Raw genomic sequence first — 115,343 nt, 5'->3', positions numbered from 1 at the left:
TCCGGTCATCCTCGCAAAACACATTGCTCGACTGCTTTTCTTCGATGTATATCTCGGCAAAGTCCCCGCCCTTTTTCAGGGCTTCCTCCAAAACTTTTTCCAGCATTACTTTATCCAGCTTATTTCCCTCCAAAACAGCACTCTGTCAGATAGAATTCCCTTTTTTTGACCATATTAATTAGGGCTACGTCTATTAATTCAGGAAAAAGCCGCTTATTCCTGCTAAAAAGGTAAAAAAGATAGCAGGCTATTTATCTGTATCTTATTATTTATCTTTATACCGGATTGAAATAATTTCGGCAGGATAAATAAATTCCCGATGGTCAAATACGGAAACTACCCCTCCACCAACATCAAACTCGATCTTATAAATATCCAGAAATTCCACCTGCACTTCAGCTGCCAAAGTTCTTTGCGCCGGAGGACTGACTCCCTTACTGACAAGCTGAAAACGGCACTTATCGCCATCAACACCGCTGCATTTCGGATTTTCCAAATAAAATCCCATTTCCCTTCCGGATTCATGTAGGATCCATTCCTGTTTGGACAGAACAAGCTCGGCGGGAATATCCTGACTATTACTATAATCCCTTTTCAGAATATCATAAATCTCTTTCATCCCCACCAGTACGCCGCCATCTGCCATTTCATACGCCTGGGCAGCCTGCCTGTGATTAACACTCATTAACCCCTCTAAAAAAGAAGAATTGGCAAAGGACACAACAATAAGATATAAAAGCATTAAATAAAAAATAACCCATACCAGTACATAGCCTTCATCATGTCTGATCGGACGTAAAGATCGTATCACCATACTCCTACTCCTGCGCCTGCATGACCCGGGAAAAGCAGCAAAACTCTATTTCATAATCGCCATCCTGATTATGCAACATTAATTTCCCATGCAATCTCGGACCGGACTTGATAAATTCAACTGCAGAGATATTTTCCGCTACCGGAACCGTACTTTTATAAACGCGATACAGATTGCCATTATTGGCATATATACGGATATTCTCACCGCCGGCACCGGTAATTATCAGTTTACCGGCATCTGCACTCACCTGAAAATCCCGCGATGTTCTTATATCCTGCTGAATACAATCCATTGCCATACGTGATGAATACTGCAGCTCAGCACGATTGTTGCTGTTCCTGTAGCCGCTCAAAACTAAACCTGCCGCTTGTTGAAGAATTCCTATTATTAACAGGGCTAACGCGAAACCCAACAATAGCTCGATCAGCATATTTCCCCGCTCATCATTTGCTGAGAAAAAAAGCGAACTAAGTTTTAAGGTACCGAGGCTACTCCTACCAGGAATTCTTCCCACTGACTGCTCCCCCCGGTCGTCAAGACCTCAACCTTGACGACATATAAACGCTGGGCTCCCACCAGCGGTTTAATAGTAATCTCAGCCTCAAGACCGGGCGGCGGCGAAGTTAGAAATGACAGGCTGTCAGCTCTTGCCTGTCCCGACTCGACAAGCCCGGTCAACATTTCCGGACAGGCTTTCATTTCTTCTAACAAAGAACTGGCATAAATACATGCAGCGGTTCGCCCTCCCCCTCGGGATACATTGTTTATCCCCAGCAGCAGCAAATTCAATAATCCGCCGATCAGTACCAAAGTCAGTGCCAGGGATACAACCACTTCCAACAGGACAAGTCCGCCTTCCGTATATGCGGATTGCCTTAAACGACTATCCCGCCTATTAAATGATCTGTTCATAGCCTGCGCCCGCATCAATAGATTAAAGCTCATTTAATTATTATTCTGCCTTTTTTACCATATTCCTCCATAAAGATGATTAAAATAAATAATTATCAGCAAATTACAATTACGGTTTTTCTCATATACATATAAAGAATATAAGGGTCCCGCTGTTCAGACCTGAACCCGTTAATGAAATTATTCTCAAAATACCATAATAATGTATTTGCTTCTAAAATAATGTTATTATGACATTAGGCTTAAAACGCTGGTTAAACTGGCATATATATTTCCTATTGATATACCATTTCATATTTTTCTAAGTATCTTGTTGAAAGACCCGGACTGCTTTTTTGAAAATAAAGCCCTGGATTTTTTCACAAAAGGAGATTGTCGATGCTTAAACGTAACAGTTCGTTTGGTTTTCATTATGAAAACGGCTTTACGCTGGTAGAAGTCCTTGTCGCCATGGTTATCCTCTTATTAATTGTCACCGCCTGTTTCCCCCTTTTTACTTTGGCTACCAAAACAACCAATGAAAATCGAGCTCGCCTGACTGCTAATGAATTAGCCAAACGGGAACTGGAGCGAATACTGGCACAAGTAACGCCCGGCAGCTATATCAGCGAGGACGACGACCCGGACACAGCCCCACTCAAAACAGGCGTGTCAGCTACCTATTATTTTGATGATAATGGCAAGCCTATAGCTATTCGAGATTCCAGATCACGCTTTGCCCGTTTTGAAGCCCGGAAAATTGTAGAATGGATAGATGATCCTGCTGATGGTGTACATCCTGCTGATAAAACTCCCTTCGACTATAAGGTATTGATTATTGAAGTTTCCTGTCCTTCCCAATTTACCGGGCAAGTAGTTAAACAGGCTGATTTCAAAACCTTTGTGGCCCGTGAGGGAGCTGCATCCCCTATTGTTGGAGTAATTATTGAAGTAGTCCGGGGCTGGACTGATGAATATGGCAACCGCATTCCCCTGGAGGGTGCCACCGTAACCCTTGATGGCACTGGTCCCAGACATATGGGCATGACCAATTCTTCAGGCCAGGCTTTAATTCCTATAACTTTTCCCGATGACAGCACCGTATATTCTTACCAGGTCCAAACCGAACGCCTGGGAATGATACCTCGGCCGGATCAAAAAGCACTACCGGTGGAAGCACGACCTTACAGTACGAATTATATTCAGATGGAGATGGAAGAACCGGCAACCCTTACCCTCAGGTTTGCTCCGAGTGAGAAAGATGTTGATATTGCCTTGGATGGAGGCCTTATTATGGGCGGACCCAAGGAAGAAACCTTGATTGCCGGGAATAGCAGGGTAACATTTGCCAATCTCTGGCCGGCGGGTAAAGACCCCGACCATCCGGGAAGGGTTTGTTCGGGCGGAACCTACAGCCTTACTATGGAAAAGCCTCTTCTGGCATATAACGCTCTGCCCGAGGCCGGCTTGGAATACCCGGCAGATCGGTATCCCGTTGATCCTGATGACCCATCGCCCCCCGTCTTGAATTTGTGGAATTATGAGCCGAGTTACAATGGTAATCCGGCCTGGGTGGCATCGGCGGCGGCTCCCAATACGAATCCTGAATCGCCGCACCGGCTGGCGTTTAGCAAATTGCCCGAATCTGAACCTTTTGAGCCTGAAATAATCGATATGAGACCTTTTAAACCGGTTTTAGCCGGTGTCACTGCCAGGCTTACGGCCTCTTTCACCGAATTTTCTTTATCGGGATTGGGCGCTCCTCTGCCTGATGATTTTAATCTGGTTTATCTGGGTAAAGAAGAGGCCGCGCTGGACAGTGATAATAGCGATGATTGGACTCCTTGTATAAAAATCCATAAGGATCCCGTTAGCGGGGAAAGGGTTCTATTATATGAGAACGGCAATACCCTGGCTATAGAATCCTCCGATCAGTTAACTATCCCTGCTGACACAGAGCTGGGGCTTAAGGAAGAATATTTCTCCAAGTCCTTTAAAATGCGTTTTGACAGCAGCCCGTACATTAATACTTTGTTTTTCCGCAATTTTAGTATCCGCTGTACTTATGACAATCTGCCCAGCATTGAGTTTACTGGACCTGGACAAAACCGCAATATAGTGATTTCCGGTAATTAATTGTCATACCAAGGGGGAAACAACATGACCCTGCTTATCAAAAACCGGATTAAAGCGATTTATAGGAATCAAGGTATAACCCTGGTCGAAGTACTGGTAGTTTTAGTCTTGCTGGCAGTTGTTTTGGCACCGACAGTCAATGCCTTAAGCACTGCTGATCGCATCTGGTCTCATAACAAAGCCATTAATCCTTGTATAGCCCAGGCCAATACTTCTATGACCCGAATTAGCCGGGAAATCCGCGGGGCGGTGCAACCCTCCGGTACAGTTGACTCTGTGTGGGCAGAAGATGACGGGCAGCGTTTAATAATATATGGCTACAATGAAACCGACTCGAAGTGGGAAAAAATCATTTATCAGGTCAGGGCCAACAAACTTAACAGGATAGTTATATCTGATACTGATCCGTCTGCAGTCATCAGTGCTGCTATCCCTGCTGAAAGCAATACGGGCTGGACCACTCTATTGGAGGGGATCACCAGCAATCCGGTTTTTAATCGACCGGTAAACTCCCGAACGGTAGAAGTTAACCTTCAGGTAAGCGACAGCGGGCAGGTTAATCCCCGCTTTCCACCTTTTGACCTGGCTTCCGCTTATATGATCAGAAGCCGGGAAGTCGGGGCTATAACCGGGGCCCCGGTACCGGATGCAACTGAACCGCCGGTGGTTCCCGCTCATAAGATTATTATTAGTCCCGAGTCTACCAAAATGATAATTAGTGAAACAAATACACACGAACAACAAGTCTTTATAACTGAAATCTGGCCGGCAAACGCCACTGATAAATCAATTACCTGGACGTCATCCAAATCCGAATGGGTAGCGGTTGATTATGATCCTAATGATAGTTTGCACGCAACTATGAAATTAATGAAAAAGCAAAGTGATTGGAGTTATTGGGATTTCCTGAATCTGTGGCCTCCTGATGTTACAATTACAGCCACCGCTAATACTGGTGGTACAAGTGCTACTTGCAAGATAAACATAAATAAATGGTTGTAGGGGGGAGCGTAAAAATGCGATGTGTAAATTCAACTGTAGCATCATCTGGAAACCAACAAGGGGCAGCGCTTCCCCTGGTGCTCATCCTGATGATACTTATGTTTATTTTGTCGGCGGCCGCATACCAGGTGAGCCAGGGAAACACAGGCATTGTCGCCATGGCCTCCAGCAGCGAAAAAGCCCTCTATGCCGCCGAACAGGGCTACAACAGAACTTTATGGCGCCTGAATAACGAAAAAACCAATTTTCTAGCCGCGGAAGACAGTAGTCCGGAGGAAATATACTACGGCGGCAAACCCTATAACTTATATAAACTTACTGCCGGCTCAAACTATCGAGTGCAGGTGCTGGTGCCGCTGGTAGAAATAGCGGGAAGTACTGATAAAGCCGAAGACAGCTACCGCCGGATTATACGCGCTACCGGTTGGGATAACCGCTATCCGGAGCGGTTGCGCTCAATTGAAGTAGAAGTATATAAAAAAACCTTTACTCAATTTTGCATGGCTAACAACAGTGAAAGGGATAAAGCCGGCAATCCCCTTTACTGGACAACCGGGGAAGTTGTTTACGGTCCATTACATACCAATGATACCTTGTTTGTCAATGGCACCCCGATTTTCCACGGACCGGTCACCTATGTGAACAGCATCAATATCACCCCTGCCGGGAATATGTATAATCCGGCAATCTTTCGCAAAGGCAATTCCAAGGTGGCAGAGGTGCTAAGCTTCAACAGCAGTCTTAGCAACCTTAAAGCCCATGCCCGCATTGCAGGTCATTATTACAATGGCCGCGCCTGTATTCGCCTACTGGAAAGCGGGGGCTATAATGTTCGTTATTATGATCGGAGTACCGATACCTGGCACTATAATGATGCAGAGTACCATTTTGTACCTACAACGGATCGCCCGCTGACAAATAATAAGTGGTATGATCGGGAGATTGCAAACGAGGAGGCTTATAATAGCAATGCTGTCATGTTTCAAAGGATATTTCGCAACGAAGATGGAAGTATCCAGGACACCCTAACTCAAAGTTTCCGTTCTTTTGCCGCTTTTGCTGCTACAGTCAGTCCTTTGAAGCTTCCTGAAAATGGAGTTGTTTATGTTGACGGAGGAACCGGTGGCAATGATGCTGCAGGAGTATCCAAGTATGATGTCGGGCTTGGCAATGTTTTTGTATCGGGTAAGCTGGACGGGCGCCTGACCATAGCCGCAGCCAATGATATCTTCATTACCGCCCACGACCCCTGTGACTGGAAAAGGCCCGATTGGAGCAGTAGCTGGTATGATAGTGCTCCGGGCGTAACCTACAGTAATACTACGTTTGAACAGATTATGGTAAACGGCGAGTGGTCTCATACTGAGGTAGGCGGAAACAGCGGTGAAGACATGCTGGGATTGGCTGCAACCAATCACGTAGATGTTCTGCATTACAACTGGTCGTCGCAGTATGATGAAAATGTAGATTTTTTCGGTTCAATTCTGGATCCTCTGGATTTGTTCACATATAGAGACTACTGCTGGACGTTCATGAATCTTGGCGTTCCGGTCGATCATGCTCCCAATAATATTAATCTTCATGCCGCTATCTGCGCCCAGGAGGAGTCCTTTGGTTTTGAAGCCTATGACCGGGGCCGAGTTAAGGATACTGCTTACGTAGTGGGGTCAATCGCCCAGAAATACCGCGGTCCCCAGGGTATATCAGGCTTCCTGGATCAAGACGGATACAAAAAGAGCTACAGCCATGATCCTCGCTTTCTTTACGATGCACCGCCCCATTTTCCCGATCCCGCCAATTCGGGGTGGCAGTCTTCCCGCTGGGATGAGCTTAAAAATCATATTGAATAGGTTTTCACCATTTCTCTCTCGTTTTGACCGCATCGGGATCAGTACCCAGGTAACGGTCGTCTTTCCAGTAGCCCCACTGTTGTACACCGTTCGGCCATACATAGCAGCCTTCGCCGTTCAAGCGGTCCCGTTTGAATTCACCCGCATAGTACGAGCCGTCAGGCCAGTGATATACTCCCACACCTTCAAAAACCAGACTCTTGAACTCTCCCCGGTACCATTCACCACTGGGAAAATAATAACTGCCCTGTCCGGTTGCAGCGCCTTTTTCCATCTGCCCTTCGTAGTATTCACCGTTGGGCCAGCGGATGGCACCCATGCCGGATGCTTCGTCTTCTTTGAATCCGCCCTCGTAAAATGTACCATTGGGCCAGACTAATTTGCCCTTACCATCACGCTGATTGTTTTTGAAATCGCCTTCATACTTTTCTCCGGCAGGCCATTTCATTATGCCTTTGCCCTGCATCATGTGTTCCTTGAACTCGCCTTCGTAACACTCTCCGGTAGGAAAACGCAGGCAGCCTTTGCCGTTGAACATATTGTTTATCCAGGAGCCCTTATACCAGACGCCATTTGTGAAGAACAAGGTTCCTTGACCGTCAGCCTTGCCCAATACCAGGTTGCCGAGGTAATAGCTGCTGTCCGGCCAGTTAATATCTCCAAGAGAGGCGCGGGTGGCAGTCAGGGGAACATGGGTTTGCTGTTTTAACAGGTCCTTAATTTCTTTACTGACATCCCGCATGGCTTCATATTTTAATGTAGACTCTTCCCATCTGACACTTTCACCGTTGGTTTCCAACTGGTCTTCCTTTGGCATGGCCCTATCCTGTTCCAGTACACCCTCCAGAAGAATCTTAAGGGTATGAACTTCCATAGCTGCTCCCTTAATACCAGGATAGCGTACACTATATGCTATCTGCTGATTTTTACCGTCTCCTTTGGTAAGGGTATTTAAAATAAGATTATCTCCTGGTATGGGCAAACTCTGTTCCCATAAAACCCGACCATACTCATTAATTCTTATCACTCGTACATCCTTTTTATCAGGGGAGTAGCATGCCAGAACAACCCCCCCCTGCCCATCTATGTCTTCTCCACGCAGTTTACGGCTGTCTTTGAATGCATCCGGCACGGGGAGCAGCGCCATCGGCATCTGTTCCCCCGGGCCACCCAGGCGGCGTTCCTTTACCCCGTCCCCGACACGCTCATAGCCCGGCCAGCTGTCTATACGCCCATATTTATTCACATAGATAAGATAAACATCCTGGTCGCCATGACTGCTTACTGTATTACCGGCAACCAGAAATCCTATAACTTCGTCATTATTGATATTTACCATCACCCCAACGGTAATCCCTCGTTCGTCGTCCTTACCACCGTAGTTCCTGCTCCACTCCACTTCTCCATATGCGTCCAGACGAACCAGGTATAAATCCTGTTTGCCGTTGGTATTGCTGTCGGTATAACCGGTAAGGATATAGCCATCGTTATATCCTTCTTTGTCTAATACCTGAACGATTTGACTGGCCCCTTGATTGCCTGAATCAGGATATGTTTTTTCCCATCGGGCAGAGCTTTTTGCTTTACCAGTCCATAGTCCCGATTTGTCCATTTTAATAATTCGGATATCCCGGCTGTCTTCCCCAGTAGTTCCCGCTATCACAAACCCATCGTCATTGGTGCCGGCAATGGTATTCACCGTCTTAACAGGCAGTTCCCTCTGCCATACTACTTCTCCGTTGCTTCCGATCTGCAAAACCCGAATTATATTTCGTCCCGATTGCTGGCTGTCGACTGCGATTACAAAGCCGCCCTTCTGCATATGCATAAGCTGCAGCGTGTCCTGGCCCTTTAGGTTGTACACCTTATTCCATAACTCTTTACCGTCCTTATCCAGCTTTTGCGCTCTTATGTCACGATCACCAGATATTATGTCCTGCTTGTAGGACATAAATATATAACCATCCTCAGTGGGGTATATACAGCGATTAACATCAGTTGTATTAAAATCAATCATTTGTTTATTATAAAAGGGCAGGAAGGTAGATGCGGGCAAATCTCTAGCCAGAGCAAGCGTTACTGAGCCTGCGATTATTACTGTAATCACAAAAACAGCAGCAATGATCTCAAGAATTCTCCAGGGCTTTTTCAATATTCCTGCCATCTATACCTCCCCCTTTATATTTTGAGCATCGTTTGCCGGTTTATTTCCGGTATCGGCATCCTCAGCCCGGGCAGCTTTATCCCGGCCGGCATAATAAGCGTTAATTGTGATTTTCATTTCAAAGCTGTCCGGCATGAAACTTTCTGCCACCGGTCTTTCAGCTTCAGTTGCGCTTTCTTTTTCTTCCGCCGCTTCAAACTTGATTCTTTGCAATTTGGCCTCCGGAATATCCGGAGGGGCTATGTAGTAAGCCGGAGGTCTCTCATCTATCGCCTCTGTTTCCTGGGTCTCGGCCTTAACCGCATTAAAAGAAACATCTTCTACGCTGATTAGTCGCTCCGCTTTCTCCAGCTCGTTCAGGAAATTTAACAGTTGCGTTATTCGACCTTTGGTCCCGATATTGAACACCAGGACCTGGACTCCGGTTTTATCCGGTTTTTCCGCCCCCTTATAATCGATTGCCGCAAAAGGCAGACTATGTTCGGCAGTAGTTTCATCCAGCACGGTTAACAGTGAAATCATTTCGTCGTCGGCAGGTAAACGCTTGTTCAGGTCGGCTAACTTATCCTCGATCGGCCCGAGCTTAGCCGGAACTTTTCTGACTTTGGCCTGCAGATTTTCTTTTTCCATCTGCAATTGCCGGTTGCCGGCAGTAATAGTCCGGATCTCCTTGTTAATCGGTAAATATAACAGACGGTAAAAACCAAATCCTATCAGAATTACGATAAGAAATACTAATAATGCCTGGTCCCGTTGTGATAAACTCACTATTCCGCCTCCCCCCAAACCAAAGTTATATTAAAATTCACTTCCCCGGTTTTAGTATTATATTTGGAGGATACGCTTTTTACCTCTTTAACAAAATTCAACTCTCTTAGCTGTTCCAGATACTTAATAAATTTTACCTGGCTTTTACAATAAGCCGACATGGTAAAATCATTATCGGACGTGACATCCATTTTCCCGATAGTGACATCGGGGATGCTCAACAGGTAAATCTCCTTGAGATATTTCGATTTCACTTTCACCCGTTTTTCCAGAGCCTCTACCATAGTCCTGTGAGCATTAAACTTGTCAGAGTATTTGCTGCCGCTATCGGTGGAAACTGCCGACCTGTTCAGCTTGTCTATTTGCCGCTGCAGTTGCTGATTTTCAGCTTTCAGCGCCTGCAGCTTTTGATTCTGCATCCACCAGGTTCCCCCCAGGGCACCCACAAACAGCAAGGCTGCCAGACCCAGTATCCCCATAAACCGGATATTGCTTTTCCTTTCCAATTTTTCTTCCTGCTGATAGCGCAGCAGGTTTATCCTGGGCTCTTTGTTAACCCTCACTGTTTATGCTCCCCCCTCAAAGCTAATCCCAATGCTATGGGATAATCAAAGCACAGGTCGTTTTTCTGTTGTTCACTTATATTTTGGGGAAGCTTGAGATTCCGGTCAATTTTCCCCAGTTGAACCGGTATATTCAGTTCTCTGCCCAGCAGTTCATCGATGCCGTTTAAGCGGGCACATCCTCCGCAAAGCAGTATGCTGGCTATTTTATCCTCCTTATTCTGCAAACGGAAATAATCAAGCGAGCGCACCAGTTCATCAATCAGATTGCGCAATAGGGTCCTGCACTCAGGTTCCTCCGCACTCAGGTCTTCCAGCCGCCGTTCGCCCTGAGCAACCTGGGGAATCTGCAGGAAAAAAGCCGAGCAGCCAAAAGCGATGGAGCGGAGAAAAACGGGATTATGGTCCTGAAATATCGATAAATAACTGCGTTGGGCGCCAATATTTACGATACCGTAAACTTTGTCATTGCAGGTTTGCGGATAATAGAGGCTTTTTAAAGCTAAGGGCTCGATCTCCAGTATGGTTAGCTTCAGCCCGGCTATGCGGCAGGTTTGAACCAGATTTTCCGCCTGGGTTTTACGGGCGGCCACAAAAAAGACTTCCGCCATCCTGCCCTCAGGTTCGTCAAATTGGCGTACCGGATAAATGTCAGCTGTAATATCATCTATACTGATGGGCAGAAAACCAGTGGACTGGTACAGCGCGGCCGTTCTCATTTCATCCATATGCATAGCCGGCAGGGTCAGGAGGCGGGTATAAACCTGCTGTCCCGATAGGGCGGATATAACCCTGCTGCCCTTAAGTTTTAGCTGCTCCACCAGTTTTCCCAGCTCCTGTCCGACCTCCCCGGGATTATTAATCAGACCGTTTTCCACCATACCGGTCGGGGTAGCGATATGGCCGAAAATTTTAACCGTACCGGTATTTCCATGCCGCTGCATTCCCGCCAGTTTTATAAATTTGCTGCCGATATCCAAACCTACCGACATCCTGCCGATAAACAATTGGTATCCCCCCAGTACTAATATATACGGCCCCAATAAAATGCTTATTAGCTTAAACCAAAACTCACTTTGCCCGTTTCGCCTTAACCGAAAAAGCCGTATCTTTATAAAAACCCCAGGTACCAAGAAGCGATAGCATCAGCAAATAAAAAAGCTGTATAAGCTGACGCAGCCAGGAACGGTCCAAATTTTACCGGAGTCTTGCGCCCGGTTTTTTCGACCGTCATAATGATCAAGCCAAATATTGCTCCGGAAAAGGAAGCCAGCAGCAGCGTAACCGCCGAACCGGTCAGACCGGTAAAAGCCCCGATTACTGCCGCCAGTTTCACATCTCCGCCCCCCATGCCGCCGTTGGAAATGAAGGCAACGGCAAGCATCAATCCGCCGAAAGCCAGGGTTCCGTATAACGCCGGTAGGAATGCCAGGGTCCGGAAGGACAGAACTAATCCCATAACGATAGCCGGATAAGTCAGGCGGTTGGGGATAATACCATGGTCGATATCGATAAAGGCCGCAGCCAAAAGTATTACGGCGAAAACCCACCCTGCTGCCGTTACCGTACTCAGGCCCCAGCGCAGGTAGACTCCGATAAAGAGCAATGCGCAAAGCGCTTCCACCAGCGGATAGCGCGGGCTGATTTTTCCCTGACAGTGCCGGCAATGTCCCCGCAAAAATAAATAACTGAATACCGGCACCAGGTCCACCGCCCTTAACTGCTCCCGGCAGCGCGGACAGCGGCTGGGAGGGGACACAATCGATTCCCCCGCCGGCATACGGGCAATTATGACATTGGTAAAAGAACCGAACAGGAGGCCTGCCGTAATTACGATAATATATGCGTATATATCCAACGGTACCCCCCCCTTTGATTCGGATTATCGGTAAGGGGCAAGGAGTTAGGGGTATCTTTCTCTCCCAATGTTTACTCCTTGCCTCTTGGGCTGTGCTCGGTGAGTATCATTATGACAAATCAGCAATGCGCTGTTAGTAGGCGAAAGAGGAACCGTCCCCTTGACACTTATAAAACAATTCAAGAAGGCAAGAGAATTGTCGACATCCTCCCTTCATAACATTTTGCACTATGTTTCCTACAGGTATCACTATGGTAAGATCTTGAGCCAGAAGTTGTCAAAGTAACCGTTCCCCGTCAACTTGTTTTTATGGCCATGCAACAGCAGTTCCACCGCCAATCGCGGTTATGGTAGCAGCTTTTGTTGGGTTAGCAGTTAGAACCCCATCCGTTACTGTGTAAGTTCCAGGCTTGGTCGGCCATTCCCTAATATAGTTGGGTATAAGAACTCCCACACCAGCTTGAGTCACATCTATAGTTGACAAAGCTGCAGTATCGTTTGCTGCTTTATAGGATTCAATAGCTCCTTCGATTGTTCTTATGTTAGCCAGATGAGCATTTAGTTTAGCCTTCTCTGATACATTGTTATAGATGGGTACCGCAATGGCCACCAGAACACCGATAATAACAACAACCACCATCAACTCTACCAGGGTGAATCCTTTTTGATTATTAGTACTCTGCATTTTACTGCGCAGTTTCATTAACATTCGTTACCCCCCTTTACCGACTAAAATTCTTCAGCTGTTTTTCTCCCACCGATTAGGGTTTTAAGATTATGCATCCCCCTCCTTTAAAGGCTTCTCTGGCAACAGAACTACAGTATATTTATCTACAGCGCGCTCTGCGCCGCACTGCCTCTAGCTCATGGCGCCGATAATATTAAAGACCGGTAAATAGGTGGCAATTATAATGGACCCGATAATGGCCGCTACAAAAATAATCATGGCCGGTTCCATGGATTTCAGCATGGCCTCGATGGCAAAAGTCACTTCATTGTCGTAAAAGGATGACATCCTTTCCAGCATGTCATCCAAAGCACCGGTTTCCTCTCCTACCGCTATCATCTGGGTAACCATAGGTTCAAATACTCCGGTAGCCGCCAGGGGAGCGGCAATGGTTTGCCCTTCGCGGATGCTGTCCCGGGCTTTACCTATGGCATCGCTGACAACCCGGTTGCCGACTACGCCTTTAAGTACCTCCAGGGCTTCCAGGATGGGAACGCCTGATTTTATCAGGGTGCCCAGGATACGGGTAAAGCGGGATACGGCAATACGGTTCACGGCTTTGCCGATGATGGGCAGATTAAGATAGAGACGATCGAAGAACATCCGCCCCAGCGGTTGCCGGCCAATCCATTTGAGTCCCACCGCCAGTACGATGATACCAATCAGCAACAAATACCAGTAGTCACGGATAAAATAGCTGATGTTCATAAAGAACTGGGTAAAAGCGGGCAGTTCGGCTCCGGAGGAGGAAAACTGTTCGATAAAGACAGGCATGACAAAGGTGAGAATAAAAATTACCACCAGCAGGGCCACACATAATACCATGATGGGGTAGATAGAGGCCGATTTGATTTTGGCGTTTATTTCCCGGTCGCGCTCCAGGGTATCGGCCAGGCGGCTAAGTATGGTATCCAGCGCGCCGCCGGTTTCACCCGCTTTTACCATGCTGACATACATGGGCGAGAAAATCTTGGGGTGATGTTCCATACATTCATTCAAGGCCAGGCCGCCTTCCAGGCTGGTGCTGATATCCCCCACCGCCCGGCGCAGCATCGGGTTCTTGGTCTGCTCCTCCAGTATCTGAAAGCTCCTGACAATCGGCAGTCCGGCTCCCACCATGGTCGATAGCTGACGCGTAAACAGCGACAAGTCGTTAATCTTGACACTTTCAAACAAGGTTATATTCAGGGACGCCTTTTGCTCCTTTTCCTTATTTTTATCTTCCTTTAACTCTACAATGGTATAATTTTGGCGCAGCAGGGATTCGACGACCCAATTACGGTCATCCGCCTCCAGGGTTCCCTTGACAAAGACCCCGGCAGCATCCCGGGCCCGGTAGGAAAATATCATGCGCTCCCCCCCCCCTGATAATCTATTGGTTAGGATTGATAGTGCGCTTCCTCACTTCCTCGGTACTGATCAATCCCCGGTCCAAAAAGGATTTAAGGGATTTTTCCATGGTTATCATACCCAGCGCAGAACCGGTCTGCATTACCGTATGCAGTTGAAAAGCCTTATTGTCGCGAATCAGATTGCGCACAGCCGAGTTAGCTATTAGCACTTCACAGGCTAATACCCGGCCGCTTCCGTCTGCCCGGGGTATTAACTGCTGAGAGATAATGCCCAGCAGGGTGTTGGCTAATTGAATCCTGATCTGATCCTGCTGATGAGGAGGAAAAACATCTATAATCCGTTCCACCGTTTGAATAGCAGTCGAAGCGTGCAGGGTGGCCATCACCAGATGGCCGGTTTCTGCTGCCGTCATGGCTATGGCTATGGTATCCAGATCGCGCATTTCTCCTACCAGGATTACATCCGGATCCTGACGCAAGGCAGCCCGCAATCCCTGGGCAAAGCTGGAGCAATCGGTGCCGATTTCCCGCTGATTGATAAGACAGGTTCCATGCCGGTGCAGGTATTCAATCGGGTCTTCCAGGGTTATGATATTGCCGCTGACCGTTTGATTAATCAATTGAATCATGGCGGCCAGGGAAGTCGATTTGCCGCTTCCGGTCGGTCCGGTAACCAGAATCAGCCCGCTGCCTTTTAACGGCAGTTCTTTACATACCGACGGCAGGCCCAGGGATTCTATACCGGGAACGTTCATCGGTATCAGACGAATGGCAATGGCATAGGAGCCCCGCTGCAGGTATACATTTGCTCGAAAGCGTCCTACTTCAGGCAAAGACATGGAAAAATCAGCATGCCCCTGTTCATCAATTTGACGAAGTATTTTCTCGTCAGACATCAATTCCCGACCGAATTTATAGGTGTCAGCCGGACTCAGATTAGGGTAATCCTCCAAACTGACAAGCTTCCCGTTTATGCGAAAGGTAGGCGGACGCGCCACGGTGAGATGGATATCGGAAGCCCCCCGTTCCGCCCCCATTTTGGCAAGATCAATAAAATTTAAGATCTCAAACTTAGCCACCTAATAGTACCCCTTTCATTACTTCCTGCAGAGAGGACATGCCTTCGTAAGCCTTATAAATGCCATCTTTGATAATAGTTGTCATGCCCTCGCTGACGGCGATCTCTTCCAGCTGGTCTTCCGACTGAATTTTATTGTTAATAGCTTTACGTATTTCCGGTCCCACTACCAGGACCTCATGCAGCGCCATACGGCCAGAATAACCTGACTGCCGGCACAAATTACAGCCAACCGGGGCAAAGAACTGTTTTCCCGCGTAGTCTGGCATTTTAAGCTGGACAGCCGTTTCCTCATCTAATTTATAGGGCCGACGGCAGTTTTTACATAAGCGGCGAATCAAGCGCTGCGATACTACCCCTGCCAGCGAGGAAGATAGCAGATAATTTTCAATCCCCATGTTTACCATGCGGGCAATCGTACCGGCAGCACTGTTGGTATGGAGAGTGGAGAAGAACAAATGGCCGGTTAAGGCTGCTCTTACGCCCAATTCCGCAGTTTCTCCGTCGCGCATTTCCCCTACCATGATAATATCCGGATCCTGCCGCAGAATGGAGCGTAGTCCGGCTGGAAACGTAAGTCCGGCCTTGGTATTAATCTGCACCTGGGTGATACCAGGCAGACTGTATTCCACCGGGTCTTCCAGGGTAACAATGTTGCGATCGGAATTATTCAACTCGTTCAGCACGCTGTACAGGGCAGTAGTTTTACCTGATCCGGTAGGCCCGGTAACAATCACCATACCATGCGGTCTTCTGATCAACGACTCGATTCTTTGTTTATTGGCCAAACTAAAACCCAGTTTTTCCAATGACATAATCGCATTGGTACGGTCCAGTATGCGTAAAACTATTTTCTCTCCATGAATGGAGGGCAGAGTGGAAATGCGAAAATCAATCTCCCGGCCGTCTATTATTAAACGGGTACGGCCGTCCTGAGGAACTCTTTTTTCGGAGATATCCAGATTAGCCATGATTTTGATACGGGATACGGTAGCCGGAAAAGATTTCTTAGGTAATGCGACTACTTCCCATAAATCACCGTCAATACGGAAACGAACCCGCACGTCATGCTCCAGCGGTTCGATATGTATATCAGAAGCCCCACCCTGCACTGCCTGCTTCAGCAAAGAATTAACCATACGGATTACTGGCGCGTCATCAGCCAATTCCATTCCTGAAGATTCCGCTTCGACCGCCGCACCATAATTATATTGGCTGAGCTCACCCAGCAGCTTTTCCATCTTGCTGTCTATCTGCAAAGCAGTATACTGCTGAATAGCAGACTCCATTTCCCTTTCCGAAGCCATAACCGGCACTACATCCAGTCCGGTCACAATGCGCACATCATCTATAGCCTGAAAATTAAGCGGGTCTGCCATAATCAGGGTCATACGCCCCTGATTTACGGACAAGGGCAGAATACGATATTTGCTGATCATGGTTGCGGGCAGCAGTTTCACTGTTTCCGGGTTAATATCCATACGGTTAATCTGCACCCGGGGAATTCCCAGGGTAAATTCCAGAACTTCCAAGAGTTGATCATCAGTAATAACTCCACGTCTGACCAGGATCCTGCCCAGCTTGTCTCCGCTGTCCCGCTGTTCATCAAGGGCGGCTGCAAGCTGTTCGCTGCTTATAATACCAAGCTCGGTGAGCATTTCCCCCATCATTTTTCGCTGAATAGCCATTCCCTTCTCCCCATCAGATATAGCTACCCACTATCACCATATGCGCAATAGTCTGAATAATTTCCCTTAAGTCAATAGATTTATTATACTATAGTCCCGGTTAGTGTCAATCATATTATGGTTATATTGGTTATTTTATCTATTCTATGCAATAAATTGTATATCCTTTTGGAACCCGGCAATATTAATTTGAATTTTTGATTATATGATAATTTCTTCCTATACTTTATAATCTTAAGCAGATGCATTATATGCGGTATTGGCAAAAGGAGAAGGTTTGATATGCCCGATTACAGTGTCCTCCGCTATTATTATTATCTGGATGATGAAGCTGATAAACTTAAGGGGCTGCCGGCAACGTTGCAGAACCATTTATCCCTCAAACTATATAATCCGCGTGATTATAATGAAGCGCTTACGCAAGGGGTATATTATGAGCTGGAAACAGCCAATGTTAAAGTTCTGATAATAGGCCTAAATTATAATGATTCAGACTGGCAAACCAACCTCTCATTGCTGGCCTCCTGTGAAGAGAAGGCTGGCATCGGCGGTGATAATTTAGTGGGTACAGCCAGCGTGCTTTGCGGGTACGGTGATGAGTGGGAAACGCTGTTAGAGGCGGCGGCACGGAACATAGCTGTAAAAGAGCTGATAGCAGCGGAAATTGACCGCGGGCGGATAGCCCGGGTATTCGATAGCCGGGCTAAGGGAGAGACCTTTTATATTTGTCGCCTGGATGAATACACCGCCTTGAACCAGCGCTTTCTGCTGGAAGGCCTGCCTCAGCTTCAAGCCCGGGTGATCAGGCTGCAGATGATCATTTCCCTTTTACGTGACCGTCACCAGACTATTGTCAGGGAAAAGGAGGATTTAGACCGTAAGCTCTCCCAGATACTTCATACCCACCTGGTTACCGAAAAAAGCTGCCTGGAAGAATCCATAGGGTTGGAAAACCAGATTGACGAGCTTTCCGGTTCTTACGGAATGATAGCAGGAGATTATGCCCTGTTAAGTGAGGATTGTAAAAAGATTAATTCCCTCCTTAGGGAACTCAACCAGCAGTTTCGCGTGCAGCCAGGCCTGAAAATGGATGCTGAGGTTTACAATAGATTTATCCAACCTTACGAGACTCGCCGGACGGAAATGCTTGAAAGCCTGGAGGAGCTGCGGGTGTCCCGGGAAAATCACCGGGCTGCCATTGAAGTTGTTCGCAGCAAAATCGATATCCTTAATAGCCGGGCCAATATTGCCACCCAAGAACAAATCAAGGAACTAATGGAAGTAAACACCCAGATACAGAAGCAAAGCCTGGTCTTTCAATACGCCGCCGGTTTAATTGAGTTTATCGTGCTGGCTTATTACAGCCACAGCCTCTGGTCCCATCTGGCTCATAACGCTTATTTGGCTATCCCCGGCTGGATTCAGTTTCTGGCAGTCATGATTTTTTCCGGCAATACCGTTTATTGCACTCACCTGATGGCTGAATATCTCCAGGGCGAAACCCATGTACGCAAAAAGCTATGGTTTACAGGCCTTTCTCTGTTGCTTATCTTCATAGTGATAGTCATTGGTACATTATTTACAGGCAAGAGCCCGGCGCATTAGTCGTGCCGGGCTCTTAGCGTCAATTTAACACTCTCTTGGCAGCGCGCACCTTAAGGCACACGCCCAAAGGGCGCAAACGAGCGACCGGGGGGAGTATGGGCAACTCCCCCCCTTTTATCTTTGCTGCAAACGATTACCAATATAATTTATACAATACTTGCAATAAAGCACTCTGCCTTTCTAATCCATCAGCTTTATAGCCTTTAACCTCTCCGACAGCCTCTTATGATGGCTCTCTTCCTCCCGGGCAATTTGCTCGAACATTAACCTGGTTTCGGGGTCGTCAGCCTGTTTAGTGAGCTCCCTGTACCTGTCCCGGGCTTTCAGTTCCTCTTTTATCGCCAGCTCCAGGGCTTCCTTGACGTTCAACGCTGTTCCCTCCCCTTAAGTTTATTATTCATTATAAATCTATAAGGCCAATTTGAACATAGTAATGCTTGGGAAGCGACAGCGGAACGGTATCCGCTGACATCGTCCCTACTATCCACCGTATGTGAATTTTTACTGTTTCAATGACCCATAATACAATTAGACCTTTATGATCGGGGTGTTTAACGCTGAATGAAGCTCTGGTAGTAGTGGTAAGAAGCTTGATCGGGTTTTTTACCTTGTTGATATTCGCCCGTATGCTGGGGAAACAGCAGATCAGCCAGTTAACTTTCTTTGATTATGTACTGGGAATCACTATAGGTTCGATAGCATCCAGCCTCTCGGTTGACCTTACCAGCAGAGCCTGGCCCCACTGGATAGGGCTGGCTACCTGGACCGCTGCGGTATTTGCGCTGCAATTTATTTCATTCAAAGATAAGCGGGCATACCGCTATCTGGCCGGTGAACCGGCGATAATCATGATTAACGGGCAAATCATGGAGGATACTATGCGCAAACTTCGCTATACCACCTCCGACCTGCTGGAACAGCTCCGGGATAAAGATGTTTTTGACCTTAACCGGGTCGGTTTTGCGGTACTGGAGACCAACGGGAAGCTATCAGTACTGCTCAAGCCCGAATATCAGCCGGTTACTCCCAGCGATTTGAATATCGCCAGCAGTAACGGGGGTCTTAGCAACGAATTGATTTTTAACGGCATGGTAATTGAAGAAAACCTGGCCAAGGCCGGGGTTGACCGCATCTGGCTGGAGCAACAGCTGCGTTCCCAGGGCATAAGCAGCAGTGACGATGTATTCTTGGCTGTTTACGACGCTAACAGCGGGAATTTATATATCGACAGATATAACGACAATCTTTCTTGAGGAGAACACAGGATGAAAAGGAAAGAATATTATGCAGTCATTGCACTGCTGTTTGCAGTGTTTGTTTTCATCATGAACGGGGGCGACCTGTTCAAAAAGCCGTTGGGATCCCAGGACGATTTTGCGCTTTATATGGATAAGGTGCGGGAAAATATCACCACCGACGAATGGGAACAGGCTGTAAGCAATAATGAAAAATTAAGCCGGGCCTGGAAAAGGATAGTTCCCCGCATCCAATTCAGCGTGGAAAAGGATGAAATAAATGCGATTAATGTCAGCCTGGCCCGCCTGAAAGGAACTATAGCCAATCGGGATCCGAAACCGTCTCTGGTAGAGTTATGTGAAATCCGCGAACACTGGGATAACCTCAATCGTTAGGCTCTTGCTTGTAAATTGCGCATACCGGAGGTTCCCCGGCATCAAGATAAGAATCCCCTGTCAACCGCCAAATTTCACAGCCTGGCAATCAGACTGAGCCTTTGCTATAGCTTTCAGTATCTTTTCCTTGCTGCAATCGTCTCTGATGGTAAAAGCACCTATACCTGCGGGAAGGATCAATCTTAATCTGCCGTTTACTACCTTTTTGTCATTTAGCATCGCCTGATAAACCTCTTCGGGATTAAGTTCGGGAAAAACTATGGGGATTCCGGTTTTACGGTAAAGCTCTTTGATCCGGCTGGCCTCCTCCTCCGGCAGAAGGCCTTCATCCCATGCCAGATAAATAGCCGCCATCGTACCCATAGCCACCGCTTCGCCGTGGCGATAGCTGCCGTAGCCGGTCAATTGCTCAATGGCATGGCCGAAGGTATGCCCCAAATTAAGTACTGCCCGCCAGCCTTCCTCTTTCTCATCCGCAGCCACAATTTCACTCTTGATGCGGCAGGAGTTATAAATTATATAAGCCAGACAATCCTTGTTCCGGGCCGCGATTTGCTCCACCTGTTCTTCCAGGTAGGCAAAAAATGATTCGTCATTTACGATGCCGTATTTAAAGACCTCCCCCAGACCGCTGTAATAATCCCTTTTCTCCAAAGTGCTGAGGGTATCCGTATCTATGACCACCAGCCGGGGCTGATGAAAAGCGCCGATCAGGTTCTTGCCCCGGGGGTGGTTAACTGCCACTTTCCCCCCTACGCTGCTGTCCACCTGGGCCAGCAGGGTGGTGGGAAACTGCACAAAATCTATTCCCCGCTGGTAAATAGCGGCTGCGAACCCGGCCAGGTCGCCAACCACTCCCCCCCCCAGAGCTGCTACCGTGCTGCCCCGTTCCAGTCCGCAAGCAAATCCTTCATCCAGAATCTTAAGTGCTTCATCCATATTTTTATACGCTTCTCCATCCGGCATCAGGGCTACATGCACGGTAAAACCGGCCTTTTCCAGAGAATCAAGGGCCTTTTGGCCGTAGAGGGAATAAACGGTAGGATTGCTGACCAGCATAACTTTATTGTTTCTGCTTATGCCGCGCAATAACGCGCCGGCATCATTCAGCAAGCCCGAAGCGATTTTTATGAAATAACTGCGTTCGTTCAAGCTGACCTCAAGTTCCTGCATTAATATATCTCACACTCCAACTCAGTTTAATAGGTAAGAGGTTAGCGGCCGGATTATTTCCACCTTGCTTCTGACGCCTCACCTCTCACTGTTTTTCAATAACCCAATTATCTCATTACTCACCTGTTCCGGGCTTTTGTGACTGGTATTCACCTGGTAGCGCGCCTGCGCGTAAAAGCTCTCCCGAGCCTTCAGCATGTCTTCTATGTCTTCCAGGCGCAAATCCTTTTTAAGCAGGGGACGGGTACCCCTGCGCCGGCTTACCCGCTCAAATATCTCCTGAGCGCCGGCTTGAAGGCATATTAAAATCCCGTTCCGGCGGAGGACGTCAATGTTTTCCTGCTCCAGCACCACTCCCCCTCCGGTGGCAATCACCAGTCCGCTCTGGCATGCAAGTTTGCCGGAAAGCAGCTTTTCCTCTGAACGAAATCTAATCTCGCCATGGAGCTTAAAAATGTTGCTGACACTAAGCCCGGTTATGCGTTCGATTTCCTTATCCATATCTACAAATTGCCTTTTTAGTTTTTGGGCCAACTTCATTCCCACCGAGCTTTTGCCGGTACCCATGAAGCCAATCAGAACTATATTTTTTTCCATTTCCACACCTTATCTAAATATTCCCGATAATTTTTGTACGCCTGCTCCGCCTGTTCCATACTTTCCCCCGCAAATTGCTCCCGGCAGGCCCGCGCCAGCACAAAGGCCAGCATGGCTTCAGCTACTACCGCCGCCGCCGGAACCGCACATACATCGGAGCGCTCCACCTGAGCCCTCTCTTCCTGCCAGGTGGCAGTATTAACACTCAGCAAAGGTTTATATAAAGTAGGTATCGGTTTCATATAGGCCCTGGCCCATATAGTCTCTCCGTTGCTGATGCCGCCTTCGATCCCTCCAGCCCGGTTGCTGGTTCGGTACAGCCCCTTATCCCTGCGGTAAGCTATCTCATCATGAACCCCGGAGCCAGGGCTGGCAGCATTAGCTATACCATCGCCTATCTCCACCGCCTTGATGGCCGGGATACTTACCAAAGCCGCAGCAATCTGGCCATCAAGTTTATATTCCCAGCCCACATGGCTGCCCAGCCCAGGAGGAACCGAAACGGCCCCCACTTCGAAACTGCCTCCCAGCGATTCTCCCTCGCCTTTGGCCTGCTCAATCGCCCTTATCATTTCGGCTTCACTTTTTTTATCTGCACAACGTACCGGTGATTCCTCAACCAAGGCATAGAATTGACTCAATTTTTCCTTGTTTTGGTTCTGTACTTCAGCCTTGATTGAACCGATCGAGGTAACCTGACTGTATATAAATATGCCAAAATGCTTCAGGAATGCTTTAAAAAATGCCCCTGCCGCTACCCGGGAGGCAGTTTCCCGGGCACTCGCTCTTTCCAATACGTTGCGCATATCCTGGTGCTGGTACTTCATTGCTCCGGGCAAATCGGCATGTCCCGGGCGAGGCCTCGTTACCGCCCGACTATCAACACACCGGCAGTCACCACTATTCATAATCTCCTGCCAGTTCTCGTAATCGCGGTTACGGATTAAAAAACTGATGGGACTGCCCAAGGTCTTCCGGTCTCTCACCCCGGCGAAAATTTCCACCTTATCGGTTTCAATCCGCATCCGTTCCCCGCGCCCATACCCCTTCTGCCGCCGGGCCAGTTCACGGTTAATAAGTTCTTCATCAATCTGCAGACCCGCCGGCAGACCTTCTATAATACCAATCAAGCCCTTGCCGTGGGACTCCCCCGAAGTTGAAAATCTCAGCATTCCCCACCATCCTACTTCTTTTTTATGTAACCACCCTGAAAGTACTTGGGTTCCATTAAAACGATAAAGGCATCGGGGGCTTGGTTAGCTATTTTATCTGCCACCGCACCGGCCATATTCCTTTTCACAATGATACTAAGTACCAATTTGGGACCCATTTTGCCACTGGCTTCCCAGCAGGTTACGGCCAAGCCCTCTTCCCGAAGCTCTTCAACCAGTTTTAACTGATCCCGGTCTATGGTAACCTGAATACCCCGATAGCCCAGCGCCAGTTTTTCTTCAATCACGCTTCCTACCAAAATACCCAGGGCAAAACCGGAACAGAAGACCAGTAATTTTACCGGGTCGCTTAGAGCCTGAACCACCATACCCAGAGCTACAGTGTAGACCAGAATCTCAAAAAAACCGATTATGGCCGCAGGTATTTTATCGCCTCTTATAACCAGTATCATGCGGATAGTACCCAGAGAAACATCAATTACCCTGGCAAAAAAAATAAAAAGCAATTGCAGTATCATTTGTCCTCTCCATTTCTAAAGTGCTTTACTTATTCCACTATTCTTACCCTACCGGCACCAACGTTTACTTTAATCTCTATTTTTTTATCATACTTGTTCTTCAAAGTTACCGTACCAGCACCAGTCGGAGCACCCGAAGGCGTAAAACCGCAGGCAGGGATTCTCCCCACCTCCTTAAAGTTAGTAGTGCCCTCAAATCTAATACCCGGGCTAAGCGTATAGGTGGTGCTGCCCATTTCGTACTGGTGCTGATAGATTTTGAGCATTACCAACTGATTATGCCCGGTAGTGATGGCCTCCTGGCGGGCGGAACGTAAAACCCAGGCTAATTGACGGGCATCAGTCCTGAGCTTGTAGCTTTCTATTATCCGGTCAAAGCGAGGTAAAGTTATGGCTGCCAGTATTGCCACCAGCGCCAGAACCATTAAAAGCTCGAACTGGGTAAAACCCCGTTCACTCCAACTCATGGCGCAGCACCTCTTTCATCTGCTGTACCGGCGGTTTAATTCCCAGCCATATTTCCAGGCTGAGGGCAGCCTGGTGAACAAACATAGGAAGGCCGCTAACTGTTTTCAGGCCCCGGGCCTTTCCCATAGACAGAAACTTTGTATTCAGGGGATTATAGATTATATCACAGACCACCGTTCCCGGCTGCAGCATATCCATGGCCGCTACCGGCGATTGATCAATATGAGGGTGCATGCCTACCGGAGAACAGTTGATGATGATATTGCTTGCTGCAGCCAGTTCGGCAAATTTGTCTTTATTCGCGCCATGAGCAGCCAGGGCAACGCCGTCGGACACAGCCAGCGATGCCGCCAGAGCCTCCGCCTTTTCCAGGTTAACATCCATAAAGTCAAGCCGGGTTACCCCTGCACTGCCCAGAGCCCAGGCCAGAGATCGAGCCGCTCCACCGGCACCGATGAGCAGGGTCGATCCCCGAACAGCAACCCCTTCTTCCCGCAGGGCTGCTATAAATCCGGCTCCATCGGTGTTATGCCCCCGCAGTCGGCCCCCTTCATTGCTGATGACATTTACTGCTCCGCAAGCCTCCGCTTCGGGAGAAATGTCATCCAGATAGGTTATAACCTCTTCCTTGTAGGGTATGGTCACATTGACACCGCAAAAATCAAGGCTGCGAATAGCATCCACCGCTCCTTTTATTCCACCGGCCGGAATGGCGAAGGGGAGGTACACATAATTAAGCCCCATCATTTGCAGGGTATAATTATGCAGTAGAGGTGACAGGCTATGTGCCACCGGATTTCCGAATAAACCCAGGCACCGGGTGTTAGCATCTACAGGCATTTAACCAGCCCCTTACCATTTTACGCGAAGCCGGGGAAGCCGGTTCGCTCCTGATTATTCAGACAGCGTTATATAAACTGCATTCGCGATTGTTAAAATTATGGCACTTGATAGTAAGCCTGGCAAGTCGGCAACAGTTATATCCGCGGGAAATTCCCCGATTTTATCTTACTCTGCAACCGGCGTAAAACAAAGAACTCCATGCCCCTGGATATCTTCGTTCCCATAAATTCTTTCCGGGCTATCGGTTTTACCAGTATGGTAAATAAACCCGAACGGTTGCCCCCCAGTACATCCGTAAATATCTGGTCGCCTATCACTGCGGTCTCACGGGCAGCGACGCCCATGAGCTTCAGGGCCCGGCGGTAACCTCCTCGGCGTGGCTTTTGGGCCCGGTGTACGTAAGGAATGTCCAGGCTCTTGGCTACGGCAACGATTCTTTGCTCACCATTATTGGAAAGTATGCAGGCTTTAAAACCCTCCTGCTTGATCAGACCAAACCACCGACTTACTTCTTCGCGGACTTCATTGCTGTTCCATTCGGTGACCGTGTTATCCAAATCCAGTATGAAGGCTCTGATTTTTAATTCCCGCAATCGCTCAAGGGGTATGCCGAGAATGGAATCAACATATAACCGGGGATACAGCAAGCTAAACATCACTCACCTCAGCAGTTTTTCCCGCAGCATGGCCGCCGATATTTCCGGGGCTACCGGGTTCATATAAAAACCGGTGGCAAACTCCACCCCGGCCGTCACTATGAGGCGGGGCGCTATTTCCATATACCAGTGGTAACCGCCTCCGATATCCTGGTTAACAGGTGCGGTATTTATCACCATATTATAAGAGGGATCGTTCAGACAATCAAGCATGGCAGGCATAAAAGCCTTCATTATGGCAGCCAGATCATCCAATTCCTCATCGTTTATATCGGCAAAATGCTCGGTATGGCGTCGGGGAATAATCCAGGTCTCATAGGAAAAACGGGAAGCATAGGGACAAACCAGGAGAAAATGCTGGCTCTCATACACCAGCCGTTGCCGGCTCCTTATTTCCTCCTCCAGTATCGTACATAACAGGCATTTGCCTTCCTGCTCATAGTACTTGCTTAAACCCCGGTTTTCGGGGGGTACGTCGGGGAGAGCCAGTATCTGGCTATGGCTGTGTTCCAGTGAAGCTCCGGCGAAAAGGCCCCGGTTCTTGTAAATCTGTATATACTTAACCCGCCGATCTGCAGCTAACTGAAGGTAGCGTTGCTGCAGCATGAGATAAATCTGTTTGATTCTATCTGCCGGCAGTTGGCTGAAGTCAACCCCATGCTGCGGAGTTTCCACCACAACCTCATGCTGTCCCAGTCCGTTGCAGCTTTGAAAAATCCCGTTCCGCTTTAGCTCCAGTTCCCCTTCCAGTTTAAAGGCGGAAAATTTGTTGGGTATAGTGCGTACGGTCCAGCCCGGTGTATCCGGAAGGCTATTATCATCCCTGAAGGCGGCAATTTCATCGGTAGTATAAGACTCGTTGCCCTCGCAGAAAGGACAGACCTGCTGCCCGCTTACCCGGGCTTTTTCCCAGCCCTTATTAATAGGAAAATCATTGGGCTTCAAGGCCCGGTCAGTAGCAATTATGACCCAATTATCCCTTACCAAATCCCTGCGTAGTTCGGCTGCCAATTCTCCCTGCCCCCTTTAGCTATAGAGATCCTTATTTAATATAATACACCACCTGATGTTAATTTTTCTTCAGAAAACAGAGACGTTCTTTTTGTTTGACTCAATCTTGAAAGGCAAGCAAAAAGAACGTCCCCGGTATTTCTAATAATTTAGTCATTAAGTATCCTTTTGAGGAAAATACGGGTCCTTTCGTTATTGGGGCGGTTAAAGATTACATCGGGAGTATCGTCTTCGACAATAACTCCGCCATCCATAAAAACGACTCGGTGGGCCACATCACGGGCAAAAGCCATTTCATGGGTAACCACCAGCATGGTAAGTCCGCTTCGGGCCAGGTTTTTCATGACCTTGAGCACTTCCCCCACCATCTCCGGATCAAGGGCACTGGTAGGTTCGTCAAAAAGGAGTGCTTCCGGTTCCATGGAAAGGGCCCGGGCAATGGCTACCCGCTGTTTTTGCCCACCTGAGATTTGATGGGGTCTGGCATCGATAAACCCTGACATGCCCACCAGATCCAGGTATTCCATCGCCGTCTTCCTGGACTCCTCCATACTCCGTTTCAAAACCTTAATCTGACCGACCGTGCAGTTTTCCAGCACGCTCAGGTTATTGAACAGATTGAACTGCTGAAAAACCATGCCCATCTTGGCCCGGTAGACAGCGTTGCTCATATCATGCTTCAAAATATTCTGACCATGATATAAAATTTCCCCGCTGGTCGGCAGCTCCAGGAGATTTAAACAGCGCAAAAGAGTAGATTTCCCCGAACCGCTGGCACCGATTATACATACTACTTCTCCCTTGCTGACTGAAAAGTTAATATCTTTCAGAACTTCGTTTTTTCCGAAATATTTCTGGAGATGGCTAATTTCAATAATATTTTCCATTAAACTTGCTACCTGCCTACAATCTTTATTTCTGCCTCGGGAACAGTTTGCGAACCGTGAATAGTATAGACTTCAGGACCTTCCAGCCGCTTCTCCAAATACCTGAGTATGCGGGTAACGGTAAATGTCATTACCAGGTATACTAAACAGGTGATTAAAAAGACCTCGAAATAGCGATAGTTATTACCAGCCGCCGACTTGGACTGGAAGAAAAGCTCAGTGACCCCGATTACATTAAGCACGGAAGTATCTTTGATGTTGATAACAAATTCATTGCTTAAGGCCGGTAGAATATTGCGAATAGCCTGGGGCAAAACGATACAGGCCATAGTTTGGGAATGAGTCATGCCAATGGCATGAGCTGCTTCAAACTGGCCCTTATCTATGGAAATAATACCGCCGCGAACGATTTCCGCCATGTAAGCCCCGGTATTTATAGAAACTATAAAAATGCCGGCAACAAAGGTAGACAGATGAATACCCCAAATCATGGCTACCCCATAGAAAATAACCATGGCCTGTACAATCATGGGGGTGCCCCGGAATACTTCTATATAGCAAAGCAATAAAAAATTAACTGCCTTAAAAGTTGCCCTTTTCAGTATATGGTTATTATTATCGACGGGAACGGTGCGGATGACTCCGATCAATATACCAATGGCAAAACCTATAATCGTACCGGTCAAGGAAATAATGAGGGTAACCTCAGCCCCTCTTAGAAAGAGGGGCCAGTAATGCTGTAATATATAAATTACCCATTGAAGAAAACTACTGTCTGCGTCCACCACCATAAATTAAATACACTCCTGTTTATACTGCTATGTTTATTTGGCGACCGGCTGATTTAAGACGGCCTGGTTCATTAATTCATTTCTTTCTTCCTGCGATATTCCCGCTAAAACCTTATTTATCTGTTCGGCCAGTTCAGTATTTCCCTTTTTAAGCCCAACGGCAATGGCAACATCATCAGGTGTATATTTGAAACCCTGACCCTTGGCAAACTCGGCCATGCCAAATTTGGCATTGGCAGTGGTGGCGGAAATAGCCTCGGGCCTTTCCGAAACATAACCATCAATAATACCTGATTCCAACGCTACCCGCATAGCCGGAAAATCATCCATGGCCGGCTTTTTAGCCACATTGGGAATCTGGTCTATAACCGAATAATGGAAGGTGTCTAGCTGGCCGGTAATTTTGGCTCCGGCAAAATCCTTAATGCCGGTAGCCTTCTCGTATTTCGAACCCTTTTGCACAACTATGACCAGATCGGAACTGTAATAGGGATCGGAAAAGTCAATAGTCTTTCTTCGGTCAGCAATTGGAGACATACCGGCAATAATGCCATCAATTTTTCCTGACTGTACCGCCGGGGGCAAACCGGCCCAGGAGGTTTTTACAATAACCAGTTCTTTGCCCATACCCTCTGCTAAACGTTTGGCTATTTCCACGTCATATCCCCCGGCATATTCTTTCGTACCGGCAATGGGAACAGCACCATTGGAATTATCTATCTGCGTCCAGTTAAACGGAGGGTAGTCACATTCCAGACCTACCTTAAATTCACCCGGTTCACCCGGTCCACCTGAGCCCTTACAACCAACTGCGGTTATGCACAATCCCATCACCAGGACAGCGCATAGTATTAATTTCACTACTTTTCTCATGCTATTTCCCCTCACTAATTAATTTTTGTGTTTTTCCGCACTCTCAATTAAGGCTATTTTAACATAAAAAATAATCTGTGGACTGCCTTTATAAATATATAATCCGGAGAATTGATCGACAATAAAGTCACTGGTTGGGAAGAAATATCTTGGCTTGCTGAATAATGGTTTCCCGGCCGCTTATCTCTCAACCTACAGCCCAGGCGGCACGTGCTCCTTCCTCAACAGCTTCAATTATGCGCCGGGGCTGGCGGGCATCACCTATCAGGTGATAAGGTATAGCCTCCCGCTTCAGGCAATCCTCCAGACTATGAGCCCGAATACTGCCGGTTGCAATTACAACCTGCCCAATCGGCTTTAACTCCTGGTACCGATCAGGGCTGCGCAATACGATAAGAGAATCACCCTTTATCTCCAGTACCCGGCTGTTAAACAGTAACTTAACCCCGGCAGCACGCAAACGTTTGTGCAGCATATACCCATGCGAGGTCAGCGTTGAAACAGGTGAGCGGGCCTCGGCTTCTATTATGCTTATATCCCGGATTCCCTGGCACCGCAGATAATCTGCCGTTTCCAAGCCTACCAGTCCACTGCCTAGTATTGCTACATGCTCCCGGTTTTTAACCGCTCCGCTCAAGAGCTCCTGAGCATAACAAACATGGGGTAGACCTACGCCATTGATATCCGGGCGGGCAGGCCCGGCTCCACTGGCCAGTATAACCGCATCGGGAGGGCATTGACGTATCATTTCTTCGTCAACCTCCTGTCCGGCAAATATCTCGGCCCCAAATCTTTTAGCCCGGGCCGTAAGGCGTTCTATCCAGCGACCATAAACTTCTTTATAGGGAACCCGGGCCGCGAGCCGCAGTTGTCCTCCCACTTCCGCCCCGGCTTCAAACAAGCTTACCTTATGCCCCAGGCGGGCGGCTTCGCTGGCTGCAGTCAGCCCTCCCGGTCCACCGCCAATTACCCATACCTCCTTCTTAAGTTCGGCAGGCCGGGTCGGATAATCGAGTTCCTGACCAGTTTCCGGATTGATGGCACAGCGGATGCTGCCCTGTTCAAATAATAAACGTTCGATACAGCCCTGGTTGCAGGCCAAGCATTCAAAGGTCTCCTCGTCCCGGCCCCGAAGGGCGTTGATCAGAAAATCGGGATCAGCCAGATGCTGCCGTCCAAAAGCAACCATATCTGCATCTCCCCGGGCAATAACCGCATTCGCCAGCAACGGGTCGGTAAAACGCCCCACCGCAATAACCGGAACATTTACCACTTCTTTTAGGCGGCGAGCCAGGTCAGCCTTAAATCCCGGAGCATATTCCACCGGGGCCGAGGTGATGCCTCCCGGACTGCCATGAGTACCAAAGGAGGCATGGACTATGTCGGCCCCGCCCTTGACCAGATCCGGCAGGATTGCTTGCATATCTTCAATGGAATAACCATTCCTGATAATTTCCTCGGCTGATATCCTTATCGAGATAGGAAAATCTTCTCCCACTGCCTTTCTTACCTCCTGCAGGCATTCGACCACAAAACGGGCTCGGCAGGAAAAATCGCCCCCATATTCATCCTGGCGCTGGTTGGAATGCAGGGAAAGAAACTGCATTAACAGATAGCCATGCGCCGCATGTAATTCGACCGCATCAAAACCGGCTTCCCGGGCCCTACAGGCGGCTTGGGCAAACGAGCGGATAGTTTCGTTGATATCATCACTGCTCATCTTACGGGGTTTCATCCCGTAAATATAGCTTGCTATTGCCGAGGGAGCGACAGCTCGCCCGGCCTTCAACTGGTAATAGCTTTCCCGCCCCGCGTGATGCAACTGCATGGCGATTTTGGCCCCCCGTCGGTGCACGATATCCGCCATTTGCTTGAGACCGGGAATAAAACGGTCGTCATAGACGCATAGTGTACCAGGACTGGCCGTGCCGTCCGGATGCACCGAGGTAATTTCCGTAATGATCAATCCTGATCCGCTCTGAACCCGGCGTTTAAAATAAGCCAGGTTGGCTTCACTTACAGTGCCGTCGGCATTCCCCAGGTTGGTGCCCATGGGCGGCATCACCACCCGGTTGGGTATCTCCAGGTTTCTTATTCGTATAGGCCGTAATAGATACTCCAGATCGTTCATATTAACTCCCCCCTTAAAAGTCCGATATAGTTGCTAAAGGTTCAACTAAATAGATTCGCACCCTTATTATCTGATTCCTCCTGCATATAGAAATAGAAGACCGACAAAAAACAAGCAGCGGGGCAAGACCCCCTCGGATCTCACTTCTCTCTTCACCCTTTGTTTTAAAAATTTATAGCAAACAGGGAGGGATTTCCTGGATAATGCCTAATTATTAGGGTAGTAGATTGAAGAAGGCTGACAGATAGTTTTATATTTGTATGATGAAGCGGGATGGAGGAATAATGCTCTTGGATAGGATTGAAGATTTAAAAAACCGTAAAGCTAACATTCTGGGGCATGAGCAGGCTCTTAAAACGGCGGTATTAGTCCCGCTGGCTGAGGTGGAGGGGAAAACCGGCCTGCTCTTTGAAAAGCGGTCCCCCACTCTGCAGCACCAGCCTGGTGAAATCTGCTTCCCCGGGGGGCGAAAGGACCCCGCTGACGGCCAGTCACAGACTACCGCTATCCGGGAGACCTGTGAAGAACTGGGGCTGATACCGGATGACATCGAAATGCTGGGCGAACTGGATACCTTGATTACCCCCTCCAGTTTGATTATGCGCTCATTTGTGGCTCGAATAAAGGATATTAGCCGTATCAAAATAAACCCTGCGGAAGTGGAGAGAGTCTTTTGGATTCCCTTGGAATATCTGTTGGAATACCGGCCCCTGGAATTTGAAGTAATTCTCAAGCCGGAATTTCCAGACAATTTTCCCCTGTATCTCATACCGCAGGGCGCCAATTACCCTTTCCGTATCAACCGGCTTCAACAATATTTTTACATATGGGAAGGCGAAGTTATCTGGGGTCTTACAGCTCGCATGCTATATCATTTTTTGGAGTTGCTGAAAGGAAACACTTAGAGTTACAAAGTGGGTCAAGTATACACCTAATTCAAATCGTCGGCGATTATATGTTTACATACTATTGCTCGCAAGTCAAGACAATGCTCGATATTTCTAGCTTATTTATAAACTAATGCATAAATATGCAGACCCTATCATGTACTGATGAAATAAAGCCGAATTCAGCCTGTTTTTATCCTTTGTATTATTCTTAAGCTCAGTTTATCATATCTCTATGACACTTCACGTCATTGTGCCTGTTTCCTACCTGTATATTATAAGGTTCAGGCCAGTAACAATAATGTGCCGGCCAAGAATCCGGTTCTATATAGCCCTACGGGACCTGATTATTTGTAGGCTTAAAGGGGGTTGGAATAGAAAAGGTAAAACACGGAAAAATAGGGATTGTAAGTATTGCACTTACACCTGATTTACAGTGTATCTCCCCCATCCCGTAAAACAAGATCATTAGGGATGTGCGGGGATAGTGAACACAGTAGGAAAGGAGTATAAATAGTGGATTTTTCGTTTTTAATCAAGAATAAGACAACCAAAGCACTGTTGGGTAGTTTGTTTAGCTTACCCGTGTTGTTGCTTACACCTGCGCTAGCAGTTGCCAGTGAGGCCAATTTAGTGATTCCCAATTTAAATCAGCATCAGAACAATTTACTTCTCATCGGTATCGTGGTATGTATACTGGGTATGCTGTTCGGCTTATATCAGTTCAACAAAGTAAAAAAGCTTGAAGCTCATCCGGCTATGCTCGATGTAGCCAATACCATTTATGAGACCTGCAAGACCTACCTTATTCAGCAGGGTAAATTCCTGGCCATACTCTTTGCCTTTATTGGCTTGTGTATAGCCTTCTACTTCGGCTTTCTTCAACAAATGCCCATCGGATCAGTATTGTTTATTCTAATGTGGACCATCATAGGTATCCTGGGTTCCTACAGTGTTGCCTGGTACGGTATCCGCATGAATACTCTGGCCAACAGCAGAACCGCTTTTGCCGGACTTACCCGCAAACCTCTCAAGGTATTGAATATCGCCCTGGATGCCGGCATGAGCATCGGGTTGCTCCTGGTCTGCGTTGAGCTGATCATGATGCTGATCATCCTGCTCTTCGTTCCCCGGGAATTGGCGGGAGCCAGCTTCATCGGCTTTGCCATTGGTGAATCCCTAGGCGCCAGTGCCCTGCGTATCGCCGGCGGCATATTCACCAAGATTGCTGACATCGGTTCCGATCTTATGAAAATCGTCTTCGGCATCAAGGAAGACGATCCCCGTAACCCTGGTGTTATTGCCGACTGTACCGGAGATAATGCCGGTGACAGTGTTGGACCAACTGCAGACGGATTCGAGACCTACGGGGTTACCGGAGTTGCTCTGGTTACCTTCATCGTTCTGGCTGTGGCACCGGCACTGCAAACTGCTCTGCTTACCTGGATCTTCGTCATGCGGGTTCTCATGGTTATTACCTCCGTGGCTGCCTTCTACATTAACAGAAGCATGAGCCAGGCCAAATACGCCAATGTTGAAGATCTTGATTTTGAACAGCCTTTGACCAGTCTGGTATGGATTACCTCCATCCTCTCCATTATAGTTACTTTTGTGGTAAGCTATATGCTCCTGGGACCAAGCTCCGGAGTACCGGCCGAACTGTCCGCTCTCTGGTTCGTTTTGGCCATAATCATAAGCTTCGGTACCTTGGGTGCAGCTATTATCCCCGAGTTTACCAAAATATTTACCAGCCCCAAATCCAGCCACGTGGCCGAAGTAGTGAAGGCATCCCGCGAGGGCGGTCCCTCACTCAACATCCTGTCCGGTCTGGTTGCCGGTAACTTCAGCGCATTCTGGATCGGCATGGTTTTCCTCGCTCTCATGTTCGGCGCTTACTATGCCAGCGGATTTGGTTTAGCTGACATCATGATTTATCCTTCCATATTTGCTTTCGGTCTGGTGGCTTTCGGCATGCTGGGTATGGGACCGGTTACCATTGCGGTTGACAGTTACGGCCCGGTTACCGATAATGCCCAGTCCATTTATGAGCTCTCTTTGATTGAAGAAATTCCCGATATCGCCAAACAGATTGAAAAGGATTTTGGTTTTAAACCTGATTTTGATAAAGCCAAATACTATCTGGAAGCAAACGACGGCGCCGGCAATACCTTTAAAGCCACGGCCAAGCCGGTGTTGATAGGTACGGCGGTGGTCGGGGCCACCACCATGATCTTCTCCCTGATTCTGGTTATCCAGAGTGTACTGGGAGTAGAACCGGAAGCAATCCTTAACCTGCTCAATCCTTACACCATCTTAGGGTTTATCTGTGGTGGTGCGGTAATCTACTGGTTTACCGGCGCATCAACCCAGGCGGTCACAACCGGTGCTTATAGAGCAGTACAATATATCAAAGACAATATTAACCTGGACGAAAGCGCCAGCCAAAAAGCTAACATTGAGAATTCCAAAGAAGTTGTTAAAATCTGTACCCAATATGCCCAGGCCGGTATGTTTAACATCTTTATCGCTATATTCTCATTTGCCCTGGCGTTTGCTTTCCTCGCTGCTCCATCAGGCAGCCAGGCTCCCGTTTCCTTATTTGTTTCCTATCTGATTTCAATTGCCGTATTCGGTCTGTTCCAGGCCGTCTTCATGGCCAATGCCGGCGGCTGCTGGGATAATGCCAAAAAGGTGGTGGAAGTGGACCTGCAGGAAAAAGGTACCCCGCTGCATGACGCATCGGTGGTAGGCGATACCGTAGGCGATCCCTTCAAGGATACCTCTTCGGTAGCCCTTAACCCAATCATCAAGTTCACCACCCTGTTTGGCCTGCTGGCTATGGAAATCGCTATCTCGGAATCATTCCGCCATATAGCTCCCACCGTAGGCATTGTGTTCCTGGCGATTGCCCTTTTCTTCGTGTGGCGCTCCTTCTACGGTATGAGAATTCCAACCGACAAGTAGAAGAATTTGCCAGCCAAGAATAAATAACCAGCGATGAAAAACCTCACAACCTTAATAAGTTGTGAGGTTTTTTTATTTGTAAAATAACTTAATGGGATATCCCCTTTTTTAAATTTCTACGCTGATCTCCCGAATCAATTTCTTTAAAGCCCGTTTTTCAATCCGGGATACATAGGAGCGGGAAATGCCCAGCTTACGAGCGATTTCCCGCTGGGTTTCCTTCAAGCCGTTAAAGAGACCGTAGCGCATCTCAATCACCTGGCGCTCCCGGCGGGAAAGCACATTAATTTTGTCCCGCACCTTCTCTTCCTGCAGCTTCGTTTCTACCAGGTCAATAATCTCATTGTCAACAGTCAGAACATCAAGCAGGGAAATCTCATTGCCTTCCTTGTCATAACCAATAGGGTCGTAAATAGAAACCTCCTGCTTTACCTTTTTAATATTGCGCAAATGCATGAGCACTTCATTTTCAATACAGCGTGCCGCATAGGTGGCAAGGCGTACGCCCCGATCATCATTGTAGGTTTTGATAGCCTTAATTAGTCCGATAGTGCCGATGGAGATTAAATCCTCCATATCCTCACCGCTGCTCTCGTACTTCCGCACTACGTGCGCCACCAGGCGCAGATTTCGCTCTATCAGGACATTCCTGGCTTCTTCACTACCGTTCTTCAGTTCAGTTAAGAAACCCCTCTCTTCCGCTTCATCCAGAGGTTGCGGAAACACCTGGTTATGCAGGTAACCAAACAGAAAAAGGATCCCCTTGACTACTGCCGATGCCGCTAATGCCCAGCCCAGGATGGTCAAGCTACCACCTCCAAAAAAATTGAGCGCTTTATACTATATGAAGGCGCCCGGTGAAGTGTGCTTCAATTTGACCGGTAAATTTAGGTATCCACTCGGTTGGCCTGCTTTGATGCCAGCCCGGATTCATTATGCTATTGACACAATATTCTATCTAATACAGAATACGTATATACAGTCATATATCCCCTCTGCTACAATACCAGACTGAGGAGGTAAACTGATGGATGGGAGCATTTTAAGCCTGTTTGACGAAAAGGTACATACCATTCCCCGGGCACTTTACAATATTCAAATGAACTTTGGCAATCGCCCGGCCAACCTTTTTAAAGAGGGTGGGAAGTGGCGAGTTATAACTTATAACGACCTGCTTACGGGGGTTGAGAACCTGGCTATGGGGCTGATTAAGCTGGGTATAAACCCAGGTGATTTTGTAGGCGTCAAAGCTTGCAACAGCGCCCGCTGGACCTGGGCCGATCTGGGGAGTGTGTATGCCGGAGCAGTCAGCGTATCCATTTATCCTTCACTATCTGCAACCGAAACTATTGCGGTGGCTAACCACAGCGGGGTCAAATTGCTCTTTGTGGAAAGCCGGCAGGCAGTGCAGGACATCTCCGCTCACCGCAGTGATATCCCTTCACTGCAATACCTGGTCTGCCTGGAAAAATCGTTTCATGGCAATGATAAAAATATATTCGGCTTTGGAGAGCTAATCGGCATGGGGGCGGCAGTTCGTCAGGAACACCATGGCCAGTTAAAAGCCAGACTCAAATCCCTGCAGGCTGACAGTCCCGCCATGCTGGTCTATACCTCGGGCTCAGTCGATAATCTTAAAGCCGCCTTATTTTCCCACCAGGACATTTTGGACTCCTGTACCCGCATTTACCGTCACTTTTATAATTATGGGCGCATAGAGAACTCTGAAATGGTCTCTCTGGTGTATCTCCCCCTTTCCCATATCATGGAAAAAATTCACGGCTACCTGGGACCAATGCTGCTCGGAGGTACCCTGGGGTTTGTCAGTGCACCCGAGAATATCCTGACCGACATGACTACCATAAGGCCCAACTGGGTGACCTGGGTTCCGCGCATTGCTTCCACCCTGTTTTTAGGGTTTCAAAAAGCATTTATGGCAACCAAGGACGGGCGGATGGCCTGGGAAAAGGCGGTAGACGTAGCCGTCCGTACTACTGCCGCCCTGCAGACGGAAAATGGTTTTATAGATACCACTATACCTATTGAACAGCAGTTGCAGGGGGCATTGCGTGAGGAGTGGCTGGAAGCATACAACACGGTCTATTGGCGTATCCATCATGCCCTGGGCGGGCGTTTGCAGACCATGATCATCGGTGGCGCCTATATGGACAGCGATTTGCAAGCAAAACTGGTAGGCATGGGCTTTAATATTATGCTGGGCTATGGGCTTACCGAGAGCGGTTCTGGCATCGCCGTATCCTGCCCCAATAGATATAAAATAGCCTGTATATCCCCGCCCTGTCCCGGGGTTGAATTTAGACGGGAAGAGGATGGAGAACTGCTTATCCGGGGGCAAGGTATCATTCGGGAATACTTCCGGAATAAAGATGCTGATAGAGAGAGCTTTACCCCAGACGGCTGGTTTAAAACCGGGGACATAGTTGAGATTGATGCTGACGGCTACATTCGTATAGTGGATCGCAAGAAACTGATGATTGTACTGGACAACGGCAAAAATGTAGCTCAGGCACGCATCGAGGCCCTATGTGCCGGTTCCGGGCTCATTGACCAGGTTGCCATCGTCGGCCAGGATCGGGAGTATATCGGAGCCCTGATAGTGCCCAATTTTAACTTTATCATCCGGGTTCTGCGCAATCACGGCATACCTTTTGACGAGTGCCAGCTTAAGCATGCCGAAATTGACGGTATACACAGAGTGGTCGAAGTGGGTGACGATATTATTGACAATGATTTCGTAAAAATGGCCCTGCAGGACCAGATTGATATAATCAATGCCAAACTTAAGAGCTACGAATCCATTCGCGCCTTTCGCCTGTTAAACCGCCGTTTCAGCGAAGAAAACGGAGAAGTGACCCCCTCCCAAAAAACCCGGGTCAAAGTCATCCTCGAAAAATACAAAGACCTGATAGACGAGATGTACTAGATGGGGTCAGGCCGCTAACCCGCGAACTTATCTGAGAAGAAAAGTTAGCGGGTTAGCGGCCTGACCCCATACATCAGCATCTGCTGGGTAATGGCTTTAAATACCGGAGCGGCGTTTTCAGCACCGGATTTTCCCCCTTCTGCCAGGACCACTATGGCCCAGCGGGGTTTTTCAGCCGGGAAGTAGCCGGCAAACCAGGTGTTTAGTAATTCCTCTCCATTGGGATTATAGTTGCCGGTCTGGCTGGTGGCTGTCTTACCTGCCACCCTTACCTCAGACAGGGCTGCATTTTTACCGGTTCCTTCGGTTACCACTTTTTCCATTAGCTGCTGTACGGTACGGGCGGTTTCCGGGCTGAGCGCCTGTTCTTTATCCGGCCGGGTCAGCATTTGTTTCTCCCCTTCCCGGTCAACGGTGAAACGCACCAGTACCGGCGGGGCATAACGACCGTCATCTGCTATGGTAGCTACCATATTGCATATTTGCAAGGGGGTGAGCATTACCCCTTCCTGACCCAGACTGGCATTGCCGACCGCCGGATCCGCATTCTCTATAGCAATGTGGGATCCAGCCTCATATTCACCATAGCCCAGAAGCTTTTCGTCAGTCAAATGCAAGCGTTCGGCATATTTTATCAACCCTTCACGGTGAAGCCTAAGTCCTGTGGCAATAAAGCTGGGGTTGCAGGATAGGGCAAAAGCTTCAGCGAAGCTAATGTTGCCATGGCCCTTTTCCCTCAAGCAAGGTATGAATACCTGGTCGTTAAAGACATATTTCCCCTGACAGTTAAACTGCTCTCCAAGGACAACCAGTTTCTCTTCCAAAGCTGCCGCTGCAACCAGTATTTTAAAGATTGAGCCGGGGTGGTAGGCCATCAAGGCTCGATTATTAAGGCTGCCCTTTTCATCGTCTTCCACGATTTTTTCAACTTCATAGGGGTCAAAGGTAGGTCTGCTGGCCATGGCCAGTACCTCTTTGCTGCTTACATCCATGACTACTACGGCTCCGCATTTTATCCGTTCATTCATGGCCTGCTCAACTGCTTCCTGGATCCTTTTGTCTATGGTTAAAACTACGGTACCCTGGTAATGCTCCTGCTCGTTGCGCAGTTTAAACATTAACCCCTGGATAGCTATCCCCCGGGCATCCAGAATCGATGTCAGTGCTTGCGAGCCGGTATTTTCACAGAGAACATTATCGTAGCACTTTTCCAGACCGGTTATTCCTTTGTTGTTTGCTCCCGCGCTGCTGTAACCCAGGAGATGAGCCATAAAACCGTTCTCAGGGTAGCGCCTTATCACCGGAGCCACCACCACCCCGGTGAGCCGGGAAGAGTTTATGCGAGCGGTCTGTTCCGGGGTAAGGTTGGAGGCGATACGGACAAAGGGCTTTCCGGATTTGGCTGCCTGTTTTAATTCCTTATACAACTGCTGGCTGGTCTGGTTCCCGCTAACCTCGGCCAATATCCGGGCTGCCCGGATGAGGGCCTGCTCTCCTGATTTAACTGCCGGTTGCCCCGCGGTACTGCTATCAGAGGGATGATTTCTGCTCATTTCCCGGGGCAGGCAATAAGCAGCAGTTTCGGCCCGGGTACCAGTTATGGGCAGCAGGTTGCAATCCAGTATATCACCCCGGTTGTATTCTTTCAGCTCCACCTGTCGGCTGCGCATGACTACCGCCTGCCGGGCAATCTCCTGCCCTTTTATAATCTGATAATATCCCAGTTTAGCCAATAAGCCGCTGGCAGCTACGAGAAAAAAAGCCATTATTATAAAAACCCGTTTGTATGACAAAAAAAAACCCCTTTACATCAAGCCTGTTATTATCTTTGGCTCCGCAGGGGTTAGTTATACCGAAAGCATAATAGTATCGGGAACAGTCCAATTTATCATATTTTGATAGCAAACGGCAGGTGATGCAAGATTTTTTCCAGTTCCGGGCAGGTGTCTTCGGTGCCGCGGATAATGACCAGGCCTTGCTCACGGTCAAGGGTAGAAACAATGCCCAAATGATTATAAGCCTCTATTATGCGGGTAAGCATATCGATGTTTTCTGGAGCAACCTGGGCTTTAATTTCTGATGCCATCATGTTTTCCTGCCTTTCGGGTTCAAAAGAACCGCCTCCGCATCCATGCACCTAACCCCGCCTCAGGATGGTGTATTCGCTTAAGGGTACGGGGTAAGGGATATAGACGGTTTGACGGGCGTGACGGGCACGGTCGATTATGTTGAACGCTTCATCATACAGCTCCTTAAGCTGCAGAGGGAGGTTTTCCCCCCCCGGCGCCATCAGCTGCAGCGGGTCACCAGGACCAAAATTTGCCCTCTGTTCTATTTGCAACATGTTTCTGCCATCGTGGTAGCCGCGAACGATGCCGCAGAATTCCGTCCTGGCATGCTTTTCCTGCTTATTAATATCCTGCAGAAGGGCAGACTCCCCTGCAATGAATCCATTGGTAAAAGGCCGGGCGGCAGTTCCGGCCAGTTCTTCTATCCAGTTGTCCAGATCTTCCGGCGAAAACTCTTCTCTCCGGTCAATATAACGGTCGATTGCCTGACGATAGACCGAAGCTACGCTGGCCACATAGAGCGGGCTTTTCATCCGCCCTTCTACTTTGAAGGACTCAATTCCTGTTTCTATTAGTCGGGGCAAATACTCCAGCAGACAGAGGTCGCGGGAGTTTAAGATATAACTTCCCCACCGGTCTTCCTCTATCGGGAAGTACTGACCGGGGCGTTTTTCTTCCACCAAAGCATAGCGGTAGCGGCAGGGATGAGCACAGGTACCGGAGTTGGCGCTTCTTCCGGTCATATAGTGCGAGAGCAGACAGCGGCCGGAGTAGGAAACACACATAGCCCCGTGAATAAATATCTCGATTTCTATGTTAACCCGCTGTTTGATTTCCTGAATTTCGTCCAGGCTAAGCTCACGTGCCAGCACAATACGTTTGACCCCCAGGTCGCAGTAAAATGCTGCAGCCTCATAGTTGGTTACGCTGGCTTGGGTGCTGAGAGTAAGCGGGAGTGAAGGAGCATAGCGCCGGGCCAGGTTTATAACCCCCGGGTCAGATACGATAAGCCCGTCCACCTTTATTTCCTCCATCTTCTCCAGATAGGCAGGCAGCTCTTCGATATCCCGGTTGTGGGCCAGGATATTCACGGTCACATAAAGCTTTTTGTTATGCTGACGGGCAAAAGCTAATCCATCCGCTGTTTCTTCCAGGGTAAAATTATCAGCCGCGGCCCGCAAGCTGAAGTCCTTGCCTCCCAGATAAACGGCATCAGCCCCGAATAGTATGGCGGTTTTCAGTTTTTCCAGATTGCCTGCTGGCATAAGCAGCTCCGGCAGTTTCATATCATTCCTCCATGCAAAAGAAGCAAAATTTATCCGGTTGCGCAGTTTTAGTTATTATTATTCGGAAAAAGGAGTATAATTCTGCTAATCAGTGCTATAGTACTATTTTATGTATCGGGACATGGCCCGGAGGTGTTCTTCATAGGTGCGGGAGAAGTAGTGGCTGCCGTCCCCCTTGGATACATAGAAATAATACGGGTGTTTTTCCGGGTTAAGGGCTGCTGCTATCGATGCTCTGCCCGGACTGGAAATGGGGCCGGGGGGCAAACCTGGATTACGATAGGTGTTATAAGGGGAATTTACTTCCAGGTCAGCATTATTTAGCTTGGTTTTCTTCTGGTCAAAGCAGTACAGGACGGTAGGACATAACTGCAGGTACATCCCGTCCCGCAGCCGGTTTTTAATGACCCCGGATATGGTACCGCGCTCATCATCGTGCATAGCCTCTTCCTCAATTAATGAAGCCAGTATTACAGTGTCGTAAACATTCATGTTTTCAGCTTTGGCCTGAGCGGCAAATTCCTGGTTCCAAAGGTTGACAAAATTTTCAAGCATCATACTGATGATTTCTCGGCTGCTGGTGTTTTCTTCAATATAATAGGTATCGGGGAATAGGAAGCCCTCCAGTCGATATTTGCTGCTGGCCGGTACATCCTGCAAAAACTCATAGGGGTAATCTGCTTTTATAGCTTCCTGCCATGATTCTTCCGTGCACACCCCTTTTTCCATCAGCATAGCCCCGATTTCTTTTACGGTATATCCTTCCGGCACCGTTACTTTGATTTTGACTACCCGGCCTTCAGCGATACTGTGCGCTATTTGGGCCAGGCTCAGACTGCGATTGAAAGAGTAATGCCCCGGTTTTAACTGTACATCCAGTTTTTCTTTGCGGCAATAAGACAGAAAGGCGCTCTGGCTGCGAATAAGCTGGTGCTCTTCCAGAATCGCCGCTACCTGGCGGGCGCTGGATGCTGCGGGTATAAAAACATCTATCGGTGTTTTATTATTTGCATCTACCGGAAGGTATTGCAGGTTAACGAACCTGCTGCCGCAGAAACCGCTAATAGTCAGTAAAACTATAAATATAATCAGCATACGGCCTTTATTTTTGCGGGGCTGTTTAACTTTTATTTCCATCATATCCTCTTCACCTAATTATAATTAAAATAACCGCAGATTACATTCCCTAAGGGTGCAACTTATGCTCGCACAGTTCGCAGAATAGCCCTGTTATGGTTTGGGGTAAGAGATCGGGGGAGTCCTCCCGGAAGCAAAGGGAACCGTTACCTTGCTCCCTGTGGCTGCTTCTTATCCCCTGAGTTCAACATCGCTGCCATCCTCTGCAGCATTTCCGCCTTCGTTTTCTTCCGGACTTGTATGGGTGGGATCTTCCGTTTCCGGGGGCTCCCCGCCGGGCTGTGAACTTTCCGCCGGACCTACATAAACCAGACGGTTTAAGGGGCGGTAGTTGTCCCGGGCTAGTTGCTCCTGCCGGACTATATTACCGTCATTGCCGAAAAAGGTGCGAAATGATCTTACCACATAGCCCGGGCTGCCGTTCTGTTCAATTTTGGTAGTACCCGGCGGCAGATCCTCTTTGGTTTCTCTGATTTCCTTAAAATCTATAACCTGGTCTACTATATGGCTGACCTGGATACTTTGCTTGTATTTCAGTTTGCCATATATCCTCATTGTCACTTTGCCGTTACCGGCCTGAGACCATATGTAAATAGGATCACCCAGGTTGTTCTGAAAACAGAAATCCTGCGTACCGTAGGATACGGTTGCATCTTGGCCCAGCGGTACGTAGGCAACTGCCAGGTTATGGTTATGCCTCTCGGTAATCTTTAACCCTGCCAGCAAGCAGGCATTATAAAGGGTGGACGAAACCTGGCATATTCCCCCCGCCAAGCCCTGTTCAAATTTATCACCCACGATAACCATGGCATCCCGGTAGCCGCCTTCCGGGAGTCGGGGGCCTACCGTTTTATTAAAGGAGAATACCTCGCCCGCAGCCACCATGGTGGTATTAAGGGCTCTGGTAGCCAAAGCCACATTATGTGAGCGATCCGTCTGGCTGGGATTGTACCAGGTGCTGAAGGAAGATATTTCCCCCATCCCGTGTAAATCGCTCTCTTTGATTCTAGGTTCTATTTCTTGGACGGCGATTTTAATATTAATATTTTCCGCCGGCTGCCATTCCCCCGGCAGAGCAGCCAGGGTAGGCTGAATGTCAACCTGTATGCCCTTTTTCGCCGGTATTACTACCAGTCCTTTTACCGGGTCTATTTCCAACCGCGCGTTTAGGCATTCGGATTCCAAATGCTCTTTCCAGTCGCTGCCCATGTTCTTGAGTTTTTGGGCGTCATACGTAATTTTGACCGGATATTCTATAGCTTCAGCTCCATCCAAATTAAACACCTTGGAAAAAAGGTTGCGGTGTCTCTCCTGCTCCCAAACGTCAACGATTATTTTTCTGGGATCAGGGGAATCTACCAAATCCCCCAGCCTGGTATCGTACTGGTAATCGCGATAATTAAACGAAATCCCGGTATCAGACAGATAGTCAAACTCTGCTGCCAGTAAATCGGCTGCGCCATTTTGGTCGTAACCGCCTACGTTTATGGTGGCAATACGCACACCAGGCAAAAAGTGATGGGACTTATAAAACACCTGGTAGAAATATAAAACCAATGCTGCGCTGATGCCCAGGAGAAGAACCAGCACATATATAATGATTGACTTCCATTTTACCTGAATCAATAGCGCTGCCCCCAGAATGTTAATTGTCGCTGCCTGTCATCTAGTAAATATATAACGAAAAATCTCTGGACTTATTCATTTTACCGCATTCCTCATATTTTGACGAATAAAAAAAGAGCCTCTATGGGCTCTTTGGGGTAAGAGACTAGATTTCCATGTCCTCCAGTTCCTGCCAGGCCGCAACTACCATCTCCAGTTCGTCATCATCCTCAATTTCACTCATGAGCTCATTGCCTTCGTCATCGTGGACTACCTTCAGGATGACTATTACGTCCTCATCTTCTTCCTCTTCCGACATGGGCATAAGTACGCGGTAGACCTCATCCTCTATCTCCAGTTCGGCCAGAAGTTCAAATTCATGTTCCTCACCTTCATCATCCACCAGTACCAGGGTATAAAACTCGTCATCAAAAAGCTCTTCCTCGTTGCTCATCTTTACACCTCTTTCTGCAAACTAAAGTCATTCTAATATTAATGCCCACCCTTGTCAAACTCCCCTGGAGCCGGAGGCCAAACGATCCAGATAAGCCTGCAGAATGTTCACCGCCGCCATTTTATCAATGACCTGTTTACGGCGGCGGCGGGATACATCCGCTTCAATCAGGATCCTTTCAGCGCTTCGGGTGCTAAGACGCTCGTCCCAGTACTCTACCGCAACGGTCAACCTGTTCTTGACCGCTGTGCCGAATTCCTGTATCTCCAGGGCTTTGGCCCCGATGCTTCCATCCATGTTTAACGGCAGTCCCACTACTATCTTTTCTACCTCGTAGTCCTGGCATATTTGCTGTATCTGCTTTAAATCTGCTTCCAATTCACTGCGCTGCAGCACCGAATGTCCTTGAGCGGTCCAACCCATAGGATCACTGATAGCTATACCTATTCTCTTTTCCCCCACATCTAAACCCATTATTCTCATTAATGCAACTCCTTAAACAGGTAAAAACAGCCCCATACTTTGAGCATGGGGCTTAAGCGTTATTTTTGCAGGTAGTTCTTCAAAAGGATTTCCAATATTTCATCCCGGTCTACCTTGCAGATCAGGCTGCGGGCATTGTTATGACTGGTTATGTATGCCGGATCCCCGGAAATCATGTAACCTACCAGCTGGTTGATAGGATTGTAACCCTTTTCCTCCAGGGCTGCATAAACCGCCTGTAAAATAGCCTGCACCTTGTTGCTGTCATCACGTTCCTTATTGAAGCTGACGGTTTCATCAGATACCTGAGGCATATAAACACCCCCTCTTTAAGGCTTCCTATTATTGATATTACTAGTTTCAAGCCATTATGAAAAGCTTTTTTCTATTATCTGGCGGGCAGCAGCCATAGCCTGGTCTATTTTTCCGCTATCCTTGGCTCCTGCCTGAGCCATATCCGGTCTTCCTCCGCCCCCCCCACCAGCAGCTTTGGCAGCGGCGCCTACTATTTTCCCGGCGTGCAGACCTTTGCCGGTAAGGTCTTTGCTGACAAAACAGACCAGGAGAACCTTGTCCTCTATAACCGAAGCCAGCATCACTACCGAACTGCCCAGTTTATCCTTAAGCATTTCAGCGTTCTGACGCAAAGTATTAGCGTCGACCCCTTCTACCTTGGCAATTAAAACCCGAGCCCCGTTAACCTGAACTACCTTCTGCAATAAATCAGCACTGGAGGCCTGTGATAAACGGCTGCGGAGGCTCTCTATTTCTTTTTCTTTATCTTTTAAATTGCGGGTCAAGCTCTCGACTTTATGGTGGATATCATCAGGGGAAGCTTTCAGAGTATTAGCTATTGCCTTTAGTTCAGCATCAGCCTGGTTTAGATAATCCAGGGCATATTTGCCGGTAAAAGCTTCAATCCTGCGCAGGCCGGAGCCGATGCTGCCTTCACTGATTATTTTGAACAAGCCTATCTGACCGGTATTTCCGACATGGGTACCACCACAGAGCTCCTGGCTAAAGTCCCCTACCTGTACTACCCGCACCTGATCTCCATACTTTTCTCCAAATAGAGCGATGGCCCCCATTTCACGGGCCTGGTTGATACCGGTGACGGTGGTGTCAACCGGATACATGGTCCAGATGGCTTGGTTGACCATATTTTCAATGGCTTCCAGTTCATCCTCATCCAGTGATGCCAGGTGGGAAAAATCAAAACGCAGACGCGAAGGCTCGACCAGTGAACCTTTTTGCTGGGCATGTTCCCCCAGCACCTGACGCAGAGCCCGATGCAGGAGGTGGGTGGCAGTGTGATTTCTGGCCGTGGCCGTCCTTTGCTGCTGGTTTACCTCCAGCTGCAGTTCTTCACCTGTCTGCAGGCTCCCCTCTAAAAGACCCCGATGAATAAACCAGGAAGCTACCTTTTGTACATCCACAACCTGCATTTTGCCCGATTTACCCGTAATTATACCGCTGTCTGCCACCTGTCCCCCGCTTTCCGCATAGAAGGGAGTACTGGCGGCAACAACCAATAATTCATCGTCGGCGACTTGGTCGCATAATTCGCCATCCTTAATTATAGCCAGCAGAGAAGCTTTATCCCTGAGTTTTTCATAACCGCTGAAATACGTTGGTGGGGTATGGGTTAATAATTCCGCGATCTGAATGTCGCGGGCAAAAGCATTCTCTCCCTTGCCGGCTTGACGTGCGCGATGACGCTGTTCCTCCATCATGGAGCTGAAGCCGTCTTTGTCTACTGTAAACCCATTTTCTTCAGCCATATCCTCGGTCAAGTCCAGGGGGAAGCCATAGGTATCATAGAGCATGAAGGCTTCTTCCCCCTCTATTTCATTACGGCCCTGTTCCCGGGCTTGCTCCAGGATATCCTCAATCTTTTTCAAGCCTTCATTGAGGGTCACCAGAAAGCGCTCTTCCTCCATTTTTATGACCTCCTTGACGAAGTCCGATTTCTCAAGAAGTTCCGGGTAGGAACGGCCCATGATGGAGCAGACCACATCTACGTTTTGGTAAAGAAAAGCTTTGTTTATTCCCAACAGACGCCCAAAGCGCAAGGCCCTTCTCAGTATCCGGCGCAGCACGTAGCCCCGTCCGTCATTGGCGGGCAGCACCCCGTCGGCTATAAGGAAGGTGCAGGCGCGGCTATGGTCGGCGATAACCCGGAAGGGGAACCCGTTTTCCCCCCGGTCATATTTTTGGCCGCTGAGCTTTTCAATCTGGGCTAAAAGGGGGGTAAACAAGTCGGTATCAAAATTGCTGTCAACACCCTGCAGAAGTGAAGCCAGCCTTTCCAATCCCATACCCGTATCGATGCTGGGATGCGGCAAAGGGGTGAGAAGCCCGGTTTCATCCCGGTTATATTGCATAAAGACCAAATTCCATACTTCCAGCCAGCGGTCACAGTCACAGACTCCCAGAGCGCAGTTGGACCCGCAGGCATATTGTTCTCCCCGGTCATAGTGGATTTCGCTGCAGGGGCCGCAAGGACCGGTATCACCCATACTCCAGAAATTATCGCTTTCATCCAGACGTAGAATCCGCCGGGGATTTACATCCGTAAGCTCCTGCCACAGGGTGTAGGCCTCGTCATCGTCCCGGTAGATGGTGACCCAGAGGCGGTCTTGGGGTAAGCCCGCAACTTCGGTCAGGAATTCCCAGGCGTATCGAATAGCGTCAGCCTTAAAATAATCTCCGAAAGAGAAATTACCCAACATTTCAAAGAAGGTATGATGCCGGGCAGTTCTTCCGACCGTATCCAAATCATTATGTTTGCCTCCGGCCCGCACGCATTTTTGAGCCGTCGTTGCCCGGCTGTAGCTGCGCCGGTCTATTCCCAGGAAAACGTCCTTAAATTGGTTCATGCCCGCATTGCTGAACAGCAGGGTGGGGTCATTTACTGGTACCAGCGACGAGCTTTCCACTACACTATGACCTTTATCGGCAAAATATTCTAAAAAGGTGCTCCTGATTTTATCGCTTGTCCACACGGTTTGGCCTCCTCTTTCCCTTTAAAGTACTCTAATCTATTTTCTTTTATAAAAGCACCTCTGTCAATAAAGCTCTTCTGCGCTGCTTCGTCATTCCACCAGCTTTAAATAACTCCATCCGATAATTACTTTCAATATCGCGGTTACCGGTACCGCAAAGAGCATGCCCCAGATGCCCAGCAGCTTGCCCCCGGCCAGCAAGGCAAAGACTATAACCAGCGGATGCAGGCCTAATTTGTCGCCCATTATCTTAGGGGTGACCAGATTGCTCTCCAATTGCTGAATAAGCACGATGGCCACGGTCATATACAGGGCCAGCCGAAAAGACTCGGATGCCGCCAAAGCGACGGCGGGTATGCCCCCCAGGATGGGGCCGAAGTACGGAACCAGATTGGTTATTCCAGACAGTATTCCAATCAGGAGGGGGAACTTTACCCCGATTAGAGCCGCCGATATGCCTATCCCGAAACCAACCAAAGCGGCTACCATCAAATGTCCCTTGATGAATTCTATGAGTACATTGTCAATCTGGTGGCTTACCATGGTAATCTCATGGCGGGCCCGGGGAGAAAAGAGGTTAAGGAAACTCTCTCTGATTTTCTCCCAGTCATTCATTATATAAAAAGCCAGAATGGGGGAGAAAATAAGGGCCAGGATTTTACCCAGGAAATTATAAAAGCCGCCCAAGAAGCTATTGAGCGCCTGATAGATATAGGATTCAATTCTGCCCAGGTTTTTATTTATCACCTGGCTTAGCTGTTCCGGCGCGTTTATCTCATTTAATCTTCCCGCCATCTGTTGGGCCTGTTGGGCATACTGGGGATAGAGTTCGGCCAGCTTGCTCAGTTCCTTTACCAATCCTGGTATCACCAGGGCCAGTATTATACCTGATAGGACAGTTGCTGCCAGATATAGTGCAATAATAGACCATACCCGTTTCAATCCTTTTTTTTCGATGAAGGCTACGGGGCGAAAAAGCAGGTAGGCCAGAAGGGCCCCAAGAAAAAAGGTAAGCAGTACTTCTCTTACCAGATAGAGAAAATAGATACTGATTATGAGCGCAACGGCAAAGATAAAATAATGGGATAACTTGCGGGAATTTAGCTGCATCAAGACTCCTGCTTTCCAATCAGAGCGCTCAGGTCTTCCTCGGCATCATTGATTATATCCACGGCTCTTTTATATCTGGCCTTGACCTGACGGGTACTGCGTTTAATCCGTTTTTGATTGTTTTTGTAAAACGCAGCGGCCGCGGCCCCTACCAGGGCACCCATAAACAGCCCGTTCCAATATCCGCGCACGCCAATCACCTCCCGGTACAAGTTTAATAATAGGCACTCCTTTAAAGCAGCTCTGAAGCTTTGTCCATAGAAACCAGAGTGCCGTCTTCGGCTACTTCGTAGAGGTTCACCCTTCCTTTGTTGAAGTTGAATTCCATAAAACAATTCCAGCAGTAATACTGTTCATTGCCAACTTTTCCAATTTGCATACCATTGCATACCGGACACCTAATAATCATCACCATTGCTCCCTTCATCAAATAGCACGGCGCTCTCCGCAGTTCTCCAACTAACCTGTTCCAGGGGAACTTCCTCCCGCCCTTGTAATATGTCCTTAATGGCGCCGGAGGATATTTCCACTCCCCAGACCTTCATATTATCCCGAGAAAAGATGAAATCGCTTACTGTGCCCAATTCTCTGCCTCCCTGGTCAAAAACAGTATCGCCGAGTTTTTTCTGATATATTGATAATTCTTCCCCGGCAACATAGGATTTAATACTTTGGCGGCTGTTGATGGTTACTGATGCTTCCCCTATGTCCATATCTTTACGCAAAACCATGCCGGGTTCACCTTCAGTCATTTCGATAATCAGATAGGCCAGGCGGTAGTCATCCCCTACTACCGCTTTTTCCACCCGTCCAATTACCTTAGCGCTTTCCCGGTCAAACACCGGCAGGTTTTTAATATTTCTTATCTTCATAGGGATAGGTTTTCCCGGTAGGAAAAAATAATGCAGGACGAAAAAACAAGGGGACAAAAGAAGTGTCCCCCCGTCGCCTCTGACCAACCGCTTAAATTATGGTTCCGCCGCCGAGGACGTATTCGCCCAGGTAGTAGACTGCGGACTGCCCCGGGGTTATGGCACGCTGGGGTTTATCGAAGTGAAGTACAGCTTTATCACCCTCCGGCGATAGCCGAGCAGGAGCATCCTGGGCCCGGTAACGTATGCGGGCCTGTACCGCCAGCGGTTCTTCGAGGTTTTCATAATAGACATAATTATTGTTAACTGCGGTCAGGGACTTACCGAATAAATGCTCCCGGCCATCCAGTATGAGCCGATTGTTTTCCGGATCCAGGGCCACCACATAGAGAGGCCTTCCGCCACTGATGCCCAGACCTTTACGCTGGCCTATGGTATAAAAAGGCAGACCCTGATGCTTTCCCAGTATGTTTCCCTGCAAATCCACCACTGGCCCGGACTGGTACTTGACCCTTCCTTTAAGAAAATCACGATAATCACCTTCAATAAAGCAGATTTCCTGACTTTCCTTGCTTGCGGCGACTTTGAAATTATGCTCCCGGGCTATCTCTTTTACCTGGGGCTTGCTCATCTCGCCCAGCGGAAAGAGAATATGACCAAGCTGCTCCTGATTTAGGGCATAAAGAAAATAGCTCTGATCCTTGGGCAGATATTTTGCTTTCCTGAGCAAGTATCTTTTACGTCCCTTATCATGTTCAATACGGGCATAATGCCCGGTAGCCACTTTTTCAAAGCCCATATCCAGGGCGCAATCCAGAAGACCGCCAAATTTTATATAGCGGTTGCACATAACACAGGGATTGGGAGTCTGGCCCTGCTCATAAATCCCGGTAAAATAATCAACGACCCTCTTCTGAAATTGCTTGCGCAGGTCAGCTACCAGATGCTTAATCCCAATCGACGCAGCAGCTTCAGCAGCTTTTATTGCCACCCCCGGATTCCAGTTGATCATGGTAAGGCCTGTTACTTTATGGCCCTGCTCCTTTAACAGCAGAGCAGCTACCGTACTGTCTACGCCACCACTCATGAGAACGGCTACCTTCATCTTTTAATCTCCTTATACTTGACAGCCCACGCCATTATCTTTTCCAACTATATATATCATCAAACAAGGTCGGCTTCAACCAGTATGGCATGCGGCAACAAATTATTCTATAATTACTGCAAGAGTTTACGGGATAAGGAGATGGGACAGGAAAGCAGGCCCTGTTCCAAACAGGCTTATGGACCTTTTTGATTTACAGGAGAACAGAAACAGACAGCAGCCGGCTCCGCTGGCTTATCGGATGCGGCCTCGCCATTTGGATGAAGTGCGGGGTCAGGAGCATATTGTAGGCAGGACCTCGGCTTTAAGGAGGGGCATAGAAAAGGATGATCTTCACTCCTTTGTTTTGTTTGGCCCTCCTGGTACGGGTAAAACCAGCATCGCCCGCATCATTGCCCGCATGACCAATTCCCATTTTGAAATGCTGCAGGCTGTAACCGGTGGGGTCAGCGACATAAAGAAAATTGCCGCCGATGCTGCCGAGCGCCTTAAATTCTATCAGCAGCGCACTATCCTGTTCGTCGATGAGATTCACCGCTTCAATAAAAGCCAGCAGGATGTACTGCTCCCTTTTGTCGAAAACGGTACGCTGCTGCTCATCGGGGCCACCACCGAAAATCCGCTTTATGAACTTAACAATGCTCTGCTTTCCCGCCTGCGGCTTTATATCCTGAAAGAGCTGGACGAAAAAGCTGTCCGTCTAATAATGGAAGAGGCTCTGCAGGATGAGGAGCGAGGCCTGGGTGGTTTCGATATCAGCATCGATGAAGAAGCCATAGACATTATCATCAGTCTGGTCAAGGGGGATGCCCGTATGGCCCTGAATATACTGGAAGCAGCGGTTAATTCTTATGCCGAGCCTGGCAGCACTTTACATATTAATGCCCGATTGTTGGAGCAGATTACCGGAAAACCTATGCTGAAATATGATAAAACCGGAGATTATCATTATGACACTACCTCTGCCTTTATAAAAAGCATACGCGGCTCCGACCCTGATGCCGCCCTGTTCTGGCTGGCAGTAATGCTTGAGGGAGGGGAAGATCCCAAGTTTATTGCCCGCCGACTGATTGTTCATGCAGCAGAGGATATCGGCTTGGCTGACCCCTATGCACTTACCCTGGCAACGGCTGCGGCGCGCTCAGTGGAGTTTGTGGGACTACCGGAAGCACGTATCCCCCTGGCCGAGACTGCTATTTATCTGGCCACCGCTCCCAAGAGCAACAGCAGCAAGGCAGCTATTGACCAGGCCATAGCTGCAGTACGCAGCAGCCGTAAGATAAGCGTACCTCCACACTTAGCTGATGCTTCGCATTCCAAAGCAAGCATGCTGGGCAAAGGTAAGGGCTACAAATACCCCCATGATTACGGGGGCTATGTAAAGCAAAGTTATCTCCCCGCCGAACTGCAAGGCAGCCATTTCTACCAAGCGCAAGATAATGGCTATGAAAAGAAAATCAAAGACTTCATGGCTATGCTTACACAAAAAATAAAGCCATCCCAACCCTGATCGGAGATGGCCTGTACAATCATCCGGAAACAGGGGACAAAATAATGTCCCCTCTGCTATTAGCCCAGTACTGAGTCAATGACTTTTTGCAGTTGCTCTTTACCCTGGGAGCCCACTACACGTTTTATCTCCTGCCCGTCCTTGAAAAAGGCAAGTGTGGGTATACCGCGAACGCCATATTGGATGGCAATACTTTTGTTTTCATCAACATTTAGCTTGCCAACATTTAATTTACCGGCATTTTCAGCTGCCAGGGCTTCTACCACCGGTCCCACCATTTTACAGGGACCACACCAGGGAGCCCAAAAGTCAACGAGAACCGGAAGCTCTGACTGCATTACCTCCTGTTCCCAGTTATCTGCATTTAATTCAGTTAGCGCCATAATATCCCTCCTGTTCTTTCCAGTTAAATTCTGCAGGCTACCAGCCAATGTAAACTACGGCTATAGCCGCACTCAAGGAAATAACTGTCCATATCAGGGTTCTGAGCATATCAGATTTTACCTGTTTAGCTAATTCATCCATTTTAATTCCTCCTGCTCATGAATTAAAAATTCAGGCTTATTATAACATAAGCTTAAAAATAAGTCCTCCCTATAAAGAGGTTGCCACCATTATCTTATTCCATGCATATTAGCGGTAAATAATATACTCGGATACCCGCGGCCCCGACTTATTTTTTTATAGTTCCCGGGCCTACGGCTATTATTGTATCCCGTCCAGGGGTAAACTCCTCAGACAGAAGGTTCTTTTCCATTTCTTTGCCATTAACCTTTACTACACGGTAGCTGCGCTTGATGTATCCGCTCTTGCCCTCCTGTAAAACAATCCGCTGCTGAGGTGATAGTTTCTTATTAACCTTAATTTCAAACCCTGGGGCTAGCTCCTCTTTTTCAGTTATAAATTTTATTTCTTTGCCGGTTTCGGTCTGACAGCCAAATATTTTAGTAACCAAGCTGTTCCCCTCTATTGCTGAGGTAATCAGTATCGGGTGTTGAAGGTTGTTTATAAAGCCGGTTCGCTGTTCAACCAGCTCAAGTCCTGCCTGAGAGCAGGTTCGGTACAGGATATCATTTACCACAGTCAGTGCAGCTTTATTGATCTTTGAATGTCTGGCTCTTATAGTTTTGGCCAATGAAAACTTTTCTCCCGGCATAACAACCGAGCCATTACATATTTCCAGCAAGGGTCTAAAATCTGCCGGAGGCTGATTTATTTTATCCCCCCCGATCCCCAGTATATCTTTGACCTCTTTTATGTCTTCCAGCCTTACCCGGGGATGAGTCTCTCGGGTAGCGAGAGGGATAGGCCCCAGCGAGCCCTTTTTCAGGGCAGCGCAGACATTATCCAGGCTGGCTGTGATGTCTATGGAATAGCCATTTTTATGGCTGATGTAATCAAGGTAATCGTTACTGTACAGGATGCGTGCATCAATGGCCGGCTGGTCATAAGCAAGCTTTATTCTATTTAATTGCTCTTGCAGTAAAGTTGTATTCCAATTTATCTCCGGTGCTATATCCTGAGTACTACCACGAGCAATGCTATGCTGAAAAATACCAGCTATACCCTCCGGCTGCAGGGAAACATCGATTTTGGCAAGGGTAGCGGGAATATCATAGGCTATCTTCACCTGGTCTATCGGTATGCTCAAGGAGCGGGAAGGGGTCTGAAGCAGCAAATGGCTACCATAATTGGCTGGTAACCGGTCGGCCAGAACGCGGCCGGCTTTATCACGGCTTAACCCGCCTAGCTCCACTCCACTTACTGCAATATTGGAAGGATAAACCTTGGCATCTCTTTTAGCCAGGGCCAGAGAGGCGAGAAAAAGCGTCAGCATTACTGCCGCTACCAGCAGTAAAACAATCCGGGCCACATGTTTTCTAGAGTCTACCATTTTCCACACCTGCAGTTATGCTACTTGGCGCACTGAGAGAGTTCCACAAAGCGGTTATGCTGTTCGGCCAGATTTATAATATCTTCCGTAACCATGGTGCCTTCAGCAATCAGTATGTTGCCTGCCCCATCCTTGATATCCTGGACCAGCTTTTTCCCCAACAGGAATTGTCTCTGTCTCTGCTTGAAAAAAGCAGCTCCATCAGTCTCCCCGCCGGAAGGCTTGGAGGCATTATCCTCAGGCTCGTTAGGGCTGGTAGGATTGGGGCTATCCTGTCTCTCCCGGACTACTACGACATCAGTTCCATAGGTCAGCACATCGCCAGCTTCGATTATGTCAATTTTAGATTCATCCTGAGCCGTCTTATACTCCAGACGGGTTATTTTGCCGCTGGTTTCGTCAACCTCATATTCGCTTATTACCCCGATCAAATTCCCCTTGTTGGTTAAAACCCGATTGCCCTTAAGTTCAATGTTGCGCTGCAATAAAGTGTTGGCACTGGAGGTATCGTTTATGTTGGACAAAAGGTGCTCACTCTCAGTAGTCACGGCATGTTCGCCTATGCCCATAACTGCCTTGTAGGGCAGAACCCTGGCCCCCACGTACCAGCTGCCGTTACTGACCAGAATAAAATCCAGTTTACCCTCTTCGGGATTAATCACCAGATCTTTAACCTGTCCAATCTTTCTTCCATCCACGATGGAAAAGACAGGCAGGCCAATAATCTCCTGGCTTTTTTTCATTATCGCTTCTCCCTTCATCTATACTCCTGGTGGTTCGTTTCCGCATCCACTTTTAGACGAACCCACCTAGGTATCCTGGATACAGGCAAGTCGCTTATACCCAGGCGCTCCAGCTCTGCTGCCAGCAGGCTGATATAATCGAATTGACGGCTAATTTCGTTTATTATATCAGATTTATGGTTGGGCAGGGCAATAAAGCTGTCTAGCATCGACGCCGCTTTTTTATACCAGCCGCTCTCCTTAAATATCTCAGCCAGTTCCACTGTTAGCAGGTATTTGAGCTCGTAATCGGAGGTTAAATGCCAAGCCTCCTCAAAGCACCGGGCAGCTTCAGCCAGGTCGGCGGAGCGGCAGGCAAATGCGTAATCGATCAGACTGATCAGCCGGTCTTCGTCAGCATTGGTGTCTGCTGCTTCCTTATCAGGCGGATCTGAAGAAAATGATTCTATCGTATCACCGGAAACAGCGGTCAATACCGCAGATGCTTCTTTCATCTGCTCCAGTTCGGAATCTGTTTCGTTTTGCTGCACGGAAACCGTATCGGTTGATTCCGGAGTCAACGGTTCACCGGTGTCGCCATCGCTTTGCTGCAGCTCAGTCGGCAAGGGTACAGCGATAATAAGGGCTTCTCCATCTTTTTCAACGGGCTGATTTTCCCGCGCAGTAGTTGCCAGCAGACTCTGCCGTTCCGATATATCTACACCCGCCTCTTTTCCTGCTTCATCAGCCGCTTCATGAGGTTCGGCGATTACCTTTGCCTCATCCCAATCTGAAGTTATCTTATCTGGTACAATAGCGGGACTCGATTCCAATACCTGCACCGGCAATTGCTCGTTATCTCCCGCAGGTGCTGCCAACCCACCAGCCCCGTCCGCCCTTGTTTCACCTGGGATTAACGGTGATTCTTCACTCTGCCCCCCGGGAACAGGCTCGGGTTTTTCATTGCCAATGATTTTTTCTGCTGCTTCAGTTGCGGTAGGCTCCACAACTGAAAGCAGGCTATCATTGCTTTCCGACACCAACCGAGAAGGTTCCAATAAAGCCGTATTAACGCTACTAGGCTGGTTAGCCGTAGGGAGCTCCGGCACCATAGACAAAGCAAAACTGCCAACTCTAGCCTTGAGTAAACACCAAGCCATAGCTGCCAGCACCAATATGTAAATCATAAGCGAGACTGGCCTGCCCAACCGTTCCATGCTTATGGGAAAAGACAAAATAATAAGCAGGGACAGTAATAATATAATGTTTATGTATCTTCCCGGAAGGCCGTCCTTACGCAGCAGATATATCATAAGGCCGCCAATAGGAATAAAAATTAGGATTACATAAAGTATGTATTCTTTCATCATCATCACCCTAACACTATTACCCTAGTATTTCTTCGACAGTTAGTTCCGATTTCCTTCATTTACTAACCTAAAATAGAGGATATTCCGAATTATTTGCTCATACCAGCAGATTGTTGTCTTAAGCCGCTCTTAAAAATATGGGCAGAGACTTGTCCATTTGTATCTTTGTGCAAAAATAACATTGTTTTTTTACAACCCTTGATTAATTTTTCGTAATATTTAGTAAAATTTCTCATAAAAATCTCCTCCTGTTCGCGCCTTTTCTGTAGTTTTTTTTGAATTCGAGACGAATTGCAAAGATGAATGTAATTATAACATCGTTTTTGTTGAACTATGATACTTTTTGTAATATTATTATTAATTTTTTTATTCACACTATTTGGTAAAATGTAACTGTGAGTGGTAGGCTTTTAGCCGGCAGTGTAGAGAGAAAAATATAAAATATTTAAGGGGGATTTTAAATGAAGGAAGTATTCGTAGTCGAGGCTGCGCGCACACCGGTGGCTCGCGCAGGCAAGCAATCCTGGTTTACCAATGTTCGTGCTGACGAATTATCCGCGATTGTCTTCAAAGAACTGAGAAAGAGGGTCGGTCTGGAAGACAAAGCCAAACAGGGTATCATCGATGACGTAGTATGGGCAGCAACCGCCAATGCCTTTATGGAGCAAGGTCTCAACATCGGCCGTTTGGCCTGGATACTCTCCGACGGCTCTTATGACGTTCCCGGATGTACCGTAGACCGTTTCTGCGCATCCGGCTTAAACTCCATTGAATTCGCCATTGCTACCATGATGAACGGCTGGGGCGGAGATGTTGCCATCGCCGGCGGCTGCCAGCATATGTCTCATATTCCGATGGGAGCCGGAGCCGATGTTCATCCCGATCTGGGCAACTACATGAACATGATGGCCATTAACATGGGCTACACAGCTGAAATCGTAGCTCGTCGTTTCAACATCAGCCGTGAGCAGCAGGATCAGTTCTCTATGGAATCCCACCTGAAATGTGCCGCGGCTCAGGCTGCCAACAAGACCAAAGACGTCCTGATTCCCATCCAGTGCAAAGTTCCGGCCAAAGCGGCCAAGAACACCAATCCGTTCGGTGTTGCTCCTGCCTATGTGGCTACAGATCACCTGGCTAAAGCCGCTGCTGAAAAGGGTGACGAACTGGCCGAAGTCGTATGTGCTCGTGACCAGGGTGTGCGTCCCGAAACCACCATGGAGAGCCTGGCTGCTATGGCCCCTGTTTTTATGCAGGATGAAATCGCTTCAGTTACCGCCGGCAATTCTTCCCAGATTAATGACGCTGCCGCCGGCGTAGTTCTGGCTACCGAAGAAGGTGCCAAAGCGCTGGGCAAGAAGCCGATAATGAAAATGGTCTCCTGGGCCGTTGTTGGCCTGGAGCCCGACATCATGGGTATCGGACCCACGCTAGCCATCCCCAAAGCCCTGAAAAGAGCCGGCATGACTCAGGATCAGATTGGCCTGTGGGAAGTTAACGAAGCTTTTGCCTCCCAGTCGGTATACTGCAGAGACACCCTGGGACTTCCCAAAGATCGTGTAAACGTTTGGGGTTCCGGAATCTCCATTGGCCATCCGCTGGCCTGCACCGGTGCCCGCATCGCCTGTGACATCACCGCCCTCTTCAAAGATCCCGATTTCGCAGATGTTGAATACATTATGGAGTCCATGTGCATAGGCCACGGCCATGGCGCTGCCGCTATCTGGCAGAGGGTAAAATAGGCTTTATTGCACATTAATCGTGATCAAATCTTAAAAAAGCAGGAGCTCGAAAGCTCCTGCTTTTCTAACCCTCGAACTCCCTAGCCACTGTCTGGCCGGCTACGCCTGCATCCGGGACGTACACCCGGGTTGCAAACCCTGAGCCGGGCACGGTTGCCCCGGCCCATACCCGTTCCCTGACCCCGCCAGTTTCTAGCGCCGGCAGTCCTGCATTGCAATACTGCGGGTCGGGCGCCTGAGCCGTCCACTTTCATGCTCCTAGGTCCGGTTCCATCTCCCCACGGCATTTTTATACCCCCTTTCTCTTGCGGTCTGTCAAATATGGAGCAGTACTTCCTCCCAAATGGGTTTAAGCTGCTGCCTTATTTCGGCGATACTCCCAGGCACTATCCCTGATGCAACTGCAGCAACCACCCTGGTATCAAAAGGTATTTTCCCGCAAATAGAAATACCTTCACCCGTTGCCCAATTTTCCAGTTGCGTAGTACCTCCCGGATTAATGTCATGCTTGTTGATTACTAATACCGTTTTTATCCCTCTGGCCTTTACCAGGTGATAGAGTCTTTGAACGTCGGAGATGCCGCTGATGCTGGGTTCGGCAATCATAACCACCAGGTCTGCTGCAGTCAAAGCAGATATAACCGGGCATCCCAACCCGGCCGGACCGTCAGCGATGATTAGGTCAATATTTTCGCTCTGAGCAGTATGGCGGGCCTGCTCTTTCATACAGGCTACCAACTTGCCTGAATTTTCTTCCCCCGGCTTTAATTCCGCATAAAAAATACTCCCTTTTCCGGGCAAAGGGGCAGAAAACCAGCGGCCGGAACTGCGGGCTTCCATTTTAATTGCCTGCACCGGACAGATGCGGGCACATAATCCGCAGCCTTCACAGGACAGGATGACGACCTGCAAACTTTTGATAGCCTGAAAACGACATAGTTCCTCACACAAACCGCAGCCTATGCATAGAGCAGGGTCTATACCGGCAACCTGTCCGCCGGTAAACGGGTGTTCTTCTACTGTGTCAAGCTGAAAGAGCAGGGGCAGGTTGGAGGCGTCGACATCATAATCACAGGCCATGCAGTTACTGCTGAATCCGATAAACGAGGACGTGAGTGAGGTTTTACCGCTGCCTCCTTTGCCGCTTAGTATCAGTATTTCCTTCACGCCAAGGCCTCCTTTACACCCCGGATTATCTCTTCCATCGATTTATACAGACAGGGCGCAGCATGCAGAGGATTTTTTCCCCGGGAATAGGCCCGGGCCAACTCCGGCATAAATGGTATCCGGGTTAAAACCGGTACTCCGTTCCGTGCCGCAGCATGGTCAATATTACCGTCACTGCCCTGCCAGCGATTGATAACGATTCCGGCCGGTATATCAAGCATCCGGCATGCTTCCAACACCAGTTCCAAATCGTGAAGCCCAAATGGCGTAGGTTCTGTTACCAGCAGACAATAATCACAGTATCTGATAGCTTCGATTACCGGACAGCTGCTGCCCGGAGGGCAATCAATTATATTCCAGTTAATGCCTTGAGCATACTGCTTCACCGCATTAATCAAAGTGGTGGCCCGTGGTTCACCCACATCAAGAAAGCCGCTAACCATCTTTCCCCCGCCAAACAGTAAGGCTTCTTCTATCTCTCCGGTATGATGTTCTTCTTCACTGATCGCACGGCTAGGGCAGAGATGGAGACAGGCTGAGCAGGAATGACACAGCTCCGGAAACAGAAGCACCTCTCCGGGCAAGACCGCCAGGGCGTTAAAAGCACAGATTCGGGCACATAAGCCGCAGTAATTGCACTTGTTTGCATCTATTCGGGGAACCAGGCGAAAATGGTTTTTCTTGTCCAGGATTTCATGCCCAAGAAAAAAATGTGCATCAGGCTCTTCAACATCTACGTCAAACAATGCTACCTCGTTATTACCCAGATACTCCACCAGACAGGCAGCTATCATGGTTTTGCCTGTGCCTCCCTTGCCGCCGGCAATTGCCAGTCTCATTGTTCTCACCTTCTGTTTTAACACACGCTCTAATCGATTTGGTAATCTATTTAATGAGCATATGCCAATTATTTTAGGTTTAAAAAAAATCCGGAGCCAGGCTCCAGACCATAAGAGTGAGTGTGACTGTTTACCTGTGCGAGTCGCAGTCACCGGCATGCGCGTGTTCCTGGCATACCGCACCACTGCTCACCAGATTATCCTTTTCATAAAGGCCAATAACTTCTTCGAGATTCCCTTGTATACCTACGATCACTTTTATATTCTTTTGGGCAAACAGTTCCTGGGCCATGGCACCCATACCTCCGGCAATTACCATCCCAACGCCTAACCCGGACAAATATTCCGGCAGGTAACCAGGTTGGTGACCGGGATTATCAACGTATTCCCACTCTTTCGTCTCACTGTCATAGAGGGCAAAGCGCTCACAGTGTCCAAAATGCCCGCATACATTGTCTTCTTCAGCTGCCAGTGCAATTCTCATTATCATATTCCTCCTTATTAATTGTTGGCTGATTCCAACGGTTCAAGCTCACCTGCCCGGTGCTTTTCCAGCGCCGCTGCCACTGTTATCCCTTCGTTGCTTCCGAAAATTTTTATCCCCGCCTTATTTAAAACCGTAAAGGCTTTGGGGCCGATCCGGCTGCATATTAGGATTGCGACTCCCTGATTGAGCAGTTCCTGGGCTAAACCCGTACCGGCTCCATGGTTAAGTTCCGAACCCATGTTGGTTAATGCTTTATGTTCAGTTTTTTCCCTGTCCCACAGGATAAAATAGGGGCATCTGCCAAAGCGTCCATCTACCATGCTATCCATGGAATCTCCCGATGAGCAAACAGCAATAATATTTCCCATTTGACCCGGCCTCCTTTGTTGGTCATTTTTGCCCCGAACCCCCATTCTTGAATAGGGACAGCCGTTCATTTCTTTTCCCAGGCGCTCTCGGCGTCGGCACCGGTTTCCGCCCAGGCAGTAGTCGCCTCCTTCAATACGTATGGCCTTACCCGTTATAAGCGCTTCAGCAATTTTCGCCCTGCCTTCAATTAAAATACGTTGAAAGGTAGGGCGGGAAACCTGCATTTTATGGGCGCACTCTTCCTGTTCCATTCCCAGGTAATCCTTAAGGCGAATAGCTTCCATTTCTTCCACCAGAAGTACTGTTTCCTCCATGCAAAAACGCGGAATGCCCGCCGGCTTAAAGGATGTGATTGCCGGAATAAATTCTACGTGCCTGCATTTGGGTTGCCGAGCCATAATACTCTCTCCTGTCTGTTATTAATTAATTATATTTTTATTTCGGGCATATGTCAATAATTTTTAATAAATAAAAAGCAGGGCGTATAACCCTGCCTTAGTTGCTTCTTTATTCCCTAGTTTCCCAAAAAACCCTTAACCAGGATCAGGGGGGTTCCTGCATCAGCTGAACCGCTTACCAAATCAGCCAGACTGGCGATGAGGTCTTCCGCTTTGCGCGGAGTAGTACCTTCCGTTTCGTACGAATTCCGGCCAAAGCCCTCTTTCTTCTTTTCTTCCAGCTTGCCTTCAATGGCCTCGAGTCCTACCCCTTCGTCCAGCATTTTATCCACTAGGTATTTGTACTTGAGTCCTTCCCGATACTTGCCCCGCAGTCCTGCGGTCATGCCAAAAGCGGGCTGAGGATCGGCCAGTTCATAAATACCGGTAGACGGGTCGCAATAAGCACCGTCACCATAGACTATGACTTCAATGTTCTTGCCCAGTCCATCCCGTACTCTAGCCTGAATCTTCTCCGCCACCACATCTGCCTCGCGGGGAGCAAGCTTCAGTTTGTCCCCTGAGGATATGTTGCTTCCCAGCAGCCCCCACTCAGACCAGGACGCCCCTTCATTACAGAGATCCTGCAGAGTGATGCAGTCCTGTCCCTGCGCAGCCAGTTTTTGCCTGATTTTTTCCCTTTTATGGATATTGGCGACAATGACTCCGTCCAGTTTATAACCCAGAATCTGCAAGGGATCATTGCTCAAGAATATGGTGCTGCCCCGGGCCTGCTCCCGGATAATATCCTGATATAGTTCGATATAATCAACCCCGGTGATAGGATGCCGAAAACGCTCAACTCCGATATCATCCAGATTTATAACTTCACCATTGTTTTTTCCCAGTTTCTCGGCAAAATCATAAGGCAGGATTTGATTGCCCACCTCATCGGCAGGATGAGAAAGCTGAACCACTACATGACCTTCCGGAACAGCTGCGGCCAAGCCTTTCATTATCATGGAAAAGCGGTTTCTGCTCAGGATGGGAAATAACACCCCTATTTTACCGTCGGCTCTGAGCTTAAGTTTTTTGCGTACCTGTGAAGCTATATCATTAACCGTAACGTAGTTGTTCTGAGCTCTGGCAACAACTGATTCGGTTATACAAATCGTATCTCCGTGATCCAGAAAACCATCTTCATTACATTTAAGCAGTGATTCATACGCCATATCCACTACATCGCTTCCCGGTACTATAACCCCCATTTTAATACCAAAAGCAGATACTCCAAAATAATCAGGTAATTTGCCCATTTGCAACACCCTTTAAACTTGTATTTGGGACAGGTACATGAGTCCCCGCTAAAATATACCTCAAAATACTCTTTTTATCAAGGCCTGCAAAAAGTATACAGCCGGTGTTTACGGGAATAAAAGCCTGATAAAGAAGCAAAGCTAAAGACAGAGACGGTATCTTTTAAAAACAGTGAACCGCACAGCAATTCTATGTATCAAGGCAGGCAGGTGACGGCAGATGCGAACGCTTTGGAAGGGTGCAGTAAGTTTCGGGCTGGTGAATATTCCGGTCAAAATGTACGTGGCTACGGAAAATAAGGATATTAAGTTCAACTATCTGCACCGGGAGTGTATGTCCCCGATCGAGTATCACAAATATTGTCCCCGCTGTGGGCGGGAAATAAGCAGTGAAGAAATTGTCAGAGGATATGAATACCAGAAAGGCAATTATGTGGTTTTAAATGAGGAGGATCTGGAACGCATACCCCTGGATAACACCAAAACCATTGATATTCTGGACTTCGTCGATTTACAGCAGGTAGATCCCGTCTATTTCGACAAAAGTTATTACCTGGAAGCCGCCGCCGGTGGGGAGAAGGCTTATTCGCTTTTGATCGAGGCCATGAATAAAACCGGCAAAGTGGCTATTGCCCGGGTAATTATTCGTACCAAGCAGTCCCTGGCGGCACTGCGGGTCAAGGATCGGTTGCTCTTGATGGAAACCATATTCTATCCCGATGAAATTCGCTCTCCGGCAAGCCTCAATCCGGGCCTGGAAAGTGCCCGGCTCCACGAAAATGAAGTCAAGATGGCGGTCAGCCTCATTGAGAACCTGTCAGTAGACTTCGAACCCCAAAAATACCATGATGAGTACCGTCAGGCTCTGCGGGAATTGATTGATGCCAAAATTGCCGGCCAAGAAGTGGTCAATGCTCCGGCAGTTAGTGACAGGGGCAAAGTGGTGGATCTGATGGAAGCGCTGCAGGCCAGTGTAAAGCTGGCTGAGGAAAACCGGCAAAAGGACGGCGCCGGGGACGCTGCGGTGAAAAAAAAAGGACGTAAAGCGAAAACGGGTAGTTAGTTTAAATGGATCTTATTCAGCCGATGGAGCCGGTTTTGCATGACCAGGTTTTTGATAACCAAGAATTTACCTACCAGCTAAAATGGGATGGGGTGCGGATGCTGGCCTACGTGAATGCCAACCGGGTCGAATTAATCAATAAAAGGCTTAATAACCGTACGGCACAATATCCCGAACTGCAGTTGCTGACATCGCTTTTAAAGGGTAAAAGGGCAGTTCTGGATGGAGAAGTTGTGGCCTTCAAGGACTCAAAACCGAGTTTTCCGACAGTAATGAGCAGGGATAACACCCGTTCCGAACAGCAGGTTAAACTTCTGCTGCAGGAGATACCGGTAAGTTATATCGTTTTCGATCTTCTGCGGGAGGGTGACCAGGATTTGCGGGTCTTGCCCCTGACAGAACGGCAGCAGCGCCTGCAGGATTTGGTTAAGCCGGAAGCGGCCATCCATCTGATAGAGGACTTCACTTCCGGCACCAGTCTTCTCGCTGCTGTCCAGGCAGCCAACCTGGAAGGTATCGTGGCCAAAAGAAAAAACAGTCATTACCAGGCGGGGAAGAGGCACCGGGACTGGTTCAAGATCAAATACCGTCGCCGCCAGGCCTGTGTGGTCGGGGGCTATAGTACCAGAAACGGCATAGTTAATTCCCTGCTGCTGGGTGTTTATCAAAGGGAATCATTGCATTATGTGGGCCGGGCTGGCAGTGGTATGAGTGAAGCGCAATGGAAAGAAGCGGATATGAGGCTGCGCGATCTGCAGATCAGCAGCTCTCCTTTTGCCGGCCTGCCTTCCGCCCTGACCCGGGAAGCGCAATTTATAGAGCCTCGCCTGGTTGTTGAAGTGGAATATGCCGAGTGGACAGATAACATGCATCTGCGCTCACCGGTTATAAAGGGTTTTTTAAAAAGCGCACCCCGGAAATGTCAGATGTGAACAAGAACACGAAAAATATTTTTACCTGTGTGACCCGCATCCATTTTCGTATAAGGAGAAAGACAGATGGCTAATAGTACTACGGTAAGTATAGAAGGCCGCAGTTTTGCCTTAAGCAATCTGGACAAGGTGCTCTGGCCTGGCGAGGGCTATACCAAAGGGGAACTGATCCACTATTACCTGGAGGTGGCCCCTTATATAATGGACCATCTGCGGGACCGCCCCATGGTCTTCACCCGCTATCCCCACGGGATTGAGGATAAGCATTTTTATCAGAAAAACGCCCCCGCCTCTCTTCCCGAGTGGATCAACACCTTTCCCTATTATTCAACTGAATCCCAACGCCAGATTAATTTCATTCTGGTGGAAGAAAGTGCTGCTCTGGCCTGGCTGGCCAACCAGGCCTGTATCGAGATGCACCCCTGGCTATCCAGGTTCGCCTCTGAGGATTATCCTGATTTTGTAGTGTTTGACCTTGACCCCTCACCCGGAAACACCTTTGCCCAGGTCAGAAAAGTTGCCCTCCTGACCAAACAGGTGCTTGACCAGTTGGGACTGCGCAGTTATATCAAGACTTCCGGTTCGGAAGGCCTGCATGTATATGTACCGGTCAAAAATGACTACACTTACGAAGATATCCGTGAATTCGCCCGTCCGGCAGCGGAAATCATCTGCACCATGGCGCCTGACAGCGCCACGATAGAGCGGACGGTCAAAAAACGGGGAGCAAAAATCTATGTGGATTACCTGCAGAATGTCAAAGGCAAAACTCTCTGCTCTGCCTACAGTGTCCGCCCTCGTCACGGTGCTACCGTATCCGCGCCGTTATATTGGGACGAAGTCAATCGTGTTACCCCCGCCGATTTCAATATAAAGACTATTATTCCCCGCCTGAAAAAGGTAGGCGAACTCTTTGCCCCGGTCTTGAGGGACCGCCAATCCCTGGATGCAGCCTCACGGCAACTGGGGATCAGGCTGAGCAAAAGGTTGTCAACAATCCCGCCCTCCTGACAACATGAAGAGAAGGCGGTTATTATCAATATATACTTTTGCCTGTTTGGTATTGCAGAGGTAGGAAAGGCAGGCAGATAGGGTAGCGAGAATAAGAAAGTATTGGTTGCGGTTTACCGGCAATCTAAACCGTTCGACCAGCAGGGGAAGCATTTCCTCCCGCGTCCGGGGCTGATTTATAAGTCCCCGGGTACAATCCAGCAGTTCCGTAAGCATCCGGTAATTGCTGTCGATCAGATCATGAACATCATCCTGCAGACCGCCGTGGGCTAAAAATATCCTCTTCACATTAATATTCCGCAATAGATTCAGGGTATCCAGTTGTTTTTCCACGTCAGCCAGATAGAGAAAAGGAAATTCGCTCAATTTATCTTTACTTATAAGACTGTCGCCGGCGAACAGGACTCCATCAGGGGTAATCAGGCCCAAATGGCCCAGGCTGTGACCAGGAAGTTCCAGCACCTTAAAAACACACCCATTTATAAAAAGCTCCCCTTCATCTACCCGGCAAGCCACCCGGCAAGCCTCGGGCATGAGGAATTTGTTTTTCAATGCCCTTACGGGACTGGCTGAATAGAGGCCATATGGTATCAGTAGGGGGTTTTCCATGAAAGCGGCTTCCAGCGGGGAAGCATAGATTTGGCAACCGGTCGCTTTCTGCAGGTAGCGGTTGCCGCCGCAGTGGTCGGCATGAGCATGAGTATTGAATAAAGCCCGCACCGTATAGCCGCGTTTTTCCATTATCCTATGTATACGCCGGCCAAAATTCTCGCTGGCTCCACTGTCGACCAATAAGCAGGTTTTGTCGGGGAAAAGGTAGATACCGACTGCACTGGGAAAGTCCAGCCACCAGGTGCGGCCTTGCAAAAGCTGCATATCCATATTAACCTCCAGCCCGCCGGGCAGAAATATTTTTAATCCACCAGCAAGAAATAACGGTTTTCACAGCATGCGTTAAAGTTATTTGAGCAGCAGATCAATTATCTCGCCGGGTTGGGCCTCAGGGATGTAGGAAGGGAGGTTTAGGGATTCCAGGGCCCGTCGCATATCTTCGCCCTGGTAGCATAAGCCGATAAGCTGCCGCTCGATAATACCAATATCCCCGGTAGCAAAAAAGTCGCCATAAATTCTGCACTTTTTGACCAGACCCTTTTTTACCTCAATACGAAAATCAATGTTGCCCCATTCGAAGCGCTGGGATTTGCGTACATTGAACGGCGGCGAAAAACCGTATACCCATTCCCAGCGGCGAAACTTGTTGTCCCGCAGCGATTCTACCGCCGACTGCTCGGCAGGGGTCAATTCCCGGCATTCCCTGCCTTTATCGATAGCGCTGCTGAGAACGTTCTTGAACTCAGCAATAGTTAAGGGCGATGTGATATGCTCTTTGATATTGGTCACCCTGCTCCTTACTGATTTGACACCCTTGGAAGCTATTTTGGCGGGATCAACGGTCAAGGCCTGCTGCATGTCTTCCAGATTGCTGTCAAAGAGAATGGTGCCATGATGCATGACCCGCCCGCGCAGCCGACATTGGGCATTGCCGGAAAACTTCCTGCCCTGTATGGTGATGTCATTACGCCCCTGATTTTCTGCCTTAACCCCTATAAGCCCCAGGGCTTTGATAACCGGAGCGGTGTAACGGGCAAAGTCCAGGCTGAGGCCCGGCTCTTCATGGGCAATAAATGTAAAATTGAGGTTTCCCAGGTCATGATAAACTGCGCCGCCCCCGGATATACGGCGCACCACCTCTACGCCCCGGCTGCGGACAAATTCCCGGTTTATTTCTTCCACCGTATTCTGATTCCGGCCTACCACTACTACCGGGCGGTTCTGCCAGAGCAGGAAGACATCCTCTTTGATATCTCTCCGGTTAAGCAGATACTCCTCCAGGGCCAGATTAAAATACGGGTCATTTGACCGATTAATTATTTCCAGCATCAATATTTCACCCTAATCAGCGCTTGCGGGGGGAGAGATGGATGGCCCGGCCGTTTACATCCAGTACCGCTTCCATCAATGCTTCCCCTAAAGTGGGATGAGCATGGATAATACCGGCAAAATCAGAGGCTTTTATCCCTTCCTGAACCAGTATGGTGCCCTCCAAAATCAAATCGCTGGCATGGGGGCCTAATATATGCACCCCCCGGATAACATCGTCTTCATCGGCTATCACTTTGACCAGCCCGTCGGTTTCGCCCAGGGTCAAGGCTTTGCCGTTGGCGGCAAAATTGAATTTGCCCACCCGGTAATTCATCTCCCGGCTTGCGCATTCCTCTTCACTCATGCCTACGGTGGCAATCTCCGGGAAGGTAAAAATACAACTGGGGACAGCATGATAATGAACCTGACCTTTATGTCCGGCTATTTTCTCTACCGCTGCGATGCCTTCTTCCGAGGCCACATGAGCCAGCATCAGACCGCCGATCACGTCGCCGATAGCATAAATGCCGGGTACATTGGTGGCAAAATTTTCATCAACCTTGATAAACCCACGCTCATCGGTTGCTATACCTAAAGCCTCCAGATTAAGCCCATCGGTCAAAGGTTTTCTCCCGGCGGAAACCAGGACCAGATCGGCCGTAATGTTTAAATCACCCTTTTTACCTTTAGCCGTAAGCACCAGCTCGCCGCCGTTCTTTTCGATTTTTTCCAGAGCGGTACCGCTATGCACCGTGATTCCCTGCTTTTTCAGGAATACTCCCAGGCGCTTGCTGATTTCCCGATCCAGCAGATTGAGTATGGTGGGCAGGTATTCGATCACCGTCACCTGACTGCCAAAGGCATTGAAAATACAGGCATATTCCAGACCGATTACCCCGCCCCCGATTACTGCCAGGCGGGGTGGTACGCTATCTATCTTCAGCAACCCGGTGCTGTCCACCACTCCATCCAGTTCCATGCCCGGAAGAGGGAGGCTAGCAGGAGTTGACCCGGTAGCCAGCAATATATGCCGGGTCTTGATTTCCTGACCGGACACACTGACCGTGTTAGGGTCTATCACTTGAGCAGTGGCCTTAAGCACCTCAACTCCATGGTCGGCCAGCAGTTTTTCCACTCCTCCAACCAGGGTTTTCACGATCCGCTCCTTGCGCTCCCGGGCCTGTTCCATATTAAATTTTAGGCCTTCAACCGATACGTTAAAATCCGTCGCCCGGGACAAGTTGCGCATGATCTCGGCATTGCGGTAGTAGGCCTTGGTGGGTATGCAGCCCCAGTTAAGGCAGGTGCCTCCTAACGCTTCTTTTTCGGCCAGGGTTACATCCATTCCCAACTGCCGTGCCCTGATAGCTGCCACATATCCCCCCGGTCCCCCTCCGATTATGACTAAATCCTTCATCTTAACATGTCTCCTATATCAAGTTATGGTTTTTATCTATCCTTCCCACTTGACAATGGGATTGCGGGCCGCTGTCACTTCATCCACCCGTTTTATCACCGCAAGATGGGGAGCTCCGATTAAAATTTCCGGCTGCTGGCGGGCCTCCTCGGCTATGCGGCCCATGGCCTGGACAAAGTCATCCAGCCTCTCCCGGGTTTCAGTCTCGGTAGGCTCAATCATCAGGGCCTCCTTCACTATAAGCGGGAAATAGACGGTCGGCGGATGGAAGCCATAGTCAGTCAAACGCTTGGCAATATCCAGGGTAGTGACCCCGTTTTCATCCATCTGATTTTTAGCCGTGGCGATAAACTCATGCTTGCACAGGCGGTCAAAGGGTATATGGTAGTACTGCTTAAGCTGCTGGCGAAGGTAATTGGCATTAAGAACCGCCTGCTGAGCGGCGTCTTTTATCCCCTCAGCCCCCAGGGTCAGGATATAGGCATAAGCCTTGACTATAACCCCAAAGTTGCCGTAGAAGTTTTTAACCTTGCCGATAGACAAGGGACGGTCATAGTCGAAGACAAATTTATTCCCCTGCTTGCCTACCACCGGAACAGGCAGATAATCGGCCAGATGGGATTTAACTCCTACCGGGCCGGAACCGGGGCCGCCTCCGCCATGGGGTGTGGAGAAGGTTTTGTGCAGATTGAGATGAACTACGTCAAAGCCCATATCTCCCGGACGGGATATGCCCATTACCGCATTGAGATTGGCGCCGTCGTAATAAAGCAGCCCTCCGCCTTCATGGACAACGGCGGCAATATCCTGAATTTCTTCTTCAAATAATCCCAGAGTATTAGGGTTAGTCAACATCAAACCGGCCACTTCCGGGCCCATTTTACTCTTTAAGTCCTCTATATCGACCAGACCGCGGCTATTGGATTTTACCTCGATTACATCAAAACCGACCATATTGGCCGTAGCCGGATTGGTACCATGGGCAGAGTCCGGCACCATCATCTTGGTTCGCTGATGATCATTGCGCTGCCGGTGATAAGCCTTTATAATCATTACCCCGGTCATCTCGCCATGAGCTCCGGCTGCAGGCTGCAGGGTGAGAGCATCCATACCGGTGATTTCCGCCAGCAGGTTTTGCATGTCGTAAAGCAGTTCCATGGCTCCCTGAACGGTTTCCGCCGGCTGATAAGGGTGAAGGTTGGCGAATCCGGACAAACGGGCGGCCCATTCGTTAATTTTGGGGCTATATTTCATGGTGCAGGAACCCAGGGGATAAAACCCATTGTCCACACCAAAAGCTTTGTGGGAAAGGTCGACAAAATGTCTTACCGCTTCCACTTCGCTGATGTCAGGCAGATGGGCCGGTGTTTCCCGCAGCAAAGAAGCCGGGATGCTTTCCCTGATATCCACCTCAGGTACTTCCGCCGGGGGTATGGTAAAGGTGTTGCTTCCTTCCATATTTTTTTCAAATATCAGTTTACTCATTATGCCTTACCTCCTAACACCGCAACCAGCCGGTCAATTTCGGCTTTGCTTCTTTTCTCGGTAAAGGCCAGCAGCATGGCGTCTTTTAAATCGTAGCCGCCGATGATACCGTTTTCCAGGAGTCTGCGGTTGGCTCCGGCCGGGTCATCCAATAAAACAGCAAACTCACGGAAGAAGGGCTGTTGATATTTTAATTTCAATCCGGCTTTCTCCAATTCCCGGGCGGCGTAGACCGCCAGTTGATGGCAGCGGGTGGCAATAGCATGCAATCCCGCCCTTCCTACCAGGGTCAGGTAAATAGTGGCAGCCAGGGCGTTCAAGGCCTCATTGGAACAGATATTGGAGCTGGCTTTTTCCCGGCGAATATGCTGTTCCCGCGCCTGCAGGGTTAAAACAAAGGCCCTTTTACCTTCAAGGTCGGTGGTTTGTCCCACTATACGGCCGGGAATCTTGCGCAGGAATTTTTTCGAGGCGGCAAAAAAGCCCAGGTAGGGTCCGCCAAAGCTTAAGCTGTTGCCCAGTGCCTGTCCCTCTCCGACCACAATATCCGCTCCCAATTCTGCCGGTGGCTTTAAAACGGCCAGGGATATGGGATCAACCGCCATAACCAGAAAACCTTTATTCTGGTGGACAGCTTCGGCCAGATTCTGTACCTGTTCCAGATTACCGAAAAAGTTAGGCTGCTGAATAACCACAGCGGCGGTGTCCTTGTCAATCAGCGCGAGCATTTGCTCCTGGCCGCAGACCCCTTCTTCGGAAGCAACGGTTACTATTTCCATTCTCCCGGAAATGGCATAGGTTTTCAACACCTGCAGATATTCGGGGTGGATGGTATCCGGCAGCAAGACTTTTTTTCCTTTGGCGTTGGCACAGGCCAGAGCACAGGCCTCAGCCAGAGCACTGCCCCCGTCATACATGGAAGCGTTGGCTACATCCATACCGGTCAAAAGGCAGATCATGCTCTGATATTCGAATATGGACTGCAGTATCCCCTGGCTGATTTCCGGTTGATAGGGAGTATAGGCAGTATAAAATTCAGAGCGCAGCAGAAGCTGATCTATCGCTGCCGGTATATAGTGGTCGTAAGCACCGGCACCGAGGAAGCAGGGATAATCTTCAGTGTTAAGGTTCCGGGCGGCCAGTGCTTTAAGCTCCCGCCCCACTTCCATCTCACCTCGGCCCGGGCCCAGACTAAGCTCGCCTTTTAATTTTACGGCATCGGGGATATCGGCAAAGAGCTCATCCATACTGCTGAATCCAGCACTGTCAAGCATCGCCTTTATCACTGCCGGCGAATTGGGAGTGTATTTCATCTTACTTCCTCCCTACTCCTGTTCCGCACAAAAAGCGGCGTATGCTTCGGGAGACATAAGGTCATTTAACTCATCCCTGTTGCTGATGCTGATAATAGCAATATGGTTGGCATAAGGATCTTGATTAAGCAGTTCCGGAGAGTCTTCCAGTTCTTCATTATTCTCCACCACCGTACCGGTAAGCGGGCTGTAGACTGAAGAAACGGCCTTTACCGACTCTACTACAGCAATGGATTCTCCAATGCTAATCTCGGTATCCATTTCGGGCAGTTCGACAAAAACAATATCACCCAGATGATGCTGGGCGAAGTCGGTGATCCCCAGGTAAGCCTGTTCTCCATTAACTCTGAGCCATTCGTGTTCACTGGTGTACAGCAGGTCGTTCGGTATGTTCATTAACTATCCCTCCATTAAAATTTACTGTAGCTAAAGGGGTTGGTCAGGCCCGTCCTGATGTCCTTACGGTTGCTCCCCCTGGTAGTATACCCGATAGCGGGTTCAAATTACTTGTTTTTGGTGTTTTTGCTATAGAAAATACCCTTGCCTATCCTGGCTTTTACTGGTTTATTGCGAATCATAATATCTATTTCCTCACCCGGCCGGTTGTATTCGCGCTTAATCAGGGCTAAGCCGATGGCCTTGTTTAAGGTTGGTGAGTGAGCGCCGGTGGTAACCCAGCCAATATTGTCTCCATCCTTTTCCACCTCATAGTGGGGACGGGGTATGCCTTTACCCAGCATTTCAAATTCAACCAGCACCCGATCGGGGTTGGCTTCTTTTTGCTTGACCAGCGCCTCCTTGCCGATAAAGTCATCACCCTGCAGTTTGACAAAGTATCCCAGTCCTGCTTCCAGAGGGGTTATATCTTTATCGAGCTCCTGTCCGTAGAGCGGCAGCTTGGCCTCAAAGCGCAAAGTGTCTCGGGCTCCCAGTCCAATCGGAGCAATATCTTCTCCCCCGGCATTAAGGATTTCTTCCCAAAGATAAGCGGCTTGGTCCGGGCTGACGTAGATCTCGAAACCATCTTCACCGGTATAACCGGTTCTGGAGACCAGGCACTCTGCCCCGGCAATTTTTACGTCAGGTTTAAACCAGAAGAATTTTATGGCGGAGAGATCAGTGTCGGAAATAGTCTGGAGTATCCTTTGGGCCTCCGGCCCCTGTATGGCAAGCTGAGCATAGCTGTCGGACAGGTCTTTTACCTCTATACCCGAAAATGCATGCTCCTTGATCCAGGCAAAATCTTTGTCCAGATTGGCAGCGTTTACTACCAGGAAATAATATTGGGGTGAAATCTTGTACACCAGCAGATCGTCCACCACTCCGCCCTCAGGATAACACATGAGGGTATAGGCAATCTGGTTGTCCTTCAGCTGTTTAATATCATTGGTGACCAGATAACGGGTAAATTCTTCGGCCCTTGCCCCCTTAACGCTGATTTCCCCCATATGGGAAACATCGAAGAGCCCGGCTTTCTGGCGCACCATATGGTGCTCTTTGATAATCCCTTCGAATTGTACCGGTAGCGCCCATCCCCCGAAATCAATAATTTTGCCGCCGTATTTCTGGTGCATTTCGTATAGCGGTGTCTGTTTCAAAGGCATTTTATCCCTCCTTAAGTGATTATTACTATTATAGTTGATTAGCTTTTTTCATTCATCTGCCAGCGCAGGGCCTCAATCGTGTTTTTCATCAAATAGGCTACGGTTACCGCACCTACGCCGCCGGGAACCGGGGTAATGTAGGATGCTCGCTTGAGAGCTGATTCGAATTCAACGTCACCGACAATCCTATCGTCAACCGTGCTTATGCCGGCATCAATCACCAGCGCTCCTTCTTTTATCCATTCCCCCTTTATTAAACCGGGTTTTCCTACCGCCACCACCAGCACTTCAGCATTTCTGACGTGTTCCTCGAGTAACCCCCGCTGGGAGGTGGCATAATGACAAACACTGACGGTGGCGTCTTCATGCAGCAGCAACAGGGCGGTTGGTTTGCCAACAATTTCACTGTGACCTACCATTACCACTTCTTTGCCCCTGAGGTCAATACCGGTAGATTTAATCAAAGCCAGGATAGCCTGAGCTGTACAGGGGCGGAGCCCTTCAGCTCCCAGAAAAAGCCCCCCCAGGTTGCAGGGGGTAACCCCTTCCACATCTTTTTTGCGGGCAATCGACCACTGCACCGCAGTCGTATTTATATGTTCAGGAAGCGGCAGGTTTACTATCAGCCCGTTTATAAAAGGGTCGCGGTTAATGCGGTCCACATAGTTCAGGAGCCGCTGCTGGGAGGTGGCAGGAGATAATTCTATGGTTTCGTAGTTTATCCCCACCCGCTTGGCAATCCGCCGCTGGGAGTCCCGGTAGACTTTCGACGCTGTATCATCATCGGCTTCCAGGGTCATCAAAAAAGGCTCGACACCGGCTTCTTTCAATTCCTTCACTTCACCGGCCACTTCATCAAGCATAGCATCGGCTAATTTTCTTCCGTATAATAATCTCGGATCATCGTTTTCCATTTCTATCCTCCTTATATTAAAATAATTTCATTTATTTTGGCAAGAAAATACGTTTTATCTCTATTTTCCCCTTGAAGTATCGCAGTATGCAGAAAAGAAGCAAACAGGGACGTTCTTTTGGTTTCCTTCTGAAAGAGGAAACCAAAAGAACGTCCCCTTATTTCGCTCCTATAATTCTATAATTTGTGGGTTCAGATCATCTTCACCGAAACTAACGAAGGCGTATCATATCGTATAGCATAGTGCAATAAAGTGCGGTAACTCGGGCTTTTCAGGCTTTCAGTGTTTAGCATCGTATGGCACCGTTTTGCCCTTTTTCATAGATTAAAACACCAAATAAACACCAAACACCAAGCCGCCGTACCCGGTTCTGTACTTTTCCAGGAACGGCGGCTCATTTCCCGAGAGGAACTACGGATTGCGTATGCCCCATTCTATTTGTTTAGCGCTAGGCTAATGGCTTCGGTGGCTTTTGCCTTGCTTGCGGCAAACACATGGCTGTAAACATTCTCGGTGGTTTGGGTGCTCTGATGGCCAAGGTGTTCAGCTATCACCTTGGCTGGTACCCCTGAGTTAATCAACAGGCTGGCATTAGCATGGCGGAGGTCGTGTATATGCAGGTCAGGCAGATCGTTCTTTTTAAGAAGCCTTTTGAACTGCTGGTTTAAGGTAGTACGGTTGTAAAAGCCGCCTTTTTCGTTGGTGAAAACCTGTCCACAGTAATTCCAGGCTGCGCCCAATCTTAGCTTACGTTCCGCCTGCCAGCGTTTATGCCCCTTAAGAAGTTCAATTAGTTCCGGTGGAGCCTTAATCATCCGCTCGCTGGATTTGGTTTTTGGCCTTGATAGGATGTATTCCCCATGCAGAAGCGTCAAGGTATGGTATACGGAAATAATGCCATTCTCAAAATCAATATCCTCCCAGCGCAGGGCGAGTAGTTCTCCGGAGCGAAGCCCCGTATACAAAAGCATCGTAATCATTACCTTCAGTTGAGCATTGTCCTGCTTATCCAAAATAGAGAGAAGCCGTTTGCATTGACTGTCATCAAGAAACGGCTTCTTCGTATGCTCAATTTTCGGAGGTGTAGTGTTTGCGACTGGGTTCTTCTCAAGCATCCCCTTGCGGACGGCTGTGGTAAAGATTGCCGACACCGCCCCTCGCACTCTGCCTACTGTGGAGGCCGATAACCCACCTTTTTCATATACCAGATAAAACAGGTCTTTTCTTTTCTTCCCAAGCGCCGCCGAAATCTTTTCAGCCGTTGCCAGGTTCACCCTGCCACCACTAGTGAGCCTGTATATTATGTTTTCCTGGATGCCCACCAATTTCGCCGTTTCCCGCCTTGTTCCTAACGGTATGCTGTTTGTGTCAATCAAGGCGTAATAAGCCCTATGGCCTCCGTCCCGCTTCAGGTAATTGAACATTTCATCCAGCCTGGCTGTCGATATATCCTTTAGTTTCAAATGCCCAAATTCCGGCATGACGTATAAATCCAAGAGCAGCTTCTGATTGTAGATGGTAATACCCTTAACCACATTGGGAGCAATTTCAGAATAGTACCACTCGGCCAGTTCATGAAATCGCATATTCTCTCCGAGGTTGGTTACTCCCCGGCACTTTTTCTCAAAATCATGAGCGTATGCCTCGGCCAGTTTCCTCGCCTTGCCCTCGGTTACACCTTCAGGCGGCTTGTAAGTGGTGGTCTTTCTTATTTGCCGTCCGTCCAAGCCGTACCCGAGGGAAACCATGATTCGAAAGCTATCTCCTCGCTTTTTGATCGACGCCATTAGTTCATCCCTTCTTCTTTAGTGTAGTGCCTATCCTCGCACTTCTTTTCAAAATCGTAAGCATAAGCTTCAGCAAGCTTCCTCGCCTGGCTCTCGCTGCTGCCTTCTGGTGGCCTGTATGTGGTCGTTTTGCGAATTAGCTTACCATCCATGTCATAACCCAAACTGACTGTAATGCGGAAGGTATCGCCCCTTTTAGTTACGCTCGGCATCGTCCTTCACCTCCTTTTTCAAGCGGATGCTGACCAAGAAGTCGCTGGCAGGGAAAAGCGTATCCTGCTCCCGGCATCGTGCTAATTCAGCAAGGATAAGGCTTTCTACTGCTGCTTTCCCATATTCATCGAGCCTTAAATAATTAATTACAGTTTCTTGGAAGCTTTCCTCCGCTGCCCACACACCCAGCTTTTCAATCTCCTCCTCGGTCATTTTGGGAGAGGATGCGTCATTGGAATACCCCAGTATATAATCGATACGTTTATCAAAAATCTCCGACAGCTCATTTAATGTTTCAAAGTTCGGTTCCCGCTTGCCAGTCTCCCACATAGCGATGGTACCTTTGGAAACGCCGAGGGCTTCAGCTAGCTGTACCTGGGTCATGCCTTTTTCAGCCCGGATTTTCTTCAATCTGTCTGCAAACATTTTTATCACCTCGCACTGCTATAGTATCACTAACTGTTAACATTGGCAAGTTATTTATAACATTATGTTAGTACATTGAGTTCCGTATACCACCTAAAGGTAACTAAGCGTGAGATTATCTATTTACAAGTCTCACTAAATGTTATATCATAAATTATAGAATCTCACAGAAGGAGGGAATTTCATGGAAGCGAAACAACCAAAAATGATGACCATCCGGGAAATAGCGGCAACGGGCATTCTTCCTGAACACGCCCTGCGCCTGATGTTAAAAGCAGGCCGATTGCCAGCCTTATTCGTCGGCAGGAAAGCCTTAGTGAACTTCGACAAGCTGTGCGAGCAGCTTGCTGCTTTAGGTACTGGGGATTTTGGTGAAGGGGGGTGTGAGGATGAAGGTATGCGTCGAATGCGCTAACTGTGGCGTACAAACCAAAGCTGATGTCTTGGGGATTATAAAAACACTCATTGAATGCACCGAGCGTGATTCTATTTATGGCGGGTTTTTATGTAATGACTGTGCTGGTGAACAGGACGATGAAACCACATTTGAGGACTAATAAACACAAGGTTATTCATACCGGGGAGGAGGTGCGCCTTTGACGCCATACGATAACCTGCCGCAGCGGATTAAAGATGAGAATCGCTTCTGCTGCTTTAAATATGAACAGCGAAACGGTAAGAAAACCAAGGTGCCCTACGACCCGGCAACCGGCAGACGAGCCAAAACCGACCGGCTTGATACCTTCCGGGATTATGCTACTACCATAACTGCAGTAGGCAGTTACGATGGTATCGGTTTCCTGGTCGGCAATGAAATAAATTTTCTCGATCTGGATGACTGTTTTACTGAAGCTGGTCTGTTGAAACCCTGGGCTAAGGATATCGCTGACCGCTTTGATGGCTGCTATATGGAGAAAAGTCCCTCCGGTAATGGCCTGCGGATTGCCTTTGCTTCACCAGGTTTCACATATGATAAGACCCGCTACTATATCAACAACCGGAAGCTTGGTCTGGAAGTATATGTGTCTGGAGCGACCAACCGCTTCGTAACCCTGACCGGCAATGTCTACCGCGAAGGCGATGTGCTGGAAAAAACCGAAGCCCTGCAAGCCATATTGGATAAGTATATGAAGCGTCCGGTGCAGGCACATACATTTCCGGCTGCGGCAGGTCAATCGTACCTGTATGACGATTCAGTCATTGAAAAGGCGTTCTCCTCGGCGCAGGGCAATAAGTTCAAGGCATTATGGAAAGGTGATATTACAGACTACGCTTCCCCCAGCGAGGCGGACTTGGCTTTATGTTCCATGCTGGCCTTCTGGTGCGGAGGTGATGTAGAGCAAATCGACCGACTGTTTCGCAGGAGCGCTCTTATGCGTGACAAGTGGGACAGGGCGCAATCCGGCAGCACCTACGGGATGCTAACCATACAGAAAGCTCTGTCCAACGTTAGCGATTACTACAAGCCCTACGGTAAACGTTCCTCTATTGCGGAAGATTTTGCTCCCGGCGAGTATACCCTGGCCGATCTGCATCCGGAGAGCAATGATCTCTATCCCTGGACTGACATCGGAGCCAGCAGGCTTTTTGCCGACTATTACAAATCTGTCGCTCGCTATGTTCCAGAGCGAAAGCTGTGGTACTGCTATGAGGGTGGGATATGGGTACCTGATGTCGGCAACCTGAAAGCTATGGAATTCTGCAAGTCTCTGGCTAACCAGCTGCTCATATATGCCGTAAGCATCAAAGATGAGAACCGGCGTAACGATTATATCGACTACTGCCGCAAGTGGCAGGTTCGCCGCTATCGCGAGACGGTCTTAAAAGATGCGCAGAGTGTATATCCAATAGCCATGGCCGAGTTCGATAAAGACCCGTATGTGTTTAATTGCGCCAACGGTACCTTGTTCCTCAAGACCATGGAGTTCAAGCCCCACAGCAGCGAGGACAAGCTGACCAAGATATCCGGGGTGAAGTATGACCCGGCAGCTAAAAGTGCTCGCTGGGAAGCTTTTATACATGAGATTATGAGCGGAGACCATGAAAAAGCCAAATTTCTGCAGAAGGCTTTCGGATACGGTATGAGCGGCGATACCAGCTATGAATGCCTGTTTATTTTATACGGGGCAACCACCAGGAACGGTAAAGGCACGTTATGCGAGAGTGTCCTGAAGGTATTGGGCAGCTATGGCTGTACCGCTCGTCCGGAAACCATCAGCTTAAAGAACAACAATAACAGCGGGAGTCCCAGTGAGGATATCGCTAGGCTTGCCGGAGTACGCTTTGCCAATATCTCTGAGCCCAGCCGGGGACTGGTGCTAAATGCCGCCCAGGTCAAAAGCATGACCGGTGGCGACAGCATCAATGCTCGGTTTCTGCATGAGAATTCCTTTGACTTCTCGCCCCGCTTCAAGCTGTATATCAACACCAATTATCTGCCGGTGATTAACGATATGACACTCTTTACTAGCGGCAGAGTAGTGATCATACCCTTTGAGCGTCATTTTGCGGAGGATGAGCAGGATAAAACCTTAAAGCGGGAGTTTACCAAGTCAAAGAACCAGAGCGCTATATTAAACTGGCTGATCGAGGGCTACCAGATGCTTCAACGGGATGGGTTTACACAGCCGCAGGCGGTCAGGGCAGCTACTGAAGCATATCGTCACGACAGTGATAAGATCGCATTGTTTTTCGAGGATGTTCTTCAAGCAAGTCCTAACAGTGAGGTGCGGACATCAGAGGTCTACGCCCGCTACCAGATTTGGTGTCGGGATAATGGTTGCTACTCTGAAAACGCCAGGAATTTTAAGCAGGCGCTTTCGGCCATCGCCAGGGTGGAACGCAAGCGGCCAAGGTCAGGCGGCAGTGAAACCACGCTGTTGATAGGTTACAAGCTGTCTGATGAGGATAGATTTTTGGCTCTTTAAACACCTTGTCGCAGGTTGTCGCAGCAAAAACAGGTTATTTAAAAAACGCTCTCGTATAGAAAATTTACTTTTTACCTGCGACATCCTGCGACAAAGACTTAAAACCCTTGATAAATCGGGGGTTCCCCCCTGTGTTAAAAACAGGCAAAAAGGAAGGAGTGAATGTTATGTTAAAAAACTACGTTCTAGTCCCGGATAAAAACAACATACTCTGCCCTCGCTATTACCCCGGTAATGTTTTATTAATTCGCGATAGAGGAGAGGGCTACCGGTACTACCTGGTGGAGAATGCGGATGGCTCTTTTGATCTTCATAACACTGAACCAAACGAGAGGGTTATTTACCACAAGGTCAGATGCCCTAGGTGCAGCTCACAGTTGGTTAACGCGAAGAACCGGGTGAACAAGTACCGTTGCTTGATATGCGATGAGAGACCAGATGGTTCACGCAGGCATTAACCCCCAGGGGGGAGAAAATCCCTGCGGCTTTTAACAGAAGAACGGGCGGCGGGTTTCGCGCAAAAAAATTCAGATTCAAACGGGGAATTAAGCCCCAAAAATTAGAAATGGAGGAATCTATTATGACAAATACCTATGGACAAAGCTTCTGGAACGTTATGCGGGGAAGGAATGCCAACCTCTCAGCCCTGTCTGAAAAGATGGATGGTAATGGTGGCTATCTGACTCCGGAGGAGTTTAGGGCAAAGCTTGACCAGTCCCTGGCCAGGGATAATGTATTCCGCAGGCTAGGTACGGTGATAAGAACTACATCGCCAGAGGGAACTATTCAGGCGGTCACATCCACAGGAACGGCAGACTGGATTGCTGATGGCCAAGCCTATAACGAAAGTTCCGATACCATAACGCAGTTTCCTGTCTATTCCTACAAGCTGGCGAGTCTAGTCAGGCTCAAGGAATCCTTTGTGGCTGATAATGCTTTTGACATTGAGAATTACCTGCTCAATGTTTTCGCCAGACGCTTTGGCAGGGCGGAGGAGGCAGCGTTCCTTAACGGTACTGGCATTGACCAGCCTACCGGCCTTTTAAGTGATACTGGAGCCGAGGTGGGTATAACGGCGGCAAGTGAAACGGTTATCGCCTATGATGAAGTGGTGAAACTGTACTTTTCCCTAAAGCCTGAATACCGAGCCAATGCGGTATTCCTGATGCATGATGATACAGCCATGGCGCTTCGTACTCTGAAGGACAGCGCCGGGAATCCTATCTGGAATGCCCAGGGTGACACCATTTTCAGCAAGCCGGTCATTACCACACCATCGATGCCGGTAGCGGCGGCGGGAACAAAACCTATCGCCTTTGGTGAACTTTCCTATTATTGGGTGATTGAACGCCAGCCTTTAGCCATCAAACGGCTGAAAGAACTTTATAGTATTCAGGGGCAGATTGGCTTTACAGCCTATGAGCGTATGGATGGCAAGCTAATTCTTCCGGAAGCGGTCAAGGTGCTTAAAATGGCTGTATAACTGCAGTATTGGCTATAGTCGCTGAATCCAATTTTGGATTCAGTGACTATTTCCTTTGTTGCCGATGATGACCGCTGGTATATTATTTCTTACCATGCCGGAATGCGGAATCGCCGGTAAGGTTTCGGAGCAGTATTTTCCGCACCGTCTTGTACTCGCTGCCGATGAAACCCAGCCGCAGGAGGAAGCAGCGGAAGGCGTACTTCTCGTTGTCGGTTTCTGTTACCTGGGCAATAACCCGCTTCTGGTTTCTTGCCATCTCACACAGCTTGTAAACGAACTGGGTGTAGGCGTTAACCTCGTCCGATTCTGTGGTTTCGGGGAACCAGGGGAAGCTGACTGTGTCCTCGGTAATAACTGGTGCAGGCGAATCAGTGCCAAACGCATTTATTAGCAGGTTACTTTTGCTCTCTGCCAGCCGGATAAGATTGTTAAGCGACTGGTCGGTGAAGCTATCCCTCGGCATGGAAATTACCAGGCCGTTATGCTCTCGGCTAGCGATGTCTGCGGCCTTACCTGCAAATCCGCGCTCCTCCAGGTGGGCAAGCAGGTGGTTAACTGTTTCGTTATCAAGGCTGCTGCCAATCAGGAGGGTGCCCTGCCTGTCCAATAAGCAATCGCCTATTTCGTATGCACAGCTGGGGACTCCTTTATATACCGGGGCCGTTTTCAGTACCTCGCCTACAGCCTTTGCCAGTTCCTGGCGTTCCTTTCCTTTAACGTTGTATGCGATCTTCGTTTCCATATATGCAGTACCACCTTTCTGTTTTGGTACTACATACATCGCTCTGTAGGGTACAGATTGCAAATCATTTCTGTGAACATTAGTAACTTAATTGCTGGCATTCTCTTGAATTAATTTTATTAGTGATGCAACTGCGGTTACAGAAACCAAACACATGGAGGCATCTCTTTTAGTTGCCATTCGATCATGTGTAAGGTGATTCGCCATATCAACTGCTGACTTCGCAAATCTACGAGTCCTTTCATTAGACGCTCCTGATAGTTCATAATTTAAAAACGCATCAAGCATCCGTTTTGCGTCAGTTTCACTTGGTTCAACTCCGTCTTCCGTTTTGTGAATTAACTTATCAAAAACCTGCTGTGCTACAGTAATTATCGTTTCTCTACCAAGCATACCAATTGCCTGAAATTGTTCTTCAGTTGTCGCCGTAGCTAATCGTTTTTTCATTTCATACACGGCTCTATCGACTCTATCCCATCCTGTTGGTTCATACTCTGTTGTAATAGAATCCTCAGTAGACTTAGTTATAATGTCTATCAGCGGCTGATACAAATTGGGAATAAATGATCTTCTGGATGCATAAGTGCTCAAATCTGACTGACTCCATCTACCATACCAGTCCCATAGACTTTTATATGGGTTCGGATTATCAACACCAAGTGTTTCCAGCCACTGATCTAGAAGCACATAGTTTTTCTTATACTCGTTATCAACGGTTTTGATTTGCGGCCCACCTGTTGAAACAGCTATCATAAGATTTTTTAATTCTTCTATTTTATCAAGAACATCTTTTTTAGTCGCTATGCCCACCAATTCACTCCAGTTTAAATATTCCCTGCATATAGGCACTATCCGAACTTCGCCCAACTGTTCGTAATTTGAACGGACAAATAATTCGGCAGCCTCTCTAATTTCGTTAGTGAATATTTCAAGCAACGGTCGAAATTGTAAATAATCATCAATTTCCAGTTCATAGATAAGTGCATATATGTAAGTTCCGCCGTTCCAATTGTCATATGCTATTTCTTCGGAAGATGGGTATGATGCCTTCAAAAGTCTGGAAATATCCCATTTGTGTTGTGAATCAAAGTACTTAATCAAACTGGAGGTTATCTTTTTTATTTCATTCTGGTTTTCAAGCATAAAGCATCCCCCCTTATTCCACTGTAACTTGTCCGTTCATGAGCATGGGCAATAGCCAGTCACGGAGTTTCGTGAGTTCATGATTCTCTATACTACATTGCAGAATTTTTTTATGTATCGGTTTAACGATTTTCTGAAACTGAATTAACGTACTAGTGTTAGGTAGAACAATAAGGCTTTGTGAAAGATGATCTGTTGTGATGTGGCCCATAGTTGTTTTGCGGGCTTCCGCCATTTTTATAAATCTAATTACATACGATGATAGCTGGTGATAAACGTATTCTTTTGAGTACGGGCTTTTGGGTATGATCTTAAAAATATGTTGATTCAATCCACCAATACCATCAGTCCAATACATCACTTCAAGTGTCGCTGACCAAGAAAACAAAATATCTCCATTATTTATTTTATTTTTATCTGGTATATTCGCCGAGACAGTTTCGGTATCTTTAGATATTCCTTCACGCATTTCTTTGATTTTTATTACGGGAAGTGAATCTTCTCCCTCTTTAGGGCGGTATTTTTGACAAGCCAATCCGTTTATAAAATCAGCTATGTCGTATAAATTGCCTTGTTTCCATCCCTTAGGTATTTCTCTATTCAATTGCTCATTCCATACCATTTCTCCGCCGGAAGAGCGGTAAGGTTTCCCTTCGGCATTAGGAAAATCAAATTGCACAAACCAGTAATCATAGATGGTTTTCGCCAGGGCTTCCAGTTCGGCAATAATACGGTTGTTGAGTTGGATTTTATTGTCAATAGCCGTAAGAACAGAAACGACTTTGTTCTGTATACTTAATTCAGGCATAGGAATTAATATTTCTTCAAAGGTGCTTTTATTCAAAATAGGAGTTCGCGTTACTGAAGCAATTTGAAATAAATACTCTTTTTTCATTGATAACCAATAATAAACATAATATGGATTGTATTTTGCTTTAAAGTTTGTAATAGAATTAATTTGCTGGTTAGTAGCACAAGTATCAACACACAAGGCAACATTACCCATATCCCAACCAATGCACCCAACCAAAACACTAATACCGCTAATTGTATTATTCTTTATGCTGGCAAGTCCTTTTTCACTTAATCCCTTTTCTGAATGTCTAATAATATATCCGCTATGAAGTTCATTTGGAGTAACAAACATATAATCTGTTCCGTAGTAATCTCGAATGGCTGTCTCAGGGGTTTTTCCAGTAATAACATCCCCCATTTCTTTAATAGGTGTTTCAACAAAAATTTGATCACTCATAGTTCAACCGACCTAACTGTTTTTTAATCTCAGCTTCCAATTCTCGCCCTTCAGCAAATAGGCTTTCTAGCCTTCTTGTAAAGCCAGCTATTTTTTCAGCAAATTCTTCCTGAGTCAGCTCCACATATTCAATTTTTACATCGAAATATTGCCCGGCGCTAAAAGACAGCTTCTTTTCTTCAATATCCTTGTAATCCACCACTACACAGAAGTCATCCACTGGTTGGGCGGAGTTGAAAGTGTCGATAATCGAGCTTATTTCTTCTGGACTCAGAACAGTCTTTTGATTCTTGCCATCCTCTTTGACTTTTGTGCCCATTTTGGAGGCATCCATAAGAACAACCTTACCTTCTTTATTCTCGCGGTCGATAAAAAGAATGGATACATTGGTACCTGTGGTTGCGAAGATATTGGAAGGCATCGAAATTACGCCACGCAGCATTCTTTCTTTCACAAGGTGTTCACGTATTTTCTTCTGAATTCCTGAGCCTGCGGTTAAAAAGCCGGTCGGCACAACAATTGCCGCCTTGCCCTTCTTTTCATCCAATGAATAGATGATATGTTGTAAAAACATCAGATAAATTGCCATACCGCTTTTATCCTTGTTGGGAATGTTCGGTACCCCTGCAAAGAAGCGTTTCTGATGCTTTTCACCGGCCAGCGTATCCCGACTTTCGGAAAAGTCCATATTGAAAGGTGGATTACTAACTATATAGTCAAATGTTGCAAGCCCATCTTTTTTATCATTTAGATGCCTTGGATTTAGCAATGTGTCATCATGCACCACGTTAGGTAGGGAATGGACAAGATTATTTAATATCAGGTTCAGCCGGAGAAACTCATTAGACTTCTGTGATATGTCCTGTGTGAATATGGTACAGTTGCTTTCTCCGATTTCATGAGCCAGAGCCAGCACCAGTGTGCCGGAACCCGCTGCCGGGTCATATACTGATACGTTTTGTACCTTGTTAGGCACTAATATTTTAGCTATGATACTGGCGATGGCATGAGGTGTGTAATATTCGGCATACTTACCGAAATCTTTATTGTAGTCCTTAATGAGGTACTCAAAAATGGTTGCAAAGAAATCGTACTTCTGGGCAAACACTTGATCAAAGCTGCAGTTTGCCAATTTGTCTATGATAGCCCGGCAAAAGTTAGCCTTCTTTTCCTGTTCGATAACATACTGTGAAAGTGCGTCGAACAGGCGAATTTTGGACTGACTGCCCGTTTGTACGGAAAATATATCTATATTAAAATTAGCGATGTCAATGAGCGTATCATCGAATAGTCTGTGAAAATCTGGGTGGTTTTTACGGTTGAATAGGTAAGAGATGTAATGCTCCTTTTTCAGCTTAGCCGTTGCCCCACCAAAATCCATCAGCATTAGTTCATAGTCATCTTCGGACATTGCGGTCATAGATGCTTCTATTTCGGCGGATGTCATCCGGGAAAAGCGAGGAACAGCCTGCCTTGCCTCATATATAAATTTGTCGTTGAGAAACTTATAGAGAAAAACCTCGGTAATGATTTTATACTCGCTGCTGGCATTACCAAGCCCAAAGTTGGTGCAAATTGCCTTTAAATCATCAATCATGTTTTTGGTTTGCAATGCTATATCCGAAATCTGCATTAGTTGGCCCAATTCCTTTCACTGAAATATTCATTGGAAATGCAGGCGCCTACATATTTAACCTGCGAAGCATTGAATGATATTCCGCTGTCACTTAGCTCCTGTTTTATCAGTGGATACATATCCTGTAGGAAATACGGCTCGTTATTCAGAAGCCGCTCATTGGCCAGCACACGTTTGTCGATGTGATGCTTGAGCGACAACAATACTTTATGTAAGACCGGATCGGAAGCAAGCGGCGGCGGAGTTTCCTTGAGTCGTTTATGTGTTCTCATAAATTTAGGATCGTTTTCGTATTTCATCGTAAGCATCTGATCGGCAAGGTTGCGTTGCTCTGCGGCCTTGCGGATATGGTCGAGTTCGTCTATATAAGCGTTCATTTCTTCACCGGTCAGTTCCTCAATGTTCTTTTTGCTCAGCAAGCGTTGCAACTCCTCTAGCAAGGTTATGTATTCTGGGTCTTTAGGGTCGAGGTTGCGCTGCATTTCTATACGGGCGCGTTCCAGGCTTTCCCTGAACTTATCGGCTATAACCAGTTCGCTCTCTGAAACTTTTTTAAACTGAAAATCAATCTCGTCCAAAGCCAGATTTAATATAGCACTCATATCCTCTGCATTTTGGAGGTTTTGTTTGAGGTTAATCATATTGATGCGGTTATTAACCTCATTGTAAAGGGCAGTGATATTATCCAGTTCAAACTTATCGGACAGTTCATCATAACCGAAGAGTTTGGCGATATTAAACAGTTCTTTGTAAAGTTCCAGAGCATGGCGAAGTTCTATTAACGCTTCCTTATCATCGAAGGCAGATATTTGCTTAGAAAACATCTCTGCATTGGAAGTATCAAAAAGAAACAGTTTGTCTGCGATGGTCTTCAAGTCGGCTTCTATCTCTTCCGGAGTTTTGAAAATGTTGTCATATTGCTTAAACTCGTCGCCTAGCTCTGCTTGCAGCTCATCAAAATAGGCCTTGTTGGTCTTATCAAATTCAGCGCGTATGTCTGCAAAATCCACCACGTATCCGTAACGGAATTTCTGATAGGGCCGATTGACACGGGTAAGCGCCTGCAACAGGGAATGCTCTTTTATGACGCGCCCAAGATACAACTTCTTTAATCGCGGTGCGTCAAACCCTGTTAGAAGCATATTATAAACGACGAGAAAATCAAGCTTTCCTTTTTTAAAGTCATTCCGATACTGTTTGCGCGTTTCTGTGTCGTCCTCGTCATGGAGAATGAGCGCGGAAGTAAACGAGTAATGCTTCATCTCTGAAAAAACCGCTCGTGCCTGTTCAGAGGAATCGCACACAATCATGCCGCCGATGGTGTAATCATTCATTGCGACCCTGCTCTTGGCAAAGTCTGCAGTGATGTATTCCACAAGGGCCGAGACGTATTTCGGATGAGCATACAGTTCTTTTTTCGGAATCGAGCCTTTGACTGTTTCAATTTCATCCAAGGCGGTCTGCAGTCTCTTCCGATAAGTGGTTGCGATTCCCTCACGTATTAGTTTCAAGGTATAGCCATCTGATATTGAGCGGTTGTAGTAATACTTATGGATGTATGCGCCAAAGACATCCTTGGAATTATATCCGTCCCCAATCAAGGGAGTACCGGTCAGGGCAACCATAACAGCATTGCGATCAGAGGATATTAGGTTGGACAGGAATGAACCTGTCGGCTTATAGCTGCGGTGTGCTTCATCAAGGAAATATATCCTTTGAACATTCACATTGTAATCCGCTGCTCTGGCTACAGATTCCTCTGAAAACTTCTGGATATTTACCACCGTAATTGTATCCTGGCCTGTATTGTTTACGGTTCCGGTTGTTCTAATATTAGCTACAAAATCCTCCTTGGAGTTGACTTCTTCTACAAACAGACCACGAGAACGAAATTCATCCGCCGCTTGTGTTAACAAGTCCAACCGGTCAACGACAAAATAGAACTTAGCAATAATGCCCTGACGCTGGTAATAGTCCTTCAAATAGCGGACATTATAGTAAACTAGTGCGGTTTTTCCGCTGCCCTGCGTATGCCAGATGATTCCATTCTTTATTCCGGAATTTAGCTTGTGTTCAATCGCTTTGGTTGCAAAAAATTGGGGATAGCGCATCAAATGCTTTTCTAAGGTGGTTATCCTTTGATCATCGGTCTTTTCTACATAGGCAATAGCGTACTTCAGCAACATCATGATACGCTCGTGTGAAAACATGGACGTAATCATCCGGTTAGTCGGGGACAAAGGTGAAAGATTGGTCGCGTATTCTGGTGTATGCTTGATGGACACTAGGTTGGTGTCTCTTAGGATAGCGGCTTCTTTGTCCTCGTTTATTGGCTCTATTCTGCCAAAAATCATATCATCCTCTTCGCGGAAATGGCTAAAGAACAGCTTTTTGTAACTGCTGGCGGCATAAAAAGCACCTTCTAACGGCACAACCTCATTATCGTCATATTCGCTATTATTGGAAAAGACCATAAGCTGGGTGATGTTTACAAACCGCTTAAACTTCTTATTGCTGAATCGCTTATTAATTCGGGCATATTCGGCTTGAATGCCATCTTTGTTATTTGGCTTCTTTACCTCAATAAAAGCCAGGGGCATACCGTTTATTAGCACAGTAATATCTGGACGGAATTCGTCATTGTCATTTTTATATGTTAGTTCTGTGACAATCTGAAAAGTGTTGTCTGAGCCATTAGCTGTTTCAAAATCCACCAGTTTCAGCCCGTTGTATCCGGTTAACAGCATGGTGTAGAAAGCCCTGCCCAGGTCATCTGAAGACAGTACCATTTTGATTTCCTGGATGATTCTATGTATATCTGAGGCGGAAAGGTTGGTTCTGTTTATCCTGTTTACGGCCTCACGGAAGATATCTACAAAAATGTTGGTATCTGCGTCAATGGTACCGCTGTAGTTCTTAAGGGATATATAGTCATACCCAAGCCTTGTAAAATGAACCAGAGCAGGTATTTTTACACGTGAATTCTCGTTATACGTCTTACTCAATGGCTCTCGCCCCCCTTCGTCCAGCTTTAGTAGCAGTGGTTGCATCCGGCACAAACTCTAAAATATCATCGACACCACAGCCGAGAACGCTACAAATTTTTTCAATGCTGTCGAGAGAGACGGACTTGTCCCTTTTAAGACGTGTGATAATATTCGCACTGAATCCCGCTTTTTCAGCTAGTTCAGCATTGGTCATTTTCTTATCGATTAATAATTTAAACAACCTATTATAGCAGACGCCCATTCCGGTAACCTCCCGCAGCAACTGTTCTACCAAATATTGTATCACGATAGTGTGAATAATTAAACGATATAATGAGTACAGCTTCAATAATACACACAAAAAGCAACAGATCTAATTTCCGGCAATAGCCGTTTCGTTTAGAACTGTTGCTTATCGTGTCATAAATTCAAACACCAAATAAACACCAAGTACTAGAGATAAGGTCAATAAAGTCCCGTAATATCAAGCATTATGCGTCAATATCAACTTTCTCACCGAGGTCAATCAAGGCATAGCTGCAGCTGGAACCATGGCGAGGGAGGGACGCGCTTCCGGGGTTAATCATCCAAATCCCGTCCATCCGCTCACAGACGGGAACATGGGTATGACCAAACAGCACCACATTTGCTCCCACTTCCTGCCCCCGATAAAACAATGAGTTAAGGCTTCGTTTGGCTCCATACTGGTGGCCGTGAATCAGGTAGAAGCTTCGCCCTGCATAGGTGACCAGTTGCTCTTGCCTGCCCTTCGGGCCAAAATCGCAATTCCCTGTCACCCCGGTCCAATCGATATTTAAGCGGCGGGCCAGTTTTAATCCGTCATTATAAAAATCACCGGTAAAAAACAGGTGATCGGGCTTAAGCATCTGCATGGTTCGGGTCAGTTTTTCGGTTCTGCCGTGGGTGTCCCCGGCAACTGCAATTCTCAATATATCCGCTCCCCTTATATGTCATGCGCTATCACGGGCAGTTAATCAAAAAAACCGTCCCCCTGGTTCATCCATCTGCTCCAATAGAACTCTGGCCTTAACCAGAGCTTGGCCTCGGTGGCTGATCTTATTTTTCTCTGCGCTGGAAAGTTCGGCAAAGGTTCGGGTATAGCCCTTCGGGATAAAAAGGGGGTCATAGCCGAATCCTCCCGCTCCCCGTCCCTCATAACCTATCTGCCCTTCGCATTTGCCTTCGACCGTATAGATATTGCCCTCCAGGTCACTGATGGCAATAACGCAGACAAAACGAGCACGGCGTTTATTACCCTCCAACCGGCTCATCATCTGCAGCAGTTTTTGATTGTTTTTAAGGTCGTCAGCTTCTTCCCCGGCGAAACGGGCAGAATAAACACCCGGCTGTCCCCCCAGGGCATCCACTACCAGGCCGGAATCGTCGGCCAGGCTGACATAGCCGGTATATATTGCCGTAAGCCGCGCCTTCTTACTGGCATTGGCCATAAAAGTATCCCCATCCTCCTCAACTACCGGCATATCCCTGATATCATCCAGGCTGAGGATTTCAATATCCAGACCCCGCAGCATTTGCTGCAGCTCTTTCATTTTATGCCGGTTGCGGCTGGCCAATAACAGCTTCTTCACCATTATATTAGCCCCTCGATTATAGATTTCTGCAGGGTGATCAGTTCCTGTATCCCCTTCCGGGCCAGGGTCAGCAGTACATCAAGGTCCTGACGGCTGAACACACTTTTTTCCCCGGTACCCTGTATCTCCACAAATTCGCCGCTTCCCGTCATAATCACGTTCATATCCACATCGGCATTGGAATCCTCGACATATTCCAGATCCAATACCGGAGTCCCTTCCACTATACCGACACTGATGGCGGCAACATAGTCCTTCAGAGGTATGCTCTCAATCACTCCCCGGTCTTTAAGCTTCTTCAAAGCCAAACCAAGAGCGACAAAGCTTCCGGTAACTGATGCCGTCCTGGTACCTCCATCGGCTTGAATTACGTCGCAGTCAATCCATACGGTTCTCTCCCCCAGTTTCTCCATATCTACCACTGCCCGGAGGGACCTGCCGATAAGTCTTTGAATCTCCGAAGTCCGGCCGCTGATTTTACCTTTGGCAGCTTCACGGGGGCTTCTGGTTTCGGTTGAGGCCGGGAGCAGCGAATATTCTGCGGTTACCCAGCCATTGCCGCTGTTTTTCAGAAAGGGCGGTACCCGTTCCTCCACCATGGCCGAACAAAGTACTCTGGTATCCCCGGTTTCAATCAAAACCGAACCGTCGGGGTGTTTTAAGAACCCCGGTATTATCTGAACCGGTCTCATCTGGTCATTTAACCTGTCACCAGGTCTGCTCATTAACCTACACTCCTCTCAGACTATTAAATCTATGTTAATATGTGGTTTGATAAATGTTATTCCCCCTGGAATCGATGGCGACGATGCAGGGAAAATCTCGTACTTCCAAGCGCAACAGAGCTTCGGGGCCCAGTTCCGGATAGGCGATAGCAGTAACCGATTTAATCCGCTTGGCCAGGTATGCCCCGGCTCCACCCACGGTTGCCAGGTAAACCGCCCCATGTTCTTGCATGGCTTGAATAACCTCCGGGCTGCGGCCGCCTTTGCCAATCATGGCTTTAAGGCCTTTTCCCAGCAAGGCCGGTGTGTAAACATCCATCCTGCCGCTGGTGGTGGGACCGGCAGAGCCGATAATCCTTCCCGGAGCGGCGGGACATGGCCCTGTATAGTAAATAATCTGCCCGCTTATATCAAAGGGAAGGTTATCTTTATGCATCAGACTTTCCACCATCAAACGGTGAGCCGCGTCCCTGGCAGCATATACCATACCCTGAACCAGAACCTCATCACCCATATTAAGCTCTATTATATCCTTCCCATTCAAGGGAGCTCGTAAAACTTTCACCTTTTAACCTCCAGGGCTATATCGTAACAACCATCCGACGGGTCGAGTGGCAGCCCAGGCTTACTGCTGCCGGCAGGCTGGCAATATGGGTGGGGTATACCTCGATGTTTACTGCCAGGGCGGTGGTATCCCCTCCCATTCCCTGGGGGCCTATACCCAGGCGGTTTACCTCCTCCAGCATCTCAGCCTCCAGCTCTGCCAGGTCAGAGCGGGGATGGTGCTGATTCACCGGACGCAACAAGGCTTTTTTGGCCAGCAGAGCAGCAGTTTCCATATTGCCCCCTGCTCCTACTCCAACGATTATCGGGGGGCAGGGATTAGCCCCTGCTTCCCGCACCACCTTAATAATAAAATCCTTCACTCCCTCCAGCCCGGCAGCTGGTTTTAGCATAGCCAGCTGCCCCATGTTTTCGCTTCCAGCTCCTTTGGGCAGCAGGGCAATTCTAATCTCTTCCCCGGGAACCAGGCAGGTATGAATAATAGCCGGGGTGTTGTCGCCACTGTTAATACGATTAAAGGGGTCTTTCACCACTGATTTGCGAAAGTAGCCTCGTTCATAGCCAGTCTTTACACCCTGATTTATGGCCTGGCTAAAATCACCTTCGATATAGACTTCCTGTCCCACTTCCACCTCGGCTACTACCATGCCGGTATCCTGACACAGAGCCCAGCCTTCATTGCAAGCCAGCTCGGCATTTTCCAGAATAATCTCCAGAAACCTGCGCGCCCGGGCCGAGCTTTCCTTTTCCAGTGCCGCCTGCAGGGCATAAACGACATCTTCGGGCAGGTGGGTATTGGCCTCGATTAATGCCCTGGCTACGGCATCACTTATTTTTTCCGCTTTAATCCGGCGCACCGGTTACCTCCTTTTTTCATCCAGCACTTCCTCGCCATAAACACAACATCCCAGCGCCCCATTTAAAAGGGGCTCTGCCAGAACCTTCACCTGGCAGCCGGTAGCCGAACCGATTATATCCTGCAAAGCCCGGTTAAGAGCCCCCCCGCCGGAAATGACGATAATATCGCTGGAAAGCTTACGCAGCATGGGGGCAAATCTCTTGAACAACGTGTGGTTGACTCCGGCGCCAATCCTGCTTACCGGATAACCCTCAACTATGCGGGCAATGACTTCCGTCTCGCCAAAAATAGCACAGGTAGAACTCAACTCCACCGGTTCCTGGCTATAGGATGCCAATTCAGTTAGGGTAATCCCCAGCACCGCCGCCATATTTTCCATATAACGCCCGGAACTGGCGGCACAGCGGTCATTGGTCATAAAATCCACTGGTCGCGAGTTCCTGATTTTAATCACCTTGCTATCCTGACCGCCAATATCCAGTAAAGTGAAGTCATTAATCCCGCTCTGAAAAACGGCTCCCTTACTATGGGCTTGAATCTCCGGTATCTGGACAGCCCCCTCCAGTTCCACGGTTATTTTACCGTAGCCGGTTGCCACAACCTCTTCCCGGGGCAGTTGCAGGCGTTTCCAGTCCAGTTGCAGCCGATTATTTATACTTCTGCCGTAACTGCGATAAAATTCTATAGTATCATATACCCTATGCTCGACAGCCTGTCCGTTATTGAACCTTACAATTTTAACATTGCGCGATCCCAGGTCTATGCCTATCATTATTGACATTCGTCCTCTCAAAAAAGATGGATGATTTTAAAGTTTTGACGCTGGATGCAGAAAATGGCAAAGCACAGCGCGGAACAGTTTTTAAATATTCGGTCAATTTAAGAAATCCAGCGTTATCTCAGCATATTGATAAACGCCTCCAGGCGCATGCGGCTGCGGGCATCAACCCGCCCGGGGCGGTCTCCTTCCAGGGTTAAAAAAGGCAAGTCCAGCTTTTCGCGAAAAATCAAATCCTCAATCTGCCGGTAGCAGAAGGTCTGGGTGTAGTGTATAATACCATCGATGTTTCGTTCGGCGATTTGTTCCCGCATGTCTTCGAGGCGGGCAAAAGCCCCATAGGGATAAGTATATCTTACATACTGCTCAATAATGTCAGTGGTTTCGCCAGGCATGGAAAACTGGCGCTGGACTTCATTATAGACCACCCGGGCGCCATAGGATTCCAGTACTGTATAAAGGTCGGTAAATATAGGCGGAACCCCTATATAGGCCAGACGCACTTTATCCTTGAAGGGTTGGCGTTTACCGGCCATATTAATAAACGTCTGCAGCTCGTTTTGATATTGAACCGGATCCTGGTTAAAATCACTGGATGAAACCAGAAAGTAATGATTTTCTCCGCCGCTGACCAGGTTGTCCCGCCAGGTCATAAGATCAAGCTGCCGGCATAAGTTGCGGATTGGCCGCAGGGCATTTCTGGCATCTTCCACCTGTTTTTCATCCACCTGAAAACAGGCCATTAGTTTTCCGATTTGGGCCTTAAGGCTGGCAGGGTCACGGTCAAAGGGATAAGCGAAGGGTATAATATTAACTCCCTTAAGCTGCAGGGTCTCCATCAGAGCCTGGGTATTGCTGCAATCCCCATGCATCACGGCTATTAACGCCTCCAAATCCTCGCTCAGCCCGGCGGCATACAAACCCTTGATCCAGCCGCAGGTGCTGCGCGGGTATCCGGCTTCTTCAGCTATATCCAGCATCGCCTGGGGCCTTTCCGCAGTGATAAATATATTATTAAGATCCAGTGCAGTCTTACCGGCAGCGATAATAAGCTCGACCGGAATACTGGTAGTAAAAGCTATTTTACCCATGTGTGACCACCCTCAATCCAGCTTGACCTTGAGCACTTTCTTGATAGTATCGCCGATAAGCAAACGGCCCACTTTATAGAAGGACTCATCATTGCCGCTAACATAGAATGTTCTTGAAGGGTCGGGGTTATGACCGAACAAATTTTTTTCAGCAAAAATTCCCATTGCCTGTTCCACCGTCTTGCAGGAAGGGTCTATCACCTCTACCCCCTTGCCCACGAAATTTTCTATAAGCCTTGACAGGAAGGGATAATGAGTGCATCCCAGAACCAGGCTGTCAATTCCCTGTCCCAGCAGAGGCTGGAGATATTCGGCGACGGCCTGCATGGTTTCCCCATCCTCCAGTTTCCCACTCTCAACCAGAGGTACGAATTGCGGGCAGGCGGTTTCAAAAACCTGGCAGTCAGGGTTAAGGCGCTGTATTTCACCAGTATAGGCCCGGCTGTTTACCGTGGCTTGAGTAGCTGCAATCCCTATCCTCCTATTCCGGGAGGCCTTAACTGCACAACTGGCAGCAGCTTTAACTACTCCCATCAAGGGAATATCATAATCCTCTGCAATATGCGGAAGAGTTATGGATGAATGGGTACCACAGGCAACTATAATTGCCTTCACCTCATGTTTCAGCAAAAATGCTATTATCTCCCGGGCATAGCGCATAAGTTCCGGCTCGCTTTTGCTGCCATAAGGCAAATGAGCGGTGTCGCCAAAATAGATGAAGCTTTCTTCCGGAAGTTTTTCCATAAGGGATCTAACCACCGTTAATCCCCCTACTCCCGAATCCAGTATTCCTATGGGCCTGTTATCCCCCAACCCAAACACTCCTTTGTCACCTGGCTGGCTCCCCAGCCGGTATAGCCTGTATAAAAAATCAACCTCATAAATAACTTCTTAAATAATTTAACACTTTTAAGCTATATATTCTAGGGAAACAAGGGCAAAACAAGGGGACGTTCCTTTTGTTCCCTCCCTTGTGAGGGAACAAAAGGAACGTCCCCTTGTTTGCCTTAGATGCTGTAGTCAGGTTTAACGGAGCTGGAAACATCCACAAAGCCGGCGATAGTTTCCACATTCTGGCCGTCAATCATAAAGCTGATATTCTTGACTGTGGCAAATTGTCCTAGAGTATTGGCAACGGCATAAACCATCAGCTTTTCCTGCTCGGCACTTCCAGTATGGCGGGCTTCCGAGCTCAAATCCACAATACATAAACCATCAGGCTTAAGATTAATATCCCGCAAACGAGTACCTTCCGGAATTACCGGCAAGTTCTCAGCTTTGGCGGGCCCCTTTACCAGTTCTTTAAGGGTGTTGCGCGCTAAACTTTCAGTTCTGGCGATATTTCTTTCTTCCACAACCAGGCTTTTGCCATCTGCTCCTATAAAGTAAAGCTTTACTTCAATTAAATCCCGACCTGCGGTTTCAGGATTTTTTTGGAGCTTGCTTTGCTCCCCGCTTTCAGCGGAGGGTGGGGTGGAGGATTTTTCCGGAGCCAAGCTGAGTAAATCCTTCCAGTTCTTTATATCCACCCTCTTATCTGCAGATGATGAGCAGCCCCCACTAATCAGGCAGATGGCCAGCAGAATCACCGCCAGAATAATTATAGCCTTTTTACTCATAATGCCAACCTCCCTCTTTTTTCCTTTTAAAAGATACGAGGCTGGTTCCAAAAATATGATAAAAAAGTCCACATATACTGGCCCTGGTATGAAAGACATATTCATTCTTCTATATTTTCGGCACCTTGCATATTTAAATTAAATCTGATTTTTGCAGAAGTCTCTGGATCATAGCTGCCGTTTCCGCTCTGGTTATATAGTCCAGGGGAGCTACCGTACTACTGCTTCTTCCTGATGCTATACCAGTCTTCAGACATAATGCTATACTGTTTGGGGCATAGTCCGATATATCGCTTGCGTCCGTAAAGTTGGCCAGCAGATTCTTGACTTCACTATCGGTCAAAGATGATTCAAGGCCCGTAACCTTCATGGTATTGGCAATTATAGCCATGGCCTGCTCACGGGTTATTTTATCCCGGGGACCAAAGGCGGTTTCACTGTACCCGTTGATAATGCCGTATGCATTGGCTGCTGTAATATAACCGCAATACCAATCGCTGGCCCTAACATCATTAAATTTATTTTCTCCCTTACCCACCTCAAGCCCCAGAGCTTTGACAACGATTGCTGCAAACTCGGCACGGGTGATGTCACGGTCCGGAGCGTAATTATTGTTACCAACTCCGGTAACGACCATCCTTGATCCCATATCATTTACGGCCGCTTTGGCCCAATGAACAGAAACATCGGTGAATTCCACCCGATGCCATATTAATGTATAGGTGCTGTTGGTCAGACTATTCAGCACGGCATGATACCTGCCGTCTTTTTGCACTATTTTGGTCGGTATATGGCGAACTGTTCCATCAGGATTGACAATGATTCCGGTTGTTACTTTATGGGGATCGACAGCGTCCGGAATCTCGATAGTTCTTTCAACAAATGAGCTAAAACTGCTGATATTAACTGCTTGGTTGTTATAGGTGCAGCTTACGGCGAAATTAACCGCAGGCGCCACAATTGTGAATTCACCGGCTGCTGCAGCATTCTCAACCAATTCAGTGGTCTCAGCAGGAGGCTCTGCAATTTCTATCTGCACCTTGATGTCTTCCAGGTTAACGGACGCTCCAAACTGTTCGCTTATAGCGCCGATGTCAATTTCTGACGCAGGCAATGTATAAGTGGCTGAGTCTGTTTTAATCTCCAAAATAATTTGTTGGGCTTGCAGATCCGTGATCATTTTTCCGGTCAGCATACTCCGTGTTACGTCAGAGCCGGTTACAGGAATTGTGAGAATAGCGTTGTTTCCTGCTGCGACCAGAATACCGGCCAGTTTGGCCGGATCAACCGTCAAGGCGGTAACAGTCTGACCGTTTCTGGTTTGGGTTTCCAGGGCTCCCGCAGTCATGGTGTCACCGTTGACAATAATCGAAGCATTGTTTGATGCAGTAGTTGATGCTGCACCAGTTGTACCTGAAGAGCCGGATGTTCCTCCGCTGCCGCCTGAAGTGCTGTCAATTACTGTTATGGTAAGCGTCTGTACGTTTCCGGCGCTGAAATTAAACCTTAATACTGCCGTACCAGTTGCCTGACTTGCCAGGTAGGCTTTGAGTAGGGTTACGGTTGAACCTGTTATTATATAATCAGCGTCTTTCATCAGCACGGTAATGCCATTTTGGATACCGCTTAAAGTATTGCCGTTCAAGGTTAATGCTACCGATATATCCGCCTGAGCTGAACTCTTCTTGTCAAATGTTGCTGTAACCGGGCTGATCGTACTGTTCTGCTCGGGAGTTGCTGAAACTGCAATGGGCACGGATACGTCAACGGTCAATGCACCGTCGCTTACTACTACCACAACGGTGGTTGCTCCATATACTACCCCGGTTACCGTAACCGTTCCGCTGTTCAAGGCTGCGGTGGCTATGGCTGGATCGGGATTGTTTTTTATTGACGTGACGGTTAAGGTATCTCCGTCTGTGTCTTCGGCAACATCGCCAGCGTTAAAACTGCTGCTGCCGGTACCGGTTATGGTCTGGGTGGGTACCGGGCTTTTGGCGGTGGGAGCATGATTAACCGGTCCTGTGCTGTCTATTATGGTTATAATTAGTGTCCGTGCGCTTCCGGCGCTGAAGTTAAATGTTAATGTCAGAGTTCCGGTTGCCTGACCAGCCAGATAAGCTTTTAATATGGTTACTGTTGTTCCTGATATGCTATAATCGGTATCCTTAACCAGAGTGGCGGCACCATTTTGGATACTGCTTAGTATATTTCCGTTCAAGGTTAATATGACCGGTATATCCGCCTGGGCTGACGTCTTTTTATCAAATGTCGCCGCAGCCGGGCTTATCGTGCTGCTTGAAAACGGAATTACTGCGGTTGAAGGGGCTGAGGCCGCGCCTGTTCCAATACTGTTCGTGGCGGTAACCGTAAAGGCATAGGCGGTTCCGTTGGTCAGACCGGTTATGACGTGGCTTAAACCGGTGCTGCCCGCATTGCTGTCGATCCCCCCGGCAGGGTCTGAGGTTACCGTATAACCGGTTACGGCGCTGCCTCCGTCAGACGCCGGGGCGGTAAAGCTTACCGTGGCCTGCCGGTCTCCGGCTGTGGCGGTCACTCCGGTGGGCGCTCCGGGCACAGTTGCCGGAGTGACTGCAGCCGAAGGGGCTGAGGCCGCGCCTGTTCCAATACTGTTCGTGGCGATAACCGTAAAGGTATAGGCGGTTCCGTTGGTCAGACCGGTTATGACGTGGCTTAAACCGGTGCTGCCCGCATTGCTGTCGATCCCCCCGGCAGGGTCTGAGGTTACCGTATAACCGGTTACGGCGCTGCCTCCGTCAGACGCCGGAGCGGTAAAGCTTACCGTGGCCTGCCGGTCTCCGGCTGTGGCGGTCACTCCGGTGGGCGCTCCGGGTGCTCCTACCGGAGTGACTGCGGCCGAAGGGGCTGAGGCCGCGCCTGTTCCAATACTGTTCGTGGCGGTAACCGTAAAGGTATAGGCGGTTCCGTTGGTCAGACCGGTTATGACGTGGCTTAAACCGGTGCTGCCCGCATTGCTGTCGATCCCCCCGGCAGGGTCTGAGGTTACCGTATAACCGGTTACGGCGCTGCCTCCGTCAGACGCCGGGGCGGTAAAGCTTACCGTGGCCTGCCGGTCTCCGGCTGTGGCCGTTACTCCGGTAGGCGCTGACGGTATTCCCTTTTGAATCCGTCCGCTTTCGGGCCTGAAGGAAGAGGTGACCGAAACATATACACTGCCGCTGCCGGTATTTATTTTTCCGATACTCACTGCCTCTGAGGTCGGTCCTGCAGCAACTGTTCTAGTGGCGATCAGATCCCCTCCGGTTGGGGCATTGTATACTTTTATTATGTCATTGGCAGCAACTCCGCTAACAGTTAAAGTGTCATCTGTACCTTCAGGATTCACAGTAATCACAATATCACCGGCACATGGGGCCGGGGTCCGTAAATCCGGATATTTATTACCCGCGTCAAGATACCATACCGTACTGTAATTCCAATTGGCAAGCTGTTGTTTTAAGCTGGCATCTGTAGCCGGGGAAGCACCGCTATTTGATGCGGGAGAACCTATTCCGTTGGTTGTCACGGAATTAAGGAAGTAATTATCAGATAATAAAAAGTTTCCGTAGGTAAGTCCTGCAATCCCTCCTTGGGCACCGGCAGTACCTGCAAGGGTTCCTGCAAAATAGCAGTTCTGAACGGAAGAATCGAGGCTTGTACCATTGGTCACGTATCCAACAATTCCTCCGATAGAAGAATTGGAAGAATTCCCTGTAATGGTTGCCGTACTGTAACAATTTTTGATGCTGCCACTGCCAAATGAACCCAGAATTGCACCTTCCGAGGATTGTGCCGAACCTTCAATATAACTGCCACCTATTACATTACAGCCTTCAATAGTCCCGCTGGCAAATCCGGCCAGACCACCTACGTCACTTATGGCAGTACCTGTACATTTAACACTAATGTTGTTTAATGTCAGGTTTTTAACAGTACCGTCATATATTCTGCCAAAAAGGCCAATGCTGGTTAAATTACTGTTTATGGTCAGATTGGATATGGTTCGTCCGCTTCCATCATATATTCCTTTGAAACTATATGCATTATTGCCAATTGGAGTCAAATCAACGCCGGTCATATCAATATCGACCGTCTGCTTAAAATAAACCGCATTTACAGTGGATATATTGGCAGACATCCATACCAGATCATACGGATTATCAATAATATAGGGATCTGCTGATGTGCCGGAACCGGCCGGTGCTTCTATTTTAAGCGGTTTGCAGCATACTTCATTGGAATTGGAGCTATCTTCAGATCTCCTGGCTTTAACTGCAAAGTAATAGGGGATATTGTTGGTTAACCCGCTTACAGTATAACTAGTGCCCGTTTTGGTCATACCTGGCTCTACTTCAGTATATGCTCCTCCCTGGGTCGTACTTTGATATACTTTATAGCTGCTTGCTCCGGTTACGCTGTCCCAGCTTAAAGTTACCTGACCGTCTCCTGCGGCAGCCTTAAGATTGGCCGGGGCTGAAGGTACTGAAGACATAGCCGTTAACTCATCAGAATAAGGGCTGGTTCCGCCGGCAGTAGTGGCTGTAACTACGAAGTAATAGTTAACGCTGTTGCTGAGTCCGGTTACTGTATAGCTGGTTTCGGTTTTGACCACCCCCGCATCTACTTCGCTGTATCCTGAACCAGAGGTTGTGCTTTGATAAACCCTGTAGCTGGTCGCTCCGGTTACGCTCCCCCAGCTTAGAGTTATCTGCCCGTTGCCTTCCGTTGCGGTCAGGCCGGAGGGAGGAGCCGGGATGGTGGAAATCGGAGTGGAAGTAGTATAAGCTGAATAAGCACTTTCTGCCGAAAAATTTGTGGTGGCAGTTACTACAAAGTAATAAGGTGTACCGTTGGTCAATCCGGTTACTGTATAGCTGGTTCCGGTCTTGGCCACCCCTGCGTCTACTTCACTGTATGATCCGGCGGTTGTGCTTTTATATACTTTGTAGTAGGTTGCCCCTTTTACGCTGTCCCAGTTTAAAACCACGTTTCCATTCCCTGCAGTTGCGGTCAGATTAGCAGGGGTGGTTGAGTATATGCCGATATCATCCAAATATATGTTATAGCCAGCATCTCCATAGACAAGAAAGCCTACCCGCATGTTTGCTCCACCATATGCGGCTGCAGACAGGCTAAACGTGTATGAGGACCACCCCACCGCCGTCCCATTAACCCGATACACAGGTGAACCAATATCATTCCATGAGGTACCTCCATCTGCTGAAACCTGGAACTGAATTCGATCATTGGCACCATCTGTACCTGCATATAAATCCGGATAATGATACATGTAAAAACTTGTTTCACAGAAACCTTCGGACGGAAAAACGAAGTTGTCGGCTGTATACAGTCGAACAAGAGCTCCTTTGTCAGTCGTGTAAAATAAATTAGCCTTACCCATATAGCTTCCGTTAGGTGTAATTTCCTTAAAGGCGTTTTCCTCCGCAGTGGAAGGTTCCGTACCACACCGCGACCATTGAACACTGCTATATGTCGTAGTTAACCAGTTATTGGGCAGAGCGGATGAATTTCCGCTCGTGTTGGCCGTTTCAAAACTCTCATTGATCGGCAAGGTCAAAGTCGCTGCCGCTTCATCAGGAATTAAAAAAACGGATAAAATAAAAAAACCAAAAGTAATTAAAGAAATAATATTGATATGGTTAAAGATTTTCTTCATAGCAAGACCCCCATTAATCTATCATAGGAGATTCGATGGCTGGCTTTAGAAAATTATCTCCTTGCCGGAAACCTCAAAAGCTTTTACCGATTACAATTCGGCTGGGTCTTCATACTAAAAATTAAGAAATTTAATCTGGGAAAATTAGAAGCCGCAATACGGTAAGTAAAGATTGCGGCTTCTAGTGGTATATAGTTGCAAATATTTTTCCGTAAATTATATTATTGGGCTGCTCTGGTTATGGTTATTTCATATTTTCTGAAATCTGAACCTGTAGCGGAATTACAGATAACAGTTACCAGATTGGCTCCTGCCTGTAAAGGTATATTTTGTGATAGCTGCCCGCTTTGAACCGGCTGACTATTTACGGTTATGTTTCCTCCGCTTTCAGCGGTAGCTCTTATCTGGGCAAATGTCTTGCTGTTGGCTACAGAAGCGGTATAAATATAAGCAGCCCGGTTGAAAGCTGGATTCATGTTTCTTACCCCGTCAATTAACAACCCTGACAGATACGGACTGCTGGCCCGGGTCGGAATTACGGTATAAGTACGGCTGTCGACGCCTTCCTTGGAATTTACTACAATTGTTATGGGTCCGTTGACTCCCACATTAAGGTTGATGGGGGTTGTTGTGGGATGACCGCTGGTCACCTGAATTCCGTTAACGGTTATACCGGCATTGGCATCCTCAGCCGTTGGGGTTACAGTTATTGAACTGCCATCATAACCGATATTGGCGTTATAATTCAGAGTGGTCTTGGCGAAAGTACCAGCCAATGCGCCGTTGCTGAAGCTTATGCCGGTGAGATACGGACTGCTGGCCCTGGTTACAGCTACCGTATAGGTCTGTTTTAATCCGGAAGCTGCTGTTACTTCAATACTGATTGAATTGCTTCCCAGGTTCAGGTTAACAGGTCCGTATGGCTGCCCCGATGCAGCAGTATTGCCGTTAACCTTGATTGCGGAGGTTGGATCATCCGCCGTTGCAGTGACGGTAATAACTCCGGTGTCATTGCCGACATCGGCCGTATAATTAAATACCGTACTTGAAAAGGCAGGATTCAGAGCTCCGCTGCTGATTGTAAGGCTTCGGAGATAGGGATTGGGGGCTTCATATATTTCCAGTTCCGCGATGGAGGTCAGATATTTATTAATCCTTAATCCGGAATCCACATAAACTCTCACATATCGATAACAAACCGCACCAAACGTTCGATCGGTAATATCAGCGGAATTCTCCGTCAGACCGGTGTCTATATCATTCCAGTGACTGTTGTCACTGCTTCCTTGCAGCCTATAGCTGCGGTTATTATAGTCCGGAGACGGAAAACCGATTGCACCCATATTTTTGACCACCCAGCGGTTGATCCAGGCAGGTTTTCCCAGATCAAGCATCAGCCACCCCGGAGTAACATTGCACACCCAGCGTTTGAGCTGGTTCAAATCGTTGTCCACTGCCTTGGACGGAGCAAAAGGCATTACATAGCTGCTGGCTGTGGCGATTGTACCTAACGCTATATTTCCCATCTAACTCATCCTTTCCGCATTAATGCACCTATGCAGAATCGGTTTGGAAAGAGCACAAATGCATATGCTGTTTTAATCTCTGGTCGGATAAATACCTGATATGCATATGTAGTAATTCATACCGGAAATAGGTTCCGCACCCAGCAAGTTAGGAATGCAGAAGGTGGTTGTCCCATTCCCTCCGAATTTGTTGCCAATCAGGGAAAACAATGCTGTATTCTGCTGAATGTTCAGGGTTGCTCCGTCGCATTTCATCCACCCCAGCGGTGTAAAGGTATATGGAAACAAAACAATTTGACCTAAAAAATAGTCCATTATATTTACCTCCTTTAATAATTTAATCTCATTTAGTTTCTGGACGGATATATTCCCTGGACGGCAATATAGTATCTCATTCCCGCCGGGCATTTGTCTTCAGGAATATTGGGCAATTGGAATGTGGTCGTTCCATTTCCTCCGAAGGTCGTTCCAATCAGTGAAAAGAGTGCTTGATTCCCTGAAATGCTTAATGTTGCTCCATTACATACCATCCAGTAGGAAGGAGCATATCCATACGGTAATAATTCGATATCGCCTAACAACGGGTCCATTCTTATACCTCCTCTCCATAGACTTAACCGATGCTTCCCCATTATTAATGGGATGATGTCTGGTTAACTATCTATAATAGTAAAACTCCGTCTATTTTCTATCCATCTTTTATGATTCTATACATTAAATGGTTTTTCCTCCGTGTGTTTTTTTATTTTTCCATTTCTTTCCTTACTCTCCATATCAAAGACCAAGCAGATTGTTTTTTTATAATGCGCCGTGCCGGGGAATCAAACGATATTGATAACCAATAAAGCAGTTCCTGTAAAATGCCAGTCTTAAACCTTGCGGTGTCTTGCCGAAAGAAAAGATGCAACAATAAACAGGACAAAAAAGAGAGCACCATATGGTGCTCATTTATGAAGGAGGAGTTATTAAAGCAAACTACGGGTCAGTGATCCCGCCAGTTTAACCTGTGCTGAAACTACGCTGGCAATCTGTAAGATTACCCTGATTTATTAGGCCATGCGCTTGCCTGCCTCCATCATGCTCTTTTTTTCGTATCTGACGATATTGATGAGATTATCCTTGTTCAGATCGTCAACCAGGTAGAGCGCCCCGTCGGCGTGATCTGCCAGTTTCTCCAGGAAGTTGCGGTTAGACTCTACCCCGATGCATATCAGTCGAATTTTATTCTCCTTGATATGGGCAGCCGCTTCCAGAGCATCAGCTTTGGCATCCAGAGTCCAGAGCGGAGTATTGGGTATGCCATCGGTTATCAATACCAGCAGCGGGTTCTTGACCCGATTGTTTTTGATAAGGTCCACTGCCGTCACGATACCGTTGGCCATAGGAGTCAAACCCGCCGGACTGATAGTAGACAAACCTCTGCTCAGTACCCTTTGGTTGCGGGTAAAGGGTACTACCACATTGCTGCTGCGTTCCTGAAAAGTAACTACGGCCACCTTTTCTTTGCCGCTGATAAGCAGGTGTTCCGCCAGGAAACAGGCCGCCTGCCTCTTATCACCCGCCATACTGCCGCTAGCGTCAATTAACAGACAGATATCAATTGGCACGTAGGTTTTTTTATCATAGAAATGCAAATCCTGTTTTTTTACCGTAAAATGCTGATCTCCCCGTAGAAAGCTGTTTTTCTTGGCCTGGATTATTGTTTCCGGCACTGCCAGGTCACCGGACCAGCTTTTATCGGGATCATTAATCGTCCGGTTGCGATTGGTGTATTCAACCTGAGCTGTTTTACGCTCCATTTTGCCCAGTTTCTTAAAACGTCCACTACCTCCGGACGGCGCCCGACGAACATTACGGCGGATTTCGGTTTCCAGCTCGCACTTGTGGTTGACCACAAACTCTTTCAGTTGGAGGCCTTTTTTAGTAAGCACCTTACCCAGAATACTATTCTTGATCAGCCCCAGTTCCTCCAACTGCTCAACATCATGCTCTACGTCTCCCCATTTTTTCTTCTGCTGTTCTATGCCTTTGCGTTTAAAAATATTGGTGGAGTAGCTCTCCATAAATTCTTCTATTTCATCCACACCGCCGAATTTTTCGGCCAGCTTAAGAATCAGCTGGTTGACGTTCTCTTTATCGGGAAGCTGACGGGCATTTTGACCTTTGAAATTCTTCCAGGGCAGTTTTATATATCCGGCATAGCTTTCCCGTTCTTCTTTCTGGTTGCCATGCGTAATGTTGCGTACCTTGGACAGCTTTACCCCGGATGCCAGTACCACTTCTTCAACTGCCTCAGCCATGACATAGACCAAGTAGTATTCCTCCCGACTGAGGCGGGCCAGAATGTGAACATGGTCATACCCCTCTTCTCCTTGGATAAAAGGCTTTACCACATCCTGAAACAAATCGTACAGAAGCCCTTTACCCTGATTGGTGGTTATAAAAATCTTGTTGGCAAAGCTGCTGACCAGCTTAAAACGCTCATCCTCGGCATATTGCAGCTGCGGGTCCTTTTCCAGGAAATGTTCATCCAGAGCCCAGAAAATTACCCGGGCAACATCACGGGGGTCTATTTCCCCTGCCTTGTGATATACATCAATATGAACAATCTGATCAACATCTACATAGTCCAGATAAGTTTTACCGGCGTCCCGGTTGATAAGAATCTTTATCTGGCCCTTGACCCTCTTTTCCGGCATTCTGGCATGAGCCCGGCGGCTGGCTACCGTACTTTCACCCAGTCTTACGCCCTGGTTTTGACCAAAATAGAGGCTGAGATAATTGCCTACGGAAGCGGCCTTGTCAACGTTAGTCTGTTCACCCAGCATAAGACCACACCCCCTTTAATAGTCCCCCGGGGTTAAGGTTTTCTCGGTGTGTACCAGCTCCCCCCGATGCATATCCTTTAGTGGACGGGCTATCTGCTGAAAATAATCGGGGTTTTCTTCATCCTTTTTGTTTTTCTTATTTTTAAAACTTAGAATGCTGTCTTTTGAACCCCGGGAATCTACGTCGTTAATCATCCGTACCAGGGTATCGCCATCAACCCGGTGCTTCAACACCAGTGGAATCATATAAGTAACATCGGTAATCATAACCTTATCCCTATTCTTCAAAACACTGTGCAACACTGCTCCCTGCTGCATGGCTTCAATGGCCCGGATGCTTTCCAGATTATGTTTTATATACAGACGGGCGATAAAATTACGCAGGAAATCAGGGAGATCTGTTTTTTCATACATAGCTGCCCAGTTGATGATGTCGTTGCGGTACTGGTCATTTTTCTTTTCATCAACTTCCGCCATTTCCGCTTTATGAGCCTGCCTTACCCGGTGAAAATGGGAGTTCTCCTCCAGCATGCTGGACAATACATCCAGGGAGTCAGGCCGGCCCATATAGCATACCATGTCGAAACGGTCGGACAACTGCCGGCGTATTTCCTCCAGCGGCCCCGGGTCTTCATCTGGGTTGGAGGCTGCCCAGACCGAAACGTTAACCGGTATCTCCACTACCGGCAGTCCCGCTTCTTCAATCTGTATATGACCGGGTTTATTGCCCATAACATCCAATAATATGTCGGTGATTTCTGGAGAGGTGTCGGCAAGCCGGTTAATTTCATCAATGAATATTATGCCCCGGTGGGCTTGCGGGATAAGCCCGGGAAGCAATTGGGCTTCAGGATGGGTGGGATCAGTTAACCGGGCCAGATCAATACTGCCTGCAACCGTACCAATCTTGGCTGAGTGAGAGATTTCCAGAAAAGGCATAGGAATAACTTCTGTTCCGATAGCATTAATTTCCTCTGCACTCAGGTTTTTATGATGCGGACAATGGGGAGCAGCCGGATCACAATTATAAATACATCCCCGAATACGTTCAATAGTAGGGAGTATTCCTCGTGCCGCCCGCATTATTGTGGTCTTTCCGGTACCCCTCAATCCTTCCGCGTGTATATGCAGGGGCTCCCCCACATAGCTGGAAACGACCGACATTGTTACCAGTTCAAACAGGGCTTCATTACCCTCGTAACGTTCGAGCTTATAAAAAGGTATCATGAGCATCACTCCAATCTCTTGCCTGTTACATTTACAACATCCAATAGACAAATCTGCTGCTTATATCTGCTATATACAAATGGAATGCTTCAAGTCTGTATATTTAATTGCTTCTCTATTCCCGAATAGTTTTACTCCGCACAGCTATTCAGGTTTATAAACTCCTCCTTCTCCCCCCTTTGCATTTAATTAACGTTCTTCTCCCACAACTATACTATAAATCATTTTGTGATTTTTTTCTCTATATATGTTATAGTTGGTTGTATTAGGCGGATACTTTGCACTAGCTTGCATTGCTTTTCACATTTTTAGGGTTTTTTCGAAAAAGTAGTAAATAGTAAGGGGGACGCACCTCAAAAGGCCTTCCCCCCAACCGTTTTAATGTAAACAATATCCCGGCCAGTAAGTCTCGAAATAATTGATATTGGGTATATTGTATCAGTTTTTAGGTTTCATTTGCATTTTTTTAGGTATGATTCGTTTTATCTCAAATCCCCAGCTTTTGCCTCAGCAATTTGGCCTTGGAACGGCTCAGAATAATATCTTTATTGCAGTTTTCCAGGTGCAGGAGATAAGAGCCTTCCCCAAAATTAATAATCTCTTTAATAAAGTTGATGTTAACAATAAAGGCCTGATGGGCTCTGAAAAAATTAATACTGTTTAAGCGGTTTTCCAGTTCATTAAGGGTGTAGTTGCTGAGGTAGCCCCCGTCACAGGTACATATATAAACCTTTTTCCCCTGGCTCTCACAAAATACAATATCTTCCTGGTTTAATAAAGATATTTTACCCTTTTCCCGTACCGGCAGTTTGTTGGAATATATTTCATAATTGCGGTAGCGTTCCAGGATTAAGTCAATACGCTCTTTTAATTTGCCTTTTACCAGTTCTTCGATAATATCTTGATGGGCTATCTGTTGCTTGGCCCGTTCAATAGTACGTTCAATACGACTCTGTTCAATTGGTTTCACAATATAATCCAGGGCCCCCAATTCGTAAGCTTCTACTGCCATATCCTTTTTAACGGTGATGAAAGCAAACAAGGGCAAATCTTTTAATTGCCTTAATTTATGCGCGGTCTCCAAACCGCCCATTTCCGGCATGGTAATATCCAGGAAAACCAGATCCACTTTTTTTTCCTGGCATAGCAGGAGAGCCTCCAGGCCATGCGAAGCTTCCCCTACAATCGCAACGTCTTTGATTTGCTCAAGCACATAGCGGAGTACTATTCTTTCCCGTTCATCATCATCAACGATTAACAGCCTTACAGACATGGTTATTAACCAACCCCTATTCCTGGGTATAAGCCATTTTTATAAGACAGCGCCTATTGTTAATATATAGGTTTTACAGAGATATAACAATATCTATTTGCCGCTGCATACTTTAAAAGAGCACTGCTTTTTGCTAATCTAGTGAGCAGAGGAGGTGTAATCATGCGTTATGAAGGAACCGTATACCGCCCCCCTAGTGAAGCCCATAGTCTCTTGATTCAGGCCAGTATAGGCTGCCCCCATAATAAATGCACCTTTTGCAATATGTACAAAAAAACTAAATTCCGGCTGCGTTCGGTTGAGGAAATCAAAGAAGACCTGGCCGCGGCCCGGGGCTATTATGGGGAATATATAGAATCACTCTTTTTCCCGGATGGAAATACGATAGTGATGAAAACGGAGCGACTGGTGGAAATATTAAATTATGCCCGCCAGTTGTTTCCCCGCCTGCAGCGTATAACCGTCTATGGTTCAGCCCGTTTTGTGGACCGCAAAAGCGATGAGGAGCTGCGCCAGCTTAAGGCAGCCGGACTAAGCCGGATACACACCGGTATGGAAAGCGGCGACGACGTTACCCTGGAAAGAATAAAAAAAGGGACCAATGCCGAACAGATAATATCTGCCGGTTTAAAACTGAAGAAAGCCGGTATCGATGTCAGCGAATATTACCTTACCGGGGTCGGCGGGCTGGAAAGAAGCAAGGAACATGCCATTAACAGTGCCCGGGTACTGAGCGTCTTTAGCCCTGACTTTATCAGAATAAGGACCCTGGTTCCCTACCCTGGTACTCCGCTCTATGAAGAGTACGGCCAGGGCAATTTTACATTATTAACCCCCCACCAGGCCTTGCAGGAACTGCGCTGGCTGGTGGAAAATCTGGAATGCGACCGCAGCATGGTTTTAAGCGATCATGTCGCCAACTATTGGAATGTACAAGGTAAGCTGCCCGAAGATAAACACAAAATGCTGGCCTCCATTGATCACGCCCTTTCCCTGGACAGGTCGCATTTTCGTCCCCCCCACCTGAGCAGATTGTAAATAATGTCTCCCGCTGAGACAGTGTCTCAGCGGGTAATACCACTAGCGTCTTGATTGTGCAACAAATTAATTGAATATTCTTGAAAGTGAATCCGGCTTAAAGCCCTTAACGGCGGGTAAATTACGTAGGCATATAATTAAGGCACAGAATTTGCATATATAAATAATATGGGGGGATTAGATATAGGGTTAATACCATTACTAACAGGGGCTTGATCGGCTTTTAAAGCCCCTTTTTTTTGCCCTCAGATATTTATCATGAGCCCGCCTTCACCGGCATAAGTGCCGATGGTGGCGCTCATTTCGGATATAATTATCTCGTTGGCCGGATTATAGCGGTCTTTTATCTCTTCGCTGAGGTGAATCGCATCCCGCTCACAGTTCACATGGCTTATTCCAATCAGTTTGTCCTTTACCGAACTGCCTGCCACCTCTCCCAGCATGCTTACCAGCCGGTGCATAGCCTTCTTTCTTCCCTTAACCTTCTCAATCACCTCGGGAACACCCTGATCATTTCCCCTCAAGATGGGCTTTATATGTAACAATGTGCCAGCCAGGCCTTCGATTCGGCTGAGGCGACCGCCTTTTACCACATTTTCCAGTGTATCCAGGGTAAAAATGACTTCCCTGCTCGCCCGCATCTGGTTTAACCGTTCCATAATACGGTCCGTCGACAAACCCTGGGCAGCCATACGGGCAGCCTTGATAGCCATGATACCTGTTCCCAGAGATGCGGTAAGGGTATCGAAGATTTTAACCTTTTCACTGCCCAGCATATTGCAGGCCAGCTGTGCCGTCTGGTAAGTACTGCTAAGCCCCGAGGAAAGACTGACAAAAAGAACCTCTCCGACGTCTTTTAACCCTTTCTCGAAATACTCAATAAAGATATTGGGGTCAGGAGCGGAAGTCTTGGGAAGTATTTTGGCAAGTTTCATTTTTTTAACAAAATTAGCCGGTCCCAGTTCAAAACGGTCCAGAAAGGTCTCCCCGTTATCAAAGGTAACCTTTAGCGGTATCATCTCGATACTGTATTTTCCCAGCTCGCTGTCAGGCAAGTCGCAGGACGTATCAGTTATTATCCTTAAAGCCATTATTCTCCTCCTAACCTCCCATAACGGTAGATATAATTACTGTTGCAGCTTTGCCGCTCCCGGCGGGACGATATATATTTCCTCTCCCCGGAGGTCAAAGAACTCACTGAGCTTCCAGTAAACTCCCCGGCTCAAACGGGTATCGGCCTCCCATCTGAAGCTTATATAAGGAACATCACCTTTGAGATAGAGCTTGAGCTCATTCAAGAGCGCCATCTCCTGCAAATCATGAAAGCAAAGCTTTACCCTTCCATCCTCATCTTCTGTATATCCGGTAGCCAGAAACGGCACATCTTCCACGGTTATCGGATTGATATCTTCACCCAACTTTATGCAATAGCTGCCATCGTCCTGACGCTCGATGTTCCTGGCCAGGATATTTAAAATGTTGCGGCGAAACATCTCCGCCTGACCAAAATACCACTTGCCATCTTTTTTTATGATTATCTCTGTGAGTTCCATCATTTACCCTCCCTGCATGTTGCTTCCCTATATTTTACTGCAAATCTTTCCCGGAAAGCAAAAAAAGGCAAGTACACAGCATTAAGCCAGGAACTTATTCCTGGCTCACTCCGGCTGATTTATTTGGGGAGCGGCGGCATTACATGTTTTCAACATTTTTTAACTGCAAAGACCTCTGGTATATGGCTTCGATCTCCCGATTGCTTATTTCCTGATTATTCATCTTGAGTCCGGCCAGGCCCAGCCCATGCTTTTGCCCCAGCTCACGCAGATAGTTGACTGTCTCCAGCGGCATCTTGGAGCCGATGCTGCAGTCATTATAATCGCCTTCCAGGGCCAGCAGCACCGTTTCCGAAAGACAGGCCAGGTTTACACCATCACGGTAGCCCAGATTAGGGCCGAAGGCTATGTCGCTCGGATACTGTACCAGCCCCCCCTCAAGGATAAGAACATCATCCCGTTCTTTAAAGACCTGCGGTGATACATCAGCCGGGCGGGCAACATCACAAACAACCGCCCCAGGCTTAAGATGCCGGGGATAAATAATGTAATCCGGAGAATTGCTGGCCGCCACAATCATATCACACAAAGGCAGGGTTTCATCCACCTCTACACTAGCCTTTAACGGCAAATCTATGTCCAGATGGTCACATATATCGGATAACATCTGGGTGGATAGATCCACTCCGTCAAGGAGTACCTGAGCGAAATTCCGCGCCCGGGAATCATCCTGCGCCATCAGCATATCCACCGTTTGCTTTAACCACTCACTTAAGCCGCTTAGCTTACCTGCCTTCATTCTCTGGTGAGCATAGGTGAAGAGATCGGAGAACAGCGATTTTAACCTCCGGCTGCTGCTGTTCAGCCGGTTAGGATTGCCCAGCAGGGTTATCCGGCTTATTTGTTCAGATAATATAAGAGCGCATGCACGGCCGATAGAACCGGTTGCCCCCACTACCGCAGCCCGAGCCTGAGTAAGATCGATATGCATTCTGCAGGCTCCGGCAAATAAAGCTTCCACAGCCATAAGAGTGGTAAAACTGTTGCCGCTGGTTATAGCCACTCCCCGCCCCTGCACTGATCTCCCCCCCCGGGTCACCACCGAAGTCAAGGCCCCCAGCCCAACTATTCCGGCGCCCAGCTCCTTACCCAAATCGACAGCTTCAGCAATCGCCGCTGTTGTTTCCTCCCGGGGCAGGCTCATGATCTCCCGGGCGCCAAAGGGCACTCCGATTAACCAGCCTTCGGCGATTTTGCCATCTCTTGACCTGATGGCCGGCATGTGGCAAACCACATCCACTCCGGGACTGTCTTTTTGCCAATCCAGGAAGCGGTATAGCTCCTGACGAGTAAATGAATTAAAAGACGGGTTGTTAGCTATTACATCTTCCGGACCCGGGTAATGAATGATAAAGGCAAACTTCTGGGTGGGTTCTTCCCCTTCACGAAGTTCAGTGCTCTTTATTTTACGACTGATCGGACGATAATCTATAATTTCCTCAACTTTGCTGCAATCGCCGATCAGGTAGCGATAAAACTTGGCAAAATCACGCTTGCTGACAATTCTGCAGACTACCTCCAAAGCTTCCAGAACATAGTCAATATCCTCATAAGATATGTCTAACGAAGGCTCCAGTCTTAAGGTCATAGAGTCATTTAGAAAAGGCGCCAGCCGAATGTGATATACATTGAGCAGAAAACCAACCACCAGGGCGGTAAACCCGCCGTAGTTGACCATAAAAGCCATGTCGTAGGAGCCGGTATCGCGCAGGTCATGGAATTCCAAGCCCAACATAAGACCGCGGCCACGGACTTCCTTGACCGCATCCGGGTAGCGTTCTGCCAGTTTCCTTAACTTATCCAGAATATAATCGCCTTTGTCAGCTACTTCCCGTATAATCTCTTGTTTATTGGCGAGCAGTTTTTCCAATACCGCCTGACCTACATAACAGGTCAGATTATTATTGGCGAAAGTTGAACTGTGCAGCATACCAAAATCATCGTTCCATACCGCAGAGTTGCTGATACAGACCCCCATGGGCAGCAGTCCGCCCCCTAAGGCTTTAGCCAGAAGCAGGATATCCGGTTCAATGCCATCGTATTCACAGGCAAACAGTTTCCCGGTTCGGCCCAGACCAGTTTGGATTTCATCGACAATAAGGGCTGCCCCATAAGCTGTACATATTTCCCGGGCTGCAGCCAGGTAACCGGGCTCGGCCACGATTATACCGCCTTCACCCTGCACCGGCTCGACAATAAAAGCTGCAATATTACTGCCATGTTCGGCAAAAACCTGTTGTAATGCCTTTACATCGTTGTAGGGTATCGTTATGAATCCGGGAATCGGCGCAAAGAAAGGCTTCTGATAAGATTCTTTGCCGGTGGCTGACAAAGCCCCCATGGTCTTGCCGTGAAAACTGTTTTTAGTCGAAACTATCATTTCTCTGCCGCTGCCGGAACGGACCATTTTAATAGCGGTTTCCACCGCTTCGGTGCCACTCTGGCAAAAAGTACAATAGCAAAGGTCGCCCGGAGTAACATCTGCCAGCATATTGGCCAGTTTCAAGGCTTCCCCCGGCAGGGAAGGCTGAACCAAACTGGGCAGGGATTTTTCCCTTACTTCCTGCAGCCGTTCCCAGATAAAATCAGGGTTATACCCGAAGGGAACCGCCCCGTACTGGGAAATGAAGTCCAGATAACGCCGGTTATTTCCATCGACCAGGTAGTGTCCCTGTCCTGATACGTAGTTCTTATCCAGTTGAAACAGGCTCAATGTTTCTTTTAAGGTGGGGTTAAGAAGATCTTTACGCAGGTTTGGCATCTTCAATTCTCCCTTCATTCCTCGTGCACAAGTTTGTGCAATAATTGCTTTGGTATAGATTACATTTTATTAATAAAAATCAACCTGTCAAATTATTTAAGCAATTCTAGGTTTTATCGCAGTCATAAATATTTTATTTACTGTTGTTTGGCCCCCTTAATGTATATTCTTATCTAAATTGGCAATATTAACACTAAATTAATTTACAAAATGGAAAGGAGGCTTCCCAGTGGAAGATCATGAAATCAAAACTGAGGAAGGTTATGATCTTGGAACATTTAATTTCCTCAAGGCCGGATGGTGGATACTTCATGTAGTAGCTATAGTAGGGTTGTTCTACCTTGGCTACCTATATGGCGGAGCATTTTTTTAAAAAAGTGTTATCATGAACCGGACCGGTGGGTTGATTATCCATCGGTTCTTGTTTTTTTGCTTTTCCCCCTCCCCCTCATGTCTGCCTTGACTAACCGGGAAATTGATGATCGGAAATTTCGCGCTGATTTTTTATTTCATTTGCAGGTATTATTAATCCTTAGGATAATTAATAATTAAGGTAGTAAGGTGTAAAGTGGGGGGAAGTTATGGATGTTAATCCTGTTTTGCAAACCATAATGGAAATGGCCGGATTAAGACTGGCTGTGAAGAGAGACTCCGAGGTAATTGCAGAGGTTTCCGGACTGAAAAATCAAGACCCCTATACCGGACGCAGGTATATAGCTTTGTATCCGGGCGCAGATATTGCGGCTGGTGATATCCTGACGGATCTCAAGTCGCAGGAAACGTTTTTGGTTGCTGCTGCAGAGCACGAATATGTTGACGGTGAATGGTTTCAGGATCGAGCCTATTATGACAATGGAGAAGAAACCTCTTGCTGCACTGAAGCGCTGTTTACTGAACTCGAGCAG

Annotated in this window: 108 protein-coding genes (2 of these 108 only partly in view); 21 read left to right on the top strand and 87 right to left on the bottom strand. The window is 47.9% G+C overall.

Annotated elements, in window-relative coordinates:
- The 4 genes from ACU70B_RS05010 to ACU70B_RS04995 all read right to left on the bottom strand — a co-directional run.
- Nucleotides 1–106, bottom strand: the beginning of a protein-coding gene (locus ACU70B_RS05010) for a TldD/PmbA family protein (protein WP_447185249.1). The gene continues 1,301 nt to the left of window position 1, outside the view; 106 of the gene's 1,407 nt are visible here — the first part of the coding sequence; the start codon lies at nucleotides 104–106; its stop codon lies off the left edge, out of view.
- A gap of 159 nt (nucleotides 107–265) precedes the next feature.
- On the bottom strand, nucleotides 266–814 hold the full coding sequence (locus tag ACU70B_RS05005) for a pilus assembly PilX family protein (RefSeq protein WP_447185248.1): 549 nt from the start codon (nucleotides 812–814) through the stop codon (nucleotides 266–268).
- A 4-nt stretch (nucleotides 815–818) separates the two neighbouring features.
- On the bottom strand, nucleotides 819–1,169 hold the full coding sequence (locus ACU70B_RS05000) for a hypothetical protein (protein ID WP_447185247.1): 351 nt from the start codon (nucleotides 1,167–1,169) through the stop codon (nucleotides 819–821).
- Between the two features lie 122 nt (nucleotides 1,170–1,291).
- The gene (locus tag ACU70B_RS04995) at nucleotides 1,292–1,729 is read right to left on the bottom strand and encodes a hypothetical protein (RefSeq protein WP_447185246.1); all 438 of its coding nucleotides are present in this window, start codon (nucleotides 1,727–1,729) and stop codon (nucleotides 1,292–1,294) included.
- 378 nt (nucleotides 1,730–2,107) lie between these two features.
- Between ACU70B_RS04995 and ACU70B_RS04990 the strand changes: the two genes are divergently transcribed.
- The 3 genes from ACU70B_RS04990 to ACU70B_RS04980 are packed head-to-tail and all read left to right on the top strand — an operon-like array spanning nucleotide 2,108 to nucleotide 6,696.
- The gene (locus ACU70B_RS04990) at nucleotides 2,108–3,844 is read left to right on the top strand and encodes a type IV pilus modification PilV family protein (RefSeq protein WP_447185245.1); all 1,737 of its coding nucleotides are present in this window, start codon (nucleotides 2,108–2,110) and stop codon (nucleotides 3,842–3,844) included.
- A gap of 24 nt (nucleotides 3,845–3,868) precedes the next feature.
- Nucleotides 3,869–4,846, top strand: coding sequence for a prepilin-type N-terminal cleavage/methylation domain-containing protein (locus ACU70B_RS04985; RefSeq protein ID WP_447185244.1), 978 nt, complete (start codon nucleotides 3,869–3,871; stop codon nucleotides 4,844–4,846).
- Nucleotides 4,847–4,860: 14 nt separating this feature from the next.
- Complete coding sequence (locus ACU70B_RS04980; RefSeq protein WP_447185243.1) at nucleotides 4,861–6,696, top strand: DUF4900 domain-containing protein; 1,836 nt, start codon at nucleotides 4,861–4,863, stop codon at nucleotides 6,694–6,696.
- 4 nt (nucleotides 6,697–6,700) lie between these two features.
- Here the strand turns inward: ACU70B_RS04980 and ACU70B_RS04975 are convergent, their stop codons facing one another.
- The 9 genes from ACU70B_RS04975 to ACU70B_RS04935 form a co-directional block, all read right to left on the bottom strand.
- The gene (locus ACU70B_RS04975) at nucleotides 6,701–8,860 is read right to left on the bottom strand and encodes an MORN repeat-containing protein (RefSeq protein WP_447185242.1); all 2,160 of its coding nucleotides are present in this window, start codon (nucleotides 8,858–8,860) and stop codon (nucleotides 6,701–6,703) included.
- Nucleotides 8,861–9,628 carry a type 4a pilus biogenesis protein PilO gene (locus ACU70B_RS04970; RefSeq protein ID WP_447185241.1) on the bottom strand — a complete coding sequence of 256 codons (768 nt, stop codon included), beginning with the start codon at nucleotides 9,626–9,628 and terminating at the stop codon, nucleotides 8,861–8,863.
- On the bottom strand, nucleotides 9,628–10,191 hold the full coding sequence (locus ACU70B_RS04965; protein ID WP_447185240.1) for a PilN domain-containing protein: 564 nt from the start codon (nucleotides 10,189–10,191) through the stop codon (nucleotides 9,628–9,630). The genes ACU70B_RS04970 and ACU70B_RS04965 overlap by 1 nt, the downstream gene beginning before the upstream one ends.
- Nucleotides 10,188–11,198, bottom strand: a complete 1,011-nt coding sequence (pilM, locus tag ACU70B_RS04960; RefSeq protein WP_447185239.1) for a type IV pilus biogenesis protein PilM — start codon at nucleotides 11,196–11,198, stop codon at nucleotides 10,188–10,190. Before pilM ends, ACU70B_RS04965 begins: the two co-directional genes overlap by 4 nt.
- Before the next feature lie 104 nt (nucleotides 11,199–11,302).
- Nucleotides 11,303–12,049, bottom strand: coding sequence for a prepilin peptidase (locus ACU70B_RS04955; protein ID WP_447185238.1), 747 nt, complete (start codon nucleotides 12,047–12,049; stop codon nucleotides 11,303–11,305).
- Nucleotides 12,050–12,356: 307 nt separating this feature from the next.
- Entirely contained in the window at nucleotides 12,357–12,758 is a 402-nt protein-coding gene (locus ACU70B_RS04950) for a prepilin-type N-terminal cleavage/methylation domain-containing protein (protein WP_447185237.1), read from the bottom strand.
- Between the two features lie 150 nt (nucleotides 12,759–12,908).
- On the bottom strand, nucleotides 12,909–14,126 hold the full coding sequence (locus tag ACU70B_RS04945) for a type II secretion system F family protein (protein WP_447185236.1): 1,218 nt from the start codon (nucleotides 14,124–14,126) through the stop codon (nucleotides 12,909–12,911).
- A gap of 22 nt (nucleotides 14,127–14,148) precedes the next feature.
- Nucleotides 14,149–15,165 (bottom strand): type IV pilus twitching motility protein PilT, encoded by a 1,017-nt coding sequence (locus tag ACU70B_RS04940; protein ID WP_447185709.1) that lies wholly within the window; start codon nucleotides 15,163–15,165, stop codon nucleotides 14,149–14,151.
- A gap of 34 nt (nucleotides 15,166–15,199) precedes the next feature.
- On the bottom strand, nucleotides 15,200–16,894 hold the full coding sequence (locus tag ACU70B_RS04935; RefSeq protein WP_447185235.1) for a GspE/PulE family protein: 1,695 nt from the start codon (nucleotides 16,892–16,894) through the stop codon (nucleotides 15,200–15,202).
- Nucleotides 16,895–17,176: 282 nt separating this feature from the next.
- Here ACU70B_RS04935 and ACU70B_RS04930 point away from each other — a divergent pair, with 282 nt between their 5' ends.
- Complete coding sequence (locus tag ACU70B_RS04930) at nucleotides 17,177–18,499, top strand: hypothetical protein (protein ID WP_447185234.1); 1,323 nt, start codon at nucleotides 17,177–17,179, stop codon at nucleotides 18,497–18,499.
- Nucleotides 18,500–18,679: 180 nt separating this feature from the next.
- On the opposite strand, the gene ACU70B_RS04925 is transcribed toward ACU70B_RS04930, so the two are convergent.
- Entirely contained in the window at nucleotides 18,680–18,868 is a 189-nt protein-coding gene (locus tag ACU70B_RS04925) for a ferritin family protein (RefSeq protein WP_447185233.1), read from the bottom strand.
- A gap of 188 nt (nucleotides 18,869–19,056) precedes the next feature.
- Here ACU70B_RS04925 and ACU70B_RS04920 point away from each other — a divergent pair, with 188 nt between their 5' ends.
- Both ACU70B_RS04920 and ACU70B_RS04915 read left to right on the top strand, forming a co-directional pair.
- Complete coding sequence (locus ACU70B_RS04920; protein ID WP_447185708.1) at nucleotides 19,057–19,752, top strand: YetF domain-containing protein; 696 nt, start codon at nucleotides 19,057–19,059, stop codon at nucleotides 19,750–19,752.
- Nucleotides 19,753–19,764: 12 nt separating this feature from the next.
- Nucleotides 19,765–20,130: a DUF4363 family protein gene (locus ACU70B_RS04915; RefSeq protein ID WP_447185232.1), complete on the top strand. Its 366-nt coding sequence runs from the start codon at nucleotides 19,765–19,767 to the stop codon at nucleotides 20,128–20,130.
- A gap of 60 nt (nucleotides 20,131–20,190) precedes the next feature.
- Here ACU70B_RS04915 and aroB read toward each other — a convergent pair whose 3' ends face one another.
- The 12 genes from aroB to ACU70B_RS04855 all read right to left on the bottom strand — a co-directional run bounded on the left by aroB (nucleotide 20,191) and on the right by ACU70B_RS04855 (nucleotide 31,250).
- Nucleotides 20,191–21,303 carry a 3-dehydroquinate synthase gene (aroB, locus tag ACU70B_RS04910; RefSeq protein WP_447185231.1) on the bottom strand — a complete coding sequence of 371 codons (1,113 nt, stop codon included), beginning with the start codon at nucleotides 21,301–21,303 and terminating at the stop codon, nucleotides 20,191–20,193.
- 78 nt (nucleotides 21,304–21,381) lie between these two features.
- Nucleotides 21,382–21,900, bottom strand: coding sequence for a shikimate kinase (locus tag ACU70B_RS04905; RefSeq protein WP_447185230.1), 519 nt, complete (start codon nucleotides 21,898–21,900; stop codon nucleotides 21,382–21,384).
- Nucleotides 21,885–23,072, bottom strand: a complete 1,188-nt coding sequence (gene aroC / locus ACU70B_RS04900; protein ID WP_447185229.1) for a chorismate synthase — start codon at nucleotides 23,070–23,072, stop codon at nucleotides 21,885–21,887. Before aroC ends, ACU70B_RS04905 begins: the two co-directional genes overlap by 16 nt.
- A gap of 11 nt (nucleotides 23,073–23,083) precedes the next feature.
- Entirely contained in the window at nucleotides 23,084–23,590 is a 507-nt protein-coding gene (locus tag ACU70B_RS04895) for a DUF2179 domain-containing protein (RefSeq protein ID WP_447185228.1), read from the bottom strand.
- A gap of 29 nt (nucleotides 23,591–23,619) precedes the next feature.
- Nucleotides 23,620–24,057, bottom strand: a complete 438-nt coding sequence (locus ACU70B_RS04890; protein WP_447185227.1) for a GspH/FimT family pseudopilin — start codon at nucleotides 24,055–24,057, stop codon at nucleotides 23,620–23,622.
- Nucleotides 24,044–24,898 (bottom strand): shikimate dehydrogenase, encoded by an 855-nt coding sequence (locus ACU70B_RS04885; RefSeq protein WP_447185226.1) that lies wholly within the window; start codon nucleotides 24,896–24,898, stop codon nucleotides 24,044–24,046. The genes ACU70B_RS04890 and ACU70B_RS04885 overlap by 14 nt, the downstream gene beginning before the upstream one ends.
- Nucleotides 24,899–25,035: 137 nt before the next feature.
- Nucleotides 25,036–25,557, bottom strand: a complete 522-nt coding sequence (locus ACU70B_RS04880) for a YqeG family HAD IIIA-type phosphatase (RefSeq protein WP_447185225.1) — start codon at nucleotides 25,555–25,557, stop codon at nucleotides 25,036–25,038.
- Nucleotides 25,558–25,560: 3 nt separating this feature from the next.
- Nucleotides 25,561–26,568 (bottom strand): galactose-1-phosphate uridylyltransferase, encoded by a 1,008-nt coding sequence (gene galT / locus ACU70B_RS04875; RefSeq protein ID WP_447185224.1) that lies wholly within the window; start codon nucleotides 26,566–26,568, stop codon nucleotides 25,561–25,563.
- A 149-nt stretch (nucleotides 26,569–26,717) separates the two neighbouring features.
- The gene (locus ACU70B_RS04870) at nucleotides 26,718–27,455 is read right to left on the bottom strand and encodes an amino acid ABC transporter ATP-binding protein (RefSeq protein ID WP_447185223.1); all 738 of its coding nucleotides are present in this window, start codon (nucleotides 27,453–27,455) and stop codon (nucleotides 26,718–26,720) included.
- Between the two features lie 8 nt (nucleotides 27,456–27,463).
- Nucleotides 27,464–28,246, bottom strand: coding sequence for an amino acid ABC transporter permease (locus ACU70B_RS04865; protein ID WP_447185222.1), 783 nt, complete (start codon nucleotides 28,244–28,246; stop codon nucleotides 27,464–27,466).
- Nucleotides 28,247–28,279: 33 nt separating this feature from the next.
- Complete coding sequence (locus tag ACU70B_RS04860; RefSeq protein WP_447185221.1) at nucleotides 28,280–29,119, bottom strand: transporter substrate-binding domain-containing protein; 840 nt, start codon at nucleotides 29,117–29,119, stop codon at nucleotides 28,280–28,282.
- Between the two features lie 187 nt (nucleotides 29,120–29,306).
- Nucleotides 29,307–31,250, bottom strand: coding sequence for an oxidoreductase (locus tag ACU70B_RS04855; RefSeq protein WP_447185220.1), 1,944 nt, complete (start codon nucleotides 31,248–31,250; stop codon nucleotides 29,307–29,309).
- A 290-nt stretch (nucleotides 31,251–31,540) separates the two neighbouring features.
- Here ACU70B_RS04855 and ACU70B_RS04850 point away from each other — a divergent pair, with 290 nt between their 5' ends.
- Both ACU70B_RS04850 and ACU70B_RS04845 read left to right on the top strand, forming a co-directional pair.
- The gene (locus ACU70B_RS04850; RefSeq protein WP_447185219.1) at nucleotides 31,541–32,155 is read left to right on the top strand and encodes an NUDIX hydrolase; all 615 of its coding nucleotides are present in this window, start codon (nucleotides 31,541–31,543) and stop codon (nucleotides 32,153–32,155) included.
- A 540-nt stretch (nucleotides 32,156–32,695) separates the two neighbouring features.
- Nucleotides 32,696–35,101, top strand: coding sequence for a sodium-translocating pyrophosphatase (locus tag ACU70B_RS04845; RefSeq protein ID WP_447185707.1), 2,406 nt, complete (start codon nucleotides 32,696–32,698; stop codon nucleotides 35,099–35,101).
- Between the two features lie 108 nt (nucleotides 35,102–35,209).
- Here ACU70B_RS04845 and sigK read toward each other — a convergent pair whose 3' ends face one another.
- Nucleotides 35,210–35,908 carry an RNA polymerase sporulation sigma factor SigK gene (sigK, locus tag ACU70B_RS04840; protein ID WP_447185218.1) on the bottom strand — a complete coding sequence of 233 codons (699 nt, stop codon included), beginning with the start codon at nucleotides 35,906–35,908 and terminating at the stop codon, nucleotides 35,210–35,212.
- A 220-nt stretch (nucleotides 35,909–36,128) separates the two neighbouring features.
- On the opposite strand from sigK, the gene ACU70B_RS04835 reads away from it, so the two are divergent.
- The gene (locus tag ACU70B_RS04835; RefSeq protein ID WP_447185217.1) at nucleotides 36,129–38,045 is read left to right on the top strand and encodes an AMP-dependent synthetase/ligase; all 1,917 of its coding nucleotides are present in this window, start codon (nucleotides 36,129–36,131) and stop codon (nucleotides 38,043–38,045) included.
- A gap of 44 nt (nucleotides 38,046–38,089) precedes the next feature.
- Here ACU70B_RS04835 and ACU70B_RS04830 read toward each other — a convergent pair whose 3' ends face one another.
- From ACU70B_RS04830 to mnmA, 14 genes are all read right to left on the bottom strand, one after another.
- Complete coding sequence (locus ACU70B_RS04830; protein WP_447185216.1) at nucleotides 38,090–39,838, bottom strand: peptidoglycan D,D-transpeptidase FtsI family protein; 1,749 nt, start codon at nucleotides 39,836–39,838, stop codon at nucleotides 38,090–38,092.
- Nucleotides 39,839–39,933: 95 nt separating this feature from the next.
- Nucleotides 39,934–40,182: a DUF4911 domain-containing protein gene (locus ACU70B_RS04825; protein ID WP_447185215.1), complete on the bottom strand. Its 249-nt coding sequence runs from the start codon at nucleotides 40,180–40,182 to the stop codon at nucleotides 39,934–39,936.
- Complete coding sequence (locus ACU70B_RS04820) at nucleotides 40,183–41,400, bottom strand: peptidase U32 family protein (protein WP_447185214.1); 1,218 nt, start codon at nucleotides 41,398–41,400, stop codon at nucleotides 40,183–40,185. It abuts the gene before it with no gap.
- Nucleotides 41,401–41,502: 102 nt separating this feature from the next.
- Nucleotides 41,503–42,540 (bottom strand): endolytic transglycosylase MltG, encoded by a 1,038-nt coding sequence (mltG, locus tag ACU70B_RS04815; RefSeq protein ID WP_447185213.1) that lies wholly within the window; start codon nucleotides 42,538–42,540, stop codon nucleotides 41,503–41,505.
- 168 nt (nucleotides 42,541–42,708) lie between these two features.
- Complete coding sequence (locus ACU70B_RS04810) at nucleotides 42,709–44,163, bottom strand: VanW family protein (RefSeq protein WP_447185212.1); 1,455 nt, start codon at nucleotides 44,161–44,163, stop codon at nucleotides 42,709–42,711.
- Between the two features lie 145 nt (nucleotides 44,164–44,308).
- Complete coding sequence (locus ACU70B_RS04805; RefSeq protein ID WP_447185211.1) at nucleotides 44,309–44,596, bottom strand: DUF1292 domain-containing protein; 288 nt, start codon at nucleotides 44,594–44,596, stop codon at nucleotides 44,309–44,311.
- Nucleotides 44,597–44,650: 54 nt separating this feature from the next.
- On the bottom strand, nucleotides 44,651–45,079 hold the full coding sequence (ruvX, locus tag ACU70B_RS04800) for a Holliday junction resolvase RuvX (protein ID WP_447185210.1): 429 nt from the start codon (nucleotides 45,077–45,079) through the stop codon (nucleotides 44,651–44,653).
- A 59-nt stretch (nucleotides 45,080–45,138) separates the two neighbouring features.
- A complete protein-coding gene (locus ACU70B_RS04795) occupies nucleotides 45,139–45,393 on the bottom strand; it encodes an IreB family regulatory phosphoprotein (RefSeq protein WP_447185209.1) in 255 nt (84 codons plus the stop codon).
- Between the two features lie 54 nt (nucleotides 45,394–45,447).
- The gene (alaS, locus tag ACU70B_RS04790) at nucleotides 45,448–48,084 is read right to left on the bottom strand and encodes an alanine--tRNA ligase (RefSeq protein WP_447185208.1); all 2,637 of its coding nucleotides are present in this window, start codon (nucleotides 48,082–48,084) and stop codon (nucleotides 45,448–45,450) included.
- A 90-nt stretch (nucleotides 48,085–48,174) separates the two neighbouring features.
- Nucleotides 48,175–49,194 carry an AI-2E family transporter gene (locus tag ACU70B_RS04785; protein ID WP_447185207.1) on the bottom strand — a complete coding sequence of 340 codons (1,020 nt, stop codon included), beginning with the start codon at nucleotides 49,192–49,194 and terminating at the stop codon, nucleotides 48,175–48,177.
- A complete protein-coding gene (locus ACU70B_RS04780; RefSeq protein ID WP_447185206.1) occupies nucleotides 49,194–49,385 on the bottom strand; it encodes a hypothetical protein in 192 nt (63 codons plus the stop codon). Before ACU70B_RS04780 ends, ACU70B_RS04785 begins: the two co-directional genes overlap by 1 nt.
- A 41-nt stretch (nucleotides 49,386–49,426) precedes the next feature.
- Nucleotides 49,427–49,603, bottom strand: a complete 177-nt coding sequence (locus ACU70B_RS04775; RefSeq protein WP_447185205.1) for a YrzR-like zinc ribbon domain — start codon at nucleotides 49,601–49,603, stop codon at nucleotides 49,427–49,429.
- Nucleotides 49,593–50,066: a PRC-barrel domain-containing protein gene (locus ACU70B_RS04770; protein WP_447185204.1), complete on the bottom strand. Its 474-nt coding sequence runs from the start codon at nucleotides 50,064–50,066 to the stop codon at nucleotides 49,593–49,595. The genes ACU70B_RS04775 and ACU70B_RS04770 overlap by 11 nt, the downstream gene beginning before the upstream one ends.
- Nucleotides 50,067–50,157: 91 nt before the next feature.
- Nucleotides 50,158–51,171, bottom strand: a complete 1,014-nt coding sequence (mnmA, locus tag ACU70B_RS04765) for a tRNA 2-thiouridine(34) synthase MnmA (protein ID WP_447185203.1) — start codon at nucleotides 51,169–51,171, stop codon at nucleotides 50,158–50,160.
- Between the two features lie 178 nt (nucleotides 51,172–51,349).
- On the opposite strand from mnmA, the gene ACU70B_RS04760 reads away from it, so the two are divergent.
- Nucleotides 51,350–52,681, top strand: a complete 1,332-nt coding sequence (locus ACU70B_RS04760) for a replication-associated recombination protein A (protein ID WP_447185202.1) — start codon at nucleotides 51,350–51,352, stop codon at nucleotides 52,679–52,681.
- A gap of 59 nt (nucleotides 52,682–52,740) precedes the next feature.
- Here the strand turns inward: ACU70B_RS04760 and trxA are convergent, their stop codons facing one another.
- The 5 genes from trxA to ACU70B_RS04735 all read right to left on the bottom strand — a co-directional run bounded on the left by trxA (nucleotide 52,741) and on the right by ACU70B_RS04735 (nucleotide 56,903).
- Nucleotides 52,741–53,064, bottom strand: a complete 324-nt coding sequence (gene trxA, locus ACU70B_RS04755) for a thioredoxin (RefSeq protein WP_447185201.1) — start codon at nucleotides 53,062–53,064, stop codon at nucleotides 52,741–52,743.
- A 290-nt stretch (nucleotides 53,065–53,354) separates the two neighbouring features.
- Entirely contained in the window at nucleotides 53,355–54,575 is a 1,221-nt protein-coding gene (locus ACU70B_RS04750; RefSeq protein WP_447185200.1) for a peptidoglycan binding domain-containing protein, read from the bottom strand.
- 20 nt (nucleotides 54,576–54,595) lie between these two features.
- Nucleotides 54,596–55,318: a PRC-barrel domain-containing protein gene (locus ACU70B_RS04745; protein WP_447185199.1), complete on the bottom strand. Its 723-nt coding sequence runs from the start codon at nucleotides 55,316–55,318 to the stop codon at nucleotides 54,596–54,598.
- Between the two features lie 14 nt (nucleotides 55,319–55,332).
- On the bottom strand, nucleotides 55,333–56,484 hold the full coding sequence (locus tag ACU70B_RS04740; protein ID WP_447185198.1) for a hypothetical protein: 1,152 nt from the start codon (nucleotides 56,482–56,484) through the stop codon (nucleotides 55,333–55,335).
- Nucleotides 56,485–56,756: 272 nt separating this feature from the next.
- The gene (locus ACU70B_RS04735; protein WP_447185197.1) at nucleotides 56,757–56,903 is read right to left on the bottom strand and encodes a hypothetical protein; all 147 of its coding nucleotides are present in this window, start codon (nucleotides 56,901–56,903) and stop codon (nucleotides 56,757–56,759) included.
- A gap of 225 nt (nucleotides 56,904–57,128) precedes the next feature.
- Here ACU70B_RS04735 and ACU70B_RS04730 point away from each other — a divergent pair, with 225 nt between their 5' ends.
- Nucleotides 57,129–58,409, top strand: coding sequence for a thiolase family protein (locus ACU70B_RS04730; RefSeq protein WP_447185196.1), 1,281 nt, complete (start codon nucleotides 57,129–57,131; stop codon nucleotides 58,407–58,409).
- A gap of 315 nt (nucleotides 58,410–58,724) precedes the next feature.
- Here the strand turns inward: ACU70B_RS04730 and ACU70B_RS04725 are convergent, their stop codons facing one another.
- From ACU70B_RS04725 to ACU70B_RS04705, 5 genes are all read right to left on the bottom strand, one after another.
- On the bottom strand, nucleotides 58,725–59,576 hold the full coding sequence (locus ACU70B_RS04725) for a 4Fe-4S binding protein (RefSeq protein WP_447185195.1): 852 nt from the start codon (nucleotides 59,574–59,576) through the stop codon (nucleotides 58,725–58,727).
- Nucleotides 59,573–60,415, bottom strand: coding sequence for a nucleotide-binding protein (locus ACU70B_RS04720; protein WP_447185194.1), 843 nt, complete (start codon nucleotides 60,413–60,415; stop codon nucleotides 59,573–59,575). The genes ACU70B_RS04725 and ACU70B_RS04720 overlap by 4 nt, the downstream gene beginning before the upstream one ends.
- A 130-nt stretch (nucleotides 60,416–60,545) precedes the next feature.
- Nucleotides 60,546–60,899 carry a NifB/NifX family molybdenum-iron cluster-binding protein gene (locus tag ACU70B_RS04715; protein WP_447185193.1) on the bottom strand — a complete coding sequence of 118 codons (354 nt, stop codon included), beginning with the start codon at nucleotides 60,897–60,899 and terminating at the stop codon, nucleotides 60,546–60,548.
- A gap of 17 nt (nucleotides 60,900–60,916) precedes the next feature.
- Entirely contained in the window at nucleotides 60,917–61,669 is a 753-nt protein-coding gene (locus ACU70B_RS04710; RefSeq protein WP_447185192.1) for a NifB/NifX family molybdenum-iron cluster-binding protein, read from the bottom strand.
- Nucleotides 61,670–61,785: 116 nt separating this feature from the next.
- Entirely contained in the window at nucleotides 61,786–62,964 is a 1,179-nt protein-coding gene (locus ACU70B_RS04705) for a coenzyme F420-0:L-glutamate ligase (RefSeq protein ID WP_447185191.1), read from the bottom strand.
- 220 nt (nucleotides 62,965–63,184) lie between these two features.
- Here ACU70B_RS04705 and ku point away from each other — a divergent pair, with 220 nt between their 5' ends.
- From ku to ligD (ACU70B_RS04690), 3 genes are all read left to right on the top strand, one after another.
- Nucleotides 63,185–64,027: a non-homologous end joining protein Ku gene (gene ku / locus ACU70B_RS04700; RefSeq protein ID WP_447185190.1), complete on the top strand. Its 843-nt coding sequence runs from the start codon at nucleotides 63,185–63,187 to the stop codon at nucleotides 64,025–64,027.
- A gap of 5 nt (nucleotides 64,028–64,032) precedes the next feature.
- On the top strand, nucleotides 64,033–64,959 hold the full coding sequence (gene ligD, locus ACU70B_RS04695) for a non-homologous end-joining DNA ligase (protein ID WP_447185189.1): 927 nt from the start codon (nucleotides 64,033–64,035) through the stop codon (nucleotides 64,957–64,959).
- Nucleotides 64,960–65,025: 66 nt separating this feature from the next.
- The gene (ligD, locus tag ACU70B_RS04690) at nucleotides 65,026–65,970 is read left to right on the top strand and encodes a non-homologous end-joining DNA ligase (protein ID WP_447185188.1); all 945 of its coding nucleotides are present in this window, start codon (nucleotides 65,026–65,028) and stop codon (nucleotides 65,968–65,970) included.
- On the opposite strand, the gene ACU70B_RS04685 is transcribed toward ligD (ACU70B_RS04690), so the two are convergent.
- From ACU70B_RS04685 to relB, 11 genes are all read right to left on the bottom strand, one after another.
- The gene (locus ACU70B_RS04685) at nucleotides 65,950–66,846 is read right to left on the bottom strand and encodes an MBL fold metallo-hydrolase (protein WP_447185187.1); all 897 of its coding nucleotides are present in this window, start codon (nucleotides 66,844–66,846) and stop codon (nucleotides 65,950–65,952) included. The genes ligD (ACU70B_RS04690) and ACU70B_RS04685 overlap by 21 nt on opposite strands.
- Nucleotides 66,847–66,930: 84 nt before the next feature.
- On the bottom strand, nucleotides 66,931–67,911 hold the full coding sequence (lplA, locus tag ACU70B_RS04680) for a lipoate--protein ligase (protein WP_447185186.1): 981 nt from the start codon (nucleotides 67,909–67,911) through the stop codon (nucleotides 66,931–66,933).
- A gap of 16 nt (nucleotides 67,912–67,927) precedes the next feature.
- Entirely contained in the window at nucleotides 67,928–69,310 is a 1,383-nt protein-coding gene (gene lpdA / locus ACU70B_RS04675) for a dihydrolipoyl dehydrogenase (protein WP_447185185.1), read from the bottom strand.
- Between the two features lie 36 nt (nucleotides 69,311–69,346).
- On the bottom strand, nucleotides 69,347–70,795 hold the full coding sequence (gene gcvPB / locus ACU70B_RS04670) for an aminomethyl-transferring glycine dehydrogenase subunit GcvPB (RefSeq protein ID WP_447185184.1): 1,449 nt from the start codon (nucleotides 70,793–70,795) through the stop codon (nucleotides 69,347–69,349).
- Complete coding sequence (gcvPA, locus tag ACU70B_RS04665) at nucleotides 70,795–72,108, bottom strand: aminomethyl-transferring glycine dehydrogenase subunit GcvPA (protein ID WP_447185183.1); 1,314 nt, start codon at nucleotides 72,106–72,108, stop codon at nucleotides 70,795–70,797. The genes gcvPB and gcvPA overlap by 1 nt, the downstream gene beginning before the upstream one ends.
- A gap of 12 nt (nucleotides 72,109–72,120) precedes the next feature.
- Entirely contained in the window at nucleotides 72,121–72,504 is a 384-nt protein-coding gene (gene gcvH, locus ACU70B_RS04660) for a glycine cleavage system protein GcvH (protein WP_447185182.1), read from the bottom strand.
- A 107-nt stretch (nucleotides 72,505–72,611) separates the two neighbouring features.
- Nucleotides 72,612–73,712 carry a glycine cleavage system aminomethyltransferase GcvT gene (gcvT, locus tag ACU70B_RS04655; protein ID WP_447185181.1) on the bottom strand — a complete coding sequence of 367 codons (1,101 nt, stop codon included), beginning with the start codon at nucleotides 73,710–73,712 and terminating at the stop codon, nucleotides 72,612–72,614.
- Nucleotides 73,713–73,750: 38 nt separating this feature from the next.
- Nucleotides 73,751–74,626: a bifunctional 5,10-methylenetetrahydrofolate dehydrogenase/5,10-methenyltetrahydrofolate cyclohydrolase gene (locus ACU70B_RS04650; protein ID WP_447185180.1), complete on the bottom strand. Its 876-nt coding sequence runs from the start codon at nucleotides 74,624–74,626 to the stop codon at nucleotides 73,751–73,753.
- A gap of 434 nt (nucleotides 74,627–75,060) precedes the next feature.
- Entirely contained in the window at nucleotides 75,061–76,413 is a 1,353-nt protein-coding gene (locus tag ACU70B_RS04645; protein WP_447185179.1) for a tyrosine-type recombinase/integrase, read from the bottom strand.
- Entirely contained in the window at nucleotides 76,413–76,625 is a 213-nt protein-coding gene (locus tag ACU70B_RS04640) for a hypothetical protein (RefSeq protein ID WP_447185178.1), read from the bottom strand. Before ACU70B_RS04640 ends, ACU70B_RS04645 begins: the two co-directional genes overlap by 1 nt.
- The gene (gene relB / locus ACU70B_RS04635) at nucleotides 76,609–77,052 is read right to left on the bottom strand and encodes a type II toxin-antitoxin system RelB family anti-toxin (RefSeq protein WP_447185177.1); all 444 of its coding nucleotides are present in this window, start codon (nucleotides 77,050–77,052) and stop codon (nucleotides 76,609–76,611) included. Before relB ends, ACU70B_RS04640 begins: the two co-directional genes overlap by 17 nt.
- A gap of 184 nt (nucleotides 77,053–77,236) precedes the next feature.
- Between relB and ACU70B_RS04630 the strand changes: the two genes are divergently transcribed.
- The 4 genes from ACU70B_RS04630 (at nucleotide 77,237) to ACU70B_RS04615 (ending at nucleotide 81,462) form a co-directional block, all read left to right on the top strand.
- Complete coding sequence (locus ACU70B_RS04630) at nucleotides 77,237–77,467, top strand: hypothetical protein (RefSeq protein WP_447185176.1); 231 nt, start codon at nucleotides 77,237–77,239, stop codon at nucleotides 77,465–77,467.
- The gene (locus ACU70B_RS04625) at nucleotides 77,442–77,609 is read left to right on the top strand and encodes a hypothetical protein (protein ID WP_447185175.1); all 168 of its coding nucleotides are present in this window, start codon (nucleotides 77,442–77,444) and stop codon (nucleotides 77,607–77,609) included. The genes ACU70B_RS04630 and ACU70B_RS04625 overlap by 26 nt, the downstream gene beginning before the upstream one ends.
- Before the next feature lie 39 nt (nucleotides 77,610–77,648).
- Entirely contained in the window at nucleotides 77,649–79,979 is a 2,331-nt protein-coding gene (locus ACU70B_RS04620; protein ID WP_447185174.1) for a phage/plasmid primase, P4 family, read from the top strand.
- Between the two features lie 475 nt (nucleotides 79,980–80,454).
- A complete protein-coding gene (locus ACU70B_RS04615; protein WP_447185706.1) occupies nucleotides 80,455–81,462 on the top strand; it encodes a phage major capsid protein in 1,008 nt (335 codons plus the stop codon).
- Between the two features lie 82 nt (nucleotides 81,463–81,544).
- On the opposite strand, the gene ACU70B_RS04610 is transcribed toward ACU70B_RS04615, so the two are convergent.
- The 22 genes from ACU70B_RS04610 to ACU70B_RS04505 form a co-directional block, all read right to left on the bottom strand.
- Entirely contained in the window at nucleotides 81,545–82,207 is a 663-nt protein-coding gene (locus tag ACU70B_RS04610; protein ID WP_447185173.1) for a virulence protein, read from the bottom strand.
- A gap of 87 nt (nucleotides 82,208–82,294) precedes the next feature.
- Complete coding sequence (locus tag ACU70B_RS04605; protein ID WP_447185172.1) at nucleotides 82,295–83,350, bottom strand: hypothetical protein; 1,056 nt, start codon at nucleotides 83,348–83,350, stop codon at nucleotides 82,295–82,297.
- Nucleotides 83,351–83,363: 13 nt separating this feature from the next.
- A complete protein-coding gene (locus ACU70B_RS04600; protein WP_447185171.1) occupies nucleotides 83,364–84,602 on the bottom strand; it encodes a restriction endonuclease subunit S in 1,239 nt (412 codons plus the stop codon).
- Entirely contained in the window at nucleotides 84,595–86,235 is a 1,641-nt protein-coding gene (locus ACU70B_RS04595) for an HsdM family class I SAM-dependent methyltransferase (RefSeq protein ID WP_447185170.1), read from the bottom strand. The genes ACU70B_RS04600 and ACU70B_RS04595 overlap by 8 nt, the downstream gene beginning before the upstream one ends.
- Nucleotides 86,235–89,243 (bottom strand): type I restriction endonuclease subunit R, encoded by a 3,009-nt coding sequence (locus ACU70B_RS04590; protein ID WP_447185169.1) that lies wholly within the window; start codon nucleotides 89,241–89,243, stop codon nucleotides 86,235–86,237. Before ACU70B_RS04590 ends, ACU70B_RS04595 begins: the two co-directional genes overlap by 1 nt.
- Complete coding sequence (locus ACU70B_RS04585; protein ID WP_447185168.1) at nucleotides 89,236–89,487, bottom strand: helix-turn-helix domain-containing protein; 252 nt, start codon at nucleotides 89,485–89,487, stop codon at nucleotides 89,236–89,238. Before ACU70B_RS04585 ends, ACU70B_RS04590 begins: the two co-directional genes overlap by 8 nt.
- A gap of 229 nt (nucleotides 89,488–89,716) precedes the next feature.
- Complete coding sequence (locus tag ACU70B_RS04580; RefSeq protein ID WP_447185167.1) at nucleotides 89,717–90,175, bottom strand: metallophosphoesterase family protein; 459 nt, start codon at nucleotides 90,173–90,175, stop codon at nucleotides 89,717–89,719.
- Between the two features lie 45 nt (nucleotides 90,176–90,220).
- Nucleotides 90,221–90,838 carry an XTP/dITP diphosphatase gene (locus ACU70B_RS04575; protein WP_447185166.1) on the bottom strand — a complete coding sequence of 206 codons (618 nt, stop codon included), beginning with the start codon at nucleotides 90,836–90,838 and terminating at the stop codon, nucleotides 90,221–90,223.
- Nucleotides 90,838–91,563: a ribonuclease PH gene (gene rph / locus ACU70B_RS04570; protein ID WP_447185165.1), complete on the bottom strand. Its 726-nt coding sequence runs from the start codon at nucleotides 91,561–91,563 to the stop codon at nucleotides 90,838–90,840. Before rph ends, ACU70B_RS04575 begins: the two co-directional genes overlap by 1 nt.
- Before the next feature lie 34 nt (nucleotides 91,564–91,597).
- Entirely contained in the window at nucleotides 91,598–92,128 is a 531-nt protein-coding gene (locus ACU70B_RS04565) for a FumA C-terminus/TtdB family hydratase beta subunit (protein ID WP_447185164.1), read from the bottom strand.
- A gap of 16 nt (nucleotides 92,129–92,144) precedes the next feature.
- Nucleotides 92,145–92,984 carry a fumarate hydratase gene (locus ACU70B_RS04560; RefSeq protein WP_447185163.1) on the bottom strand — a complete coding sequence of 280 codons (840 nt, stop codon included), beginning with the start codon at nucleotides 92,982–92,984 and terminating at the stop codon, nucleotides 92,145–92,147.
- A gap of 3 nt (nucleotides 92,985–92,987) precedes the next feature.
- Nucleotides 92,988–93,767: an acyl-CoA dehydratase activase gene (locus ACU70B_RS04555; protein ID WP_447185162.1), complete on the bottom strand. Its 780-nt coding sequence runs from the start codon at nucleotides 93,765–93,767 to the stop codon at nucleotides 92,988–92,990.
- Nucleotides 93,768–93,880: 113 nt separating this feature from the next.
- A complete protein-coding gene (locus tag ACU70B_RS04550; RefSeq protein ID WP_447185161.1) occupies nucleotides 93,881–94,855 on the bottom strand; it encodes a 2-hydroxyacyl-CoA dehydratase family protein in 975 nt (324 codons plus the stop codon).
- A 12-nt stretch (nucleotides 94,856–94,867) separates the two neighbouring features.
- Complete coding sequence (murI, locus tag ACU70B_RS04545; RefSeq protein ID WP_447185160.1) at nucleotides 94,868–95,677, bottom strand: glutamate racemase; 810 nt, start codon at nucleotides 95,675–95,677, stop codon at nucleotides 94,868–94,870.
- 185 nt (nucleotides 95,678–95,862) lie between these two features.
- Nucleotides 95,863–96,474: a GerMN domain-containing protein gene (locus tag ACU70B_RS04540; RefSeq protein WP_447185159.1), complete on the bottom strand. Its 612-nt coding sequence runs from the start codon at nucleotides 96,472–96,474 to the stop codon at nucleotides 95,863–95,865.
- A gap of 133 nt (nucleotides 96,475–96,607) precedes the next feature.
- Nucleotides 96,608–102,172, bottom strand: coding sequence for a fibronectin type III domain-containing protein (locus tag ACU70B_RS04535; protein WP_447185158.1), 5,565 nt, complete (start codon nucleotides 102,170–102,172; stop codon nucleotides 96,608–96,610).
- Between the two features lie 221 nt (nucleotides 102,173–102,393).
- Nucleotides 102,394–103,698 (bottom strand): cadherin-like beta sandwich domain-containing protein, encoded by a 1,305-nt coding sequence (locus ACU70B_RS04530; protein WP_447185157.1) that lies wholly within the window; start codon nucleotides 103,696–103,698, stop codon nucleotides 102,394–102,396.
- A 72-nt stretch (nucleotides 103,699–103,770) separates the two neighbouring features.
- Nucleotides 103,771–104,013 carry a phage tail protein gene (locus tag ACU70B_RS04525; RefSeq protein WP_447185156.1) on the bottom strand — a complete coding sequence of 81 codons (243 nt, stop codon included), beginning with the start codon at nucleotides 104,011–104,013 and terminating at the stop codon, nucleotides 103,771–103,773.
- Between the two features lie 32 nt (nucleotides 104,014–104,045).
- Nucleotides 104,046–104,288 carry a tail fiber protein gene (locus tag ACU70B_RS04520; RefSeq protein ID WP_447185155.1) on the bottom strand — a complete coding sequence of 81 codons (243 nt, stop codon included), beginning with the start codon at nucleotides 104,286–104,288 and terminating at the stop codon, nucleotides 104,046–104,048.
- 459 nt (nucleotides 104,289–104,747) lie between these two features.
- Nucleotides 104,748–106,526: a vWA domain-containing protein gene (locus ACU70B_RS04515; protein WP_447185154.1), complete on the bottom strand. Its 1,779-nt coding sequence runs from the start codon at nucleotides 106,524–106,526 to the stop codon at nucleotides 104,748–104,750.
- A gap of 15 nt (nucleotides 106,527–106,541) precedes the next feature.
- Entirely contained in the window at nucleotides 106,542–107,753 is a 1,212-nt protein-coding gene (locus ACU70B_RS04510) for a magnesium chelatase ATPase subunit I (protein WP_447185153.1), read from the bottom strand.
- Nucleotides 107,754–108,240: 487 nt separating this feature from the next.
- Entirely contained in the window at nucleotides 108,241–109,026 is a 786-nt protein-coding gene (locus ACU70B_RS04505; RefSeq protein ID WP_447185152.1) for a LytR/AlgR family response regulator transcription factor, read from the bottom strand.
- A gap of 162 nt (nucleotides 109,027–109,188) precedes the next feature.
- Between ACU70B_RS04505 and ACU70B_RS04500 the strand changes: the two genes are divergently transcribed.
- Nucleotides 109,189–110,064, top strand: coding sequence for a radical SAM protein (locus tag ACU70B_RS04500; protein ID WP_447185151.1), 876 nt, complete (start codon nucleotides 109,189–109,191; stop codon nucleotides 110,062–110,064).
- A gap of 245 nt (nucleotides 110,065–110,309) precedes the next feature.
- Here ACU70B_RS04500 and ACU70B_RS04495 read toward each other — a convergent pair whose 3' ends face one another.
- The 3 genes from ACU70B_RS04495 to ACU70B_RS04485 all read right to left on the bottom strand — a co-directional run bounded on the left by ACU70B_RS04495 (nucleotide 110,310) and on the right by ACU70B_RS04485 (nucleotide 114,438).
- On the bottom strand, nucleotides 110,310–111,155 hold the full coding sequence (locus ACU70B_RS04495) for a DegV family protein (RefSeq protein WP_447185150.1): 846 nt from the start codon (nucleotides 111,153–111,155) through the stop codon (nucleotides 110,310–110,312).
- 36 nt (nucleotides 111,156–111,191) lie between these two features.
- Nucleotides 111,192–111,620: a DUF1285 domain-containing protein gene (locus tag ACU70B_RS04490; protein WP_447185149.1), complete on the bottom strand. Its 429-nt coding sequence runs from the start codon at nucleotides 111,618–111,620 to the stop codon at nucleotides 111,192–111,194.
- 136 nt (nucleotides 111,621–111,756) lie between these two features.
- The gene (locus ACU70B_RS04485) at nucleotides 111,757–114,438 is read right to left on the bottom strand and encodes an aminotransferase class III-fold pyridoxal phosphate-dependent enzyme (protein WP_447185148.1); all 2,682 of its coding nucleotides are present in this window, start codon (nucleotides 114,436–114,438) and stop codon (nucleotides 111,757–111,759) included.
- 229 nt (nucleotides 114,439–114,667) lie between these two features.
- On the opposite strand from ACU70B_RS04485, the gene ACU70B_RS04480 reads away from it, so the two are divergent.
- Nucleotides 114,668–114,811 carry a hypothetical protein gene (locus ACU70B_RS04480; RefSeq protein WP_447185147.1) on the top strand — a complete coding sequence of 48 codons (144 nt, stop codon included), beginning with the start codon at nucleotides 114,668–114,670 and terminating at the stop codon, nucleotides 114,809–114,811.
- Between the two features lie 208 nt (nucleotides 114,812–115,019).
- Nucleotides 115,020–115,343 carry the 5' portion of a hypothetical protein gene (locus tag ACU70B_RS04475; protein ID WP_447185146.1) on the top strand. The gene runs 228 nt beyond the window's last position, so the window shows 324 of its 552 coding nt (coding positions 1–324); the start codon lies at nucleotides 115,020–115,022; its stop codon lies beyond the right edge, outside the window.

The sequence above is a fragment of the Syntrophomonas curvata genome, from assembly GCF_052976825.1.
The sequence above is the reverse complement of the archived record's forward strand: the minus strand, read 5'-3'. Positions and strand labels throughout refer to the sequence as shown.

Coding starts and splice junctions, on each gene's coding strand:
- ACU70B_RS04575 (WP_447185166.1), bottom strand. CDS start 90,838: ATGGTGAAGAAGCTGTTATTGGCCAGCCGCAACCGGCATAAAATGAAA.
- aroC (WP_447185229.1), bottom strand. CDS start 23,072: ATGCTGAGATTTTCAACTTCGGGGGAGTCCCACGGCAAGGGCTTGATT.
- ACU70B_RS04705 (WP_447185191.1), bottom strand. CDS start 62,964: ATGGGCAAATTACCTGATTATTTTGGAGTATCTGCTTTTGGTATTAAA.
- ACU70B_RS04895 (WP_447185228.1), bottom strand. CDS start 23,590: ATGATACTGCAATTGCTTTTTATTTTTTTTGCCAGGGTAATTGATGTT.
- ACU70B_RS04610 (WP_447185173.1), bottom strand. CDS start 82,207: ATGGAAACGAAGATCGCATACAACGTTAAAGGAAAGGAACGCCAGGAA.
- ACU70B_RS04630 (WP_447185176.1), top strand. CDS start 77,237: ATGGAAGCGAAACAACCAAAAATGATGACCATCCGGGAAATAGCGGCA.
- ACU70B_RS04625 (WP_447185175.1), top strand. CDS start 77,442: ATGAAGGTATGCGTCGAATGCGCTAACTGTGGCGTACAAACCAAAGCT.
- ACU70B_RS04870 (WP_447185223.1), bottom strand. CDS start 27,455: ATGGAAAATATTATTGAAATTAGCCATCTCCAGAAATATTTCGGAAAA.
- ACU70B_RS04795 (WP_447185209.1), bottom strand. CDS start 45,393: ATGCCTCAGGTATCTGATGAAACCGTCAGCTTCAATAAGGAACGTGAT.
- ligD (WP_447185189.1), top strand. CDS start 64,033: ATGGATCTTATTCAGCCGATGGAGCCGGTTTTGCATGACCAGGTTTTT.
- ACU70B_RS04515 (WP_447185154.1), bottom strand. CDS start 106,526: ATGCTGGGTGAACAGACTAACGTTGACAAGGCCGCTTCCGTAGGCAAT.
- ACU70B_RS04740 (WP_447185198.1), bottom strand. CDS start 56,484: ATGATTTACATATTGGTGCTGGCAGCTATGGCTTGGTGTTTACTCAAG.
- ACU70B_RS04885 (WP_447185226.1), bottom strand. CDS start 24,898: ATGCCTGTAGATGCTAACACCCGGTGCCTGGGTTTATTCGGAAATCCG.
- ACU70B_RS04715 (WP_447185193.1), bottom strand. CDS start 60,899: ATGAGAATTGCACTGGCAGCTGAAGAAGACAATGTATGCGGGCATTTT.
- gcvPA (WP_447185183.1), bottom strand. CDS start 72,108: ATGAAATACACTCCCAATTCGCCGGCAGTGATAAAGGCGATGCTTGAC.
- ACU70B_RS04490 (WP_447185149.1), bottom strand. CDS start 111,620: ATGATGGAACTCACAGAGATAATCATAAAAAAAGATGGCAAGTGGTAT.
- ACU70B_RS04640 (WP_447185178.1), bottom strand. CDS start 76,625: ATGCCGAGCGTAACTAAAAGGGGCGATACCTTCCGCATTACAGTCAGT.
- ACU70B_RS04760 (WP_447185202.1), top strand. CDS start 51,350: ATGGACCTTTTTGATTTACAGGAGAACAGAAACAGACAGCAGCCGGCT.
- ACU70B_RS04745 (WP_447185199.1), bottom strand. CDS start 55,318: ATGAAAAAAAGCCAGGAGATTATTGGCCTGCCTGTCTTTTCCATCGTG.
- ACU70B_RS04730 (WP_447185196.1), top strand. CDS start 57,129: ATGAAGGAAGTATTCGTAGTCGAGGCTGCGCGCACACCGGTGGCTCGC.
- gcvT (WP_447185181.1), bottom strand. CDS start 73,712: ATGCCTTTGAAACAGACACCGCTATACGAAATGCACCAGAAATACGGC.
- ACU70B_RS04650 (WP_447185180.1), bottom strand. CDS start 74,626: ATGGAAAACGATGATCCGAGATTATTATACGGAAGAAAATTAGCCGAT.
- ACU70B_RS04645 (WP_447185179.1), bottom strand. CDS start 76,413: ATGGCGTCGATCAAAAAGCGAGGAGATAGCTTTCGAATCATGGTTTCC.
- ACU70B_RS04735 (WP_447185197.1), bottom strand. CDS start 56,903: ATGAGAAATTTTACTAAATATTACGAAAAATTAATCAAGGGTTGTAAA.
- lplA (WP_447185186.1), bottom strand. CDS start 67,911: ATGCTGGAAATAATTAATCGGTCAAATGACCCGTATTTTAATCTGGCC.
- ACU70B_RS04860 (WP_447185221.1), bottom strand. CDS start 29,119: ATGAGAAAAGTAGTGAAATTAATACTATGCGCTGTCCTGGTGATGGGA.
- ACU70B_RS04915 (WP_447185232.1), top strand. CDS start 19,765: ATGAAAAGGAAAGAATATTATGCAGTCATTGCACTGCTGTTTGCAGTG.
- ACU70B_RS04555 (WP_447185162.1), bottom strand. CDS start 93,767: ATGTCAATAATGATAGGCATAGACCTGGGATCGCGCAATGTTAAAATT.
- ACU70B_RS04785 (WP_447185207.1), bottom strand. CDS start 49,194: ATGCAGCTAAATTCCCGCAAGTTATCCCATTATTTTATCTTTGCCGTT.
- relB (WP_447185177.1), bottom strand. CDS start 77,052: ATGTTTGCAGACAGATTGAAGAAAATCCGGGCTGAAAAAGGCATGACC.
- ACU70B_RS05005 (WP_447185248.1), bottom strand. CDS start 814: ATGGTGATACGATCTTTACGTCCGATCAGACATGATGAAGGCTATGTA.
- ACU70B_RS04775 (WP_447185205.1), bottom strand. CDS start 49,603: ATGATTATTAGGTGTCCGGTATGCAATGGTATGCAAATTGGAAAAGTT.
- lpdA (WP_447185185.1), bottom strand. CDS start 69,310: ATGAAGGATTTAGTCATAATCGGAGGGGGACCGGGGGGATATGTGGCA.
- rph (WP_447185165.1), bottom strand. CDS start 91,563: ATGAGCAGACCTGGTGACAGGTTAAATGACCAGATGAGACCGGTTCAG.
- ACU70B_RS04540 (WP_447185159.1), bottom strand. CDS start 96,474: ATGAGTAAAAAGGCTATAATTATTCTGGCGGTGATTCTGCTGGCCATC.
- ACU70B_RS04865 (WP_447185222.1), bottom strand. CDS start 28,246: ATGGTGGTGGACGCAGACAGTAGTTTTCTTCAATGGGTAATTTATATA.
- gcvPB (WP_447185184.1), bottom strand. CDS start 70,795: ATGAGTAAACTGATATTTGAAAAAAATATGGAAGGAAGCAACACCTTT.
- ACU70B_RS04585 (WP_447185168.1), bottom strand. CDS start 89,487: ATGGGCGTCTGCTATAATAGGTTGTTTAAATTATTAATCGATAAGAAA.
- ACU70B_RS04535 (WP_447185158.1), bottom strand. CDS start 102,172: ATGAAGAAAATCTTTAACCATATCAATATTATTTCTTTAATTACTTTT.
- ruvX (WP_447185210.1), bottom strand. CDS start 45,079: ATGAGAATAATGGGTTTAGATGTGGGGGAAAAGAGAATAGGTATAGCT.
- ACU70B_RS04820 (WP_447185214.1), bottom strand. CDS start 41,400: ATGAAACTGCCGGAGCTGCTTATGCCAGCAGGCAATCTGGAAAAACTG.
- gcvH (WP_447185182.1), bottom strand. CDS start 72,504: ATGAACATACCGAACGACCTGCTGTACACCAGTGAACACGAATGGCTC.
- ACU70B_RS04990 (WP_447185245.1), top strand. CDS start 2,108: ATGCTTAAACGTAACAGTTCGTTTGGTTTTCATTATGAAAACGGCTTT.
- ACU70B_RS04510 (WP_447185153.1), bottom strand. CDS start 107,753: ATGATACCTTTTTATAAGCTCGAACGTTACGAGGGTAATGAAGCCCTG.
- ACU70B_RS04805 (WP_447185211.1), bottom strand. CDS start 44,596: ATGAGCAACGAGGAAGAGCTTTTTGATGACGAGTTTTATACCCTGGTA.
- ACU70B_RS04945 (WP_447185236.1), bottom strand. CDS start 14,126: ATGATATTTTCCTACCGGGCCCGGGATGCTGCCGGGGTCTTTGTCAAG.
- trxA (WP_447185201.1), bottom strand. CDS start 53,064: ATGGCGCTAACTGAATTAAATGCAGATAACTGGGAACAGGAGGTAATG.
- ACU70B_RS04500 (WP_447185151.1), top strand. CDS start 109,189: ATGCGTTATGAAGGAACCGTATACCGCCCCCCTAGTGAAGCCCATAGT.
- ACU70B_RS04855 (WP_447185220.1), bottom strand. CDS start 31,250: ATGAACGATCTGGAGTATCTATTACGGCCTATACGAATAAGAAACCTG.
- ACU70B_RS04530 (WP_447185157.1), bottom strand. CDS start 103,698: ATGGGAAATATAGCGTTAGGTACAATCGCCACAGCCAGCAGCTATGTA.
- mnmA (WP_447185203.1), bottom strand. CDS start 51,171: ATGAAGGTAGCCGTTCTCATGAGTGGTGGCGTAGACAGTACGGTAGCT.
- ACU70B_RS04720 (WP_447185194.1), bottom strand. CDS start 60,415: ATGAGACTGGCAATTGCCGGCGGCAAGGGAGGCACAGGCAAAACCATG.
- ACU70B_RS04495 (WP_447185150.1), bottom strand. CDS start 111,155: ATGGCTTTAAGGATAATAACTGATACGTCCTGCGACTTGCCTGACAGC.
- ACU70B_RS04605 (WP_447185172.1), bottom strand. CDS start 83,350: ATGCTTGAAAACCAGAATGAAATAAAAAAGATAACCTCCAGTTTGATT.
- ACU70B_RS04505 (WP_447185152.1), bottom strand. CDS start 109,026: ATGTCTGTAAGGCTGTTAATCGTTGATGATGATGAACGGGAAAGAATA.
- ACU70B_RS04980 (WP_447185243.1), top strand. CDS start 4,861: ATGCGATGTGTAAATTCAACTGTAGCATCATCTGGAAACCAACAAGGG.
- ACU70B_RS04880 (WP_447185225.1), bottom strand. CDS start 25,557: ATGTTTAGCTTGCTGTATCCCCGGTTATATGTTGATTCCATTCTCGGC.
- ACU70B_RS04595 (WP_447185170.1), bottom strand. CDS start 86,235: ATGCAGATTTCGGATATAGCATTGCAAACCAAAAACATGATTGATGAT.
- ACU70B_RS04975 (WP_447185242.1), bottom strand. CDS start 8,860: ATGGCAGGAATATTGAAAAAGCCCTGGAGAATTCTTGAGATCATTGCT.
- ACU70B_RS04935 (WP_447185235.1), bottom strand. CDS start 16,894: ATGGCTATTCAGCGAAAAATGATGGGGGAAATGCTCACCGAGCTTGGT.
- ACU70B_RS04550 (WP_447185161.1), bottom strand. CDS start 94,855: ATGGGTAAAATAGCTTTTACTACCAGTATTCCGGTCGAGCTTATTATC.
- ACU70B_RS04905 (WP_447185230.1), bottom strand. CDS start 21,900: ATGGAAAAAAATATAGTTCTGATTGGCTTCATGGGTACCGGCAAAAGC.
- ligD (WP_447185188.1), top strand. CDS start 65,026: ATGGCTAATAGTACTACGGTAAGTATAGAAGGCCGCAGTTTTGCCTTA.
- ACU70B_RS04685 (WP_447185187.1), bottom strand. CDS start 66,846: ATGCAGCTTTTGCAAGGCCGCACCTGGTGGCTGGACTTTCCCAGTGCA.
- ACU70B_RS04770 (WP_447185204.1), bottom strand. CDS start 50,066: ATGAAGATAAGAAATATTAAAAACCTGCCGGTGTTTGACCGGGAAAGC.
- ACU70B_RS04600 (WP_447185171.1), bottom strand. CDS start 84,602: ATGAGTGATCAAATTTTTGTTGAAACACCTATTAAAGAAATGGGGGAT.
- ACU70B_RS04985 (WP_447185244.1), top strand. CDS start 3,869: ATGACCCTGCTTATCAAAAACCGGATTAAAGCGATTTATAGGAATCAA.
- aroB (WP_447185231.1), bottom strand. CDS start 21,303: ATGCAGGAACTTGAGGTCAGCTTGAACGAACGCAGTTATTTCATAAAA.
- ACU70B_RS04525 (WP_447185156.1), bottom strand. CDS start 104,013: ATGGACTATTTTTTAGGTCAAATTGTTTTGTTTCCATATACCTTTACA.
- ACU70B_RS04995 (WP_447185246.1), bottom strand. CDS start 1,729: ATGAACAGATCATTTAATAGGCGGGATAGTCGTTTAAGGCAATCCGCA.
- ACU70B_RS04930 (WP_447185234.1), top strand. CDS start 17,177: ATGCCCGATTACAGTGTCCTCCGCTATTATTATTATCTGGATGATGAA.
- mltG (WP_447185213.1), bottom strand. CDS start 42,540: ATGATGGAAATAAAAGTTAAACAGCCCCGCAAAAATAAAGGCCGTATG.
- ACU70B_RS04940 (WP_447185709.1), bottom strand. CDS start 15,165: ATGGGGGCGGAACGGGGGGCTTCCGATATCCATCTCACCGTGGCGCGT.
- ACU70B_RS04950 (WP_447185237.1), bottom strand. CDS start 12,758: ATGTTAATGAAACTGCGCAGTAAAATGCAGAGTACTAATAATCAAAAA.
- ACU70B_RS04835 (WP_447185217.1), top strand. CDS start 36,129: ATGGATGGGAGCATTTTAAGCCTGTTTGACGAAAAGGTACATACCATT.
- ku (WP_447185190.1), top strand. CDS start 63,185: ATGCGAACGCTTTGGAAGGGTGCAGTAAGTTTCGGGCTGGTGAATATT.
- ACU70B_RS04890 (WP_447185227.1), bottom strand. CDS start 24,057: ATGAGTTGGAGTGAACGGGGTTTTACCCAGTTCGAGCTTTTAATGGTT.
- ACU70B_RS04750 (WP_447185200.1), bottom strand. CDS start 54,575: ATGGTAGACTCTAGAAAACATGTGGCCCGGATTGTTTTACTGCTGGTA.
- ACU70B_RS04520 (WP_447185155.1), bottom strand. CDS start 104,288: ATGGACCCGTTGTTAGGCGATATCGAATTATTACCGTATGGATATGCT.
- ACU70B_RS04485 (WP_447185148.1), bottom strand. CDS start 114,438: ATGCCAAACCTGCGTAAAGATCTTCTTAACCCCACCTTAAAAGAAACA.
- ACU70B_RS04710 (WP_447185192.1), bottom strand. CDS start 61,669: ATGGCTCGGCAACCCAAATGCAGGCACGTAGAATTTATTCCGGCAATC.